The organism is Klebsiella sp. C239 (genome assembly GCF_048822715.1).
GTDB lineage: Bacteria > Pseudomonadota > Gammaproteobacteria > Enterobacterales > Enterobacteriaceae > Klebsiella > Klebsiella quasipneumoniae.
This window is the reverse complement of the sequence record NZ_JBMEZK010000007.1, coordinates 167822-280029: the sequence shown is the minus strand read 5'-3', so window position 1 is coordinate 280029 and position 112208 is coordinate 167822. Positions and strand designations below refer to the sequence as shown.

At 57.1% G+C, this 112208-nt stretch carries 105 protein-coding genes, 6 pseudogenes and 2 riboswitches (1 of these 113 cut by a window edge); of the genes and pseudogenes, 52 read left to right on the top strand and 59 right to left on the bottom strand.

What is annotated here, in order from left to right; all coding sequences use genetic code 11:
* Window positions 1–71: 71 nt before the first annotated feature.
* Window positions 72–645, top strand: a pseudogene (locus tag ACOI6Z_RS19825) (ISNCY family transposase); the annotation flags it as partial.
* Window positions 646–706: 61 nt separating this feature from the next.
* On the opposite strand, the gene ACOI6Z_RS19820 reads toward ACOI6Z_RS19825, so the two are convergent.
* From ACOI6Z_RS19820 to pgtC, 4 genes and pseudogenes are all read right to left on the bottom strand, one after another.
* Window positions 707–1045 carry a hypothetical protein gene (locus ACOI6Z_RS19820; RefSeq protein WP_117133701.1) on the bottom strand — a complete coding sequence of 113 codons (339 nt, stop codon included), beginning with the start codon at window positions 1043–1045 and terminating at the stop codon, window positions 707–709.
* A 218-nt stretch (window positions 1046–1263) separates the two neighbouring features.
* Window positions 1264–2369, bottom strand: a pseudogene (locus tag ACOI6Z_RS19815) (sigma-54-dependent transcriptional regulator).
* Window positions 2359–4368 carry a two-component system sensor histidine kinase PgtB gene (pgtB, locus tag ACOI6Z_RS19810; protein ID WP_130952635.1) on the bottom strand — a complete coding sequence of 670 codons (2010 nt, stop codon included), beginning with the start codon at window positions 4366–4368 and terminating at the stop codon, window positions 2359–2361. Before pgtB ends, ACOI6Z_RS19815 begins: the two are co-directional and overlap by 11 nt.
* Window positions 4365–5585: a phosphoglycerate transport regulator PgtC gene (gene pgtC / locus ACOI6Z_RS19805; protein WP_087824279.1), complete on the bottom strand. Its 1221-nt coding sequence runs from the start codon at window positions 5583–5585 to the stop codon at window positions 4365–4367. Before pgtC ends, pgtB begins: the two co-directional genes overlap by 4 nt.
* 406 nt (window positions 5586–5991) lie before the next feature.
* On the opposite strand from pgtC, the gene pgtP reads away from it, so the two are divergent.
* On the top strand, window positions 5992–7383 hold the full coding sequence (pgtP, locus tag ACOI6Z_RS19800; RefSeq protein WP_130952636.1) for a phosphoglycerate transporter PgtP: 1392 nt from the start codon (window positions 5992–5994) through the stop codon (window positions 7381–7383).
* Between the two features lie 154 nt (window positions 7384–7537).
* Here pgtP and lysM read toward each other — a convergent pair whose 3' ends face one another.
* The 3 genes from lysM to ACOI6Z_RS19785 form a co-directional block, all read right to left on the bottom strand.
* The gene (gene lysM / locus ACOI6Z_RS19795; protein WP_023289703.1) at window positions 7538–7987 is read right to left on the bottom strand and encodes a peptidoglycan-binding protein LysM; all 450 of its coding nucleotides are present in this window, start codon (window positions 7985–7987) and stop codon (window positions 7538–7540) included.
* Window positions 7988–8344: 357 nt separating this feature from the next.
* Window positions 8345–8989: a TenA family protein gene (locus ACOI6Z_RS19790; protein WP_048297511.1), complete on the bottom strand. Its 645-nt coding sequence runs from the start codon at window positions 8987–8989 to the stop codon at window positions 8345–8347.
* Window positions 8989–9834 carry a BtpA/SgcQ family protein gene (locus tag ACOI6Z_RS19785; protein ID WP_023289705.1) on the bottom strand — a complete coding sequence of 282 codons (846 nt, stop codon included), beginning with the start codon at window positions 9832–9834 and terminating at the stop codon, window positions 8989–8991. Before ACOI6Z_RS19785 ends, ACOI6Z_RS19790 begins: the two co-directional genes overlap by 1 nt.
* A 26-nt stretch (window positions 9835–9860) precedes the next feature.
* On the opposite strand from ACOI6Z_RS19785, the gene ACOI6Z_RS19780 reads away from it, so the two are divergent.
* Window positions 9861–10733 (top strand): PfkB family carbohydrate kinase, encoded by an 873-nt coding sequence (locus tag ACOI6Z_RS19780; protein WP_049014097.1) that lies wholly within the window; start codon window positions 9861–9863, stop codon window positions 10731–10733.
* A gap of 1 nt (window position 10734) precedes the next feature.
* Here ACOI6Z_RS19780 and ACOI6Z_RS19775 read toward each other — a convergent pair whose 3' ends face one another.
* Window positions 10735–11688, bottom strand: coding sequence for a substrate-binding domain-containing protein (locus tag ACOI6Z_RS19775; RefSeq protein ID WP_023289707.1), 954 nt, complete (start codon window positions 11686–11688; stop codon window positions 10735–10737).
* Between the two features lie 345 nt (window positions 11689–12033).
* Here ACOI6Z_RS19775 and ACOI6Z_RS19770 point away from each other — a divergent pair, with 345 nt between their 5' ends.
* The 7 genes from ACOI6Z_RS19770 (at window position 12034) to ACOI6Z_RS19740 (ending at window position 18739) form a co-directional block, all read left to right on the top strand.
* On the top strand, window positions 12034–13056 hold the full coding sequence (locus ACOI6Z_RS19770; RefSeq protein ID WP_032428845.1) for a LacI family DNA-binding transcriptional regulator: 1023 nt from the start codon (window positions 12034–12036) through the stop codon (window positions 13054–13056).
* Between the two features lie 380 nt (window positions 13057–13436).
* On the top strand, window positions 13437–14183 hold the full coding sequence (locus ACOI6Z_RS19765; RefSeq protein ID WP_072199055.1) for an ATP-binding cassette domain-containing protein: 747 nt from the start codon (window positions 13437–13439) through the stop codon (window positions 14181–14183).
* Window positions 14184–14201: 18 nt separating this feature from the next.
* Window positions 14202–15203, top strand: a complete 1002-nt coding sequence (locus ACOI6Z_RS19760) for an ABC transporter permease (RefSeq protein ID WP_072413205.1) — start codon at window positions 14202–14204, stop codon at window positions 15201–15203.
* A 3-nt stretch (window positions 15204–15206) separates the two neighbouring features.
* Window positions 15207–16286: a phosphotriesterase family protein gene (locus ACOI6Z_RS19755; protein WP_048297514.1), complete on the top strand. Its 1080-nt coding sequence runs from the start codon at window positions 15207–15209 to the stop codon at window positions 16284–16286.
* A 14-nt stretch (window positions 16287–16300) separates the two neighbouring features.
* Window positions 16301–17056, top strand: a complete 756-nt coding sequence (locus ACOI6Z_RS19750; RefSeq protein ID WP_420687503.1) for a glutamine amidotransferase — start codon at window positions 16301–16303, stop codon at window positions 17054–17056.
* Window positions 17056–18168, top strand: a complete 1113-nt coding sequence (locus tag ACOI6Z_RS19745; protein ID WP_080820165.1) for a M20 family metallopeptidase — start codon at window positions 17056–17058, stop codon at window positions 18166–18168. The genes ACOI6Z_RS19750 and ACOI6Z_RS19745 overlap by 1 nt, the downstream gene beginning before the upstream one ends.
* A 142-nt stretch (window positions 18169–18310) precedes the next feature.
* Window positions 18311–18739, top strand: coding sequence for a cell envelope integrity TolA C-terminal domain-containing protein (locus ACOI6Z_RS19740; protein ID WP_064154600.1), 429 nt, complete (start codon window positions 18311–18313; stop codon window positions 18737–18739).
* A 177-nt stretch (window positions 18740–18916) separates the two neighbouring features.
* Here ACOI6Z_RS19740 and ACOI6Z_RS19735 read toward each other — a convergent pair whose 3' ends face one another.
* Entirely contained in the window at window positions 18917–19822 is a 906-nt protein-coding gene (locus tag ACOI6Z_RS19735) for a LysR family transcriptional regulator (RefSeq protein WP_072421654.1), read from the bottom strand.
* Between the two features lie 103 nt (window positions 19823–19925).
* On the opposite strand from ACOI6Z_RS19735, the gene ACOI6Z_RS19730 reads away from it, so the two are divergent.
* Window positions 19926–21134 carry an MFS transporter gene (locus ACOI6Z_RS19730; protein WP_420687502.1) on the top strand — a complete coding sequence of 403 codons (1209 nt, stop codon included), beginning with the start codon at window positions 19926–19928 and terminating at the stop codon, window positions 21132–21134.
* Between the two features lie 101 nt (window positions 21135–21235).
* Here the strand turns inward: ACOI6Z_RS19730 and ACOI6Z_RS19725 are convergent, their stop codons facing one another.
* Window positions 21236–21865, bottom strand: a complete 630-nt coding sequence (locus tag ACOI6Z_RS19725) for a helix-turn-helix domain-containing protein (protein WP_044523263.1) — start codon at window positions 21863–21865, stop codon at window positions 21236–21238.
* Between the two features lie 66 nt (window positions 21866–21931).
* The gene (locus ACOI6Z_RS19720; protein WP_420687501.1) at window positions 21932–22591 is read right to left on the bottom strand and encodes a helix-turn-helix domain-containing protein; all 660 of its coding nucleotides are present in this window, start codon (window positions 22589–22591) and stop codon (window positions 21932–21934) included.
* A 439-nt stretch (window positions 22592–23030) separates the two neighbouring features.
* Here ACOI6Z_RS19720 and ACOI6Z_RS19715 point away from each other — a divergent pair, with 439 nt between their 5' ends.
* The 6 genes from ACOI6Z_RS19715 to ACOI6Z_RS19690 all read left to right on the top strand — a co-directional run bounded on the left by ACOI6Z_RS19715 (window position 23031) and on the right by ACOI6Z_RS19690 (window position 29179).
* Window positions 23031–23561 (top strand): fimbrial protein, encoded by a 531-nt coding sequence (locus ACOI6Z_RS19715; RefSeq protein ID WP_023289719.1) that lies wholly within the window; start codon window positions 23031–23033, stop codon window positions 23559–23561.
* Between the two features lie 57 nt (window positions 23562–23618).
* Window positions 23619–24296 (top strand): molecular chaperone, encoded by a 678-nt coding sequence (locus ACOI6Z_RS19710; RefSeq protein ID WP_048298670.1) that lies wholly within the window; start codon window positions 23619–23621, stop codon window positions 24294–24296.
* Window positions 24297–24324: 28 nt separating this feature from the next.
* Window positions 24325–26859, top strand: coding sequence for a fimbria/pilus outer membrane usher protein (locus tag ACOI6Z_RS19705; RefSeq protein ID WP_263064094.1), 2535 nt, complete (start codon window positions 24325–24327; stop codon window positions 26857–26859).
* Window positions 26860–26893: 34 nt separating this feature from the next.
* On the top strand, window positions 26894–27901 hold the full coding sequence (locus ACOI6Z_RS19700; RefSeq protein ID WP_044523267.1) for a fimbrial protein: 1008 nt from the start codon (window positions 26894–26896) through the stop codon (window positions 27899–27901).
* A 10-nt stretch (window positions 27902–27911) separates the two neighbouring features.
* Window positions 27912–28424, top strand: coding sequence for a fimbrial protein (locus ACOI6Z_RS19695; protein ID WP_044523270.1), 513 nt, complete (start codon window positions 27912–27914; stop codon window positions 28422–28424).
* 131 nt (window positions 28425–28555) lie between these two features.
* Window positions 28556–29179: a helix-turn-helix transcriptional regulator gene (locus ACOI6Z_RS19690; RefSeq protein ID WP_072420177.1), complete on the top strand. Its 624-nt coding sequence runs from the start codon at window positions 28556–28558 to the stop codon at window positions 29177–29179.
* 254 nt (window positions 29180–29433) lie between these two features.
* Here ACOI6Z_RS19690 and ACOI6Z_RS19685 read toward each other — a convergent pair whose 3' ends face one another.
* Both ACOI6Z_RS19685 and ACOI6Z_RS19680 read right to left on the bottom strand, forming a co-directional pair.
* The gene (locus ACOI6Z_RS19685; protein WP_263064099.1) at window positions 29434–30624 is read right to left on the bottom strand and encodes an OmpP1/FadL family transporter; all 1191 of its coding nucleotides are present in this window, start codon (window positions 30622–30624) and stop codon (window positions 29434–29436) included.
* 60 nt (window positions 30625–30684) lie between these two features.
* Window positions 30685–32310 carry a mechanosensitive ion channel family protein gene (locus ACOI6Z_RS19680; protein ID WP_334076481.1) on the bottom strand — a complete coding sequence of 542 codons (1626 nt, stop codon included), beginning with the start codon at window positions 32308–32310 and terminating at the stop codon, window positions 30685–30687.
* A gap of 580 nt (window positions 32311–32890) precedes the next feature.
* On the opposite strand from ACOI6Z_RS19680, the pseudogene ACOI6Z_RS19675 reads away from it, so the two are divergent.
* Window positions 32891–33061, top strand: a pseudogene (locus ACOI6Z_RS19675) (haloacid dehalogenase-like hydrolase); the annotation flags it as partial.
* A 60-nt stretch (window positions 33062–33121) separates the two neighbouring features.
* On the opposite strand, the gene ACOI6Z_RS19670 reads toward ACOI6Z_RS19675, so the two are convergent.
* The 8 genes from ACOI6Z_RS19670 to ACOI6Z_RS19635 all read right to left on the bottom strand — a co-directional run bounded on the left by ACOI6Z_RS19670 (window position 33122) and on the right by ACOI6Z_RS19635 (window position 38744).
* Window positions 33122–33781 (bottom strand): LysE family translocator, encoded by a 660-nt coding sequence (locus ACOI6Z_RS19670; protein ID WP_420687508.1) that lies wholly within the window; start codon window positions 33779–33781, stop codon window positions 33122–33124.
* 137 nt (window positions 33782–33918) lie between these two features.
* Window positions 33919–35025, bottom strand: coding sequence for a PTS fructose transporter subunit IIC (locus ACOI6Z_RS19665; RefSeq protein ID WP_044523279.1), 1107 nt, complete (start codon window positions 35023–35025; stop codon window positions 33919–33921).
* 42 nt (window positions 35026–35067) lie between these two features.
* Window positions 35068–35379, bottom strand: coding sequence for a PTS fructose transporter subunit IIB (locus ACOI6Z_RS19660; protein WP_004179922.1), 312 nt, complete (start codon window positions 35377–35379; stop codon window positions 35068–35070).
* A gap of 55 nt (window positions 35380–35434) precedes the next feature.
* Window positions 35435–35905, bottom strand: coding sequence for a PTS sugar transporter subunit IIA (locus tag ACOI6Z_RS19655; RefSeq protein ID WP_044523281.1), 471 nt, complete (start codon window positions 35903–35905; stop codon window positions 35435–35437).
* Window positions 35906–36031: 126 nt separating this feature from the next.
* On the bottom strand, window positions 36032–36712 hold the full coding sequence (gene alsE / locus ACOI6Z_RS19650) for a D-allulose 6-phosphate 3-epimerase (protein ID WP_050534116.1): 681 nt from the start codon (window positions 36710–36712) through the stop codon (window positions 36032–36034).
* Between the two features lie 23 nt (window positions 36713–36735).
* Window positions 36736–37998: a PTS ascorbate transporter subunit IIC gene (locus ACOI6Z_RS19645; protein ID WP_072420169.1), complete on the bottom strand. Its 1263-nt coding sequence runs from the start codon at window positions 37996–37998 to the stop codon at window positions 36736–36738.
* Between the two features lie 30 nt (window positions 37999–38028).
* Complete coding sequence (locus ACOI6Z_RS19640) at window positions 38029–38295, bottom strand: PTS sugar transporter subunit IIB (protein WP_044523289.1); 267 nt, start codon at window positions 38293–38295, stop codon at window positions 38029–38031.
* 11 nt (window positions 38296–38306) lie between these two features.
* Entirely contained in the window at window positions 38307–38744 is a 438-nt protein-coding gene (locus tag ACOI6Z_RS19635; protein ID WP_044523291.1) for a PTS sugar transporter subunit IIA, read from the bottom strand.
* A 217-nt stretch (window positions 38745–38961) separates the two neighbouring features.
* Between ACOI6Z_RS19635 and ACOI6Z_RS19630 the strand changes: the two genes are divergently transcribed.
* A complete protein-coding gene (locus ACOI6Z_RS19630; RefSeq protein ID WP_048298673.1) occupies window positions 38962–40014 on the top strand; it encodes a LacI family DNA-binding transcriptional regulator in 1053 nt (350 codons plus the stop codon).
* A gap of 36 nt (window positions 40015–40050) precedes the next feature.
* On the opposite strand, the gene ACOI6Z_RS19625 is transcribed toward ACOI6Z_RS19630, so the two are convergent.
* Window positions 40051–40263, bottom strand: coding sequence for a hypothetical protein (locus tag ACOI6Z_RS19625; protein ID WP_232689727.1), 213 nt, complete (start codon window positions 40261–40263; stop codon window positions 40051–40053).
* A gap of 93 nt (window positions 40264–40356) precedes the next feature.
* Between ACOI6Z_RS19625 and ACOI6Z_RS19620 the strand changes: the two genes are divergently transcribed.
* Window positions 40357–40911 carry an SDR family NAD(P)-dependent oxidoreductase gene (locus ACOI6Z_RS19620; RefSeq protein WP_256565330.1) on the top strand — a complete coding sequence of 185 codons (555 nt, stop codon included), beginning with the start codon at window positions 40357–40359 and terminating at the stop codon, window positions 40909–40911.
* An 89-nt stretch (window positions 40912–41000) separates the two neighbouring features.
* Here the strand turns inward: ACOI6Z_RS19620 and atzF are convergent, their stop codons facing one another.
* The 7 genes from atzF to ACOI6Z_RS19585 form a co-directional block, all read right to left on the bottom strand.
* Window positions 41001–42797, bottom strand: a complete 1797-nt coding sequence (gene atzF / locus ACOI6Z_RS19615; protein ID WP_065813193.1) for an allophanate hydrolase — start codon at window positions 42795–42797, stop codon at window positions 41001–41003.
* Complete coding sequence (uca, locus tag ACOI6Z_RS19610; RefSeq protein ID WP_065813194.1) at window positions 42794–46399, bottom strand: urea carboxylase; 3606 nt, start codon at window positions 46397–46399, stop codon at window positions 42794–42796. The genes atzF and uca overlap by 4 nt, the downstream gene beginning before the upstream one ends.
* Before the next feature lie 166 nt (window positions 46400–46565).
* The gene (locus tag ACOI6Z_RS19605) at window positions 46566–47201 is read right to left on the bottom strand and encodes an urea amidolyase associated protein UAAP2 (protein WP_023289733.1); all 636 of its coding nucleotides are present in this window, start codon (window positions 47199–47201) and stop codon (window positions 46566–46568) included.
* A 10-nt stretch (window positions 47202–47211) separates the two neighbouring features.
* Window positions 47212–47940, bottom strand: a complete 729-nt coding sequence (locus ACOI6Z_RS19600) for an urea amidolyase associated protein UAAP1 (protein ID WP_065813195.1) — start codon at window positions 47938–47940, stop codon at window positions 47212–47214.
* Between the two features lie 4 nt (window positions 47941–47944).
* On the bottom strand, window positions 47945–48721 hold the full coding sequence (locus ACOI6Z_RS19595; RefSeq protein ID WP_044523302.1) for an ABC transporter ATP-binding protein: 777 nt from the start codon (window positions 48719–48721) through the stop codon (window positions 47945–47947).
* Window positions 48718–49533: an ABC transporter permease gene (locus ACOI6Z_RS19590; protein WP_023289736.1), complete on the bottom strand. Its 816-nt coding sequence runs from the start codon at window positions 49531–49533 to the stop codon at window positions 48718–48720. The genes ACOI6Z_RS19595 and ACOI6Z_RS19590 overlap by 4 nt, the downstream gene beginning before the upstream one ends.
* A 24-nt stretch (window positions 49534–49557) precedes the next feature.
* On the bottom strand, window positions 49558–50616 hold the full coding sequence (locus ACOI6Z_RS19585) for a putative urea ABC transporter substrate-binding protein (protein ID WP_032452903.1): 1059 nt from the start codon (window positions 50614–50616) through the stop codon (window positions 49558–49560).
* A gap of 56 nt (window positions 50617–50672) precedes the next feature.
* A riboswitch (guanidine-I (ykkC/yxkD leader) is annotated at window positions 50673–50771 on the bottom strand.
* 539 nt (window positions 50772–51310) lie between these two features.
* Between ACOI6Z_RS19585 and ACOI6Z_RS19580 the strand changes: the two genes are divergently transcribed.
* Window positions 51311–51661: a hypothetical protein gene (locus tag ACOI6Z_RS19580; protein ID WP_044523307.1), complete on the top strand. Its 351-nt coding sequence runs from the start codon at window positions 51311–51313 to the stop codon at window positions 51659–51661.
* A 42-nt stretch (window positions 51662–51703) separates the two neighbouring features.
* The gene (locus ACOI6Z_RS19575) at window positions 51704–51931 is read left to right on the top strand and encodes a hypothetical protein (protein ID WP_420687500.1); all 228 of its coding nucleotides are present in this window, start codon (window positions 51704–51706) and stop codon (window positions 51929–51931) included.
* Window positions 51932–52159: 228 nt separating this feature from the next.
* Here the strand turns inward: ACOI6Z_RS19575 and ACOI6Z_RS19570 are convergent, their stop codons facing one another.
* Window positions 52160–52591 (bottom strand): DUF4354 family protein, encoded by a 432-nt coding sequence (locus tag ACOI6Z_RS19570; RefSeq protein ID WP_032452906.1) that lies wholly within the window; start codon window positions 52589–52591, stop codon window positions 52160–52162.
* Window positions 52592–53301: 710 nt separating this feature from the next.
* On the opposite strand from ACOI6Z_RS19570, the gene oxlT reads away from it, so the two are divergent.
* Window positions 53302–54558 carry an oxalate/formate MFS antiporter gene (gene oxlT / locus ACOI6Z_RS19565; RefSeq protein WP_050534108.1) on the top strand — a complete coding sequence of 419 codons (1257 nt, stop codon included), beginning with the start codon at window positions 53302–53304 and terminating at the stop codon, window positions 54556–54558.
* A gap of 37 nt (window positions 54559–54595) precedes the next feature.
* On the opposite strand, the gene ACOI6Z_RS19560 is transcribed toward oxlT, so the two are convergent.
* Both ACOI6Z_RS19560 and ACOI6Z_RS19555 read right to left on the bottom strand, forming a co-directional pair.
* Window positions 54596–55168: a GNAT family N-acetyltransferase gene (locus ACOI6Z_RS19560; protein WP_072413220.1), complete on the bottom strand. Its 573-nt coding sequence runs from the start codon at window positions 55166–55168 to the stop codon at window positions 54596–54598.
* 24 nt (window positions 55169–55192) lie between these two features.
* Window positions 55193–55801 carry an HAD-IB family hydrolase gene (locus tag ACOI6Z_RS19555; protein ID WP_044523320.1) on the bottom strand — a complete coding sequence of 203 codons (609 nt, stop codon included), beginning with the start codon at window positions 55799–55801 and terminating at the stop codon, window positions 55193–55195.
* 154 nt (window positions 55802–55955) lie between these two features.
* Here ACOI6Z_RS19555 and ACOI6Z_RS19550 point away from each other — a divergent pair, with 154 nt between their 5' ends.
* The gene (locus ACOI6Z_RS19550; RefSeq protein ID WP_117133707.1) at window positions 55956–56534 is read left to right on the top strand and encodes a TetR/AcrR family transcriptional regulator; all 579 of its coding nucleotides are present in this window, start codon (window positions 55956–55958) and stop codon (window positions 56532–56534) included.
* Here ACOI6Z_RS19550 and ACOI6Z_RS19545 read toward each other — a convergent pair.
* Window positions 56510–57608, bottom strand: a pseudogene (locus ACOI6Z_RS19545) (iron-containing redox enzyme family protein). The gene ACOI6Z_RS19550 and the pseudogene ACOI6Z_RS19545 sit on opposite strands and share 25 nt — an antisense overlap.
* Before the next feature lie 202 nt (window positions 57609–57810).
* Here ACOI6Z_RS19545 and ACOI6Z_RS19540 point away from each other — a divergent pair.
* Window positions 57811–58725 (top strand): DMT family transporter, encoded by a 915-nt coding sequence (locus tag ACOI6Z_RS19540; RefSeq protein WP_023289745.1) that lies wholly within the window; start codon window positions 57811–57813, stop codon window positions 58723–58725.
* Between the two features lie 39 nt (window positions 58726–58764).
* Here ACOI6Z_RS19540 and ACOI6Z_RS19535 read toward each other — a convergent pair whose 3' ends face one another.
* Complete coding sequence (locus ACOI6Z_RS19535; RefSeq protein WP_023289746.1) at window positions 58765–59997, bottom strand: MFS transporter; 1233 nt, start codon at window positions 59995–59997, stop codon at window positions 58765–58767.
* 275 nt (window positions 59998–60272) lie between these two features.
* Here ACOI6Z_RS19535 and ACOI6Z_RS19530 point away from each other — a divergent pair, with 275 nt between their 5' ends.
* Both ACOI6Z_RS19530 and ACOI6Z_RS19525 read left to right on the top strand, forming a co-directional pair.
* Window positions 60273–61880 carry an FAD-NAD(P)-binding protein gene (locus ACOI6Z_RS19530; RefSeq protein WP_420687499.1) on the top strand — a complete coding sequence of 536 codons (1608 nt, stop codon included), beginning with the start codon at window positions 60273–60275 and terminating at the stop codon, window positions 61878–61880.
* 107 nt (window positions 61881–61987) lie between these two features.
* Window positions 61988–63088, top strand: a complete 1101-nt coding sequence (locus ACOI6Z_RS19525) for an NADH:flavin oxidoreductase/NADH oxidase (protein WP_023289748.1) — start codon at window positions 61988–61990, stop codon at window positions 63086–63088.
* A 225-nt stretch (window positions 63089–63313) separates the two neighbouring features.
* On the opposite strand, the gene ACOI6Z_RS19520 is transcribed toward ACOI6Z_RS19525, so the two are convergent.
* Both ACOI6Z_RS19520 and ACOI6Z_RS19515 read right to left on the bottom strand, forming a co-directional pair.
* The gene (locus ACOI6Z_RS19520) at window positions 63314–63802 is read right to left on the bottom strand and encodes an E3 ubiquitin--protein ligase (RefSeq protein ID WP_065813200.1); all 489 of its coding nucleotides are present in this window, start codon (window positions 63800–63802) and stop codon (window positions 63314–63316) included.
* An 88-nt stretch (window positions 63803–63890) separates the two neighbouring features.
* Complete coding sequence (locus ACOI6Z_RS19515) at window positions 63891–64796, bottom strand: LysR family transcriptional regulator (protein ID WP_074423676.1); 906 nt, start codon at window positions 64794–64796, stop codon at window positions 63891–63893.
* Between the two features lie 174 nt (window positions 64797–64970).
* On the opposite strand from ACOI6Z_RS19515, the gene ACOI6Z_RS19510 reads away from it, so the two are divergent.
* Window positions 64971–65948 carry an NAD(P)H-dependent flavin oxidoreductase gene (locus tag ACOI6Z_RS19510; protein WP_064157875.1) on the top strand — a complete coding sequence of 326 codons (978 nt, stop codon included), beginning with the start codon at window positions 64971–64973 and terminating at the stop codon, window positions 65946–65948.
* 32 nt (window positions 65949–65980) lie between these two features.
* On the opposite strand, the gene hpxK is transcribed toward ACOI6Z_RS19510, so the two are convergent.
* The 7 genes from hpxK to hpxU all read right to left on the bottom strand — a co-directional run bounded on the left by hpxK (window position 65981) and on the right by hpxU (window position 72382).
* Window positions 65981–67240 (bottom strand): allantoate amidohydrolase, encoded by a 1260-nt coding sequence (hpxK, locus tag ACOI6Z_RS19505; RefSeq protein ID WP_044523337.1) that lies wholly within the window; start codon window positions 67238–67240, stop codon window positions 65981–65983.
* On the bottom strand, window positions 67237–68478 hold the full coding sequence (locus ACOI6Z_RS19500) for a pyridoxal-phosphate-dependent aminotransferase family protein (RefSeq protein WP_065813202.1): 1242 nt from the start codon (window positions 68476–68478) through the stop codon (window positions 67237–67239). The genes hpxK and ACOI6Z_RS19500 overlap by 4 nt, the downstream gene beginning before the upstream one ends.
* Window positions 68479–68493: 15 nt before the next feature.
* Window positions 68494–69231: an amino acid ABC transporter ATP-binding protein gene (locus ACOI6Z_RS19495; RefSeq protein WP_002905293.1), complete on the bottom strand. Its 738-nt coding sequence runs from the start codon at window positions 69229–69231 to the stop codon at window positions 68494–68496.
* Window positions 69212–69868 (bottom strand): amino acid ABC transporter permease, encoded by a 657-nt coding sequence (locus ACOI6Z_RS19490; protein ID WP_002905295.1) that lies wholly within the window; start codon window positions 69866–69868, stop codon window positions 69212–69214. Before ACOI6Z_RS19490 ends, ACOI6Z_RS19495 begins: the two co-directional genes overlap by 20 nt.
* On the bottom strand, window positions 69868–70533 hold the full coding sequence (locus ACOI6Z_RS19485; RefSeq protein ID WP_044523341.1) for an amino acid ABC transporter permease: 666 nt from the start codon (window positions 70531–70533) through the stop codon (window positions 69868–69870). Before ACOI6Z_RS19485 ends, ACOI6Z_RS19490 begins: the two co-directional genes overlap by 1 nt.
* A 9-nt stretch (window positions 70534–70542) precedes the next feature.
* Window positions 70543–71328, bottom strand: coding sequence for a transporter substrate-binding domain-containing protein (locus ACOI6Z_RS19480; RefSeq protein ID WP_044523343.1), 786 nt, complete (start codon window positions 71326–71328; stop codon window positions 70543–70545).
* Window positions 71329–71542: 214 nt separating this feature from the next.
* Complete coding sequence (gene hpxU / locus ACOI6Z_RS19475; protein WP_023289756.1) at window positions 71543–72382, bottom strand: MurR/RpiR family transcriptional regulator HpxU; 840 nt, start codon at window positions 72380–72382, stop codon at window positions 71543–71545.
* A gap of 179 nt (window positions 72383–72561) precedes the next feature.
* Between hpxU and hpxW the strand changes: the two genes are divergently transcribed.
* The 4 genes from hpxW to hpxZ are packed head-to-tail and all read left to right on the top strand — an operon-like array spanning window position 72562 to window position 76121.
* The gene (gene hpxW, locus ACOI6Z_RS19470) at window positions 72562–74148 is read left to right on the top strand and encodes an oxamate amidohydrolase (RefSeq protein ID WP_065813203.1); all 1587 of its coding nucleotides are present in this window, start codon (window positions 72562–72564) and stop codon (window positions 74146–74148) included.
* A gap of 10 nt (window positions 74149–74158) precedes the next feature.
* On the top strand, window positions 74159–74344 hold the full coding sequence (hpxX, locus tag ACOI6Z_RS19465; RefSeq protein WP_023289758.1) for an oxalurate catabolism protein HpxX: 186 nt from the start codon (window positions 74159–74161) through the stop codon (window positions 74342–74344).
* Window positions 74341–75738, top strand: coding sequence for an AtzE family amidohydrolase (locus tag ACOI6Z_RS19460; protein WP_044523349.1), 1398 nt, complete (start codon window positions 74341–74343; stop codon window positions 75736–75738). Before hpxX ends, ACOI6Z_RS19460 begins: the two co-directional genes overlap by 4 nt.
* Window positions 75735–76121, top strand: coding sequence for an oxalurate catabolism protein HpxZ (gene hpxZ, locus ACOI6Z_RS19455; RefSeq protein WP_044523350.1), 387 nt, complete (start codon window positions 75735–75737; stop codon window positions 76119–76121). The genes ACOI6Z_RS19460 and hpxZ overlap by 4 nt, the downstream gene beginning before the upstream one ends.
* Window positions 76122–76293: 172 nt before the next feature.
* On the opposite strand, the gene asd is transcribed toward hpxZ, so the two are convergent.
* A complete protein-coding gene (gene asd, locus ACOI6Z_RS19450) occupies window positions 76294–77412 on the bottom strand; it encodes an aspartate-semialdehyde dehydrogenase (protein WP_044523352.1) in 1119 nt (372 codons plus the stop codon).
* Between the two features lie 323 nt (window positions 77413–77735).
* Between asd and ACOI6Z_RS19445 the strand changes: the two genes are divergently transcribed.
* The 4 genes from ACOI6Z_RS19445 to fabF are packed head-to-tail and all read left to right on the top strand — an operon-like array spanning window position 77736 to window position 82173.
* A complete protein-coding gene (locus ACOI6Z_RS19445; RefSeq protein WP_064154589.1) occupies window positions 77736–78293 on the top strand; it encodes a winged helix-turn-helix transcriptional regulator in 558 nt (185 codons plus the stop codon).
* A complete protein-coding gene (locus ACOI6Z_RS19440; protein WP_064154588.1) occupies window positions 78277–79320 on the top strand; it encodes an HlyD family secretion protein in 1044 nt (347 codons plus the stop codon). The genes ACOI6Z_RS19445 and ACOI6Z_RS19440 overlap by 17 nt, the downstream gene beginning before the upstream one ends.
* Window positions 79317–80879, top strand: a complete 1563-nt coding sequence (locus ACOI6Z_RS19435; protein WP_064154587.1) for a DHA2 family efflux MFS transporter permease subunit — start codon at window positions 79317–79319, stop codon at window positions 80877–80879. The genes ACOI6Z_RS19440 and ACOI6Z_RS19435 overlap by 4 nt, the downstream gene beginning before the upstream one ends.
* A 19-nt stretch (window positions 80880–80898) precedes the next feature.
* Entirely contained in the window at window positions 80899–82173 is a 1275-nt protein-coding gene (fabF, locus tag ACOI6Z_RS19430) for a beta-ketoacyl-ACP synthase II (RefSeq protein WP_049014062.1), read from the top strand.
* Between the two features lie 3 nt (window positions 82174–82176).
* Here the strand turns inward: fabF and ACOI6Z_RS19425 are convergent, their stop codons facing one another.
* Both ACOI6Z_RS19425 and ACOI6Z_RS19420 read right to left on the bottom strand, forming a co-directional pair.
* The gene (locus ACOI6Z_RS19425) at window positions 82177–82668 is read right to left on the bottom strand and encodes a DMT family transporter (RefSeq protein WP_048335768.1); all 492 of its coding nucleotides are present in this window, start codon (window positions 82666–82668) and stop codon (window positions 82177–82179) included.
* Between the two features lie 9 nt (window positions 82669–82677).
* Window positions 82678–83112: a DMT family transporter gene (locus ACOI6Z_RS19420; protein WP_023289765.1), complete on the bottom strand. Its 435-nt coding sequence runs from the start codon at window positions 83110–83112 to the stop codon at window positions 82678–82680.
* A 99-nt stretch (window positions 83113–83211) separates the two neighbouring features.
* On the opposite strand from ACOI6Z_RS19420, the gene ACOI6Z_RS19415 reads away from it, so the two are divergent.
* From ACOI6Z_RS19415 to ACOI6Z_RS19405, 3 genes are all read left to right on the top strand, one after another.
* A complete protein-coding gene (locus ACOI6Z_RS19415) occupies window positions 83212–84147 on the top strand; it encodes a LysR family transcriptional regulator (RefSeq protein ID WP_032456087.1) in 936 nt (311 codons plus the stop codon).
* 251 nt (window positions 84148–84398) lie between these two features.
* Complete coding sequence (locus ACOI6Z_RS19410) at window positions 84399–84755, top strand: ASCH domain-containing protein (protein ID WP_072199053.1); 357 nt, start codon at window positions 84399–84401, stop codon at window positions 84753–84755.
* A gap of 203 nt (window positions 84756–84958) precedes the next feature.
* Entirely contained in the window at window positions 84959–85858 is a 900-nt protein-coding gene (locus ACOI6Z_RS19405) for a hypothetical protein (RefSeq protein ID WP_072013422.1), read from the top strand.
* A gap of 461 nt (window positions 85859–86319) precedes the next feature.
* Here the strand turns inward: ACOI6Z_RS19405 and ACOI6Z_RS19400 are convergent, their stop codons facing one another.
* Complete coding sequence (locus ACOI6Z_RS19400) at window positions 86320–87120, bottom strand: AraC family transcriptional regulator (protein ID WP_171882450.1); 801 nt, start codon at window positions 87118–87120, stop codon at window positions 86320–86322.
* Window positions 87121–87212: 92 nt separating this feature from the next.
* Here ACOI6Z_RS19400 and ACOI6Z_RS19395 point away from each other — a divergent pair, with 92 nt between their 5' ends.
* Window positions 87213–87938, top strand: a complete 726-nt coding sequence (locus ACOI6Z_RS19395) for a type 1 glutamine amidotransferase (RefSeq protein ID WP_420687498.1) — start codon at window positions 87213–87215, stop codon at window positions 87936–87938.
* Between the two features lie 353 nt (window positions 87939–88291).
* Here the strand turns inward: ACOI6Z_RS19395 and ACOI6Z_RS19390 are convergent.
* From ACOI6Z_RS19390 to ACOI6Z_RS19375, 4 genes and pseudogenes are all read right to left on the bottom strand, one after another.
* Window positions 88292–88571: pseudogene (locus tag ACOI6Z_RS19390) on the bottom strand (LysE family translocator); the annotation flags it as partial.
* A complete protein-coding gene (locus ACOI6Z_RS19385; RefSeq protein ID WP_107112418.1) occupies window positions 88562–89188 on the bottom strand; it encodes a histidine phosphatase family protein in 627 nt (208 codons plus the stop codon). The pseudogene ACOI6Z_RS19390 and the gene ACOI6Z_RS19385, both read right to left, overlap by 10 nt.
* Window positions 89189–89331: 143 nt before the next feature.
* Complete coding sequence (locus ACOI6Z_RS19380) at window positions 89332–89556, bottom strand: hypothetical protein (protein ID WP_420687497.1); 225 nt, start codon at window positions 89554–89556, stop codon at window positions 89332–89334.
* A gap of 193 nt (window positions 89557–89749) precedes the next feature.
* Entirely contained in the window at window positions 89750–90517 is a 768-nt protein-coding gene (locus tag ACOI6Z_RS19375) for an AraC family transcriptional regulator (protein WP_420687496.1), read from the bottom strand.
* Between the two features lie 109 nt (window positions 90518–90626).
* On the opposite strand from ACOI6Z_RS19375, the gene ACOI6Z_RS19370 reads away from it, so the two are divergent.
* Window positions 90627–91418: a sulfite exporter TauE/SafE family protein gene (locus ACOI6Z_RS19370; RefSeq protein WP_032452938.1), complete on the top strand. Its 792-nt coding sequence runs from the start codon at window positions 90627–90629 to the stop codon at window positions 91416–91418.
* Window positions 91419–91505: 87 nt separating this feature from the next.
* On the opposite strand, the gene puuE is transcribed toward ACOI6Z_RS19370, so the two are convergent.
* The 3 genes and pseudogenes from puuE to ACOI6Z_RS19355 form a co-directional block, all read right to left on the bottom strand.
* On the bottom strand, window positions 91506–92405 hold the full coding sequence (gene puuE / locus ACOI6Z_RS19365) for an allantoinase PuuE (protein ID WP_420687507.1): 900 nt from the start codon (window positions 92403–92405) through the stop codon (window positions 91506–91508).
* Window positions 92329–93194 (bottom strand): annotated as a pseudogene (hpxA, locus tag ACOI6Z_RS19360) (allantoin racemase). Before hpxA ends, puuE begins: the two are co-directional and overlap by 77 nt.
* A complete protein-coding gene (locus ACOI6Z_RS19355; protein ID WP_002905523.1) occupies window positions 93194–93910 on the bottom strand; it encodes a GntR family transcriptional regulator in 717 nt (238 codons plus the stop codon). The pseudogene hpxA and the gene ACOI6Z_RS19355 overlap by 1 nt, the downstream one beginning before the upstream one ends.
* A gap of 144 nt (window positions 93911–94054) precedes the next feature.
* On the opposite strand from ACOI6Z_RS19355, the gene ACOI6Z_RS19350 reads away from it, so the two are divergent.
* A complete protein-coding gene (locus ACOI6Z_RS19350; RefSeq protein WP_420687495.1) occupies window positions 94055–95551 on the top strand; it encodes an NCS1 family nucleobase:cation symporter-1 in 1497 nt (498 codons plus the stop codon).
* 101 nt (window positions 95552–95652) lie between these two features.
* A complete protein-coding gene (gene guaD, locus ACOI6Z_RS19345; RefSeq protein WP_322254641.1) occupies window positions 95653–96963 on the top strand; it encodes a guanine deaminase in 1311 nt (436 codons plus the stop codon).
* Between the two features lie 54 nt (window positions 96964–97017).
* Here guaD and ACOI6Z_RS19340 read toward each other — a convergent pair whose 3' ends face one another.
* Window positions 97018–97959 (bottom strand): hypothetical protein, encoded by a 942-nt coding sequence (locus ACOI6Z_RS19340; protein WP_420687494.1) that lies wholly within the window; start codon window positions 97957–97959, stop codon window positions 97018–97020.
* A gap of 89 nt (window positions 97960–98048) precedes the next feature.
* Entirely contained in the window at window positions 98049–99305 is a 1257-nt protein-coding gene (locus tag ACOI6Z_RS19335; RefSeq protein ID WP_420687493.1) for a diguanylate cyclase, read from the bottom strand.
* Window positions 99306–99701: 396 nt separating this feature from the next.
* Here ACOI6Z_RS19335 and ACOI6Z_RS19330 point away from each other — a divergent pair, with 396 nt between their 5' ends.
* The 3 genes from ACOI6Z_RS19330 to ACOI6Z_RS19320 all read left to right on the top strand — a co-directional run bounded on the left by ACOI6Z_RS19330 (window position 99702) and on the right by ACOI6Z_RS19320 (window position 103041).
* Window positions 99702–100742 (top strand): LacI family DNA-binding transcriptional regulator, encoded by a 1041-nt coding sequence (locus ACOI6Z_RS19330; RefSeq protein WP_044523405.1) that lies wholly within the window; start codon window positions 99702–99704, stop codon window positions 100740–100742.
* Between the two features lie 190 nt (window positions 100743–100932).
* The gene (locus ACOI6Z_RS19325) at window positions 100933–101856 is read left to right on the top strand and encodes a TIM barrel protein (protein WP_420687492.1); all 924 of its coding nucleotides are present in this window, start codon (window positions 100933–100935) and stop codon (window positions 101854–101856) included.
* Window positions 101857–101868: 12 nt separating this feature from the next.
* Entirely contained in the window at window positions 101869–103041 is a 1173-nt protein-coding gene (locus tag ACOI6Z_RS19320) for a Gfo/Idh/MocA family protein (RefSeq protein WP_420687491.1), read from the top strand.
* 36 nt (window positions 103042–103077) lie between these two features.
* On the opposite strand, the gene ACOI6Z_RS19315 is transcribed toward ACOI6Z_RS19320, so the two are convergent.
* From ACOI6Z_RS19315 to ACOI6Z_RS19305, 3 genes are all read right to left on the bottom strand, one after another.
* Complete coding sequence (locus ACOI6Z_RS19315) at window positions 103078–104184, bottom strand: DUF4056 domain-containing protein (protein WP_420687490.1); 1107 nt, start codon at window positions 104182–104184, stop codon at window positions 103078–103080.
* Between the two features lie 65 nt (window positions 104185–104249).
* Window positions 104250–105194 (bottom strand): hypothetical protein, encoded by a 945-nt coding sequence (locus tag ACOI6Z_RS19310; RefSeq protein ID WP_420687489.1) that lies wholly within the window; start codon window positions 105192–105194, stop codon window positions 104250–104252.
* A gap of 18 nt (window positions 105195–105212) precedes the next feature.
* The gene (locus ACOI6Z_RS19305; protein WP_064154579.1) at window positions 105213–106334 is read right to left on the bottom strand and encodes a BamA/TamA family outer membrane protein; all 1122 of its coding nucleotides are present in this window, start codon (window positions 106332–106334) and stop codon (window positions 105213–105215) included.
* Between the two features lie 220 nt (window positions 106335–106554).
* A riboswitch (TPP riboswitch) is annotated at window positions 106555–106656 on the top strand.
* 68 nt (window positions 106657–106724) lie between these two features.
* Between ACOI6Z_RS19305 and tenA the strand changes: the two genes are divergently transcribed.
* The 6 genes from tenA to ACOI6Z_RS19275 all read left to right on the top strand — a co-directional run.
* Window positions 106725–107420, top strand: a complete 696-nt coding sequence (gene tenA / locus ACOI6Z_RS19300) for a thiaminase II (RefSeq protein WP_032452946.1) — start codon at window positions 106725–106727, stop codon at window positions 107418–107420.
* Window positions 107417–108145: an ABC transporter ATP-binding protein gene (locus tag ACOI6Z_RS19295; protein WP_048335802.1), complete on the top strand. Its 729-nt coding sequence runs from the start codon at window positions 107417–107419 to the stop codon at window positions 108143–108145. The genes tenA and ACOI6Z_RS19295 overlap by 4 nt, the downstream gene beginning before the upstream one ends.
* Window positions 108142–108882, top strand: a complete 741-nt coding sequence (locus ACOI6Z_RS19290; protein WP_086075854.1) for an ABC transporter permease — start codon at window positions 108142–108144, stop codon at window positions 108880–108882. The genes ACOI6Z_RS19295 and ACOI6Z_RS19290 overlap by 4 nt, the downstream gene beginning before the upstream one ends.
* A gap of 24 nt (window positions 108883–108906) precedes the next feature.
* Window positions 108907–109842, top strand: a complete 936-nt coding sequence (locus ACOI6Z_RS19285) for an ABC transporter substrate-binding protein (protein ID WP_032452954.1) — start codon at window positions 108907–108909, stop codon at window positions 109840–109842.
* Window positions 109843–110148: 306 nt separating this feature from the next.
* Window positions 110149–111534 (top strand): diaminobutyrate--2-oxoglutarate transaminase, encoded by a 1386-nt coding sequence (locus ACOI6Z_RS19280; RefSeq protein WP_072096675.1) that lies wholly within the window; start codon window positions 110149–110151, stop codon window positions 111532–111534.
* Between the two features lie 9 nt (window positions 111535–111543).
* Window positions 111544–112208 carry the 5' portion of a pyridoxal phosphate-dependent decarboxylase family protein gene (locus tag ACOI6Z_RS19275; RefSeq protein ID WP_420687488.1) on the top strand. Its footprint extends 817 nt past the window's final position, so the window shows 665 of its 1482 coding nt (coding positions 1–665); its start codon is at window positions 111544–111546; the stop codon falls past the right edge of the window.

Here is a 112208-nt window from a genome sequence, read left to right as displayed (position 1 = left end):
TAGATTATGGTGGCTGAGTTGTAAGGTCTGCTCCTGGATAAGTCACGTGGATTCACCATGGAGGGATTCTGATGACGGCTTATGCAGCGGACGTTTTCACTTTGGACGAAGTTAACCGACTCAAAATCATTCAGGACGTTGTCGACCGGCGTCTGACCACACTTGATGGCCACACAGCGCCTGAGTATATCTGATCGCCAGTACCGACGCCTTCTGTTGCACTGCCGTGAATCAGGCTCGCCAGATATCGCTAACCGCCGTTGTTGAAATCTCAGCAATAACCAGCAGCCTGATGACCTTGCACAGTACGCGCTCAATAATATCCGCGAGCGCTATACCGACTTTGGGTCTACGCTGGCGTGTGAGAAACTCGCAGAACTGCATGATGTTCATCTGTCCAAAGAGACTGTCCGTTCACTCATGGTTAAAGCCGGTCTCTGGATCCCCCGCAAACAACGTGCGCCGAAAATTCAGCAGTCACGTTATCTTCGGGCCTGCTGCGGCGAACTGATCCAGATTGATGGTTGCGACCACCCCTGGTTCGAGAACCGTGCGCCCGCGTGTACCGCGCTGGTCTATGTCGACGATGCGACGAGCCGCCTGATGCAGTTTCGTTTCGTTAAATCGGAATCGACCTTCACCTATTCATGCCACTTTAAAATGATGGCGTGGAAATCGCTCTGTGGTCCTTACGCCTGATGTCACCTTATATTGATTGAAGCGTCGCAAACGCCGAAAGCAGGATACCGATAACGACCGGATAAAAAACGCAGGAAATCAGGAATTCAGCTACCTTATGACCTTCACTTTGTATATGAATAGTTCTTCCTATACTTATCAGAGAGGCAAAAAAACCGATCGTCGCCACAAAGGCGATGAAAGTCAGAATGCAATACAGCGTTAACCCGCCAGCCTCTCTTTTCTCAAGGCAACCAAACATCGCCAGCGCCTGCAACAGGCTTAATGCGATCGCCCCGGAGCAGCTTTCACAAACCCTTCCATAGATACCAAACACTTCCCAGGCACGTTCGTTAATGCGCTTCACTCAGAATTCCTTCTATAAAATAAAAAAATAACAGGTGCTTAAGTTTTTACCTCTTCACCCTTGCAAATTTAAATAAAAAAACCATTTAAAAAATGGTGTCCTCTTTTTTCAGGTATTCATAAGGGTTCACCCTTCCCTGCCCCTTTAGCGTAAAAACATCGTTATTTTCCGGCACAGGAACCATTCAGGATATTATCAACCATCGTCTGGCGCCATGCCTAAACCCCTTTGTAGTGCTCTTTACTCAGGCCATACTTCTTCATTCTGAGATAGAGTTTTTTACGCGGTATCAGCAGATACTCCGCCACCTCATTGATACGTCCCTGGTGGATATTCAGCGCTTCGGTGATGATCTGCCGCTCGACCTCCTCAACCCGCCGATCCAGCGGCGTCGGTTCGCCGACAAGCATCTGCGGATTCACCGTTTCCGCGAGCGGTAAAACCCCCACCGCAAACAGCTCGGCGGCGTTCGCCAGTTCGCGAACGTTATTTGGCCACACCCGCCGCATCATCCCCTTCAACAGACCGGCATCCACCTCAGGGACGGGATGATTCAGCCGTTGACAGGTTTTTTGCAAATCAGGCGAAAAGGCCGTTTCTCATGACTCTGCAGCTGTACCAGATGATGCTGTTGCCCGTGAGACAGATGCTCCAGGTGGCTTAAGACCAGCGTCCCGCCCTGGGCTTGCGCGATCAGTTCATTCAGCGTGTGGGCGTTAGCCGTGTTGAGTTCGCAGGAGATAAACGGACCTTCGGCGTGACGCCCTAACTGGTGCAGGTAACGCGCGCCGGTCATCCGGCCGGTTCCCGGCTCGCCGTAAAGCCATACCGCAATATCCGTCTCTGCCAGCTGCTGAAGGCGCTGGCGATACCGATCCGTCCATTGGCTGCGGCCAATAAGCTCAACCTGTAATTTTTGCTGACAATACTGGCGACGGGCGATCACCGATTGCCTCTGACGCAGCGCGGCATCCACCAGCGTGAGCAGCTTGCCTGGATCGATCGGCTTTTGCAGGAAATCCCAGGCCCCCTTTTTCACCGCCTCCACCGCCATCGGCACATCGCCGTGACCGGTGATAAGCAGAATCGGCAGCAGATCGTCATCCTGATGAAACAACGTCATTAAATCGATTCCGGAGCAGCCGGGCATGCAGACATCGCTTAAAACAATGCCGGGCCAGTCCTTCGGCACCCGCTCCCGCGCATCAAAAGGATTATTACAGGCACTGACCTGATACCCCGCTTGCTCAAGCAGCTGCGTATAGGCATCCAGCACATCGGCATCATCATCAATCAGCAGAATCGAACAGTGATTACTTAACATCTTTTACATCCGTCAAATTGAATTCCAGCACCACGCAGGCACTGCGCGTAAACGTCGACGCCAGGCGCAACGCCCCTTCCATTTGCGTCATCAGCGAAACACTTATCGAAAGCCCTATTCCCAGCCCCACGGCTTTGCTGGTAGTGAACGGCTTTAACAGCGAAGGAAGTAAGGCCGCAGGCCAGCCGGGGCCGTTATCGGCAATCAACACGCACAGCCTTTCGCCCTGGATGTGCCAGCTCACGGTGATTTGTGCTGCGTGCGGGCAAGCATCAAGGGCATTTGACAGCACGTTCACCAGCACCTGATGAACACGCACTTCGTCTCCCAGGATCCAGACGGCGTCATCCGGTATCAGCAGCGTCCCCTGCTGAGGTTTATGTCGCATCGCCAGCAGTTCCCACGCCACGGTAAAGGTCTGGCGCAAATCGACCGGGTGCAGCGGCGTTTCCAGTTCTGCGCGGCGGGTAAACTGGCGCAGGGAACGGATAATCGCGTCAATGCGGTTGATCAGCCCTTCCGCTTTGCTTAACGTCGTCCGCGCCTGCTCCGTCTGTCCCTGCTCGATTGCCCTTTCTGCGGTAAAAAGATACATCGACAGCGCATTCAACGGCTGATTGATCTCATGCGCCAGGGTGGTCATCGTCTGCCCCACCACCGCCAGTTTAGCAGTCTGGATCAGCTCGTCCTGAGTGGCACGCAGATCGGCCTCAATCGCTTTCCGCTCGCCTATCTCCTGTTCAAGCTGCTGTTTTTGCGCATTAAGCTGACCGAGGGTATGGCGAAGCAAACCGGCAATACGTCCCAGCTCGTCGCGCCCGTAAACCGGAATGGTCGCCTCGGTCTGGCCCAGACCAATCTGCACCACCGCCTGATTCAGCGCGGTAAAGCGTTTCACCAGCCGCGAGCGAATAAAATAATGGTTCAGCCCCCACGCCAGCAGCAGCGCCAGCAGCGTCGCCACCAGGATTAGCCCGCCGCTGACCCGGACAATCTGCCCCATACGCTGATTAAACATCTGCATCTGCTGGTGACTGCTGCCAAGCTGGGCTTCCAGCAGCGTTCTGAAGCGTCCCAGCGTCGCTTCTCTGGCCCGGCTGGCTTCCACGAGCGCTTTTTGCGCGGTAACGTAGTCGCGCATGGTGTCCGGCATCTTATTTTTCACCATGCCAATTTCCAGCAGCTCATCGATCGTTTGTCGCAGGGTAATGGTGCTCGGCCAGTCATCCAGCGCACGAATATTTTCATCCGACGTTTTCTTCAGGTTTTCCAGATAGCGGATATGCGTCTCCACCAGCATGCCGTCATCATTCCCGGATTTCAGTTCATTAAGCCTGTCGCGCAGGTCGTCAACGATCTGATTTTCAATACGCGCCAGCGTATAGACCTGCTGTTGTTCATTCTGCACTTCCCGGGAGCGTTTCAGGTACTGCGCCGCATCCCCCTGTCGGGCTTCAATCTGATCGAGCAGCGTTCCCTGTTGCCAGGTAAAATCCTGCACCAGCGAATTCAGCTCGGTGGTGAAATCATCGTGCAGCCAGTCGATCCGCGCCGAAAGCTCTCCCACCTTTTCGCGAACCAGAAACATGTTGTAGAGCACGCGATCCAGTTCCGCCAGCAGCGCGCGGCTGTCCTGCAAGATCACCGCCAGCTGCTGCCGTTCTGCCGGCGACAACCCCTGGCTCAGCCGCTCTATCTTATCCAGATGCTGGATAATCTGGTTGCGCAGCTGCAGGCGTACCGTGGTATTCGGCGCCAGCAGAAATTCATTGAGTTGATCGACCACCAGGTTGAGATTCCCTTCAATCAGAAAAGCCGAATGGATGCGCGGAAAATACTCATCCAGCGAATAGCGGATCTGCGAACTTTGCTCATGCCATGAATAGAGGCTGACGCTGCTGACAATCAGCGTCAGCAGCGCCCCCATCAGAAAAGCCCCGCGCAGGCTGCTACTGATACTGATTTGCCGCAGACGTTGCAGTATGGACCTGCCCATCATTTCAGTTCTTCCAGTTTATTAATCGCCTGCCGCTGATTGTTGAGAAACCAGAGCTGCCACTCCATCATCTGCTGTTCCGCGAAGCTCTTATTGTCGAACTGAGCCAGCCAGGCTTCATCCTCGCTGCTCGCCGGATCGACCGGCACACGGGTCAGCAACGCGCGAATCTCGGGCAGCGGACGCTTGAGACGGGCCTCCGCGCTATGCAGTGCTCGCCAGGCATCTTTTAGCTGAGCAAGACGAAAGCTGATCGCCGTATCGAACATCCGTTGCACCAGGCGCTGGCGTTTGAGGATCAGCCGATAGTTCAATGGCGGTTGATTCATCAGCACCGCCTGCTGCGCCGCCCGCGGATTGCCCGTCGCCAGGGGCGTTACAGGGTATTTCCCGGTATTGGCATCGGCGAGGATCGTCTGGCCCTCCGGGCTTAACAGATAGCGAATAAACCGCCGCGCCTCGCTGGCGTGCTGGCTGTTTTTAAGCACCGCGACATAGGTCGGCGAAACCGCCGACTGCGGGAAATAGGTAAAAGCCAGGTGCGGATCGTTCATCAGCAGATTGGCGTAGTTATCAATCACCGGACCGGCCACGCCCAGGCCGCTTTTAATCTTATCCGCCACCCCAAAACTGCGGGATGAGATGGTCACGAGATTTCCCGCACTCATCAACAGCGTTGCCCATCCCTTAATCCAGCCTTTTTGTTGCAGCAGCGACTCCACCATCAGATGGTTGGTATCCGAACGCGACGGACTGCTCATCAGCAGCGCCCCCTGATAGCGAGGATCGGTCAGATCATCCCAGTCCGCTGGCGCAGGCAGGTGCCGTGTCATCAGCGCCGGGCGATTAATCAGCAAACCGAACCCGGAAATCGCTACGGCCACGGAGGTGGAGCGAATGGATTCCGGCACCAGTTGTTGGCTGACTGCCGGCGCACCGCTGAACGGTGCCAGCTTTTTATGCTCCTGAAGATGCTGCAGCAGCATCGGCGACGAGGTCAGGATCAGATCGACATTTTCGGCATTTGCCGTGTCTAGCAGCTGTTCCAGCGAGGCGCTGGTGCGGTTGAGCGTCCTGATCGTCACTGACCCCGGCTCTTTCTGCCAGCGATCGATAATCCACACGGTGGCGCTGGGAGAAAATGTCGTCGCCATCACCAGCTCATTGCTTTGCGCCGCACAGGGTCTCAGCCAGGCGGTCAGCAGCAGCATCGCGAGCATTTTGCTCACTATCCCGCCCCGACGAAGAGACATGTTTGTGATCCCGTTCATAAATATTGAAATACCGAAAAAATTACGTTGAGACAAAACTTACCCGTTTATGACAGCTGGCGAATTAATCACCGCGAGCGGAAAAATAGCCAAACGGGCGCCCGGGAATATCGCTAAAGATTACCAGATAATGATTGGGTAATTTGTTAGAGTCCGCACAAGCCGGACATAAAATCAGCGCAACATTAATTCCGCAGGCTCTCGCTCATTCAATATGAGTCAAAATCAACCCATCAATTCATTAGTTTGAGTCAGTTTTGACTCATTTCGACGATTTGTATTTTACGGCCGCTTATTTCACCCTTCAGGCCGAATGCTCCTGATGTTCACATCAATATAAAATACAGGTGACGACATGTTATCATTATTAAAAAAAGGGCCGTCGGCGAATACAGTTCCTGCTGAGAAAATTCAGGCAAAGTATGGTCGATACCGTATGCAGGCGCTGCTAAGCGTATTTCTGGGATATCTGGCGTACTATATCGTGCGCAATAACTTCACCTTATCCACGCCCTATCTGAAAGAACAGTTAGATCTTAGCGCCACGCAGATCGGTTTGCTCAGCAGCTGTATGCTCATCGCGTACGGGATCAGTAAAGGCGTGATGAGCAGCCTCGCGGATAAAGCCAGCCCGAAAGTGTTTATGGCCTGCGGTCTCGTACTGTGCGCCATCGTCAACATCGGGTTAGGATTCAGCACCGCATTCTGGGTTTTTGCTGCGCTGGTTGTCCTGAACGGCCTGTTTCAGGGGATGGGGGTCGGCCCCTCTTTCATTACCATCGCGAACTGGTTTCCGCGCCGGGAGCGTGGCCGCGTAGGAGCTTTCTGGAATATTTCCCATAACGTCGGCGGCGGAATTGTCGCCCCGATCGTCGGCGCCGCGTTTGCGATTCTCGGTACCGAGCACTGGCAGAGCGCCAGCTACATTGTGCCGGCCTGCGTGGCGGTGGTATTCGCCATCAGCGTACTGGTGCTGGGTAAAGGTTCGCCGCGGGAGGAGGGCCTGCCTTCGCTGGAAGAGATGATGCCGGAAGAGAAAGTGGTGCTGAAGACCAAACACGCCCAGAAAGCGCCGGAGAACATGAGCGCATTCCAGATCTTCTGCACCTACGTCCTGCGTAACAAAAACGCCTGGTATGTCTCCCTTGTGGATGTGTTTGTCTATATGGTGCGTTTCGGCATGATCAGCTGGCTGCCAATCTACCTGCTGACGGTGAAACATTTTTCTAAAGAGCAGATGAGCGTCGCCTTCCTGTTTTTTGAATGGGCGGCGATTCCGTCAACCCTGCTGGCCGGCTGGCTTTCCGATAAGCTGTTCAAAGGCCGCCGGATGCCGTTAGCCATGATCTGCATGGCGCTGATTTTCATCTGTTTGATCGGCTACTGGAAAAGCGAATCACTGCTGATGGTCACGGTATTTGCGGCGATTGTGGGCTGCCTGATTTACGTCCCGCAGTTTCTGGCCTCGGTCCAGACCATGGAGATCGTCCCCAGCTTTGCCGTTGGCTCCGCCGTGGGCCTGCGCGGATTTATGAGCTATATCTTTGGCGCCTCGTTAGGCACCAGCCTGTTCGGCGTGATGGTCGATAAAATGGGCTGGCACGGCGGGTTCTATCTGCTGATGGGCGGGATCGTCTGCTGCATCCTGTTCTGCTATCTTTCTCATCGCGGCGCGCTGGAGCTTGAGCAACAGCGTAAAATTACCGAGCAGGAAGAGGCCCGGCTGGCGCTGGCTGACGCTGGCTGACGCACAGTAAGCGCCTGAACCCGGGGAAACAAGAGCCAGCTTGCTGGCTCTTTTGCCGTTGAGAGAGGAATTGATGTCCGCAGCTGCTCCCGACGACGGTATAAAGCAAGTACCCCTGCCATCACTGATGCTACTGCTGAGTGGAATGAACGGCCTACTTCGCCGGGATAATCAGCACTTGACCCGGATAGATTTTATCGGGATGCGTCAGCATCGGTTTATTGGCTTCAAAAATACGTTGATAATCATTGGCAGAGCCATACATCGCTTTGGAGATAGCGCTCAGGGTGTCACCGGATTTGACCGTGTAAAAACGACTTTCCGCCCCGCTTTGCGTCACCTTAACGCCGTCACTGACCTGACCTACGCCAGTGACATTCCCGACCGCTACCAGAATTTTTTCCTTATCCTCCTGCGAAGCAACATCGCCAGTGACCGTGGCGGTGCCATCGTCCGCAACATCAATATTGACCTTTTCGGCGCCAGGCAGATTAAGACCATCGATATGTTTTTTCAGTTTATCGGCCCGCTCTTCTTTACTGTCGCCGGAGACGGCGTCCCATATTTTCTCGCCCGCTTCTTTCACAAAACTTAATAATCCCATATTTCCATACCTCCTCGACTGTTACATGATCACATCATCATCGGACCTGTTGACCCAATGTCAGGGGGCTGGTTTGCTACCCGCCCTCGCGTCAACTGCCTGAAGCAGCACAAGCCACCATCAAAGTATAATCAATAAGCGTCAAAGTGCAGGATATTTGCCCCACTACGGCAGGAAAGTCTGTATTCCGGCAAGGTGACACGAAATGGAAGCGGACATAGCTCCCCTGCCATGCAGAGAAATGATGGCCCCTCGTCGTACAATGGCTGGAGAGGCAATGCCCGGATAAGACGCGGACTACCTGAGCAAGATTTCAGGAGACGCCGCTTCCGGCGCCTCCTGTGAGTCACCTCGCGGCTATTCCTCGTATGCAGCGTGATGGAAATCAATTTCCCACTGCAGTACTTCACCGTAAAGCGCCGACAGCGCCTGCTTTTCCTTTTCACTCAGCGCCATGGCGCAACGGTCGAGTTCGTTCTTTAGCCAGAGCGCCTGCTGGTAGAATTCGTCCTCCGCGTGCATTTCCACCCAGCGTCGTATATCAGCATCGCTCTGTCGATGTTCGCTCGCCCGTCTGCACCAGCGATAGTACATCCATTCCGCACCGAACATCAGGGTCACGATCTGCTCATAGCTGCCCTCGCGGGCGGTCCGCAGCATACCGTCGCGAAAGCGCCGTACACCGGGCAAATCATCCGGGTACTCAGCGGGATCGATTTGTCGCGCTGACAACACCTGCTCAAACCACGCGATCTGCGTATCAACCAGGGAATTCAGCACGCCAATCAGCCAGCGCTGCTGATGAATACCCGGCGCTTTGCTGACCCCGAGGGCAACAATCGCGATGGCCGTCGCGACAAAGTTGCCCTCAAACACCAGATAGCGGTTGAAGACCGCTGTCGGCAGGCGATCCTGTTCAATATCAGTGACAAACGGGTGCTGCTGCATCGCCTGCCACGCCGGTTGATGTTCGCGCAGCAGGCGTTCGCTAAACGCTTCCATTAGGCTTCCTCCAGCGCGGCCTGAGCGACCGACATAAAATGCTTCACCCGGGCCAGCTCAACATCGTTCCACCAGACGCCATCGACCTTCATCGTACTGGCCACAATGACCCCCTGGGTCCGCCCGAGGATCTGCCTCACGTTAGCCGGCGTTACCCCGGAGCCCACCAGGAGCGGTAGCGCCGTCGCCGCGCGGATCTCGTCAATTTCCGCCATTGTGGCGCTATCGCCGGTGCGCTGGCCGGTGGCGATCACCGCGTCGGCCTCGAAGAAATCGACATCGCGCGTCAGCTCCTGAATCGAACGATCGGCGACAATGGCATGGCTACCGTGCTTGACATGGCTATCGGCAAAAACGCGAATATGCTCAGCGCGCAGCATACTGCGGTAGCGCAGCGCCTTTGCGGCCGCCCCTTCGATAAATCCTTCGTTGGCGATATAGGCGTTGGCCCACTGGTTGACGCGGACGAAATCGGCGCCGCCCGCCAGCGCGATGGCCATGGCCGGGATCGCCGCGTTAGCCAGGACGTTAATACCCAGCGGGACCGCAAACCGCTCACGAACTTTCTCGGTAATGACCGCCATCAGCGCGGAGGTTTCATGGCCGATGTCCTCAGGTTTGGAAAACGGAATATCGCCGTGGTTTTCAATAATCAGACCATGAACACCGCCTGAAATATAATTTTCAGCATCGCGAAGCGCACGCTCAACAATATCGGAGACTGATTTTCCTCGATATTTAGGCGCGCCAGGAAAAGGATCGCAATGAATAACGCCAATAACGGCTTTGTTTCGTGAAAAAATAGCTTGTATTGCATTGGTTTTTTCTGCTGAGATAGCAACCATCTTATCCATCCTGTTAAGGGAACACTATGCGTGTTTACGTTACCGGTAATATTGCCGTCGATGAAACCTGGTCTATTCCGGATATACCGAAAAAAGGCACTTCCATTCACGGCGTTAAAGTTTCGCAGGATATCGGCGGTAAAGGCGCGAATCAGGCGATTATATTATCCCGCTGTGGAATAGAGACGCGTTTAATTGCCGCCACGGGAAATGACAGCAACGGCGCCTGGATCCGCCAGCAGATAAAAAATGAACCACTGACCTTACTTCCCGACGACCCTTTCAATCAACATAGCGACACCTCGATTATTTTAAATAGCGCTGATGGCGACAATGCCATCATTACCACGACGGCGGCTGCCGACGCCTTCAGCCTTGAGAATATTATTCCGCATATGGCGGATGCCGCCGCCGGCGATATTCTGCTGCAGCAGGGCAATTTCTCCCTCGATAAAACGCGGGCGCTGTTCCGGTACGCCAAAACTCTCGGCATGACCACGGTGTTCAACCCCTCGCCCGTCAATCCTGACTTTTGCCATCTGTGGCCGCTCGTCGACATCGCGGTAGTCAATGAATCCGAGGCCGAGCTGCTTCAGCCCTATGGGGTGAAAACCTTAGTGATAACCCAGGGCGCCGCTGGCGCCTGGCTGGTTCAGGCGGGACAGCGCCAGTTTTGTCCCGCCGTGCCCGCCGAGGCGCTCGATACGACCGGCGCAGGCGATACGTTCCTCGCCGTCATGCTGGCCTCCGCCCTGCTGCGCGGCGTCGCGCCGGATGACCTGGCGCTGGCGCACGCCAGCCGCGCTGCCGCCATAACCGTTAGCCGCCGGGGAACGCTCAGCGCGTTTCCCGGTAGCCATGAGCTCGCCGCCCTGTTAACCCAGGACGGCGCGCGTTGACCTACTTAAACAGCGGACGGTAAGCATCGACGTTCGCTTTGGTTACCACCGTCGCCGGAACCAGAATGGTTTTCGGCACGGTTTTTCCCGACGTGATGCTGTTCAGCGCATTCAGGGCTTCGGCGCCCATCTTTTCCGGATCCTGCTGCAGGACGGCGGTTACGTAGCCGCCGTCAATACCGGAAATCGCCTTCGCCGTCAGATCCCAGCCAAACACTTTAATATCCTTCTGCCGCCCCTGGTTTTCTACGGCGGCGATAGCGCCGAGCAGCGCGGGTTCGCCAGTGGCATAGATTGCTGTCAGATCCGGGTTGCCGGTGATCAGGTTTTCCGCCGCGGTCATCGCTTTATCCTGCACGTTCTGCCCGTCGACCACGTTAGCGATGGTAATGTTCGGATTGCTTTTCAGCGTCTCTTCGAACCCTTTTTGCCGCTGGTTCTGGATGGCCGAATTCAGCGCGCCGACAATCCCCACCCTCGCCTTGCCACCCATCTCTTTCTGCACGTAGTCCACAAAATATTTACCAATAATTCTGCCGCCTTCAATATTGTCCACGCCGACCTGGGCCGCCTGTGGTCCGGCAGGTAATACGGCATCAATCGCAATCACCGGAATGTTAGCGGCGGCGGCTTCTTTTACCGCTGGCATAATTCCGTTAACGTCGATAGCGGCGACCAGAATGCCTTTAACGCCTTGCTGAATATAGTTTTCTATCGCGTCGTTTTGCGCCACGGGATTATCGTTAGAATTGAAAATAACTAAATCCTTGCCGCTGGCCTTAGCCGCATCCTGCGCGCCTTTATTCATCAAATTAAAGAACAGCGCCTGCTGATTGATTTGCACCAGCGCATAAGTCGGACCGGCAGCGCTGGCGGCAGAAATAAAACTCATCGATGCCAGCATCGTCGTGGCGACAGCAAGTAAACGCAGTTTTCCGGTGTGAAATAACATCATCAGTATCCTCGTCGGGAATAGTTGATAGCCAGCAGAGTTCCGCGCCGCATGCGAACGCAGAAGGATTGTTTTTTTGGCGGGCAAATATCGTCTATATGGCCAGAACAATCATCGATCGTTCGGCGGATACCTGCTTAATGTCATCCCGGCAACCGGTCCGTGTCGGTGCGCGACTGGAATGACTTAAACGGGTTTGGGAATGACTTCCCGGATGATGCGGTAAACTGCCTATACAATTCTCTGCTGATTAAAATTTGTCAAGCATTTATTTTCGGTTATTACGCACAGAGAAATTGCTGTATCCACCGCGCTTAACTATGTTACAGATAGCCGATTCTGGCAGAGATGGCGCAGGAAATGAGTATAAAACGCGTATTGTTATCTGATGTGGCAAAGCTGGCGGGGCTGTCGAAAGCGACCCTGTCGCGCTATATGAACAACAGTATTGTGCTGCCGCAGGACACCATCGACCGTATCGAAACCGCCATTCGCGAACTGGACTATCGCGGCAATAGCCTGGCGCGCCGTCTGAGTAAAGGCGGCAGCGAGACGCTCGGCCTGGTGCTCCCCGACATTACCAACCCCTTCTTTGCCGAGCTGGCCGACGCTGCCGAAGAGGCCGCTTCTGCCAGCGGCTACAGCCTGGTGTTGTGTATCACCCGCAACAACCCGGAAAAAGAGTGCCAGTTCATCCGCTGGCTGGATACCTGCCAGGTAGACGGTCTGCTGTTCACCACCAACCGCCCCGATAACGGCCTGCTGCGCAAGGAGATCCAGCGTCACGAACGCATTGTCCTGCTGGATGAAGATATTCCCGGGAGTCAGGTTCCAAAAGTATTTGCCGATAACGTCCAGGGCGGGCGCATCGCCACCGAAAAACTGATCGCCGCCGGGCATCGTCATATCGCTTTCGTCGGCGGCCCGGACAAACTGATGAGCGTCCGTGAGCGCTATCAGGGTTTTTGCACCGCGATGGAGCAAGCCGGCCTGAGCTGGCCGCCCGAATGGGTGATGTACGGCGACTATCAGCGCGAGTTTGGCCAGCAGGCGCTGCGGCACCTCTTCAGCCAACCGGTTCGCCCTACCGCCGTCTTCGCGGCCAGCGACTATCTGGTGCTCGGTCTGCTTGACGGTCTACGCGCCAGCGGGCTCCAGGCGCCGGAGGCGCTTTCGCTAGTCGGCTTCGATGACGCCAATTATGCCGATTTTACCCAGCCGCGGATCTCCACTATCCGCCAGCCCGCCCGGGAACTGGGGCGCACCGCGGTGCACATCATGATGCGCCTGCTAAACGACGATCCGGATATCCCTGCGGAAACCCGCCTGCCGGTTGAATGGATTGGTCGCGACTCGATCAAGATCTGTTAAGCATGTCCCATAATGACGCAAAAGCGCCCGGTTTTGGCGCAAAAAACGATCAATTAACAATTTATTCACTATAATCAGTAAACCGGTTTACCGGATCGTAATCAATAAAACCTATTGAATACATAAGGTTAAGTTACAGGGCTGCTGTGTTGTTCCTGCCCTGGCACGGATGCTGCAATGTTCTTACTGGCGAACAAATATCTTACATAGCGTTTGTCCTGACTGTACTGGCGAGGGCTCTGTTCCGCAGGTAAACCGGTTTACTAGATTGTAAACCGTGTCGGATAGAGTCTCTCCCGCAGGATGGCGAACATTTTCCCGGCAATAGCGATGGGAGTTATCAGATGCAGCAGCCACAAACTACCCCGCCAAGGGTGGAGATGATCAATATCACCAAGACCTACGGGTCGATACGTTCATTGCGCGGCGTTAACCTCGAATTGGCCCCGGGCGAAGTGCTGGGTTTAGTGGGCGATAACGGCGCGGGGAAATCCACCCTCACCAAAGTGCTCTCTGGCGCGGTGATCCCCTCCAGCGGCACGATTCGTATCGACGGTGAACAGCAGCAGTTTACCAATCCGGCCGATTCGCGCCGCTGCCATATCGAGATGGTCTATCAGGATCTGTCGCTCTGCGACACGGTCGACGTCGCGGGCAATCTGTTTATGGGCCGTGAGCCGATGAAATCGGTCCTCGGTATTCCCTTTCTCGACGAGGCCAAAATGCACGCCGATGCCAGAGAGATGCTTAAAGGGCTGGGGATCTCTATTCCGGATACCCGCCTGCTGGTGCGAAATCTCTCCGGCGGCCAGCGCCAGGCTATTGCCATCGCCCGCGCGGCGGCCTTTGACCCGAAAGTCCTGATTATGGATGAACCCACCGCCGCGCTGGCCGTCGCGGAGGTCGAAGCGGTTCTGGAACTCATTCGCCGCGTTTCCGCTCGCGGGGTGAGCGTGATTCTGATTACCCACCGCCTGCAGGACCTGTTCCTGGTGTGTGACCGGATCATGGTGATGTATGAAGGTACCAATGTCGCTGACAGGCGGGTGTCCGACACCAGCCTGAACGATATCGTTAACCTGATTGTGGGCGAAAAATTCACCGCCCGCTCTGCGGCTGCACATTGAGGTAACAGGATGAGTATCATGAACTTAAGCAGCTCCCGCATGATCCAGCATTCGCTGCCGCGCCGCCTGCTGCATAACCACTCGGGCGTGGTCAGCATCGCGCTCTTTTTCGTCTTCTGCTGCGTGGTGTTTTCGCTGATCACCAGCAACTTTCTCACCGGCACCAACTGGCTGAATATCATCCGTCAGAGCGCCCCGCTGCTGATCGTCGCGACGGCGATGACCCTGGTGATTACCACCGGCGGTATCGATCTGTCGGTGGGCTCTACCCTGGCGCTGGTCGGCGCACTCTCCGCTATCGCCCTGAATAGCTGGGGGCTGCCGTGGCCGGTGGTACTGCTCGGCGGCCTGCTGCTCGGCGGCGTCGTTGGCGCCATCAACGGCTTCTTTATTGCCTATGAAGGGATTCCGGCGTTTATCGTCACCCTCGCCACTCTGGCTGTGGTTCGCGGCATCGCGCTGCTGATCACTCAGGGTTATTCGATTCCGGTTCCGGCTGACAGCCTGTTTACCTTTATCGGACGCGCGTGGGTAGTCGGTATCCCCATGCCCGCGCTGCTCGGCATTCTGATTCTGGTGATCGGGCATATCGTTCTTAATCACATGCGTTTTGGTCGCTACGTGACCGCTATCGGCGCCAACGCCGAAGGCGCGCGACGCAGCGGGATTAACACCAAAGCCGTCACGATGAAGGTCTATATCCTCAGCGGTATGGCCGCCGCGCTGGCGGGAATGATCATTACCGCTCGCCTCGGCAGCGGCTCCTCCAACCAGGGTGAAGGCTTTGAACTGCAGGTTATTGCCGCCGTGGTGCTCGGCAGTACCAGCCTGTTTGGCGGCTTCGGTACCATTATCGGCACGCTGCTGGGCGCGCTGTCGATTGCGGTCATTCAGAACGGGCTGATCCTGTCGCATATTTCGCCGTTTTACACCCAGATAGCTACCGGCACCATTATCCTGCTGGCTATCTGGCTGAACACCCGCATTCTCAACCCCACGCGCTCCGCGGCAAAAGGATAGCTGATGAACGGATCAATTTTTCGTCATCCCTCACCGTTGCCGGTTGGCGTCAGCAGCGGTTACGTGATGACAGTGCTTGGCCCGCTGCCGATTAACGAAATGGGCGTCACCCTGATGCATGAGCATATTCTGCTGGATGCCTCCGGCAAATGGGTGCCGCCCTGCTGCTGTAGCGATCGCCATCTTGCCGAAATGCCGGTGAAAATGGAAAACCTTGGCGAACTGTCACTGAATCCGTTGATGAGCCGCGATAACTGTCAGCTGTTTGATGTCGACGTTGCGATTGAGGAACTCACTAAATATCGCGCCCTTGGCGGCGAAACCGTGGTCGACCCGACCAATATCGGTATTGGCCGCGATCCGAAAGCGCTGGCGCGCATCGCGCGTCTGACCGGTCTGAACATTATTATGGGTACCGGCCTCTATCTGGAGCCTTCTCACCCCGAGTGGGTAAGGACCAGCAGCGTTGAACAGCTGACCGAACGGCTGATTTACGATCTTGGCGGCGCGGAGGAGAAACCGGAGGTACTCGCCGGGCTTATCGGCGAAATCGGTATCTCCAGCCGTTTTACGCCGGATGAGGAGAAATCCCTGCGCGCTGCGGGTCGGGCCAGCGCCGCGACCGGCGTGCCGATCGAGGTCCATCTGCCGGGCTGGGAACGGCTGGGTCATCGGGTGCTGGATATTCTCGAGCTGGAAGGTGCCGATTTACGCCATACCGTGCTGTGCCATATGAACCCCAGCTTTGCCGATAAGCGCTACCAGCGCGAACTGGCCCAGCGCGGAGCATTCCTCGAATACGACATGATTGGCATGAGCTATTACTACGCCGACGAGTCAGCGCAGTCGCCCTCCGACGAGGAGAACGCCCGCGCGATCCGCGAGTTAATTGACGACGGCTATATCCAGCACATTCTGTTGTCGCAGGATGTCTTCCTGAAAACCATGCTCACCCGCTACGGCGGCCACGGTTACGGCTACATACTCAAGCATTTTGTTCCGCGTCTGCGGCGCCACGGCGTCAGCGGCGAACAGCTTGAAACCTTAATGATTGGAAACCCCCAGCGGGTCTTTGGCGGATAAAAGGAAACGTCATCATGCAGAAAAAAATCTTACTGGTCGGTGAGTCCTGGACCAGCACCTCAACGCACGTTAAAGGCTTCGACCAGTTTGCCACCGCCACCTGGCACACCGGCGCAACGGATTTTCTGGCCGCGCTCGCCGACAGTCCCTATGCCATTACCTATATGCCCGCCCACGCGGCGGCGACAGACTTTCCGCTGACGCTGGAAGCGCTGGAACACTGGGATGCGATCATCCTTTCGGATATCGGCGCCAATACGCTGCTGCTGCATCCGGACACCTGGCTGAAGAGCCGCCGCACCGCCAACCGTCTAACGCTCCTGCATGATTACGTGGCCGGCGGGGGGGCGCTGATGATGATCGGCGGCTATTACAGCTTCCAGGGGATCAACGGCGGCGCGCGCTACCGTAATACCGCGGTGGAGAAAGTGCTGCCGGTTCGCTGCCTGGCCTGGGACGATCGCATTGAAACCCCGGAAGGCTGCTTTGCTGAAGTGGCGGGATCTCACCCCCTGTTTAACGATATTCCGGGCGAATGGCCGTGGTTGCTGGGCTATAACGAGGTTAAAATGCATCCGGAAGGTAAACTGCTGGCGACCGTGGCCGGTACCGATCATCCTCTGCTGGCCATTCGCGAATATCAGCGGGGGCGCTCGCTGGTGTGGACCAGCGACATGTCGGCGCACTGGCTGCCGGAAGAGTTTGCCAAATGGCCCGGCTATCGCCAGCTGTGGATTAACTGCCTCGACTGGCTGACGGAACGCCGCTGATGACCGCTACCCTTGAGCTCGCCCGGCAACTGCTGGGCTTTAACACCATCAACCCGCCGGGCAGCGAAGCCGACTGCATGCGGTTCTTCGCCGACTGGCTTGCCGATAGCGGTTTTGAGGTGTCGCTGTCGTCATTCGGCGAGGGACGCTGCAATCTTATCGCCAGGCTGCCCGGGTCGAAGAGCGGTAAACCGCTGGCTTTTACCGGACATCTGGATACCGTCCCGCTGGGAAATGCCCGCTGGCAGTACGATCCTTTCGGTGCGCAGATGGAAGACGGGCGTCTTTATGGACGCGGGTCGAGCGATATGAAAGCGGCGATAGCGGCATTTGCCGTCGCCTGCGTTCATCAGCGGCAAACGATTCGCGCCGGGCGCGGCGCACTATTGCTGATCACCGGCGGAGAAGAGACCGGCTGCGACGGCGCGCGGGCGCTGATCGCCTCCGAGACGTTGCCAGAGGTGGGCGCGCTGATCGTCGGTGAGCCCACCGCCAACTACCCGGTTATCGGTCATAAAGGCGCCCTCTGGCTACGCTGCGAAACGCGGGGAAAAACCGCCCACGGCGCGATGCCGGAGCTGGGGATCAATGCTATCTATCTTGCGGCGGATGCGCTGGGTAAGATCCAGCATTTTTCGCCGGGCGCGCCGCATCCGCTGATGAAGCAACCCACCCTCAACGTCGGACGCATAGAGGGCGGACTCAATATTAATTCCGTACCGGACCGCACGCGTTTTGATGTCGATATCCGCAGCGCGCCCAATTTACAGCACGCCGCTATCCGGGAGCGCTTGACGACGCTGCTGGGCGAAAGCGTTACGGTCACCACGCTGGTCGACCTGCCTGCGGTCCTGAGCCGGGAGGATCATGCATGGATTAAGCAGGTTTACCAACGCTGTCAGCCGCTGCACGCTGAGCCGATTACACCGCGCGTGGTGCCCTACTTTACCGACGCCTCGCTGCTGCTGCCTGCCCTGGGCAACCCGCCCTGTATTATTCTCGGCCCCGGGGAGCCGTCGATGGCTCATCAAACCGACGAGTACTGCCTGCTCAGCCGGCTGGCGGAGGCAGAACGGCTATACGGTGACCTGATTCGCGACTGGATGGCCTAACCGTCCGCGACGAAAGCCAAAGATATGTGACGGTGTCACTTAAAGCGAGCACTATGCATTCAGCGTTTGAATAATCTCGCGGAATAACAGAGGATAACCGCCTCGTACACGAAATGTTTCACCACCAGCAAGGAGGCTTACCATGTCCGCGAAAATTAACGCCGTGCTCGTTTGCACCCTCTCTTTACTCCTTTCCGCCTGTTCGGGTCATGCTTCTGCGCCGGACAGCGCCGAAGACGCTCAAATATCGGCAGAAGTGGATAAGATACTTCGCGATTATCAAACGGGTGCAGATACGTCACCGCAGGCCAAAGCCTCACGCTATCTGGCGCGGATCCAGGCGGCTATCTTCGCTAACATAGACCAGCCGGACTCCTGGCAAGGGCAAAAATGCTCGGTGCGCTTTACCCTGCAGCGTGACGGCACGGTGCAGGATCCGGCGGTCGAGAACGGCGATCGGCCATTCTGCGCGCAGGTGATGTCCGCGCTGAAAGTCGCCAAAATTCCGCCTGCGCCAGATGAAAAAACCTATCAAACATTCAGCCATGTCGTTCTGGACTTGAAGGCCTGAGCTTGCCCGTAGAAAGCGCCCCGGCCATCGCCAGGGCAATGGCTAAAAAGATAAGCTTTAACAGACGCTTTTAGGCGATCGGCGAGGAGTGATTCAATGGTGCTTGAGTCGAGGTGATGAGCGGCAAGAGCGCCGGCTGAACGGGACAGCGCATCCAGGTGCGCTGATGATGGCCTCTTATTCATGACTCAATCTCTGATACATGAAATCAATAAGCGCTCTTGTTTTTGCCGGCAAATAACGCCGATCGGAATACAGGGCGAACAATTGCAAGGGGGCCGCCGATTGTTCAAATTCAATTTCGATTAACCGGCCATCGTCAATATAGGGCTGGCAGGCTTGTTTCGACAGGATGGCATAACCGACGCCTGAGATGGCCGCTCGCCCTGCCATCTCCCCGCTGTTGACCCGATAACGACCGTTCACTTTAATCGTCTCGAATCCGCCCTTTTTATTCACAAACTGCCAGGGAGCGCCTTTAAGCGCATTTACCGTTGTAATACAGGGCAATTCTTCAAATTGCTGTATACGAGAAGGCGTGCCATAACGCTGGATAACGGAGGGGGCCGCAACGATGGTGCAAGGGATGGTCACCAGATGACGGGCTATGTAGTCACTGTCATCCATCTGACCACGACTCACAATGACAGCGAGATCCAGATCATCGCGCAGGGATTCATAACCAGACAAATTGGTGACGCAACTTATCTCCAGGTCCGGATGCTGACAGGCGAAATCGGCAACAATAGCCCCCAGCAATGCAGGACCGATTTCATTAGGAATACAGATACGTAATGGCCCCTTGAATTGCATTTGCCGCAACGTTAATTCGGTTTCAGTTTGCTCAAGCGCTTCCAGTAATGGCTTCGCCCGGGTATAGAGTAGATGCCCCGCCTGAGTGAGTTTCATATGTCGGGTACTGCGTTCAATAAGCTGAAGATTCAGTTTGTCTTCTAGCTGAGCAATGCAACGGCTGACATTTGATGCCGGCATTTCAAGGGCTTTCGATGCCCCCACAAAACTGTCTCTTTCAACTACAGCGATGAAGACTTTCAGCGCATTAAAATCAAGAACTGGCCGCATCAACTATCCCACATATGATAATAATGAGTGCCATTTTTACCATCTAATCGATAAGTTTGATAGCAGTTAAGCTAGGTTATCTTTCATCAACAGGTCGCTTGCTATGCCACGGGTCACCACAACACTTAATCAAAAGGCGCTGATACGGATAGCGCTGGTCATCGCTTTTGTGCAGTTTACTAATGCGCTGGAATATATGATGTTCAGCCCTGTTTTTACATTTATGGCTGCGGATTTCGCTGTTCCCGTCTCCTTCTCAGGCTATGTATCCGGTATGTACACCTCTGGAGCCGTCCTGTCGGGAATTATCGCCTTTTACTGGGTTGACCATTGCAATAAGAAGCGTTTTCTTATCGCTAATATGGTGCTGCTAGCCATGGCGACACTGTTGACAACATTCATAACCCGTTTTCCTCTTCTTCTTACCTTGCGATTCTTCGCAGGGCTGGTTGGAGGGACGACAATGGGGGTGGGGATCGGTATTTTGATAAACCACACGCCGGCTGACTTGCGCGGAAAAATGTTGGCGACGGTGATTGCGTCATTTTCGCTGGTAAGCGTTGTGGGGATGCCCGCTATATTATTTTTGTGTACTCATTACGGTTGGCATGTCGCGTTGTGGTTAATCAGCACGCTCTGTTTGTTGGCATTGCCATTGATCGTCACTGTCATCCCTCAGGACCCCGTCGCTTTCGACACGCCTCACGCGCTGCCCCTCGATGTTGATACTTTACTGTTTGCTTCCGGTAATGCGCTGGTACAGTTTAGTCCAATGCTGATCATTCCTGTTCTGGCGCCATTAATGACGCAGCTGTTGGGGGCTTCTGAAGGCCAGCTGCCCTGGCTGTTCTTCGGCGGGGGACTGGCGGGGTATTTGTCTACAAGAATGACAGGGGCATTAACCTCTCGTTTTTCTGCATTGAGTTTGGCGACCGGGTCAACCCTCGTTTTTATTCTGAGCTTGCTGATACCCCTCCTGGGCTATCCGCATCCGGCGCTGTTTATGACGTTATTTCTCGGGGCAGCTTACAGTCGTCTGGTTTCATCTTCGGCGGTTACGATTCAGTTTCCTGATAACAACCAACGAGCGGGATTCTCTTCATTACAGACGTCCATGATGTATCTGATGACGACTGCCGCATTTTTCCTGTCCGCTTTTCTGTTACCTGACCATCGCATGGCGCTCCAGAATATGGATACGTTGCTGGCGCTATGTGCAATTTCCGCATCAGGATCCCCAATTATTATCATCATTTTGCAAAAGAAACTGGCTAAGCGGACGATCCCGCCCGATCGGTGCACCACTGGCTAGAACATGGCGCGCCCTGCCCTGGGCATTAAAAATTATCATTGACCCTGGTGTGGTCGCTAAATGGAGATGAGGGGCGTTTTTTTGTCTGACGGTGTCTGAATTTAGTACCTGGCGGGAAGCTTATGGATTTTAATGAGTCTTCCCTCTTCCATTTCGATAAAACCACCCGTTTTTAAATCTGCAAGTATGCGCATGACGCCGCTGCGAGAAAGATGGGTTTTCTCGCGGATGTAGAGTTCCGCTGTGACTGCGGCGCGATAACTCTCATCTTCTTCAATTAAATTGAGCAACTGCTGGCGGATCATCTCGTACGCCGTCGGTGCGCCCTGCGGCATCACATTGTTGTAAAGTCGGCCATACACAAACATCAGTTGCTTTGAGAGCAGCCCCCATAACGACTTTTCTTTAATAATGTCATGAACACGAGCGGTGGAGATCTCGCCAATCACGCAGGAGTTGAGAGTTTTAATGTAATCATCGAAGTAAATATCCGTCAGATTGGCAAGACCAAACACGGCGGGACTGCGCGCAGTGGACAGCATCATATTATCGTTTCGGCGATAAACCGCTACGGTTCCCTCAAGGATAAGGTAACACATCCCCTGGCCATTCACCTTGAAATCCAGTTGCTCCCCCCTTTCAGTTTTACGTGGCGTGCAATACGGCTGTAAATGCATTATCAACTCTTGCGCGTAGGGTGAACCTCTGTGAGGTTTTGCTGAAGAGGACATAACCGATAACCTTTAGATTGACCTGTCTGATTATAGCCTGGCTTCCTGTTGCGGGTATCCTCATCGTCAGTATTTTCGAGGCAAATGGTTGATATCAAGAAGTATACCCCGTTCCATGGTGATGTAGTTCCCGGTTCGCAGCTCTGCCAGAATTCGCATAATCCCGCTCCGTGAAAGATAGGTTCGGCTCTTAATATAGGCTGCAGCCGTAATTTGTTGCCGTATCGCATCCGGCTCTTGCATCAGTTCAACAAGCTGAAAGCGGATGATGTCATAAGCCGACATCTGCGAGATTTGTGCGCAATGCTCATACACCCGGGAGGCCGTGTAAATCAGGAGTTTCGAAAAATGCTCCCATAGATCCAGTTGCGCCACGATGTGATTAAAACAATCCAGTGACATCCGGGCGATCTCTGACGTCTCCAGCGCTCTCACATAGAGATGCTCTGAGGAAAACTGACTACTGACGCCCAGAATAAAGGGTGATGATTCAGAATTTAAAACAATGCCATCGCCGCGACGGTGCAGCGCGACGCTACCTTGCAATAGTAAAAAACATTGCCGGATATCATCTTTATAATAATGCACGACCTCACCTCTGCCGATCACTACTCTTTCTGCTGCTGGCAACACATGATTTATCAGAGTCTCGATGTGCCGAAATGGTTTTAATTCCAGGGCAATTGATTTGTCCTGGTTTTCCGGGGGGGTTAAGCGCGTGTTCATATGCTGCCTCAATTCCTCTACGGTGATCGCTTTATTGATCGACCCGACGAATTATCTTAAAAATGAAGAAACCGCGAAATATTGGTTTAGGGTCCAAAAGTAGACCGTGCTAAAGATGTACTCTAAGTAATTGATTTTGTGCCTCATGACCTTTGGGTCTAAAAATAGACCGGGCCTTAATAAATACAATAAAAAAAGGAATGTTACTTATTCGTTAAGTGAGAGTCTACTTATAGACCCACAAATCATTTGAGTTTAAGAAAGTGATTAGATAAATTTTAGCCAGCCAGCAGAACAGTTCATGATCTTACCGTAATTAATTATGGCTGCCATGCTGCACAGTAAAAAATAAGGCGCTGGTACAAAAAGAGTGTAACGCTCATCGGCACCCTATTGCCTGGATATAAGTGGCAAACCAAGTTAATAAGGAAACAACGTAATGAAAAAGAGTCTTGTTTTAGTTGCCTTGACCGCAACTGCAGCGCTGTCTATGTCTCACGCTTTTGCTGCCGCTGGCACCGTGAATTTCGTCGGCAATATTCTTGATACTGCCTGTGAAGTCGATGTGGCATCGCAAAACCAGCAGGTCAATCTCGGTAACTTTTATAAAACTGAATTTCCGAACAGTGGCGCAAAAGCGGCTGCAAAGGATTTTAATATCGTGCTTAAAAACTGCCCAACCACAGTGACTTCGACAAAAGTACGCTTTGATGGCACCCCCGATCTGACCAACCCTAACCTGCTGGCTATTGATACCTCAACCTCCAGTGCGGCGTCAGGGGTGGCGATTAACCTGATGACCGCCGATAAAGTCGACCTGCCTTTACACGGTGAGAACAGCTATAACTACACCCTTAGCAGCACCCAGGACAATACGCTGAAATTCTACGCGCAATATATCTCCACCACGGCATCAGTAACGCCGGGTACGGCCAACTCTGTTGCTAACTTCTCCATTGTATATAACTGATTTTCTGTCCAGAAAAGCTGATGGGGTCGATACGGCCCCATGTTTCAGAGGTCTAAAATGAATGTTCTTCGCAGTATCTTGCTTACCACCACGATATTGAGTATTGGCTTATCCGCTGCTCAGGCCGGTGTCGTTATTGGTGGTACGCGGGTCATTTTTGATGGTAATAAAAAAGAAGCCTCAATTGGCATAAATAATCCTGATAAAACCCCCTACCTGATCCAGTCCTGGATCGAAACGCCGGATGGCGGTGCCGAAAAGGCGCCTTTCATCATTACGCCACCGTTATATCGACTGAATAATGGCCAACAAAACGTCGAGCGCATTGTTGCCACCGGAGCATTACCTCAGGATAAAGAGAGCTTATTTTGGCTTAATATAAAAGCCATACCCTCTGCAGCTAAAGTTGACAATACGTTGCAAATTGCCATTAAAACCAGAATCAAGCTCATCTACCGTCCGGCGGCGATGAAAGGCGCATCCCCTGAAGAGCAGGTCGATAAATTACGCTGGCAACGCGTCGGTAATAAGATACAGGTAAACAATCCGACTCGGCATGTCATGAATTTTAACGAAATTTCACTATCAGGTAAAAAATTACCCGATGTCAGTTACGTATTACCCGGTAGCACAGCGACGTTCGATTTACCCTCCGGCGTAACGGGCGGGCCAGTGACATTCAAAATTATCAATGATTATGGCAGTCCCGGGGCAGAACACAAAGCCAGTCTGTAGACCAGCGAAAAGACACTGAGTGGGATTTATGATGATGGCAATGGATTATATAAAAGCACGTTCTCCACGGTTGGCATTATTGATAACCATCGCGCTCTTCAGTAATACGCAAAATAGCTATAGTCGCGATTTTTTTAATCCAGAACTGGTTGAACTGGATAATCCGGGGACAGAAAAAGTCGATCTTTCTGGTTTTGAATCGGGCGCGCAAGCTCCCGGGGATTATCATGTTGATATCGTCCTGGACGATCGGTTAGTTGATACCCGCGATATCAGGTTTGTGTTGCTGAAAGGGCCTGGCGGTGATGACAAATTAGTCCCCTGTTTATCCATTGAGCAATTAGAAAGCTGGGGAGTGAAGACTGGACTTTTTCCCGCGTTAAAAGGCGAAACATCCTGTGCGAACCTGTCCGCGATCCCTCAGGCCAGTACGGATTTCCAGTTTGCCATGCAGCGTCTGGTATTGAGCATTCCGCAAGCGGCACTATCAGCGCAAGCGCGCGGAGCGGTGTCGCCGGATCGCTGGGATCAAGGGATTAACGCCGCCCTGCTCAACTACAGTCTGAGTGGGGCCAATAACTGGGCAAAAAATAGCAACAGCAGCACCAGCGATAATCAGTATGCCAACCTGCGTCCTGGCGTGAATATTGGCCCCTGGCGGTTAAGAAATTACACCACCTGGTCGCGCGATTCACAGGGTCACGATGCCTGGAAGACGGTTTATACCTATGCTCAGCGTACGATAATCCCGTTACAGTCGCAGCTCACGCTGGGTGATAGCTCTGCCCCGGCAGATGTCTTCGACAGCATGCCTTTTCGGGGAGGACAACTTGCCTCCGATGATGACATGCTGCCCGACTCCCTCAAGGGCTATGCCCCAGTGGTGCGTGGTATCGCCCGGACCAATGCCCAGGTGATAATTCGCCAGAATGGCTATCAGATATACCAGAGCTTTGTGGCGCCGGGGGCTTTTGAAATCACGGATATGTATCCTACCGGCGGCGCCGGCGATCTTGATGTCACGATTAAAGAGGCTGATGGCAGTGAGCAGCACTTTAGCGTGCCATTTGCCTCCCTTCCCGTATTACAGCGTGAAGGCCGAATAAAATATGCGTTAACGGGCGGCCAATATCGTTCTTACAACGGCAGCGTGGACAAAACGCCCTTTGCTCAGATGAGCGTTATTCTCGGCTTGCCCTATGGCTTTACGTTTTACGGCGGATTACAGGAGTCGAGTAAGTACCAGTCCCTCGCCGCGGGCGTCGGTAAAAACATGGGTAACTTTGGCGCAATCTCCAGCGATATCACCCAGGGCTGGTCCACGCCGCAAAATATGCCGAAATCCAGGGGGCAATCATGGCGGGCTCGATACAGTAAAAATTTTGCCGCAACGGGCACCAACTTCGCGATTGCCGGCTACCGCTATTCGACCAGCGGCTACTATGGCATGCAAGAGGTCCTGGATTCTCACGGTGACAGTCAGGCGCTTCAGGACCGACGCCGCAACCGTGCTGAGCTGACGTTGAGCCAGGGGTTGGGAGACCATCTGGGATCGTTGATGCTGAACGCCGCGCGTGAAGATTACTGGAATTCGGGTAAGGCGATGGAATCATGGAGCGTTGGGTATAACAACTACTGGCACAGTATCAGTTATGGCCTGACCTGGACGCTGAGTAAGAATGGGAGCGCGGGATCGTACAGCTCAGCCCACAGCGACGATAAAAACCAGATGCTGGCGCTGAATATCAGCATTCCCCTGGAAAAACTGTTGCCGCAGACATGGGCAAACTATGGCATGAATACCAGCAAGAATAACGGTACGACACACAGCGCTGGGTTAAATGGCGTTGCTTTGCCGAATAATGCGCTCAACTGGAATATTCAACAGGGGATCGGCACTCACGACGTGGCCTACACCGGCAATATGAATGGTGATTATCGCGGCACCTATGGCGAAATCACAGCCGGGTACAGCTATGACAAAAATACCGATCGTCTGAATTATGGGATTCAGGGAGGTGTGGTTGCGCATGCCAATGGCGTGACGTTTTCTCAGCCCCTGGGTGAAACCAACGTGCTGATTGCCGCCCCCGGGGCTGCCGGCGTAGGCATCCAGAATATGACCGGAGCGACAACCGATTATCGCGGATATACGGTTGCCTCTAACTTAATGCCTTATCGCAAAAATGATGTGTCATTAATCACTGAAACATTACCGGCTAATGTTGAGTTAGAGCAAACGGTCAAAACCGTGGTTCCTACGCGTGGCGCGATTGTCAGGGCGAACTATCGGGCAAGCGTAGGCGTTCGCATGTTGATGACCTTGAGCCAGCGAAACGGCCAGGTAGTGCCGTTTGGCGCAATGGCCAGCGTTGATGGAACAGATCATAACAGTTTTATCGTGGGTGATAGCGGACAGGTCTATTTGACGGGTCTCGATCCCGAGGTAAACCTGACCGTGAAATGGGGAAATCAATCCGCAAACACCTGCAGGGTTCATTACTCGATAAACATGACGAAGCTGAATAACGATGTGATTATCGATAATGCTGTTTGCCGATAACGTTGAAATGAATTTTTATATCAGGTGCATAGGTATGCGACTTTTCCGATCTGCATTATTAATGCTGGCTGTGTTGTTTCCATTGAGTGGCTTCTGTTGTGATTATACTTACATCGGCTCTCCCTATACCGTGGATTATGGCAATATTATCGTTCAGCGCGATGTTCCCGTTGGCCAGGCGATAAGCAATGAGATATATGGCTCTTTAGCACATGCTTATACCTGCGTCACAACCGGCAATGAAGGGTCTAGCTCAGGAATGAAAAGCGCTATTTTACCCTATGTCGCGACGTACGGCGCGCGGCGCGTTTATCAAACCAATGTGCCTGGGGTGGGTATTTCTTTTGGCTTTTACATGAACTCCAAAGCAGGCGCGTCGACATTTAGCGGCACCGATTATATTGACCGGGGTAACGCTTCAATGTCCAGTTGGTCTTCAAACCCAGGCGAGCTGGTTATTCATGATTATCAGCCGGTTATACAATTCTGGAAGATTGGTGATATTACATCTGGCTCAGTAACGGGGCAACTGGCATCGTTTGTCGCCTTTACGATGCAATATCTCGGCGGAGAACAAGCTCCTGAGATCCCCGTCAATGCGGGGGCCGGATCTATTACCCAGGTGGCATGCGCGGTGACAACGTCGAATATGGTATTTGAACTGGGGGACGTTTTGGTCAGCGAGTTTGGTTCTGCGGTGGGATCAACCCCCGCTAATGCGCAGAAAACGCAGAATCTCATTCTGGACTGTGATGCCGGAGCCAATATTAACGTCATGCTCTCCGGGGCACAAAATCCAGACGTCAGCGATAATACCGTGCTGGCGTTAACCGGTCAGGGAAGCGCAGGCGTCGCACAGGGGGTTGGCGTGCAGCTGGTTTATAACAATACTCCTCTCATCCTTGGCAATAATCTTGTTCTGAAGAGAACCAATGGCGGCCAGGAGATGTTTCCGTTAACCGCACGCTACTATCAGACCAATACAACGGTAACCACCGGCATCGCCAATGCCTCCGCAACGCTGAGTCTTACCTATCAATAAGGACTGTTAAATGAAAATGAATAAACTCGTGTTGCTGATGGCATGCGCAATAGTATTGCCTGCGTTGTCGGCAGACAACGTCGATATCAAAGTCACAGGTCGTATTATCGCAGCGCCCTGCGTCTTTAACGGAGGGAGTGAAAATATGAATGTTGATCTTGGTAATATTCAGGCAACAAACATGTTCACCCCCGGGTCATCTTCCGATCCGGTTACCTTTAATCTCCTGTTTTCCCGCTGTCCGCCGGGTACGCTGAGCGTGACAACCCGTTTTAGCGGAACGCCTGACCCGGAAGCGGGCATGAATTATTACCAAAACAGTGGCACGGCAACCCGTGTGGCCATTGCGATGTCTGATGCTACTACAGGTTTGTTGATGGGCAGCGGATCCAGCATCACGCAAAATATTGCCGCAGACAGAACGGCGACGATTCCGATGAGCGCCATGGTGACCTCAGTGGCGGGAAGGCCGACGCCAGGTTCCATTCATGCCGTTGTCGTTTTGACAATGCAATATAACTGACGGGTTGCTGGCTATAGCGGGTCATAGGCGCGTGAGTCGTCATCCCCTTCAGGAAGTTAACAGGGTAAAAAAGCTGCGTCTATTATTCCCCCAATGCAGCTGCGCTTAATAATTATGTTTCGGTATAGTAAATGGTTAACATTGTAATAAAAGAGTGGGATACCCTCTTTAGGCGTGGACTGACCTTTTTTTTTAATGATTTCTTTTCTCAGCACAACACTAAAGTTAATTTCAGCTTTAACTTTACCTCCGAAAGCGTGAAGGTAGCGGACGTTATTGTGCTGGCATTATGCCCAGGAGAATGTTTTATTTGCCGCCCTGAGCTGCGGAGTCGAAAAAAAAGCATTGTGATTGGTATTGTTGATGATGACATGCGTGTCTCAGCGCTACCCTCTTGCTTTCAGGATATTATCTTTCTCTCCCGCCGACATTCCGTGACGCAGTTACGTACAGCAATGCATACCGCCTGGCACCGGCTGCATCAGACAAATTATCGGCACTCAACCGGGTCATGTTGTGATTGCCAGCTTACCAAACTGTCGCCACAGCAAATCCGCATCATGAGCTATTTAAATGAGGGGATGTCAGTCATGCAAATTGCCGAAGAACTGATGGTGAGTGAGAAAACGGTCTATACGCATAAATATATGGTGATGAGGAAATTTAACTTACATAGCGATTATGAGTTAATGCTCCTGCTCAATAAACTGACAATAAATAGCGACTGGCCCAAGGGCTTTATAAATGTAAATTAGTGATAGCTGGCAAGTCACAGAAACAGACCGCCGGGCGTCTTCCCTGCGCCACTTACCATCGCCCCCGGGTCTCAAAGAAAGACCCGAGGGATCGTGGACAACCAGCGCTCAGGATATACAGGCGAATTAATCAAACTGATTCAGGATAAACGCCACACCCACCGTACCAGGGCGGTATAGTCCCTTTACGAGGGCACAAAAAATCAATTGCGCATCCCTCCCCGCGCTCACTGAACGGCAAAGACATCAGCCCATCAGAATTGATAACTATAGTTTACATTAGCAAACCATAAATATGGGTGGTTGTAGCTACCGCTATAGATAGCAGGCGACTGAACGTGAGACGATTGCATATGCAAGTAGGAGACGGCGACGCCAATGTTGCTCTGCGGTGTAATCTGGTACTGGGCGCCTGTGGCAAAACGCCATTCATCACCCGTCGGTAAGGTCAGCGCTACGTCACTCTGCGAATCGTATACCGTGCTGTCAAAGGCAACACCAGCGTTGAAACGCCATTGTTCGGTAGGACGGTACTGCACGCCTAATGCCGTATGCCAGGAATCCTTCAGACGGCTCTTTTTATCCAGTTCCTGCCCCACCACCGCAATTTGTGGGGCGCCAAACTGGCTCCAGTCCTGCCAACCGAGATCGCCCATCACCGACCATCGTTTATTGATATCATGCACCAGGCTCAGCATAATTTGCTGAGGCGCGCGTACCTGCGCTGAGACAGGAAGCTCGTACTCAACGTTGGCTAAATTCGGCAAGCGCGCCTTACCATCAATATCAAAATCGTATTCTGTCTTACTCGTCCATGCTATACCAAGCCGGGTCTGTTCCGTCAGCTGCATCAGCAAGCCAAGACGATACCCTAACGCCCAGTCGTGATCCTTCTGCGTTTCATCAGTATTATCGACGTTACGTGTTAATGACAGGAAGCCATAGTTGATGTTTACAGAGCCGCCCACAGACACTCTATCGCTTAATTTGTAAGCGATTGAAGGGCTGAGTGTCATCGCCACCATGGTGCTTTTCTTGATTAATCTGTCCCCAGCCCACTGACCAAAGTCAATCCCCAGGCCATAGTTGCCGTAAATGCCGAGGCCAGCATAGAGATCATCATTGATTTTTTGCGCATAGAATGCGCTGGCATTAGGGAAGAAGCGCATAATATCCCCAGGGCTCTTACGTCCGGCGTCATCGTTAAGTGAATAAGATACATCACCGTCCATCGCCTGAACTCCCCCCGTAAACATATGGTCAGGCAAACGAGTCATCCCGGCCGGGTTGGTGACAATCGTTGATGCATCCTGAGCGCGAGCAGCCTGCCCTGCGCCTGCCAGTGCCGTATCTTCTGTGCCAATTTCGTAGAAGTAGAGTGCGCTCGCCTGGGTGGTCTGCGAAATAAGGAGCCCAAAACATACCAGTATCAATTTTTTTTTCATGCGCTATCTGCCAATTTATATTACAAAATGTCCCTCTCTGTCAGGAAGGACGGAAATAAGTTACGCATTCACATTTTTATTGCCATCGGGAGGAACCGCCGGTGATGAATACCAGTTTTCTTTGGCAACAGTGACTGAACCCTCAGGTTGCATAACATAATTCGGAGACATAATCTGTACATTGAATTCGTTAAATACATCCTGAATATGGCTATAAAGTTCATTGCGTGCTGCGGCTAATGATTGCCCTGCTTTCAGTTGTACCTGTAATTCGTAGGCGATATACCAGTCCATCAAACTGAGCTGGCGTACCAGCGGTGGTTGAGCCGGATCGACTGAGCTTGCCCGTTTGGCGGCGAGCTCTAGCATGGCATGAACCTGTCGCCAGGGTGTGTCATAACCAATCGTCACGCTGATGGTCAGGTTGATGCCACCACCGTGAGCATGTGCGCTCAAATTGGTGATTTTTCCACTCACAACCACCGCATTAGGCACCGTGACCACGTAATTTTCTCGGGTAATAATCTTGGTGGCCAACATACCAATTTCACTCACCAGTCCTTCGTTATCGGCCACGCGTATCACATCGCCTTTGCGCAGCGCGCGGGAATAAATCAGTACAAGACCGCTCATGGCGTGGTTCATCACCCCGGCGGAACCTAACGTCAACATCAGACCAAAGAAGACGCTGATCCCTTTAAACGCGAGCGAGTTAGCGCCAGGCAGAAAAGGGTACGCTGCTGACAGCGCAAACAGCCATACCACCACAGCGATCAGTTTACGAGTCGCCCCGACCGTTTCCGGATGAATGCCAGGAAGTTGCAAACGCCCTGCTGCCACCTGATTGAGAACCACTTTAAGCAGTTTCAAAATCACAGCGGTTAGCATAAAAATAATCAGCACAATCATCAGGCCCGGCAAGGCAGATACCACAGCAAGCGCTATGCCCTGAAAAACGCGCACAGACCAATCGCCCAGTGAGGCTCCCCATACGCGTGTCCATGGGAACAGGCTTAATACCCAGCTCAGCCAGACATACAGTGCTATGACGCCCAGCAAGATCATCAATGTGGCATAAAGTCGCGCTTCGATAGCACCGATAAAGCGTCGCCAGCTTTGGGGGATCCAGCTACGATTCTCGATGATACGTCGCCGAAATAGCTGTTTTACCCTGCGCCATGAGCGGTATGCACCGTACCAAAGCGCAGCTAGCCCAAGCAGACCTCCAACGGCTTTTATGGCGGAAAGCACCAGCCAGCTGCGGTTATACTGGTCGCGCAGAGCGGTTCTCTGTGCCTCCATACGCGCCATAACCCGCTGCGCAGCCTGATCGAGCGTGAGATCATCCCCTTCGTCAAGATCACCTTCGGTAAGCAGCATAACTGGCTTACCGTTCATCACGATGAGTTTTCCAGGCTGGTTATAACGGGTAACAGACACCAGTTTGAGAGGTTGGCGAACATCCTCCTCAGTGAAATTCCGCAGAGTATTTCTAATTCGCAATACCCGCTCTTCCGGCGTGGTAAGTCCAAATTTAGCCTGCAGCATGACTATCGGCTGATGAAAGATATATACCGTACGGGCACGCTCTTGCGGCGTCGCCTGCTGTCGTGGCTCTGCGGCATGCGAAATGAAACTTGTTATCGTGAACAAGCTCGCCAGACAAATGAACAGAATTTGCTTCATTTCCACCCTCAACCCACGAAACATTGTTGTTATTGTTCTGAAAAGTTTTGAACTATTTCTCTTTAATAATTGAGCATAGACTAGCCGTTCACTTCTGCAATACGCACCAGAAGATATTGTTCGCCTATCTTATATCTCTCCCCCCGCCGACTAACGGATACAACCGACTATTTCGAAGTTAAAAGTGAGTTCACATCAATATTGCCCAAAGGATAACATTTTTCACCAGTAATGCATAATACGTAGTCTATAAAATAATACGATTATTTAATCGATTCAGCATGAATACACTAAACTTTTGCATGATAATAAGTTAAAGGGATATTCGGATTTTCCTTCCATTTATTTGACGCAACGATGGAAGTGATGCTTCGTAACTGACACGGGATGCCGTAGCGCCGCTAATTTATTAATAAACAACATTTCCTTTTATATAGTCTCGTTTTTGAATTAATCTGGTCTTCCGATCTGTGACAGAGAATTCACTATAACCGCTAGTAATATTTCATTGACGATACGTGATTTTTCGTCAAGCCTATTAATTTTATTACTAAAATTAATATAAGCTTTTTTACCCGTCTCCTTTCGCCTTCTGGTTCATCATACGGCTCCCGTGTGTGAATATGCCTATGACAAGCTGGTTGATGGATTAACGCAGGCAAAAGCGCATGGCTGGACCGTCGTTGATATGAAGCAAGACTGGAAAACGGTGTTTGATCCGGCACAGTGTGTGACCTGGCCGGGATCGTAGAGCGTGTACCTCAAGATAGCTGAGCAAAGCGCAAAAACAGGGGCAAAGGCCCCTGTTTTATTACCGGCGGCTCATCGCCAGCTTCGCCGCAAAAAGCAGAAACAGGCAGCCGGTCGTTCGATCCATCCATTTCACTACCGCCGTTTTTTTCAGAATACCGGCGGCATAACGAGTGGCGGTAATCAGCGTTAACGACCACAGCGTACCAATCAGTACATGGATAGTAACCAGGAGAAAGGTCCATGTGATGGGGGAATGCCCCGCCGGGATAAACTGAGGTAAAAACGAAACGTAGAAGACGCCCATTTTGGGATTAAGCACATTTCCCAGCATCCCACGCAGAAACCAGTTGCTCGTGGCGGTTGCCGCTGCCGGATTGCTGTCAAATTGCTGGCGCGGACGCAGAAGCAGCTGGATGCCCAGCCAACAAAGGTAGCCCGCGCCGCACCATTTCAACAAGGTATATGCCAGCTCAGAAACCGCCAGCAGCGCGCCCAAACCAAAGGCCACCAGCGCGCCCCAGATAAAGCACCCGAGATCGATACCTAACGCGGCATGCAAGGCTTTGCGCCCGCCTTCAGCGGTCGCCGTGCGCAGTATAAGCGCGGTATCCAGACCTGGCGTCAGGGTAAGTAGAATGGCAGCGAGGGTGTAAATCAGTGACGAGCATTTCCTGTCTCCGAAAGAGACAAGGCTACTGAAGCGTTCACATTTTTGCAACAAGAATGATCACCCTGCTCCACCTTCACCTGGGCTTCTGCCAGACGCAAAAAACAGCCCATAACCAGGAAACAGTCGGCTATGGGCGGGTGTGCAGGAATAGCACAATGCGATTGATAAAATAATATAGAGGTAAGTTAGCTCACTTTAATATCATCGAGGTCGATATCCTCTTCTTCGTGATCGTTATTAACAATGACATCGCGCGGTATATCTTTTTTGATGACAGCGTAGACTGTAGCGGTGACCACGATATTCACCAGCAGCGCCATAATGCCGGCCATGGGATGTGACATGGTGGGGATCATCAATACCCCACCAAAAGGCACCGTGGCGTCCGCACCATATACCATGGTCACTGCCCCACCGCACGCGCCGCCGATGGCCGCGGCGGCGATACCGCGGACGATATCGTTCATGACGATCGGGATAGAGCCTTCAACGATATTAACAATCCCCATCGGAACCGCCGATTTTAAGGTTTCCACTTCTTCACTGTTATAGATGTTCTTACGCAGAAGCTTGGCAATGAAAAAAGCCAGGCCGAAACCAATAGGCGTTGCGGTGTTAACTAACTGAAGCGCAGTAATCGGCTCATTTATTCCCTGCGCCTGCAGCGTCAGAACGAAGGCAAAGCATGTCTTATTGAGCGGGCCGCCAAAATCAACGATACACAGCGCGCCTATCACTGCGCCCAACACTAAATTCGATGACGTACCCATACTTCTCAGGAAAGACGTAAGCGCTTCCGTAAAGATACCAATAGGCGTACCGATGATATAGACCATAATCAGGCAGCTGATTATGGAAGCAAAAAAGGGCACGATCAACGTCGGCATCAACCCGCGGGCCCAGTCCGGGACCTTCACCTTTTTAATGATCGCCAGCGCGATATAGCCGGCAATGTAGCCCCCGATCATCCCGCCGATAAAGCCAGCGCTGATGGTGTTTGCCGCCAGCCCGACGACAAATCCCGGTGCGATGCCCGGCTTGCCAGCAATCGAGCCGGAAATCCCCACCGCAATGACCACCGGCAGCAGCCCAAGCGCCTTAGCGCCCAGAGTGGCCATCGCCTGCCATAAATCAAATTGCCCCGGAGTTAACGTGTCCTGCACTGTTCCACCAAGCCCCATGCCGATAGCAATAATAAACCCTGCGCCACAGACAATGGGGATCAGAAACGAGATAGCGGTCAGCAGATGTCCTTTAGGATTTGCTGCTTGCCATATTTGTTTTAGAGACATAAGTTACGCCCTTAAGTATAGAGTCAGCAGGCCGAAATAAAATTATGAATTGACTATTTCGCTGAGTTTTTCAATCAGCTTATTGGGAGATTTCACTGCCGTTTCTGTGGCGACTTTGACCACTTTCTTACCCGCAAATCGCTCTTCTCCCGTCACTTTAACATCAGCGGCAAGCAGCACAATATCTGCCATGGCAATCTCATCAGCGGTTAATTGATTCTCAATGCCTATGGTCCCTTGTGTCTCTATTTTAACGTTATGACCGGCTTTTTTGGCGGCTGTTTCAATTTTCTTTTGAGCAATATAGGTGTGTGCAATTCCCACCGTACAGGCGGTAACTCCGACGATATTCATCTCGATTCTCCGTAATTTATTTAATAAGGTACAAAAGGATGTTAACAACTATGTATTACGCATCGGCGCTTTCAGTTTCAGAATTGAAAAGCGCAATGATTTTATGTGGATCAGATTCAACCAGTAACTTAGCAATAATGTCTTCGTCTGCCAGCGATCCGGATACTTGCGCTAACAGGCGAATATGAGTGGCATTTTGATCCACCAGGCAGACAGCAAATAAAATAATACAGCGGACATCGCTACCATCCATTGTCTCCCAGGGGATTTCATGTTGGGTACGACCGATAGCTAATGCGGTTCGGGCCACACCGGAAGATTTACCATGCGGGATCGCAATATGATTTTCAAAACCGGTTGAGCCTTGCTCTTCACGTAACCAAACATCGCGAATAAAGTCCTCCTTATTGGTCACCGCACCATCCTGTACCAGTAACTCGGTGAGTTCTTCTATCACCTCTTCTTTCGTTCTGGCAGTCATTTTTAGCTTGATGTTCTTTACATTAAGTACTGTAGCAATATCCATAATTCACCCGCATTCATATAGAGTGGTCGTTGAATAACAGAACAGGCATCGCTGGCGTGATGCAGTTTTTTTTAAATTCACTTGAATATACACTGTGGTTCGAAATAAATAATACGCAAAAATGAATCAGGCAGCGACGGTTTCACGCTGGAAAATATCGATCATTCTGTCCCACGCCAGGCTGACATCTTCATGAAGAGAAAACAGACCAGATGTACCAACGATAAATACATCCACCCCAGATTCAGCAATCAGACCAAAGGTTTTTTCATTGCAAGAACCATCAATTTCCGTGAGATAATGATAGCCATTATTTTTGCGCATACTGATGAGCTTTCTTATTTTGTTCAGCGACTCAGGTATAAATTTTTGCCCGGCATAGCCAGGGTCAACTGACATGACCGTCACTTTATCCAGCAGGTGCGCATATTCAGCAATGCTTTCAGCCGGTGTCGCCGGGTTCAGCACCACCCCGCATTGTTTTCCCGCATCCTTGATCTGATTCAGCAGGCGGAATATTTTGTTATTCGCAGTCTCGGGATGGAAGCTAATGATATCGGCTCCTGCGTCGAGACACATTGGGATAATATCTTCCGGGTGGTTCACCATCAGATGGACATCGATGGGGACGGTAGTGATTTTTTTCAGATTCTCAATAAAAAAGGGAGACAGAGTGATATTGCGGACGTAATTACCATCCATTATATCTACGTGATAAAAATCCGCTTTGTTATTCATGGCTGTGATCTGTTCTTTGAACTGTGTCAAATCCATACACATCAGTGAGGGTGAAAATTTTGCGCCCATAAACCAGCTCCGATAATAAATAGTTAGTTAAACATTGCGATGATATGACCTAAAACGATGCCGACAACGCCAAAGTCTGCATCGCCAAAGGTTGTAGAACCCAGGCCCATATCTCCCATCATTGGCAAAAGGATTGCCGGCAGGAACGAAATGAGCAGACCATGGGCAAATGCCCCCACCACTGCCCCACGACGTCCGCCGGTGATGTTGCCGTAAACGCCAGCCGTTGCCCCGCAGAAGAAATGAGGCACCAGTCCCGGGACGATGACGCTCAAACCGAACAGCGGGCAGAGGAACATGCTGAGCAGGCCTGCAACAAAGCTTGCGAGAAACCCGACGATAACGGCATTGGGAGCAAAGGGAAACACCGTCGGGCAGTCCAGCGCCGGTTTCGCGTCTTTCACGAGTTTGTCTGCAATACCTTTAAACGCTGGCACAATCTCGGCAATCACCATCCGCACACCGGCGAGGATGATATAAACCCCCGCAGCAAAAGTGAGGGACTGAATAATGGCGAAGATAATAAAATTCTGACCGGCACTCAGGGTCTCCTCGACAAAGGTTTTGCCTGCGACGACGACCAGCACCAGGAACAGAATCATCATGGTGAGAGAGATGGCCACCGACGAATCACGAAGGAAATTGAGTGACTTAGGCACTTTAATTTCTTCAATCGAGGGGCTACCTTTCCCTACGACTTTTCCCACCAGCGCGGAGAGCAGATAACCAATAGAGCCAAAATGGCCGAGAGCCAGATCGTCGGTATTGGTAATTTTTCGGGTAAACGGCTGCAAGATCGCCGGAGAGATCACCATCATCGCGCCGAGAATCACCGCCCCGATGGTCACCACCCACCCACCCGACAAGCCACCTACTGACAAGATCACCGCCAGCATCGCGGCCATATAGAGCGTATGGTGGCCCGTTAAAAAGATGTACTTTAATGGCGTCAAACGCGCCAGGGCGATATTGATCAACATGCCCAGCACCATGATCGTGGCGGTTTCCGTGCCATAATTCTTCTGCGCCAGCGCGGCCATCGCGTCGGTGTTAGGCACCACCCCCTGAATATGAAATGAATGTTCAAATAGTTGGCTAAAAATGGTTAATGTATAGGCAATGATACCGGCGCCAGCCGTTAAAATAACAAAACCCATGATGGTTTTCAGGGTGCCTGAGATAACGTCTGAAATTCCTTTTTTTTGCAACAGCAGACCGATTAGAGAAAACAATCCAACCAGAATCGCCGGTGTCCCTAACACATCGTAAATAAGGAAATGAAGCATATTAAACTCCACGGTTCAGAAAGCCGTTGCTTAAATGTGTTCTGCTAAAATCTCTTTGATTTTATTGTTGTCGAGTAAATTACTTAATCCAACAACCTTCGCGGAATGACCAGTTAAATGTTCGGCAATATCGTTGGCGCTCAGAATAAGGTCCGCAGTTTCGCTTTTCGCAGACGTCAGGTCGGTATGTGCGACTTCAGCCTCTTTATTCATTTCAGCAAGGATTTTTTTGACATTCATTTCAACGATAAAGCTGCTGCCTAAACCATTGCCACAGACGATGAGTACTTTTTTCATTCTCTTTTCCTTCAGTCAATAACGGCCTGAATTGCCTTAATATCATCGGCTTTTAACAATCGTTCTAGCTTTTGCCGATCGCTAAAGAGTTCTGCCAGTTCACCGATCATCGTGATATGTTCATTCCCGGAACAAGCGCATAGCATAATAACCACGTATACCGGGTCGTTCTCAGTCGAGCCAAATGAGATGCCCTCTTTAATATGAAGGAGTGATAATCCATTCCTCAATGCACCTTGCTCGGGGCGGGCATGAGGCATCGCTAATCCTGGGGCTAATAGATAATAAGGCCCAAATTCTTCATGGCTTTTAAAAATCGCCTCAATATAGTGCTCTGCCATATACCCCTGCGCCAGCAAAGGTTCTGCTGAGAGTCGAATGGCATTTTTCCAGTTATCTATTGCGTTAATGACATTAATTTTATCCGGGGTTAACCAGTCTCTAATCATATGCACTCCCGAGGGATTCCATGTGCTGAACTATAAACAGCTAAATAAAATGCAACTGTGATACATCTCTCAAAGTTAGCGCTAACAAGCAAAAATGTTAAAAACAGAGTTACCGCTAACATGTGTTATAATGTGCTTTCCCCTACGCTGTGGTAAGTTATAATGTGTATCAACGATTTACTTTTGTTACTTATTATTTTTCAAACGGTTGGTGATCCTGGTGAAGAGTCTAGACGCAGACAATAGCCCGAAAGAAAAACGTCGTAAGGGAACTGGGAAGATAACCCTGACCGAAGTGGCTGAGTTTGTCGGCGTGAGCGCCATGACCGTCTCCCGTGCGCTGAGAATGCCTGAAAAAGTCAACCCTGACCTTCGCGATCGTATTGATGCGGCAGTCAGTCAACTCGGCTATGTCCCCAATCTCCAGGCGCGTAATCTGGCGTCGGTCCATTCCGATCTCATTTTGGCCGTCGTCCCCACCTTCTCTTCGCCAGGTTTTTTGCCGGTGTCGGAAGCATTACAAAAAATCCTGACTGAACGCGGCTATACCATGATGTTTATGGAATCTGGTCATGACGGTCAAAACGAACAAAAAACGTTTGAAAAAATGCTCGCCTATAACCCGGCAGCGATTATTCAGTTCAATATCGACACCATTGAGAGCTGCACCCAGCTGCTGGCCAATGTAGATGTGCCTATCCTGGAGATTGGCGCGTTAAATACCCAGCCTGTTGGCATGTGCATCGGCGTGGATTACGGTAAGGCAGTGAAACAGATCGTAACCCACCTTGCGGATGCCTCATTAAAAAACATCGCGTTGTTGTGTACCCCAGCCAACAATACGATGTTTCGCCAGCTTCTGAGCGGCTGGAATACGGCGATGTTGGCCCTGAACCGTTCACCACATCGGGTGGTGACCACGCATTTGCCTTCAACCATCGCCACAGGCGTGAATATTTTCAAGGATATGATGATTACCTGGGGCGATCTGGATGCGCTAATTTGCACATCGGATGAAATGGCGTGCGGATGCATGATGGCCTGCCACAGCGCCGGGATCAAAGTGCCCAATACCGTAGCCATTGCGAGTTTAGGCGGCGGGGTATTATCGACAGTCTGTTCCCCTGCCCTGACAACCGTTGAATTTCCCTGGCATGACATTGGGGTGAAGGCGGGCAAAGCGCTTCTCGAGCTGCTTAACGATAAGCCTTGTGAAAAGTTCATAGAAATTCCGTCAGAACTCAAAGTCCGGGCCAGTACCGCGGTATAACCGCCATCCATGGCTTACTCTAGCGGCCCCCCCTGCTTATCGCTTCAATTCGTCCTGCCACAGCGGGGATGACGCCAGCTGATGGCATACCGTGTCGATAAATACCCGGGTCTTGGCGGGAACCAGCGTGCCGGGCGGCATCAGGGCATAAACGCTGACCTTCGCCGCGCTACGCCAGTCGGGCAGCACGCGGACCAGTTCCCCGCGCTGCACCGCCTTGCAAACCATCCACCCCGGCAGCAGTGCGATCCCGGTTGCCCGAATAACCGCCGTCAGCAGCGCTTCACTGATATTGGTGGTGAGGGATTCCGGATTGTCCTGTCCTCACGCAATAAAAACTATGTGGCGGCGCAGGCCGACCAACTGAGAGCGGCTGGATTAGCCGCGGAAGGTCGCGTGGCGGACGCCAGCGATATCACCAGTATCGTGGAACTCATTCGCGAGGTAGAGGTGGAGACCGGCGGCGTGGATGTGCTGCACTTCAACGCCGCGGCCATGCATGACGGTAATCTGGAGACCCAGTCGGTGGCAGGATTCATCCAGGATCTCACCACCAATGTTGGCGCGGTATATGCCGCCATCAAAGCGGTCACTCCGCTGATGGCCGCGCGTGGAGCAGGCGCGATCCTGCTGACTGGCGGGATGTTTGCCACTCAGCCTCATCCGGAGTATCTGACGCTGAGCGTCGGTAAAGCCGGGCTGCTTAACCTGACGCATGCCCTTTTTCCGCTCTTAAAAGCGCAGAATATTCCTCTTTCCATCGTGACGGTGGGGGCGTACGTCAAGCCGGGTTCCGTCGAAGTCCGGGAGATTGCCGAACTGTTCTGGCAGCAATACCGCCAGCCATCAGCGCAATGGACAGCCGAAGTGTTTTATCCCGCCCTACACAATCAGTAACCTTCCCCGACCGTCGCTCGGCGTCAGGGAGGCATCGCCCGGATGGTGCGGAAGTTCCCTCTGCGGCGCTACCGCAGAGGGTGTTCCGTTTACCTGGCCAGCCACTGACGCCAGCCGCCCCAGGCGGTGATCTCGGTGGCCGCGCCCAACCCCCCGGCTTCGCAGATAAAGCCTGTCACCCAGCGGCCGTCCGCCAGCTCAATCTGTCCCAGCCCCAGCGGCGCGGGGATGGCGGCCAGCAGCGACCCCACCTCAGCGCTGGGGATCTCCCAGACTTCCACCGCTATCGCAGCCCCCTCTGGCTCGTCACGCACCATCGCCGGGCGCTTGCCATCCGGGAGGGCATACAACCGATAGCGCGGCGCGCTGTGGGTCGCCTGCAGCAGCCGGCCGCCCCGCGCCAGCAATTGGCCGTTCAGCGGCTGGCCGGTCAGGTGGGCGCCGCATACCGCCAGGGTCATCCGATCATGGCCCGCGGGGCGCGCAGGCGGCGGGCTCTCCAGCCGCGCGCCGCCTGCCAGCGGCAGCCGCTCCGCGCGCTGGAAGGCGTCGGCCAGGCTCAGCAAATACTGATCGGTAAAAGCCCGGCCGAACAGCGTGACGCCGGAGGGCAGTCCGTCGGGCATAAACCCGCACGGCACGCTCACCGCCGCATAGTCCAGCAGGTTCATAAAGTTGGTGTAGTAGCCCAGGTCGGCGTTGCGGGCGATGGGCTCCGCCGCCAGCTCGTCCAGCGTTACCGGCCGCGGAAAGGTTGGCGTGAGCACGCAGTCCAGCGTCCCGAGGATAGCATCGCACTGCGCTTTATACTCCTGCAGCTGATACATCGCCTTAAAGGTCGCCGTCGCGTCGATATCAGGCGCTTTCGCCAGCACGTCGCGAATGACCGGCAGCACGGCGTCAGGCTGCTGCTCAATCAACGGGCCAGCCACCGCATAGCGTTCAGCGACCCATGGCCCGTCATACAGCAAGCGGGCGGCGGCGAGAAAAGGCGCGAAATCGATCGCCACGGCTTCCCCGCCGAGCGCCGTCAGCCGCTGCACGGCCTGGGCGAACAGCGCTTCGCTGGCGCGGCAGCCGAGGAAGTTAAGCTCCCGCGGGACGCCAAAGCGAAACCCGGCGGACGGCCTGCCGAAGGCCTGACGAGTGTTCCACTGGGGATTGCGGCGGCTGTAGCTATCCTGCGGATCGGCCCGGGCAACCAGCGCCAGCAGCTGGCTGGCCTCGTCGGCGGTGGCGCTGAAAAAGGTCACGCAGTCCAGCGTGCGGCAGGCCGGTACCACCCCGGCGGTGGAGATCACCCCTTTCGTCGCTTTCAGGCCCACCAGGTTATTCAGCCCGGCCGGGACGCGACCGCTACCGGCGGTGTCGGTCCCCAGCGCGAAGCTGGCGACGCCCAGGGCTACCGCCAGCGCCGAGCCGGCGCTGGAGCCGCCGGAGGGATAAGCGGGATGGTACGCGTTGCGGCAGCGACCATACGGCGAACGGGTCCCGTTCAGGCCGGTGGCAAACTGATCGAGATTGGTTTTGCCCACCGGCACCGCCCCCAGGGCAATCAGCTGTGCGACAATGGTTGCGCTTTGCGTCGGCCGGTAAGCAAACGCCGGACAGGCGGCAGTGGTGACGATCTCCGCAAGGTCAATATTATCTTTGATGGCGAACGGCACCCCGTACAGCGGGAGCGTGTCTGGCGAATGGCCTTCCAGCGCCGCCAGAAACGGCGCCTGCTCCGCTTCGCTCAGGAGATGGATAAACAGATTAAACTCGGGATCCAGCGTTTGCGCCCGCTGACGGATCCCCGCCAGCAGCGCGCGCGGGGTGGTGTGGCCGTTACGATAGTTCGCCGCCAGAGTCGCCAGGCGTAAATCAAACGTCTGCTGCATCATGCCTTCTCCTCAATAATCACTGCCACCCGCTGCCCGGCACGCACCGCGCTGCCTGGCTGCACATTGACCTGCTGAACCCTGCCATCGCACGGCGCCAGCAGCGGGATCTCCATTTTCATCGACTCAAGCACCACCAGCACATCGCCGGCGCGTACCTGGCTGCCGGCCGCGGTCTGTACCTGCCACAGATTACCGGATACCGGGCTTTCCACGCCCTGCTCCCCCGGCTGCAGCGGCGCATCGCCCGCCTCTTCTGTCGCGCTCTCCTGACTGTCGAAATGGGCCTGGCCGCTGGCGATCCAGCGCTCGCGCTCGTCGTTAAACGCCCGCTGCTGATGGTCGCGAAATGCGCTAATGCTCTGCGCCTCGCGAGAGAGAAACAGCTGGTACTCCGCCAGCCGCAGCGTGCTGTGCTCGATGCGCAGCGGGTAGCGTCCGAGCGGGAAATCGCGGCGAATAGCCAGCAGTTCTTCCGCCGAGACCGGATAGAAACGCAGCTGGTCGAAAAAGCGCAGCAGCCAGGGCTTGCCGGCAAAATCGGCCACCTCGTGATAGCGATTCCACATCTGCAGGGTGCGGCCGACAAACTGATAGCCGCCCGGGCCTTCCATGCCGTAAACGCACAGATACGCTCCGCCGATGCCCACCGAGTTTTCCGCCGTCCAGGTTCGCGCCGGGTTGTATTTGGTGGTGACCAGCCGATGACGCGGATCAAGGGGCGTGGCCACCGGCGCGCCGAGATAGACATCGCCGAGACCCATCACCAGATAGCTGGCGTCAAACACCGTTTGCCACACCGCCTGCTCATCCGGGAGATCGTTTATCCGGCGAATAAACTCGAGGTTGCTTGGGCACCAGGGGGCGTCCGGGCGGACGGTGGTCATATATTTGTCGATCGCCTTGCGGCAGGCCGGATCGTCCCAGGAGAGCGGGAGATGCACCACCCGTGTTGGAACCTGCAGATCGTCGCTCATGCAGACCGTGGCCCACTCCTCGCGGACCCACGCCAGCAGAGTCTCCAGCGCCAGCATTTCCGGCTGGAAATGGAGCTGCAGAGAGCGGATCCCCGGCGTGATATCGATGATCCCGTCCCGGGATTGCCCCTCAAGGGCCTGCATCAGGGCATGGATGCGAAAGCGCAGCACCAGATCCAGCTCCGCCTCACCGGCCTCCAGCAGCAGATGGGTATCGCCGGAGAGGCGCGCCACCAGGCGTTTGTCAGCGTCGCCGCAGGTCATCACCACCGGCGAGGTGAGCGGCACAGGCTGCCAGGCAACGTCCTGCGCCTGCAGGGTCGCCAGCTCTGCGCGACGGCCTGCCGCCAGCCGCCGGGCGGTGGGGACGTCAACCGCCACAAAGCGCACCTTATCCCCCGCCTTAAGCTGGCCCAGCTGCCAGAGATCGGCTTCGATCACCGTGACCGGGCAGACAAAGCCCCCGAGGCTTGGGCCGTCCGGCCCGAGGATCACCGGCATATCGCCGGTAAAATCCACCGCCCCCACCGCGTAGGGGTTGTCGTGAATATTCGACGGATGGAGCCCGGCTTCGCCGCCGCTGTCGCGGGCCCAGACCGGCTTGGGCCCGATCAGGCGCACGCCGGTGCGGCTGGAGTTAAAATGCACTTCCCAGTCGGTGGCAAAAAAGGTCGCCATATACGCCGGGGTAAAGAACTCCGGCGCGCCGTGGGGGCCATAAATCACCCGCAGCGTTCGTACTTCCAAAAGCTCAGGGCGCAACCCTGCGGGAAGCGCCGCGCCTTCCATGGTCTCAGCCGGAGGCGCAAGATGCAGCACGTCGCCGGCGCGCAGCGCCCGTCCGCCGTGGCCGCCAAACTGACCGAGGGTAAAGGTGCTTTTACTGCCCAGGTAGTCCGGCACCTGAATGCCGCCGCGCAGGCAGAGATAGCTTCTGACGCCTGGCCCGCTTATCGCCCCCAGCCTGAGGGTCGCCCCCGCCGGAACAGAGAAGACGCCGTCCATCTCCTGGTCAATGCCGTCGAGCGTTACGGGCAGCGGCGCGCCGCAGACCACCGCCTGCACCGCGGTATTAAATTTCAGCGTGGGTCCGCTAAGGGTGATCTCCAGCGCGGCGTCGCCCTCGGCATTGCCCAGCAGACGATTGCCCAGGCGCAGCGCCCGGTCATCCATCGGGCCTGAGGGCGGTACGCCCACCGCCCAGTACCCCAGACGTCCCGGGTAGTCCTGGACGCTGGTCTGGGTGCCGGCGCTGAGTACCTCCACGGTATCGGCCCGGTAGCGCAGTTGCTCCAGACAGCGGGTCCAGGGTTCCCCGGCGGTGAACGGCGCAAAGCCAAGGATCTGCTGCAGGTACTGGCGGTTGGTTTCGACGCCGTACAGGCGGGTCTCCGCCAGGGCCTGCGCCAGGCCGTCGATCGCCTCATCGCGGCTGGGGCGCCAGACGATAGCTTTCGCCAGCAGCGGGTCAAAAAACGGCGGCACTTCGCAGCCGGCCTCGACCCAGCGGTCGATGCGCAGGGTAGCGCCGTCCGCCGGCGGAAACCAGACGTCGGTTAACAGTCCGGGCGAAGGCTGAAACTGGCGGCCAGGATCTTCGGCGTAAATTCGCGCCTGAATGGCATGCCCCCGGGGCTGTAGCCCGGCGGACAGCTCGCACAGCGGCGGTAAATCCCCTGCAGCCAGGGCGATCATCCAGCGCACCAGGTCCACGCCCCACACCTGCTCCGTGACGCCGTGCTCCACCTGCAGCCGGGTATTGACCTCGAGGAAATAAAAGCGCTGCGCCGCGCTGTCGTAGACAAACTCCACCGTCCCGGCGCTGCGGTAGTTCACCGCTTTACCGAGGGCAATGGCCGCGCTACACAGCGCCTGCGCCATCCCGTCCGGCAGATTTGGCGCCGGCGTCTCTTCAATCACTTTCTGGTTACGCCGCTGCAGCGAGCAGTCGCGCACGCCGAGGGCGATAACCGCCCCCTTCCCGTCGCCGAAGATCTGCACCTCGAGATGGCGGGCGCGTTCAATATATTTTTCGAGAAACACCCCGGCGTCGCTGAAGTTGTTTTGCCCCAGCCGCTGCACCGTGGCAAACGCCTCGCTCAGTTCGCGGGCGTCGCGGCAGACGCGCATGCCAATCCCCCCGCCGCCCGCCGTGCTCTTGAGCATCACCGGGTAGCCCACCGCCTCTGCCGCCCGGCAGGCTTCTTCGCTGTCGGCCAGCAGGTCACTGCCTTCCAGCAGCGGAACGCCCTCCGCTTTGGCCAGCGCGCGGGCGGTATGCTTCAGGCCGAAGGTTCGCAGCTGTTGCGGGGTCGGGCCAACAAACGCCAGTCCCGCCGCCTCACAGGCCTCGGCGAAGGCGGCGTTTTCCGACAGAAAGCCGTAGCCGGGGTGGATGGCGCGGGCGCCGCTCTGCCGCGCGGCGGCAATGATCTTCTCTACGACTAAATAGGTTTGCGCTGCCGGCCCCTCGCCAAGGCTCAGCGCCTCATCCGCTTCGCGGACGTGCAGACTGCTCAGGTCGGCTTCGGCGTAAACGGCGACGCCCTTCACCTGCATGGCGCGCAGGGTGCGCAGAATGCGGCAGGCAATCGCCCCGCGGTTGGCAATCAGTAAGGTATCAAACATAAGCGGAACTCACAGCGAAGCGGGTCGTCCCGCAACAATTCGTCTTCCCCTGAGGTCGTCCCCGGGAGAACCGGCGCTTAAAGGTGGCGCGTCGGCGTGTGGTTCAGGCGGTCGGCGCGAACGGCGAACAGCCGAAAGGCCAGCAAACGCCAGCGCTGCCAGCGGGTCAGTTCCATACCAGCACCTCGGCGGGGGTCGGGTTCCAGCCATTGCAGGGATTGTTGAGCTGCGGGCAGTTGGAGATCAACACCATGGCGTTACACTCCGCGCGCAGTTCCACGTATTTTCCCGCCGCCGAGATGCCATCCGCAAACGTCAGACCGCCCTCCGGCGTCACCGGCACGTTCATAAAGAAGTTAATGTTGGCGCCAATATCGCGCTTATGCAGACGACCATCATGCAGACAGGCGCAGAGGAAATTATCCCGGCAGCTGTGCATGTAGCGCTTGTCGAGGGCGTAGCGGACGGTGTTACTCTCCTGGGCGCAGGCGCCGCCGAGGGTATCGTGCCGCCCGCAGGTATCGGCCACGATGGTCATCAGCGGACGGCCAAGGTTGGAATAGAGCACGCTGCCGGCGGTGAGGTAGGCGTTACCCTGGCGGCGCAGCGTGCGCTGCGCATCGTAGCGCTCGCGCGGGTTGTCGGCGTTGTAAAACAGGGTATCAATCGCCTGGTTGCCTTCGAGATCGAGCAGACGCAGGGTTTGCCCTTGTTTAACCTCGAACAGCCACGGCTCCCCGGCGGGGATCACATGGCGATAGACGGCCTCTTCCGGACGTCGGTGACTGGTGATAAGGGTCATAAACGCCTCCTTACAGGGCAAAAAGTTGGGTATTGCGGAACGCGCGCAGGTTCTCATCGCGGGTCAGGAGCGCCTGAGTGGCCGCGTCTTCATCGTCGGCCTGATACCAGCTCAGCTGTACCGGACGGGGGGCATACTCTGTGGCCGGATCCTGAGGATGCGGTAGCGCGGTGAGGACCAGCAGGACGTCCATCGGGGCATACAGTTCCACATAGTCCCCGGCGCGGCTGTTGCCGGAGACAAAGTGAAAGCGCCCCTCGTCATCGACGGTCACTTTGCTGAAGAAGTTGACCACCATCAGCAGATCTTCCAGACCGAGATCCCATTTCCCCATCTCCACCAGCAGGTTATCGACGCCGTTGCGATAGAAGCCATTGCGTAATTCCTGGTAGCGTCCGGCGCCATATTTGTCGTGCGTCTCTCCGGCGTTGAGGACCCCGCCGAACGGATCGTGCCAGCCGCAGCTGTCGGCGACGATCCCGGCCAGCACCCGGCCCATATCGGAGTAGAAACAATGCCCGGCGGTCAGGCGCGCGGTATGCTGTCCTTTGAGGGTATCCGGCAGGTTGAGCCGCTCACTTTTCTCATGGGGATTGAGCATCATCATGCTGACGTTTGCCCCGCCGTCGAGATCGGTCAGGCGCAGGATCTGCCCTTTGCGCAAAATCAACGAGGTGTGCGCCCCGCCGGGAAGCCGCTCTTCGCGCAGGCTGGGGGTGTAGTGAAACAGTTCAGTCATCAATTTATCTCCTTAATGCGTAAACGTTGGTGTCGCTACCGGCGGCCAGTTGCGCCATCCGCGCTTCATTGAGCGGGATGTCGTAGGTAATACGCGCTCCCCAGGCGTTGGGCGCCTGCGGGTCGATGCGCACTTTGTCGAACACCAGCAGCCTCGTGCCCAGGTTGAAGCCTTCGGCCAGGTCGTGGGTGACCATAAACACCGTCATGCGCGTTTCGCTCCACAGCTGGAGCAGCAGCGCATGCATATCCTTGCGAATGCCGGGATCCAGCGCGCCGAAGGGCTCGTCCAGCAGCAGCACCCGCGGCTGCATCACGAACGCCTGGGCAATGGCCAGCCGCTGCTGCATCCCGCCCGAGAGCTGCGCCGGGTATTTATCCAGGGCGTGTCCCAGGCCCACTTTCTCCAGCATTCGCTGGGCCTGTTGCCGGGCCTCGCGCTTTCTGCCGCCAAACAGGCGCCCCAGCAGCGGGGACGCCGGCAGCTCCAGGCCGATGGCGACGTTATCCAGCACGTTGAGATGCGGAAACACCGAATAGCGCTGGAAAACCACGCCGCGACTGCGGTCCGGCTCCGCCGCCAGCGGCTGGCCGTCGAGCAGGATGGCGCCGCGGGTCGGTTGCTCCTGACCGAGCAGCAGACGCAGAAAGGTCGATTTACCGCAGCCGGACGCGCCGACCATTGAGCAAAACTCGCCCTCTTTCACCTGCAGATTAATGCGCTCCAGCACCACGTGGTCGCCGTACTCCTGCCAGATGTTTTTGATGTCGATAAAACTCATCCCCGGCCTCCTTCCGCCCACGGGAAACAGGCTTTGTGCAGCTGACGCAGCGCCAGATCCATCAGCCATGCCAGCAGCGTGATCCAGATGACATACGGAATAATCACGTCCATCGCCATATAGCGCCGCACCAGGAAGATGCGATACCCCAGCCCGGCGGTGGCGGAGATGGCCTCGGCGGAGATCAGGAACAGCCATGCCGAGCCCAACAGCAGGCGCAGTGAAGCGATCAGCCGCGACAGCAGCTGAGGAAGCACCACCCGCAGCACCACCGTCCAGCTATTGGCCCCCAGGGTCTGCGCCTTTATAAACAGCTCCGCCGGGATTTCCCGCGCCCGCTGCTCCAGGTCGCGCGCCAGCATCGGCGTAATGCCGATGACGATCAGCATCACTTTCGACAGCTCATCCAGGCCAAAGACGATAAACAGCACCGGCAGGATCGCCAGCGGCGGGATCATCGACACCACGGTCATCAGCGGCGACAGCGCCGCGCGGTACATCGGGAAGACGCCGGCGGCGATACCGATGCCGAGACCGATCAGCGACGAGACGGCCAGGCCCGTCAGCAGACGGCTCAGGCTGATCAGCGTGTCGGCCCACAGCAGATACTCGCCGCTGCGTTTGTCCGGGGTGAACGCCATCCGGTCAATGGCCGCCGCCATCTGCGACAGGCCTGGCAGCAACTTGTCCTGCGGATTAGCTTCCAGCCGCACCGCCGATCCCATAAACCAGGCGGCGATCAGCAGCACAAACGGCAGCAGCATCAGCGTCAGGCGCATCCCCTTTTGGGGATATCGGTTAATGTGGCGCATGGCGTGGTCTCCCGGCGGCAATCATTACAGCTGGCCCGCGGCGGCCAGCTTCAGGTAGCTGTCGTCAAAGCGCAGTTTGCGGTTGGCGGCATCGCCGAGCGTGACATTGCCCGGGAAGGTCATGCCGATAAAGTCCGCGCTCTGCGCCCCCTCGCCCAGCAGACCTTTATCGAAGGAGAACTGCGCCACACGCTGCATGGTTTTCGCCAGATCCGGCGAGGCGATAAACGCCAGGGTGTCGGCAGGCGTCCAGAAAAGATGAGTGGTTTTGAGCTGCGCCTGGTAGCCGGCGAGATCGGTACCGGAGTCGGCGGCCATAGCGCTCAGCGCCTGGGTATCGCCGGCCTTCATTTTGGCCATCATTTCAAACCACGCGCCGGTCAGCGCTTTGCCCAGCGCCGGGTTATCTTTCAGGGTCTGGGTATTGACCACCATCATGTCGATGAGCTCGCCCGGCACCTGCGAGGAGCTAAACACTTCGCTGGTTTGCGGGGTCTTTTTGATAACCGACAGCTGTGGATTCCAGGCCACCGCCGCCCGCACGCCGCTGGTGCCAAAGGCCGAGACGATATCGGCATCGGAGGTATTCACCACCTTGACGTCTTTTTCCTGCAGCCCGGCTTTTTCCAGGCCGCGCACCAGCAGATAGTGGGAGACCGACAGCTCCGGGAGATACACCGACATCCCTTTCAGGTCGCTGAGCTTTTTATCCGCCCCTTTCAGAACCACCCCGTCGTTACCATCGGAGTAGCTGCCGGTGATCAGCGCCGTGCTGTCGACGCCGCCGGCCGCCGGAATGGTCAGGGCGTCCATGTTGGTCATCGTGCAGCCGTCAAACTGCCCGGCGGTGTACTGATTGATGGATTCGATGTAATCGTTGAGCTGAACAATATTGATTTTGATGCCGTACTTGCTGGCCCATTTATCGATGATCTTTTCATTGCTGATGGCGCCCCAGGGCATCCAGCCGGCGTAGATGGTCCAGCAGACGTTGAACTCTTTCTTGACGGCGGCAAAGGACGGGACGCTGGTCAATAGCGTCAGTGACAGGACAAGTGAGCGGAGGAGCGGCGATGTTTTCATGGTGGACCTCTGGTTAGCACGAGAAACGGAGCAGCGCGACACCCAATGGTGCTGCTGTCTCCCGGGCTTTTATCCCGCCGTGTAACCTCGCCGAGGTCGCCAGCTCTCGGACCAGACGTTCACCGCGGTGAACCGGAACCCTAGCCAGCTATTGTGTGATCTAAATTGTCTGTTGCGCTGCTTTCTGCTGATGGTATTGCAAGCGCCATGCCAGGAGCCAGACAGCCGTGCTTTCAGTGATTTACCGCCAATCGGCGCATCGCCTCCCAAAAATGGGGAGTAAAAGTGGGGCATTGCATAGCTTTGGTGCAAAAGGAAAGTCCACCGCGTCCTGGCCAACAACCGGCCGTGGGTCATGGGGGATGAATCCTGTAGCTGATTATCATGGCGCGGGGTAAATGTTTGCCATTACGCCGCTTCGACATGGGGGGATGTCGCAGGCGCTTCTTCCCTGTCCCGTCGCCAGGGGCATCAGATTTTTACCGCCTGTTTTACCCGCCTGACGGTAAAGCATTTAAATGTTGAATACATACTAACGCTAAATCGCAGGGTTGTGCGTTTTAACGCACGGTGATAATATTGCGCCACGTTAAGTAGAGGGGTGGAATAAATTCACCATTCGTTAACTCAGAATGCTTGGCCTGTTAAATACAAGTTAAAATCACGCCAATGTTATTTAATACAGAGAGGTTCCATGAAAATATTGCTGATGTTGCCCCCCCTTTTTCTGTTAAGTGGTTGCGTGGATCTGGGGGATGTGGGCATACACCCGGAAGAAGAAACCTATTACGTTAATCAGGGAAAAAATCAGGTGATTGATTGCCTTCATTATGCCGCTTCTAAAGCGAATTTATCGCTGGAATATGATGACACCCTTCCTGAAAACATCGATAAGTACAACCTGATGAATACTGAAAACACGACTGTCGCGTGGGTGGAAATCAGTAACTTCAACGGCAGGCAGACTTCGGTAGAATTTTATTATGCGCCGCATGCCCCGGATATACATCGGTCGGTCACTACCATTGCTGAACGGTGTACATAATGCCCGGATAACCAGAGACAGAGTTAAGCTGACAAGAAACGAATGATGAAAACTTCTATCCTTTTGCTAATAGCAGTGCTGGTGATTTCTGGCGAGTTACACGCTGATACTGTTTTTTATCAGGATAGCCATTTTGTCGGGCACTCTCTTTTTACAGGCACCGTAAGCAAAGCGAAGCACCATAATAAATTAGCGATGAGTTTTGGCATTTGCCAACTGAGAAAAATCATCAGGAGCGTCACGGATAGCGACGCAAAAAAAGACGCGTAAAGATTGTCCAATAACTGGCCAGTGTATCCCCCTCCCGGCAGACGCACCTCCCCCGTAAAATGAAATACGAGTGACCTACTTCAGATGAGCGTGGTGCTTGACACGGTTGATGTCTGCCGCGCATGCCCCCTCATCATCCAGATGTTATGTTCATCTCGTAACACCTGACGAACGCCTGGTGTTACGCTAACGTCATATAAGGCAGATCATCCACGCTCGGGATGGTAGTTATTTTGTTAAGCAGTCTTTACCGAAAGCGAGACGGACAAAAGGTATATTCAGTATTTCAGGATCGGCGCTGCTAAAGAACACGTTACCTGTTCGGCTTTCAATGGGTTTGTATTTTTTCAGCATCTCCATTTCAATACCCGTGCTCATAAATGACTTGCCATTTTTATCATACAAAAAGAAGCACATTTTGTTATCTTTGCCAGGTTCAATGCTTTTATCAGAGAAGTTATCAAGCGTAACTTTATAGGTCACCAGATACTTCGCCTCGCCGGTCACGCTATCCCATTCACTTCCGGCGGCCTCCTTTAGGGCAAAAATCTTGACCCCTGAAAAATAAGGATCAGGATTCTTTTTATCAATAGCCTGCACCGTTCCTGAGGCAGCGATGGCTACAGCCAGCGCAATACCTTTGGCAATATAATTATGCATTTCCCACCTCATTCAATTTACTATTAAGTGAACGCTACCATAGATCATGATATTGGTATTATCAATGATATTCTCCGTTATCACTATTTGATGAAAATCCAGGCTGTCATTATATTTAAACTTATAAATCAGCGCATTGAGAAAATAACCATTAAAATAATTCCAATGTGAATTTAATAAATTGTTAACTGTAACTTATTTTTCACTTATTTCTGCGTCATGTTTAAGCAGGGTTTATCTTCAACTTCATCAGCATGCGATTTAAAGCCGTTCGCACCGACCAGGTTAGCGCCTCCTGTATCTATAGCGTGAATATAATCAGCGATCAGGAAGAGGATAAACAGGTGGGTGCCTGTCCCCCGCCTGAATGCCATGCCTCTTTTTCCATTGGACCTACCATCGGCCTTGAGCCAATCAATAAGTGAAGCGCACAGCGATGACCCATTTGCACCGACTCAGTGCCGCCTGTTCACCATACTGAATCTCATCCCCTCCCACACTTCCATGTTAACTGTCTGTATATAAAGCACTATTTTAACTGGCACGTTTAATGCTCTGCGGTTGTATACAGCGATGTTGACAAGATCTCAGGCCAGGAGGCGACAACCCATAGCCACCTGCGGTCGCGACGCCAACGCCTTCTTCTCTCCGTGAAGCCTCCAGGGCGGATGCGTTTCACGGAAACCTGTTAACTGAAAACGGAGAACAACATGACGACACTCAGCGAACCGTTGGTTACCCCGAAATATGGCAAATGGCGCCAGCTGGTGCTGGGCCTGATCTGTATGGCCGCCATCTCCAGTCCGCAATATGTCTGGACGCTGCTGACGAAACCCCTGGCCGCAAAGCTGGGCGTCGGTCTGCCCGAGCTGCAGGTCACCTTCTCGCTGCTGATCATCCTCCAGACCTTCTTTTCGCCCTTTCAGGGGCGGTTAGTGGAGAAATTTGGCCCACGGCGGCTAATCGCTATCGGCACGGTGATGGCGGGAATGAGCTGGGTGCTTTCCGCACAGGTGAATGGCCTGGCGACGCTGTGGCTGGTTTATGGCTGCATGGGCGGCCTTGGAACCGGGATCGTCTACATCGGCGTTGTCGGCCTGATGGTCAAATGGTTTCCGCGGCAGCGGGGTTTCGCCGCCGGCGCGGTGGCGGCGGGCTACGGGATGGGGGCCATCATAACCACCTTCCCCATCTCCCTGTCGCTGACCACCAACGGCCTTGAACACACGATGACGACCTTCGGGGTCCTCTTCGCGCTCGTCGGCTTCCTCGCCAGTCAGGGACTGAAGCTGCCGCCGCCTGCTGTCTCTTTGCCCGTCAGCCAGACGGTGGCGCAGAGCAGCAGATCGTTTACCTCCCGGGAAATGCTGCGTCAACCGCTGTTCTGGCTGATGTTTGCCATGATGGCGATGATGTCGACTTCCGGGCTGATGGTCACTTCGCAGATGGCGGTGTTCGCCGAGGACTTCGGCATTAGCCAGGCGGTGGTGTTTGGCATGGCGGCCCTGCCGCTGGCGTTAACGATAGACCGCTTCACCAACGGTTTAACCCGGCCGCTGTTTGGTTTTATTTCCGACCGCTTCGGCCGCGAGCAAACCATGTTTATCGCCTTTGCGCTGGAGGGGGTGGCGATGACGCTCTGGCTGGCGTGCCGGGAAGATCCGCTGCTGTTTGTCCTGCTTTCCGGGGTGGTGTTCTTTGGCTGGGGGGAAATCTTCTCCCTCTTCCCGTCGACGCTCACCGATACCTTCGGCAGCGAACATGCCGCCAGCAACTATGGCTGGCTGTATATTTCTCAGGGCATCGGGTCAATCTTCGGCGGCCCGCTGGCGGCGTTGCTCTATCAGTACACCCACGGCTGGCATGTGGTTTTCAGCTGCGCCATTGGCCTGGATTTTGTCACCGCCGCCCTCGCGCTGTGGGTGCTAAAACCGTGGCGCGCGCGCTTTATCCGCCAGCATAGCTAACGACAACCCTGGCAGAAGTGACGGCCAGGCCGTCACTTCACTGATATTCGCTGCGCAGCAGCGCATACAGATACTCATCGCCCCACTGGCCTTTAAAAAAGATATTCTGCCGGTAATGCGCCTCGCGACGAAAGCCCAGCCCTTCCAGAAGTTTGATCGCGGCGGTATTGCGGGTGTCTACCACCGCGATCAGCCGGTGATGGGCCAACGGTTCAAAGAGTAAGGCTATCACCGCCTGTATGGCTTCCCGGGCATACCCCTGATGCTGATACGCCGGGGAAAAGGTCATCCCCAGCTCGGCCTGTCTGCCCTGATCGAAAAAGTGGATCCCCACATCTCCCGCCAGCGCACCGTTGGCCTGGATCTCTACGGCAAGCTGGAACCAACTCTCATCCTCAGCAAAGGCCAGGGAACGCTGTTGTTCATAGAAGGCAGTCGCCTCTGCCATACCGTAATGGCTCCAGCTCTGAAAGCGGGCCACTTCCGGCAGGTTGCGATAGCGGCTGAAAGACGGCAGATCTTCCGTTCTTAACCGGCGCAGCAGCAGCCGGGGCGTGGTCAGGGGTAGCAACATCTCTTCTTCCTGGTGAGTGGGGCAATAGCGCGCCATCTTAACCTGCGCAGCCTGACGCCGCTAGCTGCATGGCGGTGCCTCCTCCCAGCGATAGATTTGAGTGGTGGCCAGCGCCAGCATGGCGAAATCTTCCGGCGTATCGCCGTAAGCGAAGATCGCTTCGTAATCGGTCAGGGCGTAGTTCGCCAGGATACGCGCCTTTTTGGCCAGGCCGCTGCAGTCTCCACCCTGATACTTTCCGGTCGCTGCCCCGTTTTGAAATTCCACTTCGCTGCACAGCAGCTCAAGATTATGCTGCTGGCACCACGGTCGAAGGTAGACATCCAGCGAGGCTGAGACCACCACCACGGTGTCCCCTCGCGCCTGATGCCAGGCTATACGCTGCATCGCGTTCTCCCGCAGCGTGCGGGGAATAAACGCCTGGCTATGATCGTTCCCACGCTGCAGGATCTCAGGTTGCGATTTCCCGGCAAAAGCATAATGAAACACTTTTTGCCGGATGGCAGAGGCTGAAAGCCAGCCCATTTTCCAGGCGAGAATATAGGGCAACAGCCGCAGTTTGCCCCGACGAATGGCTTTCGCATCGAGGGACTGATAAATGAAAGGGGTAAACGTATCTTCGTGGGTTATCGTGCCATCGAAGTCAAAAAAGGCAATGTTCTTCTTCATCCTTGTCACCTTATACACCAATACCGGCGCCGCGCGTGGCGCGGCTGATTTACTTTTTGCCCGCCTGGCGGCAAGATCCGGCATAATGCACCGCTGTCGCAGGACGACCGGGTCACCGGCAGTCATGACAGCGAACCATTCGACAGGAAAACGCATGAAGCCAAAACAAGCGGACATTCTCCGCCACGCCAGCGCGCTGTTTAATCGCGAAGGATATCAGTCGCCCAGCATCGAGCGGATTGCTGAGCATGCCGGCATCTCCAAAATGACCTTCTACCGCTACTATGCCGATAAAGAGGCGCTCATTCTGGCTATCCTCCGGCAGAAAGAGAGCGAGTTTATGCAGGATCTGACGCAGATCACCGCGGATAAAGCCACCGCGCGGGAGAAGCTGTTCGCCGTGTTCGACTACTATCAGTGCTGGTTGACCTGCGAAACGTTCCACGGCTGCATGTTTACCCGCGCGCTGTTTGAATATGGCGCGTCATCGCCGGCGATCCGGGAGCAGTGCTCCCGGTTCAAATCGGGCCTGTGGCAGTTCTTCCGCGATATTCTGACTCGGGTATTAAAACCAGAGCCTGCCGAACGGGTCGCCATGATGATGGTGATGCTCATCGATGGCGCCATCGCCGCCCAGCAGGCCGAGTCCGCCGAATGCCGGGAGATCCCGCCGGGGACGACCGCCTGGAGCGCGGCCAAAGCGCTGATCTACTCAGAAGGCGGTACGCTGTGAGCGCATGCTGCCGTCCAGCGACTGCAGCGCCGCCAGCAGACCGTCATAGTAATCGTTGCAGGTTTGCAGGCGCAGCGCGGCGCCAAAGTAGACCTCCTCCATCGCCGCCGGATGTTTTTTGCCAATCGGCACAATCACATTGTTCAGCCAACCGTCCGCATGGCCGATATCGACCGTGATGTGTTCGGCATAGTAATGCACGTCGCGATCGCTAAGCCCAATCCGCCGACAGCCCGCCACCAGTTTTTCATACTGCGGCGGGTCGAGCAGTTCGGTCATCGCCATCACCCCGAGCGATTTGTAGTAATGCTGACGATTTATGCCGCCAAGCATAAAGGCGTTATACCCGGCCAGCCCCTGCCACTCATAAAGATGGGCAAAATGATTGTCCGGTAAAGCGATATTCCGCCGCTTCAGTAAATCCTTATACAGATTGACGTGGGTGATCTCAGTGCTGCCCTGGCCTATCTCATCCCACAGATTTTGCGCAATCTCGGCGCGGGTTTCCGGCAACGAGCCCACCAGCCCCATCGCCACCAGATCGAAGAAAAGCAGATTCAGCGCGCTGTCGCTTTTGAAGAAATAGTCGATTTGCGCCGCGGAGGCCTCGCTGGCAAGGAAATCGAAAAGCGGATGATGAGACGCCGGGTGCTGCTGGCATAAGGCGCGCAGTTCGTCGACGATATTGCCGGCATTGAGCACCGGCCGCTGGCGGTGGAAACGTTTGCTTTCCGCCCGCAGCCACTCAGACTCAATGTAATTTCGGATCCCGGAGAGCAGCGGATGAAACTGATTGGCAGCCGCCGGCGAGAGCGGGTCGGCAAGCCAGGACTGATAAAGGATGAACAGCGCATGGTGCGCGCGCTTTTTGGCCTGCGGATCGTCAGCGGAGAAGGCGCGGATGCAGGTATTCTCCGTCAGATGCCAGGCTCTGTCGGCGACCAGCGGATTGGCCGTCAGCTTCAGCGACAGCGCGTTGCTGTGCAGAAGCTGGTCAATTAACTCATCCAGCGCCAGCCTGGCTATCACCGCGGTTTGGTCACTACCAATGACCCCATTGTCGGTATTACGCATGAATTTATCCCTGTGAAATGCATGGCGACTATACGGTATAGTACCGCTCACAATGCGGCAACGTAAATTTCAACCACATTGTTAATGCTCTGTTTATTAACAATTTTAAATAAACAGAACAAAAGCCACTAAAATAGTGTTGATATTATAAAAATAATAACGTTACCATTCAGTACAGTGACAAATGACACAAGGAATCACGATGCCCTATCTGTTACTGACGCTGGCCGCCCTGTTCTGGGGTGGGAATTACGTTGTCGGTCACGTGCTGGTTCAGGGCGTGGATCCGATCCTGATGACCGAAGCGCGGTGGGCGTTAACGGCGCTGCTGCTGGGCCTGCTCTACCGCCGGCAGATTGCCGGCAGTCGTCACCTGCTGCGGGAAAACGCCCCGGCGGTGCTGGTGCTCACCCTCTGCGGTCAGGTCAGTTTCCCGCTCACGCTCTATATCGGTCTGCAAACCACCTCCGCCCTCAACGCCGCCATCTATATGTCCGCCACGCCGAGCATGGTGCTGCTGATTAACCGGCTGATTTTTCGCGACCCGGTATCGGCCCGCAACTGGCTGGGGGTGGTCTTCAGCACCCTCGGCGTGATGATCCTCTTATTCCAGGGCAACCCGCTGCATGCCGCCTCGCTGCATACCTTTTCCGTCGGCGATCTGTGGGCGATGGGGTCGGCGCTGAGCTGGGCGCTCTATTGTTCGCTGTTACGTCTGAAGGACCGCCGGATCCCGGCGAATGGCTTTGTCGCCGTCAGCTCGCTGCTCGGCGCCCTGCTCCTGCTGCCGATCGTCGCCTTCTGGCTGATGCGCCACCCGGCGCAGGACTGGGATGCCTGGCGCGAGCCGTTTTTCCTCAGCGGGCTGGCTTATCTGGTGATTTTTCCGTCATGGCTGGCCTATCTGTTCTGGAATAAAGGGATCGCCACCATCGGCGCCACGCGGGGGGAGATTTACACCCACATCATCCCCCTCTCGGGTGGCGTGTTAAGCATCCTCTTCCTGCATACCCAGCCCCATGCCTGGCACCTGTTCAGCGCGCTGTTCATTATGCTGGGGATTGGCATCTGCTCGCTGGAAAAACGCCAGGCGGCGACGGTTCGCCTGCGCGGTTAGCGTGTCTGCCGGGCGCCTGATTACGCCCGGCGTCAGCCCTTAACGGCTGGTGGAGAGCGGCTGGTGACGCGCCGCTCCGGCAGGTTGCGCCACCCGGCCCTCGCGGCCAAAGAAGGTGAGAATGGTAATGACGATCGCCACCGTCCCGGCCACCAGGGCCATCGCCAGGCCGTAGTTATGCCCGTGGTGCTGCGCAATGGAGGCCTGCAGGGTGGCATTCACCGAGGCCAGCAGATTCCCCAGCTGATAGACGAAACCGGGCAGCACCGCCCGGGTGTTGGCCGGGACCAGTTCGTTGAGCCAGGTCGGGATCACCCCCCAGGCGCCCTGCACCATAAACTGCATCAGAAACGCCCCGGCCCCCAGCGCCAGCGAGCCGCTGGCGAAAGCCCACAGCGGGATCACCGGCAGCGCCAGCAGAGCGGCGATCATAATCGCTTTGCGCCGGCCAATCTTCTCCGACAGTGAGCCGAAGAACACCCCGCCGATGATTGAGGCGATGTTGTAGCACACCGCGATAATGCTGACCGTTTCCGGCGCAAACCCGTGCTGGACTTTCAAAAATACCGGGTAGAGATCCTGCGTCCCATGGGAGAAGAAGTTAAAGGCCGCCATCAGCACCACCAGGTACAGGCACAGCTTCCAGTGGCTACGCAGCACCGGCAGCAGAGCCGTGCTCGCTTTACTCTGCCGGGCCGCCAGCCAGACCGGGGACTCCTCGACGCAGAAATAGATAAACGGCAACAGCAGCACCGGGGCGGCGCCAATGACAAACATCCCGCGCCAGCCGAGCTGTGCAAACAGCAGCCCGTAGGCCACGGCCGCCAGCAGATAGCCGAAGGGATACCCCGCCTGGAACAGACCGGACATCAGGCCGCGCGAGCGGTCGGGGATCGTCTCCATCGCCAGCGACGAAGCCACGCCCCAGATCCCGCCCATCGCCACGCCGTACAGCACCCGCAGCAGAAAAAACAGCATCAACGACGGCGCCGCGGCGGAGAGCAGCTCAAAGGCGGAGAAGAAAACGATATTGAGCATCAGGATCGGTTTGCGGCCAAACTTTTCCGCCGCCCTGCCGAAGATCAATGCGCCGACGGGCCGCACGGCCAGGGTCAGCAGAATCGCCAGGGTGACCTCTTCGAGGTCGACGTGAAAGGAGTGGGCGATATCGCTCAGTAAAAAAACCAACAGGAAAAAGTCGAAAGCATCGAGCGTCCAGCTTAAAAAACTGGCGATCGCCGCATTGCGCTGTCGTGAAGTCCAGCCGTGCATCTTGTCATCCCTATCCCGACGGCGTTGCCGGGAGCTTGCGCGGCGTCCGGCAGAGCAGGCAGGTGCCACCGCTTGTGTAAATTGTTTGTATATAAAGTTGCTCTTTTGTTAATTACACCCCTTTTCCGGCCGTCGGCAAGTTTATTAGCACGCTAATTTGTTTCAAATTGCGTTCGACGGCCCACCGGTTCGCTAATTTTCGACCAGAATTAAGGACAGGCTGGTTTCAGTGCACTGCCCCGATGCCGTATCCACCCACAGGAAGGGAGAGAATCATGAAGAGAATCGCCATCGTCGGCGCCGGGCCGACGGGGATTTACACCTTGTATGAACTGGTGAAGCGCGGTGAGCCGCTATCGATCGCGCTGTTTGAAAAAGAGGCGCAGGCCGGGGTCGGTATGCCCTACAGCGACGATAATACCGCGGCGCAGATGCTGGCCAACATCGCCAGTATTGAGATCCCCCCTATCGACCTGACCTATCTGCAATGGCTGCAGCAGCAGAGCGATGACTGGCTGGCGGCGCGCGGTCTTGAACGGCACGCGCTGCATGAGCGCCAGTTTCTGCCGCGGGTGATCCTCGGCGAGTACTACCGCGACCGCTTTCTGTATCTTGTCCAACGGGCCAGAGACGCCGGCTTCGTGGTGAACGTTTGCGAGTCCTGTGAGGTCACGGATATTGCGGTGCAGCCCGTCGGGATCGCCATCCACACCGACAGCGCGGCGCAGCCGGATATCGTCGATCTGGTGGTGGTAGCCACCGGCCATTTGTGGCCTGAAGAAGAACGCGCCAGCCGGCAATACTTCCCCAGTCCGTGGACCGGCCTGATGGAGGCCCGCATCGCCCCCTGTCGGGTCGGGATCCTCGGGACCTCCTTAAGCGCGATTGATGCCGCCGTGGCGGTTGTGGCCCGCCACGGCGTTTTCCATACTGAACACGACAAAACGACCTATTTTTCCCTGCATCCCGGCAGCGAAGCGCTGGAGATCACGCTGATGTCACGCAACGGCGTGCTGCCGGAGGCCGATTTCTACTGCCCGATCCCGTGGGAGCCGCTGGAGATCGCCACCTCTGCCGCCCTTGAGGCGGCCGTCGCTCAGGGTAGCGACGGCCTGCTGGAGCGGGTGTTTCAGCTGATCGTCCAGGAGCTGGAATATGCCGCCCCGGCCTGGTGCCAGGCGATGGGGCTGCGCCAGCTGACGCCTGACAGCATCGCCGACGCCTGGTTTGCCGACCGTCTTACCCATGACCCCTTCCAGTGGGCGCAGCGCAATCTGCAGGAGGTGGAGCGCAATAAGCGCGAGCGCCACACGGTGCCCTGGCGCTATGCCATTCTCCGCCTGCACGAGGCGATTGAAACCGTGGTGCCGCAGCTCAACGACGAGGACAGCCGTCGCTTCCGCCAGGGGCTCGCCCGCGTGTTTATCGATAACTACGCCGCGATCCCGCCGGAGTCCATTCGCCGCCTGCTGGCCCTGCACCGGGCGGGCATTCTGCGCATTGTGGCGCTGGGTGAGGATTACGATCTGCAGCGCGAGTCTGACCGGACGCTGATTGTCCATCATCAGCAGCGCTGTGAATTCGATGTCTTTATCGATGCCCGCGGACAGAAAGCGCTCAAAACCCGGGATCTGCCCTTTCCTTCACTGCGCCAGCAGCTGCTGGCCTGCGGCGACGCTATTCCGGACGTTGGTGATGACTACACGCTGCAGGCGCCGGAGGCAGTGCGCGGCCGGGTCGCCTTCGGCGCCCTTCCCTGGCTGATGCACGATCGCCCCTTTGTCCAGGGGCTGACGGCCAGCGCCGAGATTGGCAGCGCAATGGCCCGCGCGGTGTCACAGCAGGCAACCGGCCGGCGGCGCCGTCTCTGGTTTATCGACTAGCGGGACGTTTAAACGCAATATCCGAATAAAGGGGGGCTGGCAGGCGTGCTATAAACAGTGGCTGTTCGCCCCCGAGCAAGACCACGTCTAACATTTACGAGGTACTCATGAGTCATCTTTTTAGCGCGACGCGTATTGGTCAGTTGACGCTGGATAACCGTATCGTTATCGCCCCCATGTGTCAGTACTCTGCTGACGAGGGGAAGGCGACGTCCTGGCACCGGATCCATCTCGGGCAGCTGGCGTTCTCCGGCGCCGGCCTGTTAATTCTGGAAGCCACGGCGGTAGAGCCGGCGGGACGTATCTCGCCGGGGGATCTGGGGCTGTGGGATGATGAAACCGAAAACGCCCTGCGCGCCGTGGTGGAGGATATCCGGGCCTGGTCACCGATCCCTCTGGGGATCCAGCTGGGGCATGCCGGGCGCAAGGCCTCCTGCGCGGCCCCCTGGCAAGGTGGCCATCAGCTGGCGCTCAACCAGGGCGGCTGGCAGACCGTCGCCCCCTCCGCGGTGGCGTTTCACGACGGCGATCGCGCCCCGGCCGAGCTGAGCCATGCCGATCTGGCGCGCATCAAAGCGGCCTTTGTCGCCAGCGCATTGCGCGCCCAACGCCTGGGCTTTGAGCTGATTGAGCTGCACGCCGCCCACGGCTATCTGCTGCACCAGTTTCTCTCGCCGCTCAGCAATCAGCGCCGGGACGAGTATGGCGGTTCGCTGGAAAACCGCATGCGCTATCCGCTGGAAGTGTTTAAGGCAATCCGCGAGGCGGTGGGCAACGCCATGGCGGTGGGCGTCAGGTTGTCGGCTACCGACTGGGTCGAAGGCGGCTGGGACGGCGAGCAATCCATTCAGTTCAGTCAGCAGCTGGAAGCGCTGGGCAGCGACTATATCCATGTTTCCAGCGGCGGATTGTCGCCGCAGCAGGCAATCACCGTCGGGCCGGGGTATCAGTTGCCTTTCGCCCGCGACATTCGCGAGCAGGTAGCCATCCCGGTGATTGGCGTGGGGCTGATCACCGACCCGCAGCAGGCGGAAGCGGCGCTGGAGAATGGCGATGCCGACCTGATCGCCCTCGCCCGCGCGGTGCTCTACGATCCGCACTGGCCATGGCACGCCGCGGCCAGCCTTGGCGCCCAGGTTCGCGTACCTTCGCAATATCTGCGCTCCGAGCCGCACGGCCTGAAAGGCACCCTGCTTCCAAACCGCTGAACCCGGAACGGGCATCAAAAAGGGGTATCGTAAGATACCCCTGAGCAGGATGTTAATGCCGTCCTATGTGCCGGGCGGCAACGCCTTGCCCGGCCTACAATACCCGATCATTGCGCAGCCAACTCGCACCCTTGCAGGCCCGCGCAAGCGCAGCGCCGTCGGGCGCGATATCAGGCTCCACGCTCTGTTTTTACGGACGGCGGCTGGCCAGGCAAACACCGCGAGTTACTGCTGGGCGGCCGGTGGCGTAGCGTTCTGTTTATCCTTCGCGATACTGTCCTGAATGGCTTTGGTTTTGCTCGCCGCTTCCGCCGAAAGCTGATTGGCGTCGCCGATGGCGTTGTCTTTGATCTGACCCGCCTCTTTGACGATGCGGTCACTTTCCTGCTTTGCGTTCTGCTTCACCGCATCGGCCTGGGCTTTCGCCTGCTCGGCGATGGCATCCGCTTTCTTGTCCGCCTCCGCCTTGATGGCGCTGGCCTGATCCTTCAGGCGATCGGCCTCGGCGTCGGCCTGGCTTTTCAGCGTATCAATTTGCTTATCCGCATCCTTCTTAATCGCCTGGGCTTTGTCCGCCGCGGCATCCTTCATCTGCTCCGCATTATCTTTCGCCTTATCCACTTTGTTATCTACTTTCGACGCATCGTCGCAGCCAAACAGGGTCAGGCACAGTGCGGAAGCGAGCAGTGTTTTATTCCAGAGTTTCATCAGCATTCCCTTACAGGTTGAGTCATTATCCAGCCTTGTGATTTATTGCCTTAACAGCATTCACATTTTATATATAAACGCTCAGCCCGCAGAGTCAAGCCGGCGGCGTCCGCGCCAGGGTCGCCACCAGCCCCTGCAGCCAGTCGGCAAAGACCCGCACCTTGTGCGAAAGATGCCGGTGCGGATAGAGCAGCGACAGCGGGCGACGCGGCGCCGGAAAGTCCGGCAGAATTTCCACCAGCTGGCCGCTGTCGATGTAGGGCTGTAAAAAGAAGCGCATTCCCTGCAGCATCCCCAGCCCCGCCAGTCCGGCGGCGGTAAAGACTTCCGAGTTGTCCAGCACCAGCTTGCCGGGAATGGCGACCTGCCGGACGCCCTCCAGGGTCTGGAATCGCCAGGGCATAATCTGTCGGCTGCTGCTGTTCACCCAGTTCACCGCCAGGTGCGACTGCAGGTCCTCCAGCGTGGCGGGCGCCCCATAGCGCGCCAGATATTCCGGACTGGCGCAGGTGGTTAACGCCACCTCCCCCAGCGAGCGCGCCACATAGTCGCCATCCTCCAGTTCCCCCACCCGCAGCAGGCAATCCAGGCCATCGCGCAGCATATCCCGGCGCACATCGGAGCTGCTGAGGACAATTTCCACCTCCGGATGGGCCTGATAAAAATCCGCCAGATGCGGGATCACCAGCAGCCGTGCAAAAGCGATCGGCATATCGACGCGTAGCTGGCCGCGTATCGGCCGGTCCGGCGCGAACGACTCCAGCAGATCGTCGGCCTGCGAGAGCAGCGGTTTACTGCGGCGATAAAACTCTTCTCCCTCCGGCGTGAGATACAGGCGCCGGGTGGTACGCTGCAGCAGCCTGACCCCGCTCTCCCGCTCCAGCTGCTGCAGCGCTTTGGTCACCGCCGGCCGGTGGATCTGCAAATTTTCCGCCGCCTGGGAAAAGCTGCCGGCGTCGACGATTTCAATAAAGATTTTAATATTTTCAAACAGATTCATCTGCATAACGGCCCGTCCCCTATCTCATCGCCTGCCGTAATTATTACTAAATTAATAATAGTGCTGAAAGTTTTCGCTCATTTTTTAAAACAATAAAGGCGCCTACACTGCTCTCATTGCCGCATCGTTGCGGCGAAAAAAAAGATAACTTGTTAACATAAAAGGGAAAATATCATGCAATCTAACCGCGTTGCCCGCATTCTGGGTATTGAAAAACCGGTGGTCCAGGGGCCGCTTTCCTGGCTGACCGATGCGCGTCTGGTGGCGGCCGTCGGCAACGCCGGTGGTCTCGGGGTACTGGGTCCGAACGCCGGGCTGACGGCGGCAACCGCCGTCTCCACGCCGGAAGCGACGGCTGAGAAAATGCGCGAAGAGATCCGCAAAACCAAACAGCTGACCGAGAAACCCTTTGCCGTCAATCTGATCCCGACGGCGGAAAACGACATCTGGACGCCGGCGATCCTGCCGGTGATCAAAGCGGAAGGCGTTAAGGTGGTGGTCTACACCGGCTACGGCGACGGTTCGTTAAAACCGGCGCTCTTTGACGAACTGAAAGCCGCCGGGATCACCATTATCTATCGCGATATTAACCCGACGCCTGAGAACAGCCGCCGCGCGGAGCAGGCCGGAGCGGACATTATCGTCGCCACCGGCTTTGACGAAGGCGGCACGCTGCCGGGCACCGCGCTGGGGACCTTCACCATCGTCCCGCTGATTGTTGACGCGGTACAGCGGGTTCCGGTAATGGCCGCGGGGGGGATAACCGATGCTCGAGGGGCGCGTGCCGCTCACGCCCTCGGCGCGGAAGGCGTCTTCGCCGGTTCGGTATTCATCAGCACCGTCGAAAGCCGGGTTCCCGACTCGGTGAAAGCGAAAATTGTCGCCGCCAACGGCCTCGATCTGCGGCTGTTCCGTACCCTGCCGGACTACTACCGCGCTCTGCCCGGCAAACTGAGCGACACACTGGTGGCCATGGACCGGGCCGGCGCCTCAAAGGCCGAGCTGGCCCAGGCGATGGGCGGTCTGCGAGGAATGCGGCTGGGCATGCTGGAGGGGAATACTGATGAGGGGTATATCTCGGTGGGGGCGGGGATCGGCAATATCCATGCCATCACCTCCGTCGCCGAGGTGGTCAACCGGCTGGCGGTGTAACGCCGCCAGCCGGGGTACGGCAACCGGCGCGATCAGGCGTCGGCCACCTGCTCTACCGCCCGGGAGAACGCGTCGATGGCCAGCCCGACGTCAGCGGTGGTGACCGATTCCGCCGGGTGATGGCTGACGCCCCCCAGGCAGCGCACAAACAGCATGGCCGATGGCCAGCGCTCGGCGATGGCGATGGCGTCATGCCCTGCGCCGCTCGGCAGCGTCAGCGACCGCCCCTGCACTGCCACCACCGCCTCGCTCAGCACCGCCTGCAGCTGGCTGTCGCAGGCGGTGGCGGCGATGCGATAATACTCCTCGGCGCTGAAGCTCAGCTGGCGGCGCCCGGCAATGGCCTGCGCCTCCGCCAGCAGCTCCTCCAGCAGCGCCGCCAGCGGCGCATCCTGCGGGCCGCGAATATCCAGCGTCAGCTGCACCTCGCCCGGTATCACGTTCACCGCGCCCGGCGCACAGCGCAGGGTGCCGACCGTCGCCACCAGATTGCCGCCGCGCTGCCGGGTCAGGCTTTCCACCTGCACCATCCATTCCGCCGCCGCGGCGAGCGCGTCCTTACGATGGAGCATCGGCACCGTGCCGGCATGGCCGGCTTCGCCGGTAAAGCGGCAGTTCAGGCGGCGGGCGCCGTTAATCGCCTCCACTACGCCGAGCGCCAGACCCGCCTGCTCCAGGCACGGCCCCTGCTCGATATGCAGTTCCAGATAGGCGGCGATATCCTGCGGGCGGCGGGCGGAATGGGCGATCCGCGCCGGATCGAGCCCGGCATTCACCAGCGCCTGGGCGACGCTCACCCCGTCGGCATCGCGCTGCGACAGCCAGCTTTCAGGCCAGGTGCCGGTGACGCCGCGGCTGCCAAGCAGGGTGATACCGAAGCGGGTGCCCTCTTCATCGCCAAAACCGACGATCTCGATAGCCTTTGCCAGCCGTCGCCCCTGCTGGTGCAGACGCTGCACCACCTCAATCGCCGTCAGCACGCCGAGCATGCCGTCGTAGCGCCCGGCGTTGCGTACGGTGTCAAGATGAGAGCCCAGCAGCACCGCCGGCGCGCCCTCCTGCACGCCTTCATAGCGACCGCAGATGTTGCCGACGCTGTCCTGCCACACCATCATACCGGCGGCCTGCATCCACTGACCCACCAGCTGGTTGGCCTGCAGATGCTCCGGCGACAGATAGACCCGGGTCAGGGCGTCGGCGGTTTCGCTGAGGGCGGCCAACTGGTCGGCGCGTGCCATTACCCGGCTGGCGGCCGCCTCTCTCTCCGCCTGCTGGCGGACGGTATCACTCATAGGTTGCCCTCGGTGCGGTAGTGATCCCAGGCCGCCTGCATCGCCGCGCCCTGGGTGGTGGTGAACTTGAGGTAGTTCAGCACCGCCTCCAGCGCACTGAGGGTCTGCATCACGCAGTCTTTACGCGCGTTATAGCCCATGGTGCCAATGCGCCAGACTTTACCGTGCAGCGGGCCGAACGAGGTGCCAATCTCAATGCCGAAATCTTCCAGCATCAGCTTACGCACCTGGTCGCCGTTGACCCCGTTGGGGATCACCACCCCCAGCACGTTATTCATTTTGTGCCGCAGGTCGCCAAAGGTCTCGAGACCCATCGCCTGGATCCCTTTCAGCAGCGCATCGCCGTGCAGCTTGTGGCGGTCGATGCCGTTGTCGAGTCCCTCCTGAAGGATCAGGCGCGCGCACTCCCGGGCGGCGAACAGCGCCGAGGTCGCTTCGGTGTGGTGGTTAAGGCGCTCCGGCCCCCAGTAATCCATCACCATGCCGAGATCGAAATAGTTGGAGTAGATCATCTCGTCGACGCCATCGTGGTGGGCGTCGGTGCGGATCCCCTGCTCAATGCAGCGGCGGCGGCGGATCGCCTCTTCCATCCGCGGGCTGAGGGTAATGGGCGAGGTGCCGGAGGGGCCGCCCAGGCACTTCTGCATCCCGGCGGACACCGCGTCCAGCTGCCAGGCGTCGGTTTCCAGCGGGTTGCCGCCGAGCGACGCGGTGGCGTCAGTATAGAACAGCACGTCGTGGCGACGACAAATCTCCCCCAGCTCCGCCAGCGGCTGCAGCATGGTGGTCGAGGTATCGCCCTGCACGGTAAGCAGCAGGCGCGGGCGCACGCGCTTGATCGCGTCCTCAACCTGGTCCGGGCTAAAGACTTCCCCCCACGGCACCTCGATGGTGTGTACCTCTGCCCGGCAACGGCGCGCAATCTCGCACAGCAGGTGGCCAAACCGGCCGAACACTGGCACCAGCACCTTGTCGCCCGGACGGATCGCCGACACCAGGATCGCTTCGATACCGGCGCGGGAGGTACCGTCCACCAGCATCGTCCAGCGGTTTTCGGTGCGAAACACGCCGCGGTAGAGCGCCATCACTTCATTCATATAGTGGGTCATCGCCGGATCGTACTGCCCCACCAGCTGGCTCGCCATGGCGCGCAGCACGCGCGGGTCGGCGTTGATCGGCCCCGGACCCATCAGCAGGCGCTGCGGCGGGTTAATTTGCGAAAACTGAGTGATATCCATCTGCCATTCCTTACGTTAGTTAAGACCGCGCACCGAGGAGATAAACTGTTTCAGTTCGGTTGTCTGCGGACTGGCGAACAGCGTTTTGCTGTCACCCTGCTCCCAGACGCGCCCCTGATGCATAAACACCACGCGGTCGCCCACTTCGCGGGCAAAATTCATTTCATGGGTGACGAGGATCAGCGTCATGCCTTCCGCCGCCAGCTGCTCCAGCACCTTCAGTACTTCGCCCACCAGTTCCGGGTCGAGCGCCGAGGTGATTTCGTCACAAAGTAAAACCTTTGGCGACATGGCCAGCGCCCGGGCGATGGCCACGCGCTGCTGCTGGCCGCCGGAGAGGTTGGCCGGGTAGTAATCCAGACGGTCGCCGAGCCCGACCTTCTCCAGCATCCGCTGCGCCAGCTCGCGGCATTCGGCCTGGGACTTCTTCAGCACCCGCCGCGGAGCCAGCATGACGTTCTCCAGCGCCGTCATGTGCGGAAAGAGATTGAAGTTCTGGAATACCATGCCGATGGAGCGGCTGATCTCCCGGGCCTGGGAATCGCGGTCGGTGATGGTCATGCCCCCGAGCTTGATGCTCCCCTCCTGGTACCCCTCCAGGCCATTGATGCAGCGCAGCAGAGTGCTTTTGCCCGAGCCGCTGCGGCCGATGATCGAGATCACTTCCCCCATGTCGATATCCAGATCGACGCCCTTCAGCACATGGTTGTCGCCGTAGTACTTCTGCATCTGATTAATGGTGATGAGAGGCATTGAATTTGTTCTCCAGATAACGGCTGTAGCGGGACAGCGGATAGCACAGAATGAAATAGCCCAGCGCCACCAGGGCAAACACTTTAAACGGCTGGTAAGTGACGTTGGTCAGCATGGTTCCCGCCTTGGTCAGCTCCACAAAGCCAATAATCGAGGCCAGCGCCGTGCCTTTGATCACCTGTACGGCGAACCCCACCGTCGGCGCGATGGCGATCCGCAGCGCCTGCGGCGCCACCACCCGGTACAGGGTCTGGCCGAAGCTCAGCCCGAGACAGCGCGAGGCTTCCCACTGGCCTTTCGGCAGCGCGCGAATGCTGCCGAACCAGATATCCAGCAGAAAGGCGCTGGTGTAGAGCGTCAGGGCCACCGACGCCGCGGTCCATGCCGAGACGTCGATGCCGAACAGCGCCACGCCGAAAAATGCCAGAAACAGCTGCATCAGCAGCGGCGTCCCCTGAAACAGTTCGACGTAGCCGCGGATCAGTCGTTTTACCTGCCGTCCGCCGGTCAGGCGCAGCAGCAGCAACGGTAAGGTCACCAGCGCCCCGCCGGTAAACGCGACCAGAGACAGCAGCACCGTCCAGCGACCGGCCAGCAGCAGGTTGCGGATAATGTCCCAGTCGGTAAAGGTGGTCATCATGCCTGCACTCCCAGCCATTTACGCCCCGCCGCCATCAGCAGCTGACGCATCGCTATCGATAACGCTAAGTAGATCCCGGTGGTCACCAGATAGACCTCAAAGCTCAAAAATGTTCGCGACTGGATCAGGTTGGCGGCGAAGGTCAGCTCCTCATAGGAGACCTGCGACACCACCGACGAGCCGAGCATCACGATGATGCACTGGCTGACCAGCGCCGGATAAATCCGCTGCAGCGCCGGGGGCAGCACGACGCGAACGAAGGTTTGCGTCCGGCTGAGTCCGAGCACGCGTCCGGCCTCCCACTGGCCTTTCGGCGTCACCTGAATGCCGGCGCGCACGATCTCGGTGCTGTAGGCCCCAAGGTTAACCACCATCGCCAGCAGCGCCGCTTCGCCGGCGGTCATCTTCAGTCCCAGGTTCGGTAAACCAAAGACGATAAAAAAGAGCTGCACCACGAACGGCGTGTTACGAATGATTTCCACATATCCGCCCCAGACCCGGCTGAGGGCGCCCGGGCGGCCGCTGCGGATCGCCGCCCCGAGGATGCCGATCGCCAGTCCGCCGATCGTCGCCAGCACCGTCAGCTGCACCGTCACCCACAGGCCGGCCAGCAGCTCCGGCCAGTGCGGCCAGAGCTCAGAAAAATGAAGTTGCTCCGTCATCCACAGACCTTACGCGCCGAGGCTGGCAGGCAGCGGCGCTTTCAGCCACTTCTCAGACAGACCGTTGAGGGTGCCGTCCTTAATGCCCTGCTCAATGAGGGTATCCACTTTCGCCTTCAGCGCTGGTTCGTTCTTTTTCAGCCCGATAAAGCACGGCGAATCCTTCAGCATAAAGCTCGGCACCGGCGCTTTGTCGGCGTTCTGCCGGGCGATGGCCGCCACCACCAGGTTCCCGGTGGCGACATACTGCACCTGGCCTGACAGATAGGCCGACAGAGTGGTGTTATTGTCCTCGTAGCGCTTAATCTGCGCCGCCTGCGGCGCCACGCTGGTCAGCACCATGTCTTCCACCGCCCCGCGGGTCACGCCGACGCTTTTACCGCTCAGCGCGGCCGCGTCCTTCAGCTCCGCCCCTTTCGGGCCAAACACCCCGAGGAAGAACGGCGCGTAGGCGCGGCTGAAGTCGATCACTTTCTCACGCTCAGCGTTTTTGCCGAGGCTGGAGATCACCAGGTCCACCTTATCCGTCTGCAGATACGGCACGCGGTTGGCGCTGGTTACCGGGACCAGCTGCAGCTTGACCTTCATCGACTTCGCCAGATAGCGCGCCATGTCGATGTCATACCCCTGCGGCTGCAGGTCGGTCCCCACCGAGCCGAATGGCGGAAAATCCTGAGGTACGGCAATGCGGATGACGCCGCGTTTTTCAATATCCTGGAGCTGGTCAGCCTGAGCGGCGGAAACAGACGAAAGGAGACAAGCGGCCCCGGCCAGTGCGATCAACAGTTTCTTCATGATGTTTACCCGTTACGTTAGCATGAAACAAAAGATTCTTTGAATCTGTTTTTGCAACTAATGTGCCAGATACGATCGATACGCGGGTTGGCGAGGAATAAAGGCAAAAAGTGAGAACGGACAGGGAGTAAGGAGCAGAAGAGTAAAAATCGACGGCGCCAGAACGCGGAACCAAATGCACCATATTGATGCACAGCACCACGCTGGCGCCCCATCAGCGTTGTTCCAGCTCGTCCAGCTGCTGATAAAGCGTAGCGATATCGTGGATCCGCGGACGACCGCTGTCGAGCGTTTCATGCAGAAAGGCATTGGCCAGCAGATTGATCAGACTGTTGACCGAGGCATAGCTGTCGTAAGCCGAGACGCTGTCCAGCGGCGCGCAGAGCTGCCAGCGAGAGAGCGGGAACAGGCTGTGGGCCTGCGGCTCGCACATTAACAGAACCGGCACCCCGTCGCGCTGCAGCTGCTGCAGCAGCGGGCGTACGATCCGCGGCCGCCGGCGAAACGCCATCATCACCACCAGGTCATCGGCGGTCAGGTCGACCAGCTCTTCGCTGAGGCTCTGCCCCGGCTGGGGCAGCACCAGCACCTGACCGCGAGCCTGCAGCAGCTGCTGGCGCAGGTGTAGCGCCGCCGGATAGGCATTGCGCATGCCAATCACCACAATGCGGCGCGCGGCCACCATCGCCGTCAGCGCCTCGGCGAACTGGTGAGCGTCAAGGGCATTGACCCATTGGGTGAGGTTTGCCATCTCCTGCTTATAATGACGCGCCAGCAGCGTGTTACCCTGCACCGCGTCGCGCTGGTCGGTCAGCGGCATTCCGCTCTGGCGCAGGGTGCGCAGTTCATCGCGCATGTCCTTATATTTGTCATAGCCCAGGCGCTTGAACAGCCGGCTGACGGTGGCTTTCGACACGCCGCTCAGCTGCGCCAGCTCGGCGCTGTTGTAGCTTATCAGGTCATCAAAGTGGTCAAAGATGAAATCCGCCACCCGCTGCTCCTGCGGCGACAGCGAGGCATATTGCCCTTTCAGTCGTTCATCGAGTTGTTGCATAGCGCCCCTGTAACTTTCGTTTCATCATCCATCCCTCATCATACTGTATCTGCTATGCCTTACACATAGCGTGCCAGCGGGAAAATTCCGGTCATTGTTTTTATCAATGAAACGAAACGTTCAGAGATGGAACAGCTTTTGCAGTGTTCTGCGGGTGATTCGTTCAGAAAGGATAATTTATGCACAGTAGCAACGTTTCGACCCACGGCATGGCGGTCGCTCCTCACCACCTCGCCAGCCAGAGCGCGCTGGCCATCCTGCGCGAGGGCGGCAGCGCCATTGAAGCGATGGTGGCTGCCGCCGCGGCCATCGCCGTCGTCTATCCGCACATGAACGGCCTGGGCGGGGATGGTTTCTGGTTGATCGTGCCTCCCGGGGGGGATCCCATCGCCATTGACGCCAGCGGGGCGGCCGGCTCGCTGGCCACCCTCGAGGCCTATGCCGGTCAGCGGCATATCCCCCACCGGGGGCCGCAGGCTGCGCTGACCGTCGCCGGCACCGTCAGCGGCTGGGACGAGGCGCTGCGAATTTCACGGGACTTAACCGGCCGCGCGCTGCCGGTGGTGCGCCTGCTGGCCGATGCTATCGGTTATGCCGAAGACGGCATTCCGGTCACCGCCTCCCAGGCCCACGCCACCGCCAGCAAACTGGAAGAGCTGCGCCATCAGCCGGGCTTCAGCGAAACCTGGCTGGCGGCGGGCGAGCCCCCCCGGGCTGGCAGCCGCTTTCGCCAGCCCGCCCTCGCCGGTACCCTGCGCATGCTGGCCAGCGACGGTCTCGACAGCTTTTATCGCGGGCCGCTGGCCGAGCGTCTGGCGCAGGGTATGGCCGCGCTGGGGATGCCTGTCACCCTCGGCGACCTGCAGGCCCACCGCGCCCGGCGTCCGGCGCCGCTGACGCTCCAGCACCAGCAGGGAACGCTGTGGAATCTTGCCCCGCCGACGCAGGGGCTGGTGTCGCTGGCGATCCTTGGCATCACTGACCGTCTGAACATGGCCGACGCCGACGAGGCGCAAACGGTGCATCGCATCGTCGAAGCCACCAAGCGGGCGTTTGCCCTGCGCGATGCGCATATCACCGATCCGCGCCATCTGGATGTCGACGTTCAGCAACTGCTGACTCCGGAGGCGCTGCAGCCGCTGGCCGACAGCATCGACGACGCCAGCGCTTCGCCCTGGGGCGGCGGCAAAGGCCCGGGCGATACCGTCTGGATGGGCGTCGTGGATAACAGCGGCCTGGCGGTGTCATTCATTCAGAGTATCTATCACGAGTTTGGCAGCGGCGTGGTGATCCCGGACACCGGGATCGTCTGGCAAAACCGCGGGGCGGCCTTCAGCCTCGATCCGCAGCATCTTCTGGCGCTGGCGCCAGGCAAACAGCCGTTCCATACCCTCAACCCCGCCGCGGCGCGCCTGAACGATGGCCGGGTGATGGTCTATGGCTCGATGGGCGGCGACGGTCAGCCGCAGACCCAGGCGGCGCTGTTTACCCGCTATATCCTGCAGGGGGCGCCGCTGCAGGAGAGCATCTCCCGGCCGCGCTGGCTGCTGGGCCGCACCTGGGGCCAGTCCTCGGATTCACTGAAGCTGGAGGGACGCTTTGCCCCCGCCTGCATCGCTCGCCTGCGCGAGCTGGGGCACGAGGTGGAAGTGCTGGCCGATTTCAGCGAGGCGATGGGCCACGCCGGGGCCATTGTCCGCCATCCCAACGGCCTGCTTGAAGGGGCTACCGATCCACGCAGCAACGGCGCCGCCGCCGGATACTAAGGAGCAGACCATGACCACACAGCCAGACTGGAGCGAGTATCTGACGCAGATGACCCACCTGTTGCGCCTGGAGCTGGATGCGCCGCGCCGTGAGGAGCTGGAGCGCCAGTTTGCCCGCATCGCCGCCATGGCGCAGCCGCTGATGGACTATCCCCTCGGGCCGCGCGACGACATTGCGGGGGTGTATAAAGCATGACACTTCACCATTTCACCATCGCCGAGATCCAGCGTGCGCTGCACGAGGGCGAACTGAGCGCCCGGGAGATCGCCCGCCAGACGCTGGACGATATCGCCCGCGTGAATCCGCAGATCAACGCCTGGACCGAGGTCACCGCCCAGCGCATGCTGGCGGAGGCCGACAGCATCGACGCCCTGCGCCGGGAAAAGCGCCCCCTGCCGCCTCTGGCGGGCATTCCCTACGCGGTGAAAAATCTGTTTGATGTCGCCGGGCACACCACCCTCGCCGGCGCGGAACTGCTGAGCGACCGGCCGCCGGCAGCCAGCGACAGCTGGGCGGTGCGCCAGCTGCATAGCGCCGGCGCCCTGCTCAGCGGGATGCTCAATATGGACGCCTACGCCTACGGCTTCACCACCGAAAACAGCCACTATGGCGCGACGCATAACCCGCACGATCTGTCGCGGATCGCCGGCGGATCTTCCGGCGGTTCGGCCGCGGCGGTGGCGGCCGGGCTGGTCCATTTCAGCCTCGGCAGCGATACCAACGGCTCGATCCGCGTCCCCGCGTCGCTGTGCGGGATCTTTGGCCTGAAACCCACTTTCGGCCGCCTTTCCCGCTCCGGCAGCCATCCGTTTGTCGCCAGTCTGGATCATATTGGTCCCTTTGCCCGCCGGGTGGCCGACCTTGCCGCGGTGTATGACGCCCTGCAGGGGCGCGACCCGGCCGATGACTTTCAGGCCGATAAAGCCAGCGAGCGCACCGGCAACCTGCTGGAGCGCGGGCTGGAGGGTCTGCGTTGCGCGCGGCTGGGGGGCTATTTCACCACCTGGTGCGATGACGACGCCCGGGCGGCCGTGGATCGGGTCGCCCACGCGCTGGGCGCCGACAGCGAGCTGCAGTTCGCGGATGCCGCCCTGGCCCGCTCGGCGGCCTTTATCATCAGCGCCAGCGAAGGCGGCAATCAGTATCTGCCGGATCTTCGCCACTCGCCCGAGCGCTTTGAGCCTCACTCCCGCGAGCGGCTGCTGGCCGGGGCGATGATCCCCTCCGCATGGTATCTGCAGGCCCAGCGCTTCCGCCGCCATGCCCGTCAGGCGATGAAATCCCTGTTCAGTCAGGCCGATGTGCTGATCGCCCCGGCCACCCCATGCAGCGCCACGCCGATTGGCGCCGAGGAGATGGTGATTAACGGCCAGCCGCTGCCGGTGCGCGCCAGCATGGGAATGCTGACGCAGCCGATCTCCTTCCTCGGGCTGCCGGTGGCGACCGTGCCCCTGCGTACCGCCAGCGGCAAGCCGATTGGCCTGCAGCTGATTGCCGCGCCGTTTAACGAACAAGCCTGTCTTCGCGCCGCGCGGGCGCTGGAAGCGATGGGCATTACCGATGCCCGAGTGGCGGAGAGTGCAGCATGATCAATCTGGATAATGTAGACCGCCCGGCGATCCTCGCCGAGGTGACGGCGGCGTTTTATCAGTATGAAGAGGCGCTGGTCAGCAATAACATCGAGGCGCTGGATGCGCTGTTCTGGCACGACCCGCGCACCGTACGGCTGGGGGCCGGCGAAAATCTGTATGGCATCGAGGCGATCCGCGCCTTTCGCGCCGCCCGCCCCGCCGCCGGTCTGGCCCGCGATCTGCGCCATACCATCATCACCACCTTTGGCGCGGACATGGCGGTGTGCAGCACCGAGTTCACCCGCGAAGGCAGCGCCCGCCCTGGACGCCAGCAGCAGACGTGGGTGCGCTTTCCCTATGGCTGGCGGATTGTCGCCGCCCAGGTCAGTCTGATGGACTGAGGGGAACAATACCGATTATGGCCAGGTGGATACCGTCTCCACTGGCCATTCCCGAACCGGTAAAAATGGAGTTATTGACGATGGTCAGGATGATTGAGGGCTGCTGAATCAGCAGATAGTCTTGCGCTGAAAGGGTCATTTCTGCCGCAGGGCTATCAGGCAGCACCAGTCATTACACTTTGCCAAGCAGGATATTTAACATACGGCGCAAGGGTTCCGCCGCGCCCCATAACAGCTGATCGCCCACCGTCAATACCGAGTAGATCGGCTCATTATTTAGCGACATTTTCTTGTAGCGGCCAATACCCACCTGCAGCGAACCGCTAATAGCAGCCGGGGTCAGTTTACTGACACTCTCTGGCTTATTATTGGGGATATAGTTTACCCACGGATGGGAATGGGTCACTAACTCTGCGAATTCCGTTTCGCTGACCTCACGTTTAAGTTTAAGGGTAATGGCAGCGCTGTGGCAGCGGATCACGCCGACCCGAATACATAAACCATTAACCGGGATGGTGCCGGGCGCAAGGCCAAGTATTTTATTGGTTTCCGCCTCCCCCTTCCATTCTTCGCGGCTATTTCCATCGCCTAAATCGCTGTCGATCCATGGAATAATGCTGCCCATCAGCGGGACGCCAAAATTCTCCACCGGCATGCCGGCGCTATTAATCAGCTCACTCACTTTATTGACTAAAGGCAGCACGGAACCTGATGCCGCCAGTTCATCAGCGGACAAATGCTGGCTGATATACGCGCTTTGCGCGATCAATTCCCGCACCTGCTTAGCGCCCGCCCCGGAGGCAGACTGATAGGTCATGACGCTCATCCATTCGATCAGATCAGCCTTGATCAGCCCGGCCAGCCCCATCAGGCTCAGCGTAATGGAGCAGTTGCCGCCGACAAACAGTTTCACTCCCGCTTTCACCGCACGATCGATATTATCGCGATTGACCGGGTCGAGAATAATGCAGGCGTTCTCATCCATTCGCAGCGCCGAAGCGGCGTCGATCCAGTACCCTTGCCAGCCCGAGTGAATTAACGCCGGATAGATGGCTTTGGTATAATCCCCGCCCTGACAGGTAATAATAATATCCATTTCGGCGAGGGCGCTCAGGGAATTCGCATCTTTCAGTCTGTCGCTTTTACCATTAATAACCGGGCCCGCGGCACCCGCACTGGAGGTACTAAAAAAATGCGCTGAAATATCGTCGAAATCATTCTCTTCGATCATTCGCTGCAACAATACTGAGCCAACCATGCCCCGCCAGCCAACGATACCCACCTGCTTCATTTATTTAACCTTAAAAAGTTATGAGAATATTAATTTGTGTTCGCCAGACCTTATATCGTATCCCCCAATAAAGGTCATTACCCACCACATCGATTTCTATGATTATTAAAATGTTTCATCTGCCATCAGCGGTTTTTATCTCTTATTACGGTAAAGCAGAAATAAGCAGGCGGCGGAGACTGTCCCGCTTTCAGCAGTCAAAGGAAGAAATGACGTAGCGGAACGCGAGCGGCTGCTCCCCTGACGGTTATCAAGAGTAACTTGCATTTTGATAGTGACTATGTCAATTTGCTGGCAACAGCCACCTGCTCCCTGGACCGCCCATGAAAAATGAACCGCTTTGCCACGCTCCCTGCCCCATCGCCCGTAGCCTGGGCCGCATCGGCGACAGCTGGAGCATCATGATCCTGCGCGACGCCTTTGCGGGCTTTACCCGCTTCGACGAATTTCAGAAAAGCAGCAACGTCGCGCCCAATATTCTGTCGCGCCGCCTGAAGGCGCTGGTCGACGACGGGCTGCTGGAGAAGGTCTGCTATAGCAGCACGCCGCCGCGCTACGAATACCACCTCACCCCGCGCGGCCGCGATTTCCGCATGGTGCTGCTGGCGCTGGCGGAATGGGGTAATCGCCACTTCGCTCCCGAAGGCCGTCAGATGCAGCTGGTGGAAACCGCCACCCAGCGCCGCGTGGAGCCAGTCATGGTGGATAAAGCGACCGGGGAAGAGATTATTCCGGGTAAATACGCCATGGTGCCGGGCCCCGCCGCCTCGCCGCTGATGCAATATCGTCATGAATATCTGCTGCGCAAACGCGAAGGCGATAGCGGGCAAAAATTCCAGCCTGAACCCTACAGAGATGCCAGCAATGAATCCGACCAGTAAGAAAAATACTCTTGTCCTGGCGGCACTGGGCGCTGCCGCCTTGGCGGCAGCGAGCTACGGCGCTTACTGGTGGCATACCGGGCGCTTTATGCAGACCACCGATGATGCCTATGTCGGCGGCGACATTAGCGCCATATCCAGCAAAGTCTCCGGCTATATCCAGCAGCTGGCGGTGCAGGACAATATGGCGGTGAAAAAAGGTGACCTGTTGATCCGCATTGACGACCGCGATTATCGCGCCGCCCTCGCGAAAGCCGCCGGAGAAGTGGCGGCGCAGCAGGCCGCGCTGGCCGATATCCAGGCTACCCGCCAGCTACAGCAGGCGACCATTGCCGGCTCTACGGCCTCGTTACTGGCCGCCACGGCGGCAACCGAAAAACTGGCTAACGATAACCGACGCTATAACGCCCTGGCCGCGTCGAGCGCGATTTCCGCACAGATCCGCGATAACGCCTCCGCCGATTATCGCCGGGCGTATGCCGAGCAGGAGAAAGCCAAAGCGGATAAAACCGTGGCCGAACTTCAGCTGGCGGTGCTGGATGCTCGCCAGCAGCAAACCCTGGCTGCCCTGGCGCAGGCCCAGGCTAACCTCGAGATGGCCAGGCTGAACCTCAGCTATACCGACATTCGCGCGCCGTTCGATGGGGTGATTGGCAACCGCCGCGCGTGGTCCGGCTCCTTCGTCAGCAGCGGCACGCAGCTGCTCTCCCTGGTGCCCGCGCACGGCCTGTGGATTGACGCCAACTTCAAGGAAAACCAGCTGGCGCATATGCGTGCCGGCCAGCCGGTGACCATCGTCGCCGATGTGCTGCCGAACCATACCTTTAAGGGGCAGGTCGCCAGCCTGGCGCCGGCGACCGGTTCACGCTTCAGCATTCTGCCGGCGGAGAACGCGACCGGGAATTTCACTAAAATCGTGCAGCGGGTGCCGGTCCGCATTGCGCTGGAAGGTGACGGGGCAAAGCTTGACGTCCTGCGCCCGGGACTGTCGGTGATCGTCACCGTGAACGAAAAGAACCCTCAATGAGCACCGTTCAGGCGCTGTCCGCCCCGCAGGGTCTGTCGATGCCGACGGCGAAGAAGATCTTCGCCTTCGCCAGCATGTGCGTGGGGATGTTTATTGCCCTTATCGACATCCAGATCGTCTCCGCCTCGCTGCGGGATATTGGCGGCGGCCTGTCGGCGGGCGACGATGAAACCGTCTGGGTACAAACCAGCTACCTGATCGCCGAGATCATTATTATCCCGCTTTCCGGCTGGCTGGCCCGGGTCATGTCGACCCGATGGCTGTTTGCCGCTTCCGCGGCGGGATTCACGCTGATGAGCCTGCTGTGCGGCTGGGCGTGGAACATCCAGAGTATGATCGCCTTCCGCGCCCTGCAGGGACTGGCAGGCGGGTCGATGATCCCCCTGGTGTTCACCACCGCTTTCGCCTTTTTCCAGGGCAAACAGCGGGTTATTGCCGCGGCGACGATCGGCGGCCTGGCCTCACTCGCCCCGACGCTGGGTCCAACGGTGGGCGGCTGGATCACCGAAAACTACAACTGGCACTGGCTGTTCTTTATCAACGTTGTTCCGGGGATTTACATCGCGGTGGCAGTGCCGCTGCTGGTGAAAGTAGACAGCGCCGACCCCACTCTGCTGCGCGGCGCCGACTATCTCAGTATTCTGCTGCTGGCCTTGTCACTCGGCTGCCTGGAATATACCCTCGAAGAAGGTCCGCGCTGGGGCTGGTTTGATGACGCGACCCTGACTACCACCGCCTGGGTCGCCCTGCTCTGCGGCGTGGCCTTTGTTATCCGCACCCTGCGCCATCCGCAGCCGGTGATGGATCTCCGCGCCCTGCAGGATCGATCCTTCAGCCTCGGCTGCTATTTCTCGTTTATGGCCGGCGTCGGCATCTTCGCCACCATCTATTTAACCCCGCTGTATCTGGGTAGCGTGCGCGGTTTCAGTGCGCTGGAGATCGGCCTGACGGTATTTTCCACCGGTCTGTTCCAGGTCATGTCCATTCCGTTTTATTCGTGGCTCGCCAACCGCGTCGATCTGCGCTGGCTGTTGATGGCCGGGCTGATCGGCTTTGCGGTGTCGATGTACAGCTTTGTTCCGATCACCCACGACTGGGGGGCGGATCAGCTGCTGCTCCCGCAGGCCTTTCGTGGACTGGCGCAGCAGTTTGCCGTCGCGCCAACGGTGACCCTGACGCTGGGCAGCCTGCCGCCCGCGCGCCTGAAGCTGGCCTCCGGGCTGTTTAATCTGATGCGCAACCTCGGGGGCGCCATCGGTATCGCCCTGTGCGGCACGGTGCTTAACGACAGAACCAATCTGCACTACAGCCGCCTGGCAGACCATCTGAATAACGCCAACCTGGCAATGAGCGATTTTGTTCAGCGCAGCGCGGCAAACTTCACCGTCCAGGGGATCTCGCCGGATGCCGCGCAGACGGCGGCGCTGAAAAATCTTTCCGCGCTGGCGCTGCGGGAGGCGCGGACCCAGGCATTTTCCGATGCTTTCTACCTCATCATGATGGGTTTTTTACTTGCCGCGCTGCTGGTTCCCTTGATGAAAAAGCCGCCGGCACACTGATACTACAGGAGAGTTAACTATGGGCGTTTCCGTTAAACGCATTGTCGTCACCGGGATGGGGATTGTCAGCCCGCTGGGCTGCGGCGTACAGCACGTCTGGCAGTCGCTGCTGGCAGGTAAATCAGGGATCACCCGACTCAGCGAGCAACTGGTCGCGGATATTCCCTGCAAAGTGGCCGGCCAGGTGCCGTCCATTGACAGCGATCCGCTGCACGGCTTCGACCCGCTGGCGACCATCCCGGCGAAAGAGCGCAAAAAGATGGATCGTTTTATCGAGTTTGCGCTGGTCGCCGCGCGTGAAGCGCTGACTCAGGCCGGTTGGTCGCCGGCATCTGCGGCCGAACAGGAACGCACCGCCACGGTGATCGCCACCGGGATCGGCGGGTTCAGCGAGATCGCCAATGCGGTACATACCACCGATGAGCGCGGGCCGCGTCGCCTCTCCCCGTTCACCATTCCCTCTTTTCTGGCCAACCTGGCCGCCGGGCATGTGTCTATCGCCCACGGTTTCCGGGGCCCCATCGGCGCGCCGGTCACCGCCTGCGCGGCGGGCGCCCAGGCCATTGGCGATGCGGCGCGGATGATCCGCAGCGGCGAGGCGGATATCGCTCTCTGCGGCGGCGCGGAAGCGGCAATACATCGCGTTAGCCTTGCCGGGTTCGCCGCGGCAAGGGCGCTCTCCAGCGCCTCCAGCGACCAGCCGGAAGCCGCTTCCCGCCCCTTTGACCGCGACCGCGATGGATTTGTGATGGGAGAAGGCGCCGGGCTTATCGTGATTGAGTCGCTGGAGCACGCGCTGGCGCGCGGCGCCACGCCGCTGGCCGAGCTGGTGGGCTACGGTACCAGCGCAGATGCTTATCACCTGACCGCGGGCCCGGAAGACGGTAACGGCGCGCGTCGGGCCATGGAAACCGCCCTTCGCCAGGCCGGAGTGACCGCTGAAGAGGTTGACCATATTAACGCCCACGCCACCTCGACCCAGGTCGGTGATAAAGGCGAGCTGGCGGCGATTAAAACGCTGTTTGGCGCCCATCCCGTCGCCATTACCTCGACGAAATCCGCCACCGGCCATCTGTTAGGCGCGGCAGGCGGGATTGAGGCCATCTTCACCATTCAGGCGCTGCGTGACCAGGTAGTGCCACCGACGCTGAACCTGCATCACCCCGATGAAGAGGCGGCAGGTCTTAACCTGGTGGCGCTGGAGGCCCGCCCGCAGAAGATGCGCTATGCGCTGTCGAACGGTTTTGGCTTTGGCGGGGTTAACGCCAGCCTGTTGCTGAAACGCTGGGAATAATCGTCAGCTCCCCCCCGGCGATGGCTGGCGAGGGATTTTCGCCGTGGCAGCTTTTGCCCTGCTGCTGGAGTAAATGAAGAACAGCGCGATACCCAGGCAGACAATGGCGCCGATTCGGCTCATCGAGAATGGAATCGCCGCATTGCCCAGCCAGCCGAAGTTATCGATCAGCATGCTCATGGTTAACTGGCCAAAAATGACGGCGACCGTAGCCACTGCAGCGCCAATACGCTGGACGGCCAGCACCATAATGACGATATACGGCACGCCAAACATTGCGCCCAGCAGTTGCCATTTAGGCACATCCATCAGCGTCAGGGTGTGTTTGGGTTCGAAGAAGAAGATCAGCAATCCCGTCACCAGCGCGCCGACAGAAAATGTCAGGAACGCGCTTTTGAATACGCCGACCTTGCTGCCCAGCTGGCCATTGATAGCCGCCTGGATACTCAGCATGGCGCCACCGGCGACGGCGAGCAGAATCATGATAATAGTCATAATGTTACTTTACCCCTGTGCAACCATAACCAGCGCTGCAATGATGAAAATCAGCGCAATGATACGTTTACTGTCAATTTTCCTGCGCGACGTACCGAGCAGGCCGAAGTGATCAATCATCAGGCTCTTGAACACCTGGCCTGCCAGAATGCCGATCATCGTCATGGCGATGCCGATTGCCGGCGTTACCACGGTGAGGATGATGACGTAGATCGGCCCAAGCACGCCGCCAAGCAGCTGCCACGCTGGTTGCGCAAAGAATGACGGGCTGTTGCGCGGGCTGAAAAAAAGCATCAGCAGAAAGGTCAGCGCCGCACCGACGCCGAATATGCTAAAGGTAGCCCAGAGGTCACCGACCTCCCCACCCAGTGGCCCGAGCAATCCTGCCTCTATGGACAGTCCCATGCCTCCGGCAATGACGATAAAAATCAATATGAGTTGCATAGCAATCAGTCTCCCGTAGTTCAGGCGGAGAAGATTACGACTTAACATGGATGAGAAAAATGCCATAATGAGATAAACACTTGTGCAGGATATGCATTAATGAATGAGCTCGGGAACATCAGTATTCGCGCCCTGCTGATTTTTATAGACGTTTATGAGACGCAGAATTTCTCTGTGGTAGCTCGGCGGGAAGGGATATCTGCCTCTCAGGTTTCGCGCGTCATCCATCAGATGGAGGATGTGCTCGGGCAGCAGCTTTTTTACCGCAATACCCGGGCGATAATTCCGACGGAAAGCGGCCATCTTTTTATCCGCTATGCGCGAGCCATGACTGGCAGCATGGAGGAGGCACGGCGGGAACTCAACGAGAGAACCCTTGAGCCTTCCGGAATGGTGCGCATAAACGCACCGGTATTCTTTGGACAGCGCCATGTCGCCCCCGCGTTACCCGGTCTGACGGCGCGATATCCGAAGCTCAGCATTGAGCTTACCCTGACTGATGATTACATCGATCCGCACCGCGAGCCGGCTGACGTAATTTTCCGCATTGGCGTGCTGACGGATTCCGCATTTCATGCGCGCGTGTTTGGCCAGCAGTTCTATCATCTTGCCGCGTCACCGGATTACATCCGCCGGCACGGCATGTTGGGATCACCCGAAGAGCTGGCGCGGCATAAATGCCTGGTCTATCGCGGTTCGTCAGGACCAAACCAATGGCTGCTGCGCAGGCACGGAGAGGAATGGGTGCACTACCCCGTCTCGCCCCTGATGTCATCGAATAATGCTGAAACCCTGCTGATTGCCGCGCTCGGGGGGATGGGGATTGTGCTGTTTCCTGACTGGCTGATTGGAGACCGGCTGAAGCGCGGCGAGCTTGTCGAACTGCTGCCGGAGCTGGATACGTCCATAAAAACGGAGCCACAGCATATCGCAGCAATCTATCCGAATGCCCGCCACCCTCCTCTGAACGTTCGGGCGATTATCGATTACTACCTTGACGCGTTTGGTTCACCGCTTTACTGGCAGTCTGAATAAGACAGGCGATGTTATTGCACGTCCTGAAGTTAATTTCCGTTTCTGGCACAGAGCCAACGAGTTAAATGCCCTTGAGGTCCGTTTTGAGCGAAGACCGGACCACACTATCTAAAGAAAGATATCGCTGATAATGTTGGGACCGCTCAGGTTAAAAAAGGTATAACTTTCTTTTCATTGACGATAACGAAGGAATTTTCATGGTTGAAGTTGAGAAAATAAAAAGGAAATATCCAGGCGCAGGGGCCTGGCAAATGGGTGACAGTCCGGAACTGGCAAGCGAGCTTGCGGAGCTGATTAAAAAAGGGATCAAAACGGCTTCTTGCGGATCTTTTGCCTCTTATCAGCAGGAAGAGTCTGCCCCGAGGATTGGGGATTATAACATTATTCTTGATGGCCAGAATGTTCCAGTTTGCGTGATCAGACTGGTTTCGATGCAGCTGGTGCGTTTTTGTGATGTGACTGAAGCGTTCGCCCGCAAAGAGGGTGAAGGCGATTTAAGCCTTGAATACTGGCAGAAAGAGCATCAGCGTTTTTTCATTCGTGAAGGTCATTTTTCTGAGGATATGGAGTTGATCGCAGAAGAGTTTGAAGTGGTTGAGGTGCTGTGAGACAAGGTTAACGGGCTGACGTTTTATCAATCGCCACTGATAACACTGTTCGCTTCTGGCGCGGAGCGGACAAGCTATCGAACTAAAGGTTCGCATTGAGCAAGGAGCGGACGTGCCAGCTATAATTGGTAATAAAATGAGAGGAGAGCTATTCTGATTTGTTTATAAAGAACATTTTTACATCCAAGGGCGAAATATTTTTTATGCTATCTTACATGCTATCTCAATATGCCAGGCTACCTGTGCCTGAATTTACCCTACGTTCATGGCTAAAACAATGGTTGTCAGAGCAGGAGTCGAGGTGTACAGACAGAAGTTTCTCGGCGCGATTTCCCTGGAGAGAAACTGGATTATGTCAGGAATATTTTTTACAACGAAAACTCAAAATTGATGGAAAGCAATTTCTTACTGGCCCCCGTTATCAGGGCGGAAATATTAACAAACCTTTTATTGATATTGTAGGTATGGATTCTGACCTAAATCATACTGCATTAGAACTCATTAGTAAGGAATGGTCACAACTCAGAGCTCAGTATGTCCGCATTCTTGTACCCGGCCAGTCCTTCCCACAGGGTATTCCCGACCAGTATATATACGCCACCTCTTTTTCTGAACCCCCTGAATTTAATGATAAATCTCTTACTTTGCAAGTGGCGACATACGAAGATTTTGACTGGTGTTGTCAGGCTCTGGGCGATGCCTATAAGCATACATGGCAGACAGTTCGCGAACTGTCTGCAAACAATTTGGTAGCAGTTGATGACGAAGAGTTGTGTGACCATATTTCTGAGAGAGAAGTATATATTATCTATGAAAACGACGTTCGCGCCGGGTTGCTAATATGCCAGAAAGGAAACATCGCTTTTCTGAGAGGATATCGTATTACTGACAAAGTAATACTTCCTGCTTTTCGTGGTCGATCATTGTCAGCCCGAGCGCAACGCCTGCTGTACCGATTATTAACTCATTCCGATTCTGAACTATCTTTGTATATGGGCACAATTATTCCGGAGAATATCCCCTCGATGAAAACTGCAGAAAGAGCGGGACGAACTTGCATCCTAAGTTATCAATTTCTACCCATCTGCAGAACCCACGGCTAACAGCAATGCTAATTTATCTTCAGCCTACTTCCGCTTTTGGCACACACGGGACGTCAAGGGCCCGGGTGTACTCCCCTGGACGCATTAATGGGCGGTATGTGATTGTTGTGCAGGCTATCATATGGCCTGAGGTACAGCAGAATCAGGCTTCGTAGAAATGAGTCGGCTCACAGCGTCCGGAATCCACCCGGTGCCGTAAATCACCGCAAGGTCTGTCATAAGGTAATTTCATAACGTATCGCGACACCTTTTTTCTTCACGCAGGCCTTCTCTTTCACGGTTTGTCAGAACTGTGGACCGCAGTAATCTCCACTCCGTGCTTTAATCAATGAGAGTGTGTCGGGTGCAAATTAAACTACCTTTCTCAACAGCAAAGGCGGGATACGCCTACCCTCGCAGGGTTTCTGCGTCTGGTAATATGCCCATGACAGTCTCAAAGACTGCTTTGAGGGTTTCCCGGTTTAAGGCACAAAATCGCGCGGCGTTGAATCAAGAATGGAACGAAAAGCAGCGGTAAATGCCGCCGGGCATGAGAAACCAAGCTGGTAAGCGACCTGTTTGATTGGAACGCCATTCGCGAGAAGATCCAACGAAGCGCAAATTCTGGCTCTCTGCTTCCATGTTCGAAAACTAAAGCCTGTATCCTTCATAAACAATCGGGAAAAGGTCCGTTCCGACATGGCCGACATAAAAGCCAGCTCGCTCAGCGATGCTTCCCAGCGCTGATTGACCAGTAGCGATCTGGCCGCGCTAAATAATCGCTCATCATTCGGCATGGGTAGCGCCATCGTTAAAGGTGGCGCCTCGCTGAGAATTTCCAGAAGCAACAACGCTATCTTCCGTTGAATCGGTCTGGCGTAGTCCTCACTGAACAGCCCTGCGATAAGTTCTTTGACTAACGGCGTAGCCGTGATCACATGCACCTGTTGACTCTTTGTAAAGCTCGTACATTCTGCGATAAGGCTACTGCTGAAATAGATCGCCCTGAGATCGGTTTGTGAAAGCAGATGGTAACTATGGATATGCAGAGGCGGTAGCCATAATGCCCGCTGAGGAGGGATCACCCAACGGTCACTCTCTGTTTGCACCAGCATCACCCCTCTGGTGGCGAAGAGTAGCTGCCCCTCAACATGATGATGGGGAGGATCTACCTCACCGCGTTGATAGCTTATCGCAGTACTGGACCAGCCTGTGGCTTCATCATGTCTTGGCGCTTTATCTATACTACCTGGCATTTCAGATTTAGCCCCTGCATTTATCATATCGAAACTGGAACCACCCGGAGTAGAGCCTTAGGCAATGGGTGCGTGACTTATCATTCTGATCGTCAAAGATATTACAGGAGCTTAACCTCATGCATGTACACTTTATCGTACATGAAAGTTTTGAAGCCCCGGGCGCATATGAAACCTGGGCAATAAACCAAGGTCATGAAGTAACTTACTCACACGTCTATGCAGGCGATCGGCTACCTGATGACGCCGAAGGCATCGATTTTCTTATCGTGATGGGCGGTCCGCAAGATCCGGACACAACGCTTGAAGCGTGCCCGCACTTTAATGCTAAAGCGGAACAGGCGCTGATTGCTTCCGCGGTTAAAACCGGTAAGGCGGTGATCGGTATCTGCCTGGGTTCACAGCTCATTGGTGAAGCGCTGGGCGCGCCGTTCTCTCATAGCCCGGAAAAAGAGATTGGTAAATTCCCGATCACATTGACCGAAGACGGCAGAAAGGATGAGATGTTCTCTCACTTTGGGAAAACACTGGAAGTGGGTCACTGGCATAACGATATGCCAGGCTTGACGCCGGAGGCCAAAATTATCGCTTACAGCGAAGGCTGTCCCCGGCAGATCGTTGCCTATTCAGACCGCGTCTTTGGTTTCCAGTGCCATATGGAGCTCACATTGGACGTTGTAGAACGGCTGATCGCCCATTCTGAGCAAGAGCTGAGCCGTGCAGCAGACTACCGTTTCGTTGACACGCCTGCAGCGCTCCGGGCCCACGATTACAGTGAAATGAATCAAGTGCTTTTTGGCTTTCTGGATAAGCTGGAAGCGCGTTACAACGCCGCTCAAGCATAATGTCATGCCCGGTGAGCTTGCCATCGGGTTGAGATTGTCATGTCCGCTCCTGGTACAGAGCGGACGAACTAACTGATTTGAAGGTCCGCTATGAGCGAGGAGCGGACATTGGCTTTATATCAAAATAGACATTTTGTGATTGAACCTCGCCACTACCGAATTTTTCCGAATACCGCAGCTGGGAAAACTGCGGGTTTTACCCTGAAAATCACCGCCGATCACTATATCTGACATGCCGTCAAGTTGAGATAGGCATGAGATTTAGTATTGACCGCCGCAGTGGGGTCCATTCTCCAAAGTTACATTTCAGTCTGAACGAGAAACGGACAGCGGGTTTACCGGTTGTGTATACCTTAACGGGGGGATGTCGATACTATGCCGGCCCCGCTAAATATCATGCGGATGACAACGCCTGTACACCGCTCCTGCCATTTGATAACGCCCGGGTGTTAAGGACCGTTTCCAAACGTCCCTGATGCCATCGCGACTGAACCCAGGGAAACCATTCCAGCCCGCTTTTTTGATACTCCCCAGAACAAGCAATTGCAACCAGACCGGACCCGCGACGGGAACGACAAACTGAGGAAGAACAGCAAATATGAAAAGCAGGAATTTGGGGTAAGTCAGACTGTTCCATCCAGGTGACGTAAATGTGTCGCGATCCCCCATCTAAGGGCGGTACACCTTCCATTAATCAGCTCGAAAACGGAGTAACTCGCGTTGGGTTGCGCATACCTGTGAAAATCATCCACAGCTCCGCTTGTTAGCATCGCAAGCACGCCCTGAATGACCTGCCCGTGAGACACAAGACATATTGTTCGATGATGTTTTTTTTCCAGATTGGATAAAAAATGCATAATTCGCTGCGAAGCATGTGAGAGAGACTCCCCCCCTGGCGGACAATACTCTGCATCAAGGTTGAATAACGCTTCTGCGGCGCCTGGATTATTCTGCAGGAGCTCTACGCTTGTCATGCCCTCAAACTGACCAAAAGCCTGTTCTTTCAGAGCTGGTTCAGCTATCAGTGAACAATAAAAACTCTCCGCCAGGCGCTGTCCCATTTGCCAGGCCCGGCCAAGCGGAGAAGCGTAAACACATTCTACCCGGTAATTACTCGCTGCAAACGCCGCCAGTAAGGCTGATGTTTGACGCTCCCCACGAAGCGTCAAGGCGCTATCACTGTGTCCCTGAATAATACCTTTTACATTCCACTCTGTTTCCGCGTGTCGAACCAGTATTACTTGCATCATTGAAGGGTCACATATGCTGTTGTTGGAAATGTTACAAACTAAAAACACCCCGTTTATATGCAGGCAAGTTCTTAGCTCTCGGCGAAAAACAGGAACACGTGTCGCTGACAAGGGTTATGTTCAGCCGCCCCTGCCGGCGGCCGCTATCTCAGTAAAACCTGAATAAGCTGCACGACGATATACACTCCCGCTACCACCTGTATGATCCGAAACCCCCTCCTCAGATAGCGCCATTGATGGCGTTCTCTGGCATCAGCGGCTTCAATGGCGGGATCAAAACGTTTTCTTTTCCTGGTTCTGAATGTATCGAATCCCCACAGGACGAGAAGAAAGATGATGATGACTTTTTCAAAGATTAAATGGTTCACAAAGAGAGACTCCGGTCTTCTCACGGTTACAGGCAGAATAGATAAACCGCCTGGTTGTAGCCACCACTAAATGTAGGGGTACCTGAAGACGCAAGCCAGGTGTCTTTCTTATCACTGAGTTAACGCATAGCAACGCCATAAAAGCGACATTCATTGCCGACACATGTTGCCGGGAGTCCCCTTCCCCAACGCATCAGGCTGGGTGATAAAACGACGGCGGCTGCCCGGTCACGCGGCGGAACATGGTGGCGAAAGAGGACGCATTGTCGTATCCAAGAGATAATGCCACTTCGTTCACCGGTTTGCCTGCTATCAACCATGCCAGGGCGCTCACCACACAGGCTCGCTGTCGCCAGGCGGAAAACGACAGGCCCAGCTGCTTCAGAAAATGACGGCGAAAGGTACTGGGACTCATAAACAGTGCCCCGGCCCAGCGCGCCGCAGGATCATGGATAGTGGGATTAAGCAAAAAAGCCTGACAAAGCGCCAGCAGCGCCGGATGCTGCGGCAACGGAATGTCAAATTCGCGGACCGGCATGGTGGCCAGTTCCAGCAACATCAAATGTATCAGCGTGAGATCGCGTGGGCTGTCGTACAACGGTGGCAAATCCACAGCCTCAAGCAGTAGCTGGCGCAACAGCGGCGAGACGCTGATCACTTCGCAACGACGGTGTTTAATGAAAGCGGCCACATAATCTGGCTCAATATATAAGCTACGCGTGGTCACCCCCACAAATCTGACGGCGTGCACAGTTTCAGGAGGGATCCAGACAGCATGTTGCGGAGGAACCACCCATTCTCCGTCCTGAGTGGTGACATACATCAGTCCGGTCGCGCCATACAGCAGCTGTGCGCGACGATGCTGGTGCGGTGGCAGGATAAACCCTTGCGCATAGTCATTACCTAACGCCACCACTTCGCGATCGAGCCGATCGACTTCGTCAATTTTTACGTTGCGCACACCTGCCTCCCTTTGACCGATTTACAAAGGTAATTGAGCGCTACGCAAATGGGAAGTCGTACGCGACCGGTATAAGCTGCTCGCTCATTTTCAGGTCGGGGATACTCTCTTGAATGAGATCGTTATTATTGCGCTGGCTGGCTTTACGACCGGCATTACCACAGTCCTGTTCGGCTTCGGGGGCGGCTTTGTGGTGGTGCCATTTGTCTATCAACTGATGCTTCGGCAGCCGGAACTCACGGGAAACGCCATGCATGTCGCGGTGGCTACCTCAACGGCTGTGATGATATTTAACGCCGGCTGGGTCAGCTATCGAAACTGGCGGGCTGGCAAGCTTGCCGCGCAGACGCTGTTCCCGTTGTTATGGTTTATTGCCATTGGGGCGGTGGTCGGCTCATGTCTGGCAGGGATATTGAGCGAGAAGATCGTTCGCGCGCTGTTTATTCTCTATATGCTGGCAACCATCAGCGATTGTTTGTTGCGCAAAGGTTTTTTCACGGGCAGCGCTCGGCGTCGCCTGTCCCTGCCAGTGGTCACTGGCGGCGGTATGGTTATCGGCATGATTGCCGCATTGCTGGGCGTGGGTGGCAGCGTCATGACGGTGCCCCTGCTACGGCGACACGGGTATGCGATGCAGGAGTGCGTTAGCGCATCCAACCCGCTTTCTTTGCCCGTGGCGCTATGCGGGGCTGTGACCTATGCCGTCATTGGCTGGCACAGCATTCCGCTGAACGGATTTCTTGGGTTTATCAGCCTGAAAATTTTGGTCCTGCTCGTCCTGACCGGCTGGGCCGGGATAATGTTTAGCCGCCGGGCTATCCCTGCAGTACCAGATGTATGGTATGCACGCATCTATGTGCTGCTGTTGTGCCTGGTACTCCTCGCCATGCTTATTCAATAATCAAAATACATCCTGGTGAACCGGTTCAACAGACGCGTTCGGGCGATGCCCTCTCCCTGGGGAGAGGGCCTGGAGAGTGGCAGCAAGCTACCCGCGATACGGATGCACCTCGCGCCAGTGGTCGGCGATCTGCTGCCGGGTGCAGACCCATACCTTGTCGTGCTGCTGGATATAGTCAAGGAAACGCTGCAGCGCGCGAAAACGGCCCGGACGCCCCAGCAGCCGGCAGTGCATCCCCACGGACATCATCTTTGGCGCGGTTTCCCCCTCGGCGTACAGCACGTCAAAGCAGTCTTTCAGGTAGGTATAAAACTGCTCCGCGGTGTTGAACCCCTGGGCGGTGGCAAAGCGCATGTCGTTGGCGTCGAGGGTGTAAGGCACGATCAGGTGCGGTCGGCGGCTGCCGTCGCTGCAGGCCACTTCGCTCCAGAAAGGTAAATCATCGCCGTAATAATCGCTGTCGTAGTCAAAGCCGCCGTGCTCCACCACCAGCTGGCGGGTGTTGGGGCTATCGCGGCCGGTATACCAGCCGGTGGGCGGCTTGCCGAACAGATCGGTCAGCACCTGCACAGCTTTGTGCAGATGCTCGCGCTCCTCGGCGATATCCATGTGCTGATAGTGGATCCAGCGCCAGCCGTGGCTGACCACATCGTAATCCGCGGCCTTGATTGCCGCCACAATCTCCGGATGCCGCGCCAGCGCCATCGCCACGCCGAAGACCGTCAGCGGCAGCCCGCGCTGGCTAAACTCGCGATGGATGCGCCAGAACCCGGCCCGACTGCCGTATTCATAGAGCGAGTCCATCGACATATGGCGCGCCGGGTAGCTGGCGGCGCCGATAATATCGGACAGGAACTGTTCCGAACCCGCATCGCCATGCAGGACGTGGTTCTCAGCGCCTTCCTCATAGTTAAGGACGTACTGCACCGCGATCCGCGCCCCGCCCGGCCAGCGCGCGTGCGGCGGCTGCCCTGCATAACCTCGCAGATCGCGAGGATAGTTTTCCTGGTTCTCAACCATCACCTGCCCCTTTTAAAATGGATTTAACGACTGAAACTGTCCGCTTAACGCTTTTTTCTCCGGGAACGCTAAGTCCCCGTGCTTGCTGGTCGCCAGGCCCAGCGCGACCAGCGACTCGACCATCTTCACCGCCGCGCTGACGCCGTCGATCACCGGCACCCGCAGCTCGTGGGTCAGCTCCTGCGCCAGCGTCGCCATCCCGCCGCAGCCAAGGACAATCGCCCCGCTGCCATCCTCTTTCAGCGCGCGGATGCAACGCTCACGCACTTTCTCCTGCGCCAGGCCGCTGCCGTCTTCCAGCGCCAGCACCGGTAAATCAATGGCGTGCAGCGCCGCGCAGTGTTGATGAAAGCCGTACTGGTGCAGCAAATGGCGGGCGATGATCAGCGTGCGCGGCAGCGTGGTCACAATGGAGAACCGGGTGGCGACCATCGTCGCCATATGCATTGCCGCTTCCGCAATGCCGATCACCGGCCCCTGAGCCAGCTCGCGCGCCGCCAGCAGCCCCGGGTCGCCAAAGCAGGCGATCACATGCCCATCCACTCCCTGCTCGCGTCCGGCCCTGATCTGCTCCAGCACGCCGACCGCCGCGATGGCTTCGTCAAAGTGGCCCTCTATTGACGGCACGCCGGCGCGGGGACAGACCGCAAGGATCTCGGTGCCCGGCGCGGCGACCGCACGCGCGGCGGCGCCTATCGTTTCGGTCATCGCCAGGCTGGTGTTGGGGTTGATCACTTGTATACAAACGGAAGACATCACGACTCCTTGTGGCCGGCGAACAGCCGGGAAAAATCGGGCAGACTGACGCCATCGCGCTCGAAGCACAGGCTGGCGACAATATGATCAAAATGGTGCATCAGCGCCTCACTAAGCGGCTGCAGGGCTTTATCCCGCAGCAAACCGACCAGCTGCTGGTGATCGTCGCAACGGCAGCCCTGACGCCAGGGTGCGCCCCAGGCGGCAATCACTAACGAGGAGCGCTGGCTGAGGCGGGTCACCATCTCGGTGAGTACCGGGTTGCCGGAGATAGCCTGCAGCTGAATATGAAAGTCAGCGGAGTGGCGGATCGCCGCCGGGCCGTCGTGCGCCTCATGGGCCTGCTGTTCACGCTGGATAATGTTCTCCAGCGCCGCCAGATGCGGCGGCTGACAGCGCGCGATCACATCGGGCAGATTAGCGACCTCAAGCAGCGCCCGGGTGCGAAAGATCGCCTGGGACTCTTCCACGCTCGGGCTGGTGACGTGTGCACCACGTTTGGGCGTTAACGTGACCAGTTGCACAGCGGCGAGTCGTTGCAGCACCTTTCTGATGCCGGTGCGGCTCACGGCGAACACTTCCGCCAGCGCCTCTTCCGGCAGTTTACTGCCCGGCGGCAGCTGATGTTCGACGATAGCCGTCATCAGCGCCTGGTAAATGCTTTCGTCCTTATCCTGCAGCGCTGGCGCGGCCTGGAGACGATGTTCATTATTCATTAACCCACTCCGGTTTCACTTATCGATAGGAGATCGTATACATAAAATTTATTTTTTGTATACAAGATTCATCATTCTGGCCTGGATCCTGCAATAGCCTCAGCAATCCATATCAAAGGGTTTTCATTCAGAGGAGCAGGTTTCATGCCACATTCATCCCACACGCAGCAGACGAAGACTCACGAGGCGGCCGCCGGCTACAGTCCGCGGCTATGTAATGACGATCTGGCGCCCACCCGCGACCAGAACTGGAGCTGGTACAATATCTTTTCATTCTGGATGTCGGACGTGCACAGCATGGGCGGCTACGTGGTGGCGGCAAGCTTCTTTACGCTTGGGCTGGCCAGCTGGCAGGTTCTGCTCTGCCTGCTGGTGGGCATCTGTATTGTGCAGCTGTGCGCTAACCTGGTGGCGAAGCCCAGCCAGATGGCCGGGGTGCCTTACGCGGTGATCTGTCGCCAGGCGTTCGGTGTCTTCGGCGCCAATATCCCGGCGGTGATCCGCGGGCTGATCGCCTTCGCCTGGTACGGTATTCAGACCTATCTGGCGGCAAACGCCCTGATGCTGGTCCTGCTCAAGTTCTGGCCCTCCCTTGCCTCGCTGACCGGCAGCAGTTTCCTCGGGCTGTCGACGCTCGGCTGGCTGTGCTTCGCCACCATGTGGCTGCTGCAGGCGATGGTTTTCTGGCACGGCATGAACGCCATCAAGCGTTTTATCGACATCGCCGGTCCGGCGGTCTATGTGGTAATGCTGGCCCTGGCGGGCTGGATTGTATACAAGACCGGTCTCGACGGGATCTCCTTTACCCTCGCCAGCAAATCCCTGAGCGCCGGAGAGCAGACCTGGCAGATGATCACCGCCACGGCCCTGGTCGTCTCCTACTTCTCCGGGCCGCTGCTTAACTTCGGCGACTTTTCCCGCTACGGCAAAAGCATGGGCGAGATCCGCCGCGGCAACCGCTGGGGACTGCCGTTTAACTTCCTGCTGTTCTCGGTGGTCACCGTGGTGATTGTCTCCGGCACTCAGTCGCTGTTCGGCAAAATGATCACCGACCCGATTGAAACCGTCAGCCGCGTGGGCAACGATCTGGCGGTGGCCATCGGCCTGCTGACCATGATCACCGCCACCATCGGCATCAATATCGTGGCCAACTTTGTCTCGCCGGCCTTCGATTTTTCCAACTGCGCGCCGCAGAAAATCAGCTTCCGCGCCGGCGGGATGATCGCCGCGGTGGGGTCGATACTTCTGACGCCGTGGAACCTGTTTAACTCACCGGAACTGATCCACTATACCCTCGACGTGCTGGGCGCCTTTATTGGCCCGCTGTTTGGCATCCTGATCGCCGACTTCTATCTGATCAAACGCGGCCGGGTGTCGGTGGACGACCTGTTTGACGATACGCCGAAGGGTAAATACTGGTACCGCAACGGCTTTAACCCGAAAGCCATTGCCGCCCTGCTGCCGTCGGTGGGCCTGGGGCTGATTATCAGCTTTATTCCGGCCCTGCACGAAGTGGCGAACTTCAGCTGGTTTATCGGCGTCTTCCTCGGCGCGACCACCTACCGCTGGCTGGCTCGCGACGAGCGTGAAGTGGCGGCGAAAGCCGCCTTCCGCTCCGGCGCGCTGGCGCAAAAAGAGTAACCTTCCCCTTCTGCCGCGGCGGCTGGCCGCGGCAGGCTGCAAACTGGCACCAATCTTGCTGTTTATCACTATTCCCTGAGCGTTAAGAGAAGGCAGGTTCGATGATGGATTACCAGACCGCGGTGCGCGGTGCATTTTTTGATATCGCCGGCGTGGCGGAGACGCCGGATGAGGTGGCCGCCCAGGCCCGCTATCTCAATGATGGCCTGTTGTTCTTGCAGGACGGGAAAATCGTCGCGCTGCTGCCATGGCAGGAGGGTGAAGCCTTTCTGCATCCGCTGAAGGGCTATGTTGACCTGCGGGGTAAGCTGCTGTTGCCGGGGTTCGTCGATGCCCATGTCCACTATCCGCAGACCGAGATGATCGGCGCCTTTGGCGAACAGCTGCTGGAGTGGCTCACCACTTACACCTTCCCGGTGGAGAGCCAGTTTGCCGATGCGGAGTATGCCCAGGAGATAGCGCAGTTTTTTGTCAATCAGCTGATAAGCCATGGCACCACCACCGCGCTGGTGTTTTGTACCCTGCATCCGGCCTCGGTGGAGGCGTTGTTCAGCGAAGCGCTGCGCCTCAATATGCGCCTGATCGCCGGAAAGGTGATGATGGATCGCCATGTGCCCGACTATCTGTGCGAAACCGCCGGGGAAAGCTACGAGCAGACCCGGGCGCTGATCCGCCGCTGGCATCAGCGCGGCAGGCTGGGGTATGCCATCACCCCGCGCTTTGCCCCCACCTCGACGCCGGCGTTGCTGGAGGCGGTGCAGCGTCTGCGGGCCGAGTTTCCCGATACCTGGCTGCAGACGCATCTCAGTGAAAACCGGGAGGAGATCGCCTGGGTTAAACAGCTGTGGCCGGAGCATGCACGCTATCTGGATGTCTATCATCATTACCAGCTCACCGGCGAACGCAGCGTATTTGCTCACGGGATCCATCTTGATGATGCCGAGTGGCAGTGCCTGCATGACACCGGGTCCGCCGTTGCCTTCTGTCCGACCTCTAATCTGTTCCTCGGCAGCGGACTGTTCCGCCTGCCCGCCTGCTGGCAGCACCGGGTGCGGATGGGCATCGGCAGCGACGTCGGGGCCGGGACCACCTTCAGCATGCTGCGAACGCTGGGTGAGGCCTACAAGGTAGGACAACTACAGAGCTATCGCCTGCGCGCCAGCGAGGCTTTCTATCACGCCACTCTCGGCGGGGCGCGCGCCCTGCGGCTGGAAGAGAAGATTGGCAATTTTCAGCCGGGCAAAGAGGCCGACTTTGTGGTCATTGACCCGGCGGTCACTCCGCTGCAGCGTCTGCGGATGGGCCGCTGCCATGATATTTATGAGCAGCTGTTCGTACTGATGACCCTGGGCGATGAGCGCAATATCAGCGAGACGTGGGTGAACGGCGAGCGGGTGTGGTGTCAGGATTGATCCTCGCCCTGGCCCTCTTCAAAAGGGAGAAGGCGCTGGCTGGGTTAGCGGCATTCAAAAACTCATCGCCAGGCCGAGGGCATAGCCCGTGGTGTTATTGCCGAACATATAGCGCGCCACCAGCCGGGTGCGGGTGATAAAGACCGGGTATTTACTGCTGTCCAGTTCGAGACCAACCCCCAGGGAGGTCAAACCGGTAAAACCCAGCGCCCCTCGCTGGTCGCCGATAAATTCAGTATGCGCGCCCTCCAGCACGTAGCGCAACGGGTTGCCCAGCAGCGTCCAGTCAGCGATCGGCGCGCGGCGGCGCAGATACAGGCCGAGGTTCTCCGCGCTGGCTTCGCCCTGCACCACCTCGGCGCTGCTGCCGAAACTTTGCAGATGCATATAGGAGTAACGCAGTTCGGCATCAATATCCTGGGTGGCGGAGAAGCGTTCATAATCCAGCATCAGCGCCCCGCCCAGCCCCCAGGCGTTGAAGCGTCCGCCGTCAAGAAACTGCAGATCGGCGTTGGTTTTTCGCTCTATGACCCAGCGGCCAAGGCGTACATCGCTGGCCAGGGTGCCGAGCATCACATTGACGATCGGCCGCAGCACCAGGTTACCTCCGAGGCTGTCCCGGTGCAGCGAAAAATCCCAGCCGACGCCGCCGGTGGTGGTCAGACTGTTCCATTTGGTCGGCACATTCCGCGTCTGTTGGCCATTGCTGACGACGAATCGCGGGTCGTAACGGCTGTAGCCCATTGTGCCTTCGAGGTAAAGAGGAAACGACTCGCTCAGGGTCGCTCCGCCGCCAAACTGGGTGATGGTCAGGTTGTGTTTATCGTTGCTCCCGGAACCGATGTTGAGATCGCTGGCGGTCACGTCGGGAACCACGGTATAGCTCATCAAGGTCAATACCGCATCGGCACGTTGTTTAATCGCGTGCCCGTCCGCCGCCAGCGTCGTCGGCGCAGAAAGAGAGACTACCGACAGCAGAACGAGAAGACGCACCATACGTTGTTTGCCACCTCAAACACAGGCTAATCTTATTACCACCCGTTACAGCAGGCTGGCTCATCCTCAGTATAGTCGGCGAGCGCGAATCAGGCTGCGCCACCGCTATTGCGCAACAGTTCCGCACTGTCAAAAGGCATGCGCGTTACCCGGTTGCGCCCGTCATTTTTCGCCGCATACAGCGCTTTATCGACGCGGTAAAACAGCTGATCAATCGCTTCGCCATCATGATGCTCGGCGACGCCAATGCTGACGGTGACCGACAGCGTCTGATATTCGCTGACCGCCTGGCGCATCGCCTCCGCCACCATCAGCGCCCGGGCAATCGGCGAATGGGGCAAAAAGAGCAGAAACTCCTCGCCTCCCCAGCGATATATCTTATCTTCACGGTCCACCGAGGTTTCCAGAATGCGGGAGATCACCAGCAGAACTTCATCGCCTTTTTGATGACCGTGAATATCATTAATACTCTTGAAATGATCGATATCGATTAACAACAGACAAAAACCATGGGCGATAAACGACGGCGCGTCGACGAGCCGGTAAAATTCGCGACGATTTAACAGTCCGGTTAAGGGATCGTGGGCGGCGGAAAATTCCAGCTCTTTTTTCAGATGCACTTCTTCGGTGATATCGTGAATGATGCATAACATCAGCCGGATATTATACAGCACCACCGGCCCGGCATAGGTTTGAACATGGCGCAGCGAGCCGTCAGCCAGAATATGAGTAAAATTAAGCGGCTTATGCCCGCCGGGCATATTGGCAATATTATTCATAATGGGGATCACATCCCGGCCCAGGGTATTAATTTGCCAGGTATGTTTGGTGCGCATTTCCTCATCGGAATAATGATAAAAGCGCAGCGCGGCAATATTGGCATCGACAATCCGGCCCTCTTTCTGAGGATCGATCAACAGCATCGGCGCGGTATTGGTCATAAAAAAGCGGGCAAAAAAGCCATTGTTCCGCCGCTGGTAGCGGCGAGAGCCGGTATGAATCGACTGATTTTGCGCGAGCAGCTTCACCGCTTCGAATAACAGTAAGGTGCCGCTGTCCTCGGTCTCCACCAGGGTGGTTTTACAATATACCGACTGCAACCCTTTGGCGGTCTGCAGCGTCCAGACTTCAAATATCTCAGTCATGGCGTCGAGATAGCGCAAATAATGCTGCAGCTGCGTTTCCGGGCAGGTGGAATAGATACCGTTGCGCATCTCATTCAGCGACATATCGCCGCTCAGCGTCCGGGAAGCCTGATTGGCATAGACCACACACTCTGTAAAAGGATGGACTACCCAGATCGGGGTGCTTAATACATCAAAAACAGCCAGTTCTTTTAATAACATACAGGCCCCAAACCGACCCACTCCCGGCGCGGAACGGCACATCATTCAGTGCAGCCCTGACGCTGGCATAAAGTGATAGCAAAAATAATCGAGTAACCGTCATAACGCGCGTGCGCGGCAAGTATAGTCGGTTCCTGGCCCAGCGACGCCCACCTGGAGCGACTTTGCGCACGGTTTAACCGACAGAGGAGACACTGCCTTTATTATTAATTTTATTTCAATAGCATAGCAGCAATGCCAGAACGGGTAGTCGCTTTTGATCACAGACTGTGTATACCCGTCACACTTTACGCTGCAGGGGCGCAGGCTTGTGCCGTGGCACGCAGATGGCCGTTGTTCTGCTCAGCGTTACCATGATAGTTTCTATCATAACGCTCATTTTCAATGGTCATCACAGTGAAAAAATCCGCCAGCAAAATCACGCTTGCCGACATTGCGCGCGAAGCCAACGTCGGCGTGGCCACCGTCGACCGGGTACTCAACAAACGCGCGGCGGTGAAAGAATCTACCGCGTACCGCGTGCTGGAGGCCGCCCGGCGGCTGGGGTTTACGCTCGAACAGCCGCACTATCGCCTGGCCGCCGGCAAAGCGCCGGTTACCGTCAGGATGGGCTTTATTCTGCTGCAGGAGACCCACTCCTTCTACCTGCCGCTGGCGAGGGCGCTCGCAAGAGAGGCCGCGCCGTGGCTGCCGGCGGGCGAGACGCCGGCGATCCTGCATTTTGCCATTGATGCGGTGGAAGCGATGGCCCAGGCCATTCACCGGCTCAGCGATGAGGTAGAGGTGCTCGGCCTGGTGGCGCTGGATCACCCGCTGATTCGCCATGCGGTGGGCCGGGCCGCCGCCCGCGGCGTTCGCGTATTCACCCTGCTTTCGGATCTGTCGGTTCCCCAGCGCAGCGGCTATATCGGCCTCGATAACCAAAAAGCCGGGCGCACCGCCGCCTGGTTTATCGACCGTTTATGCCGTGGCGAAGGCGAAATAGCCATTATCATTGGCGATAATCGTTTTACCTGTCAGGAAAGCTGTGAGATCAGCTTCCGCTCCTGTCTGCGCGAGCAGGGTAAAGGGCAGCAGATCCTTGAGCCGGTTCGCAGCCATGAACGGGCGGATGTCGCCAGAAGCGTAACGGAACAGCTGCTCAGCCAGTACCCGGCCCTGCAGGCGATCTATGCTCCCTGCGGCGGCATTGAAGGGATTGTCGGGGCGCTGCGCGACAGCGGCCGCCAGCAGGCCGTCACCCTGGTCTGCCATGGCCCGCTAAGCGACAGTGAACTGGCGCTGATCGATGGCACCATCGATGTCATTCTCAACCACCGGCTGGATGACTTTGCCGCCGCCACCCTGCGCGCCATGACGGAAGCCGTTTCGCGGCCGCCCAGCGAAGTGATTTCGCACCCACAGCCTTTCGATATCATCACCAAAGAAAATATGTAAACGCCCGCCCCGTCGCCGATGGGGCGGCCTCACGCCTGGACCACGCCCGGACTCATTTTGATAAACAACTATCAAAAACAACCTCAATACAAATCATGACAGCCATCATAAAATTATCATTCCAACATTGTTGGCTATGAAATTTTCATTCAATACTCAGCGGCATCCCCAGTGATAAAAGGAAGCCGACATGACCTATCCTATCGCCAACGCCCCCTGTAGTTGGGGCGTGGATGACCCGAAAAACCCTGACCTTCCCGCCTGGACTACCGTGCTGAAGGAGGCGGCGCAGGCCGGCTATCGCAGCATCGAGCTCGGCCCGTGGGGCTACCTGCCCACCGACCCGAGCAGCCTGCGCGCGGCGCTGGAGCAGCATCAGCTGTCGCTGGTCGCCGGGACGATCTTTGACGATCTGGTGAGCGAAGACCATTATCCCACTCTGGAGGCGCTGACCCATCAAATCTGCCGCAATCTGTCGCAGGTTCCGGCCGCCGACCCCATCCCGGGGCACCCTTTCCAGCCGCCCTATCTGGTGATTATCGACTTCGGCAACCCCGCGCGGGCGCGCTTTGCCGGACGCAGCGCGCTGGCTCCGCGCCTCAATGACGCAGACTGGCAGCGGATGATCGCGCACATTACCGCCCTCAGCACCCTCGCCTGGCGGGAGTACGGCGTGCGGGCGGTTATCCATCCCCACGCCGGGGGCTGCATCGAATTTGCCGATGAAATCGAGCGGCTGGCCAACGCTATCCCGCACGACGTGGCAGGGTTGTGTCTGGATACCGGGCATCTCTACTACGCCGGAATGGATCCGCTCACCTGGCTGGATCGCTATTACGCGCGGCTCGACTACCTGCACTTCAAGGATGTGGATCCGCAGGTTTACCAGCGCGCCATCGCCGAAGGCATCGACTTTTTCACCGCCTGCGCCGAAGGGGTGATGTGCCCGCTCGGCAGCGGCGCCATTGACTACCCGGCCATTAACGATTTTCTTGCCCGCCGCGGCTATCAGGGCTGGATAACCATTGAACAAGAGCGTGATCCGCGCCATGCCGCAGGCAGCCTGCAGGCGGTCACGGAGAGCCTGCGCTATCTGCGCGGCGTCGGATTCTGACAGGAGAACCCTATGATTAACGGTTTAAGACCGCTCGACCGCACCCTGCGCTGGGGCATGGTCGGCGGCGGCGGCAGCAGCCAGATCGGCTATATTCACCGCTCTGCCGCCCTGCGCGATAACACCTTTGCGCTGCTGGCCGGCGCCTTTGATATTGATGCCGATCGCGGGCGCCAGTTCGGCCAACAGCTGGGGGTGGATCCCGCACGCTGTTACGCCGATTATCAGGGTCTGTTTCGCGGCGAGGCTGCCCGCCCGGACGGTATTCAGGCCGTGTCGATTGCCACGCCGAATAACACCCACTATACCATCTGTCGGGCGGCGCTGGAGGCCGGGTTGCACGTGGTGTGTGAAAAGCCGCTGTGCTTCAGCAGCGAAGAGGCGGACGAACTGGTGGCCCTCAGCCAGCGGCAGCGTAAGATCATCGGCGTGACCTACGGCTATGCCGGCCATCAGATGATCCTGCAGGCCCGGCAGATGATCGCCGACGGACTGCTGGGCGACATCCGTATCGTCAATATGCAGTTTGCTCATGGCTTCCACGCCCAGCCGGTGGAGCAGGAAAACGCCAGTACCCGCTGGCGGGTCGATCCCCGCTTCGTCGGCCCCAGCTATGTGCTGGGGGATCTTGCCACTCACCCGCTGTTTCTGGTCGAAACCATGGCCCCGCAGTTGAAGATCGCCCGGCTGATATGCGCCAGACAAAGCTTCGTCAAAAGCCGCGCCCCGCTGGAAGATAACGCGCATGTGCTGATGGAGTATGACAACGGCGCCGTCGGCTCGCTGTGGAGCTCCGCCGTTAACTGCGGCTCCATGCACGGGCAAAAGGTGCGCATCGTGGGGGAAAAAGCCAGTCTTGAATGGTGGGATGAACAGCCAAACCAGCTGCGCTACGAGGTGCAGGGCGAACCGGCGCGCGTTCTGGAGCGCGGCATGGGCTATCTTGATCCGCTGGCGCGCCAGGACGATCGCATCGGCGGTGGCCACCCGGAGGGGCTGTTCGACGCCTGGTCGAATCTCTATCGCCGCTTCGCCATCGCCATGGACGCCGCTGACCGGCGTGACGAGGCGCTGTTGGCCGACTTCTGGTATCCGGACGCCCGCGCCGGGGCGTTCGGCGTCCGCTGGGTGGAAAACTGCGTACGCTCTGCCGACAACGGCGCCTGTTGGGTCAACTTCCGCTAATTCGCCGGCTCAGGGCCAGGCCCTGAGCCTTTCACGCTACTTCTCAATGCGCGCCAGCTGGGTTTTATCGGCCTCGCGGGCGCGATCGGCCAGCCCCTGAAACGCGCCAGAGCCATAGTATTGCTCAGGAACCGGCAGCGCCTGCATATCGTGCCCCGGATAGATCTGCAGCTCGCCGAGGTCGCGCAAGCGGAATCCCCCCACCTGCGCGGGCATGGTCAGGCGATATGGCGGCATGGTTTCGAAAGGGACCGGCGTCGGCAGCCGATTTTCCTGCAGATCGTAATTACGCTTCAGCACCAGAAACTTATCCGGCACCCGGCGGCGACTGTTCCACCAGTCGCCATCGATCCGCTGGAACATCGCTTCCGTCTCCCCTCGCGTGGCCACCATCAGCCGGGTCAGCGCCTTTTTCAGCGCCTTCTCCATGGCCCGGTTATACGCTTCCACTGACCCGCCGTGGCCGCTAAGGATGACGTTAATCGCCAGCCTGGCGCCCAGTAAGTTGGAGTAGAGATCCTCCGGCGAAAACGCGGAGATCTCCTCTGAAAACCCGGGCACTGACTGGAAGCCATACCACTGGGCGATCTCATGCCACTGGGCGATTTCGAAGGCCAGATGCCCGGCGAGCCAGGCCGCCAGCTGATAGCGCTGCCTGACCCCCGCCGGCGGCGTAAAGGCATTGAGCTGAACGCGGCGCACGCCAAGTTCTTCGCTGTAGAATATGCGCCCCGCCTGGCCCAGCGTCGGCGAAATGCGATTGAACAGATAAAAGGTGTAATCCGCCGTGTCGCGCACATGGGCAATATCGATAAACCCGCCGCGACGGGTATAGATAAGCCCGTTCCGCTCCTCGCTCAGCCCCAGCAGATTTTTCACCGCGCCGAGCGCGCTGTCGTTGTAATGGTGCTTGCCCAGGGTATCCAGGGTCAGCACGTTACCAATCTGATACACCGGGATCGGAATGCCCACCGCCCGCACGTGCAGGTCGTAGCCAAAGGCGCAGCATGGCCGCAGCGATTCCGGCGGCGACAGCTCGCCCAGGGTGGGCGCAGGATGGATCGCCGTCACGGCGGGCAACACCGGGTCCTGCGCCAGCGCCGGCAGCGCCAGCGCGAATAACAGCCATAAGGCTTTACGCATCAACAGCCTCTCCACAGCAACAAAAGAGCGCGCATCTTACCGGCAGACGGCGCCTGCAGTTTTAGTTAAAAACGGTATTCACCGGAGACAAAGAAGCTGTTGCGGTCGTTAAAACCGAATTCAGTCAGCACGTTAAAGTTTTTGGTGACCTCATACTGGGCGCCAATCAGCATATTCCACGGCGAGGTCAGCTTCTGCTTAACGTCGAATTTGCCCTCGCCGTCTTTATTGACCGCGGCAATAAGGGGCTGCAGCTCTGGCGGCATGTGCAGGTCGGCGAGATCGCCCTTAAACTCCTGCTGCACGTCCTGATACATGCTGCCGACCCACAGGCTGAGATGGGACGGCCCGTCGATCCCCTGAAAACTGAAACGGTAGCCGACGCGCGGCGAGACGGTGACCGCCGAAATGCTGCCGTCGAGGATATCGAAGTCGGTGCGGGTATAGTTAGTATCCACTAACCTAAACCAGTTGCCGTAGCCGCCGGCGAGCGTAAAGCCGGCCCCCCAGGTGGTCCCTTTAAAATCAAGCTTAAAATCAATATCCTGCAACTTCCCGCTCTGATAAAGCTGGTGAACCGCGCCGGCGATGGCCCGATCCAGGCCGCGAAACTGCGACGGGTCTGAATCCACTGATACCTGGGAGACGGACGACCCGCGGGTATGCCCCACCAGTCCGTATACGTTGAGGAACGGAAAGACCCACATATCCAGGCGCAGGTTTTCGGTTTTGCTCTTCTCGCGGGTATGTCCGGCATCGATGGCGAACATATCGCTGGGAATGGGATGATTGCCGAGCTTAAGCCCGGAAAAGGTAATACTGTCGACCATGATATCCTGGCGGATATTCATATAGCTCAGGTTGACGCCGTAGGGTAACGGAATGGAATATCCTCTGGCGCGAGCCTCATCGCCCCAGATCGGAAAATAGCTGTCGCTGTCGTCCGGCTCCGCAGCCGACGTGCCCCAGGCTGCTAACAGCAGCGTTAACACCGCGCCGGATGTTCTCATTTTTGTTCTCATGTGTAGTTATAAACCCGAACCGACATTGAAATAGACCGCCTGCTCATGCTCGCTGAACGCCACGTCAATCCCGGTACGCAAACCGTACTGTCGCGCGATCAGGTAACGAAAACCGGCTCCCCATGCCACCTCTGACTGTTCCCATAGCGTCTCCGCCGCGTCAGCGGCGCTCCCGGCGCCAACGAATCCCTGCAGGATCCAGCGCGGAGTGACCGCCCAGGCCAGCTGGGTTTGCGCCGTGGCCACGTAGTCGCCCTGATAGCGGTAGCGCGAAATCCCACGCAGCGCGATGTAAGGACGCGCCATCGGCATCAGGTGCTTATCATGGTGGGTTAAGGACTGATAATTGCCCGCGATCGCCAGGGTCAGCGTCTGGCTGAGCGGAATAAACACCTTCCCGTCCAGCGAAAACGTGTTGTAGTGATAATCGCCCCCGAGCAGCGAACGGAAAAACCGATATTCGCCCTTCAGCGCTAACCCACTCTGAGGATAGAAAATATTATCGGTAGTGTCATATTCCGCCACCACCCCCAGCGCCGAAGAGGTGCTGTTTTGCCCGAGCACCTGCTGCCAGACCCGGTTGACCCGCGGATTATCGAAAGCGACATCCGCCCGGGCATACACCTGGGAGGCCCCGAGGAACACCGGCGTATCGCCCACGCGAAACAGCAGCTTTTGCAGCGCGGCGACGCCTTTGGTCTGCGTCTGCACCGGTTTAGCATGGCTGAAGCCGCCGATGTCGCCGGAATAGATATCCAGATTGACGTTAGCGTAGCCGGCTCCCGCCAGGTAACGAATGCGATCATGCCGCCAGGTGTGACGATGGCCGCCGCCAATAAACCAGGTGCCATTCTGCGTGGCGGCCCCGCCGAAAGCGGTGAGCGGCGGAGGAATAAACTGCCCGCCCTCCCGGCTGCCTTTACCGTGTAAAAACAGGCCAAACAGTCCGCCGCCATAGCCGATCGCCGGCTCGGTTATCGCCAGCGGCACCGGCAGAAAACCGTAACGGTTTTCCGCCAGATACTGACTCATGTCGAGCATGCTATCTTCCGCATCGAAGAGATCGGCGGCATCGCCAGGCGGGCACAACAGGAACAGAAGCGCCAGCGCGGACAGCGGGAATTTCATGCTCACTCCAGGGCGTTGGGGCGCGCACGACACGCGTGGCGAACAGGATTATTACAACGGAATAATGAAAATATAACGTAACCGGAGAACCCTCACCAACGCGCAGCGGCCTGTTTTTCGGGTATTTTTGTACAAAAAAGAGCTGGCCGTCACAGAAAAACGTCATCGCGCCGTCGGACGGCGCGATGATTGTATTCATAAGGTGAATGTCGTATAACATAGCGCTACCGAGGGGTGTCCCGTGAGGGCTGAGATGGCGCAAGCCGAACCCTTTGAACCTGATCTGGGTCATGCCAGCGAAGGGACGGGTCGGCAATTTTGCCAGCATTACCGCCATTGCCTGTTCACACCCCTGCACGCCCGGATCTCCCCTGCATAAATGGAGGTCCTGTGATTGTTCCCGCGTTTAGCCAAGGTCTTTATGGCCGTTTACGCCAGCTGGCCGCCGCTGACTGGCAGCACTATGTGGCGCACCCTTTCGTCCAGCAGCTTGCCGAAGGCACCCTGGCGAAAAGCGCGTTCCGTCGCTATCTGACCCAGGATTATCTGTTTCTGATCCATTTCGCCCGCAGCTACGCGCTGCTGGTGAGTAAACTGCGCACGCTGCCGGAGATGCGCGCCGCGGCCGCCTCCATGAACGCCATCCTTAACGAAGTGCCGCTGCACGTCGGCTACTGCGCCCAGTGGGGCATTAGCGAACCGGAGATGGCCGCCCAGCCTGAAGCGCCAGAAACCATCAATTATACCCGCTACGTGCTGGATATCGGTCATTCAGGCGACGCGCTGGATCTGCTGGTCGCCCTGATGCCCTGCGTGGCGGGTTACGCCGAAATCGGTCTGGGCCTGCTGCATCACCCCGCCACCCGACTGGAGGATAATCCTTACGCCTCGTGGATCCGAAACTATGGCGATGAAGGCTATCTGCAGGGCGTTAGCGCCGCGCTGGCGCTGCTGGAGACCGTGTGGCAACAGCGCGGAAGCGAGGCCCGCCTCGCCGGGCTGAGCGACATCTTCACCACCGCCACCCGCCTGGAGGCGCAGTTCTGGCAGATGGGGCTCAACGCCGCGGCGGAGTCCCGGGCGTGACGGCGCCAGGTATCGAGGTCCGCAAGCTGAGCCTCCATTTCGGCGACCGCCGCCTGTTCGACAACCTGTCGCTGACGGTCCCCGGCGGCCAGTGGGTGTCGCTGCTCGGCGCCAGCGGGGCCGGTAAAACCAGCCTGCTGCGGGTCATGGCCGGCCTGGCCCCCGCCACCCGCGGGGAAGTGGTCGCCAGCGACGGAAAGCCGATACCCGGCCGCCTGGCGTGGATGGGGCAGAAAGACCTGCTTTACCCCTGGCTGAGCGTTCGGGAGAACGTCGCCCTCGGCGCGCGGCTGCGCGGTGAGAAAGTGGATCACGCCCGGGTCGCCACCCTGCTTGAACAGGTGGGGCTCGCCTCCAGCGCCGACGCCCGGCCGGCGACGCTCTCCGGCGGGATGCGTCAGCGCGCCGCGCTGGCCCGCACCCTGTATGAGGACCGGCCCATCGTGCTGATGGATGAGCCCTTCTCGGCGCTGGACACCCTCACCCGCACGCGCATTCAGACCCTCGCGGCCACTCTGCTGGCGGGGCGCACGGTGGTGCTGATCACCCACGATCCGCTGGAAGCCTGCCGGCTGAGCCACCGTCTGCTGGTCCTCTCGGCCGCCGACGGGGAGATCGACGACAGCCATCACCTCACCGGCGCGCCTCCGCGCGCGCCGGATGCGCCCGAGCTGTTGAACGCCCAGGCGGCGCTGCTGCAGCAGCTGATGAGGGCCCACTCATGACTGGACGTCTCTGGCGCGGCGGCATGGTGTTCTGCGGACTGATGCTTCTCTGGGGTCTGGCCAGCCGCAGCGGCATTCCGCACTTTCTTTTACCCTCCCCGGCGGCGGTCGCCGAGGCGCTGTGGGTCAATCGCGCCTATCTCGGCTGGCACACGCTGATTACCCTTAGCGAGATCCTCAGCGGCCTGGCGCTGGGGGTGGCGCTCGGCGTCACGCTGGCGCTGGGCATGATCCTCTCCCCGCGCCTGCAGCGCTGGCTGATGCCGCTGGTGCTCACCAGTCAGGCGATCCCGGTCTTTGCCCTCGCCCCGCTGCTGGTGCTGTGGTTGGGGTTTGGCATGAGCGCCAAAGTGGCGATGGCGGTGCTGGTGATTTTCTTTCCCGTCACGTCCGCCTTCTTTGACGGCTTGCGACGGGTCAACCACGAGTATCTCGATCTGGCGCGCAGCATGAACGCCTCCTTCGGCGCTCAGCTGCGGCATGTCCGCCTGATGGCCGCCCTGCCGGCGCTGGGCTCGGGCCTGCGCATGGCGGCGGCGGTGGCTCCCATCGGCGCCATTATTGGCGAATGGGTCGGCTCCGCCGAGGGGCTGGGCTACGTCATGCTTAATGCCAACGCGCGGCTGCAAACCGATATCTGCTTCGCCGCGCTGTTTATTTTAGTACTGCTGACCCTCCTCCTGTGGCTGGCGGTAGACACCCTGCTGCACCGGCTGATCGACTGGTCGCCGGAATAATCATGAAGTAATAAAGGAAAACAGATGAAAACGTCGCTTTTCGCCGGAGCAACCCTGACGGCGCTGCTCAGCGGTCACGCGCTGGCCAATGAACCGCTCACCCTGGTGCTGGACTGGTATATTAACCCCGACCATGCGCCGATAATGGTGGCCGAGCAGATCGGCGCCTTTAAGGCCCAGGGTCTGGACGTCAAGATTGTCCCCCCGTCCGATCCAGCGCTGCCGCCCCGCATGGTGGCCGCCCGTCAGGCGGACCTGGCCATCACCTACCAGCCGCAGGTGCACTTCTTCGCTGACGAAGGGTTACCGCTGGTGCGCGTGGGCACCCTGATCGGCTCGCCGCTGAACACGGTGATCGCCCTGGATAAGCAGATCAAAACCCCGGCGGATCTGCAAGGCAAGAAGGTGGGTTACTCGGTCAGCGGCATTGAGCAGGCCACCCTGTCGACCATGGCGCAGCATGCGGGGATCGATCCGGCCAGTATCAAGCTGGTCAACGTCAATTTCCAGCTGACCAGCGCTCTGCTGGCGGGCCAGGTGGATGCGGTCATCGGCGGCTATCGTAATATAGAAGCGCAGGAGCTGAAGCTGCAGGGCAAAGCCCCGGTGGTGATGAACGTTGAGGATTATGGCGTACCGGCCTATGACGAGCTGGTGATTGTCGCCCACCGCGACGCGATTCATGAGGCGAAAATCCGTAAATTCCTCACCGCCCTGCAGGCCGGGGTCAGCTACCTGCGCGCGCATCCGCAGGAGAGCTGGGAGGCGTTCGCCGCCGCGCATCCGGAGCTGAAGACCGAGCTTAACCATCAGGCGTGGCTGCAAACCGTGCCGCTGTTCGCCGCCGATCCGGCGGCGCTGGATAAAGCGCGCTACGACACTTACGAACAGTTTTTATATAACAATAAGTTGGTGAAAAAAGTTACACCTTTAACAAATTATGCGGTTGAGCTGCATTGACTCTTGCCATCGCTGACGGAAGGCTTTCCGTCAGCGCTTTAACGCAGCGGCAATAAAAATATAGAGACTTTCTCACTAATAATTACACTTTAAAGGGTTATCGTTACTCTGGGTTGTTTTATTATAATTCAGCAGGTTACGTTAATTTTTACCCCGGTAAGAATAACGTCAAAATAACGCAATCAATAAAACGTTGAATGCGGATTTAAAAAGCCATATATTGTGCGCGCTTTATGAATGCCAATTCAATTCCTTACACCAATTATTCAACCAGCGTTCAACCGCAATGCTGGTTGTGGGAGTGATATGATGACGGATAAAGTCCGTATTGATACTTTACGTGCCGATTTATTAGACGCAAACAACGAAACCTTTTTGGCCCGTCAGGCCGAATTCGAATCGAATGTCAGGAGTTACCCGCGTAAGTTACCGCTGGCTATCACTAAAGCTGAAGGCGTGTGGCTGACGGATGCGGATAACAAACAGTACCTGGACTGCCTCGCCGGCGCCGGTACTCTCGCTCTGGGCCACAACCACCCTGATGTATTGCAGAGCATCCAAAGTGTCATTACCAGCGGCTTGCCGTTACATACTCTCGATCTGACTACCCCGTTAAAAGATCGTTTCTCCGAATACCTGCTCTCTTGCCTGCCGGGCGAAGGGAAAGAGTATTGCCTGCAGTTCACCGGTCCTTCCGGCGCTGACGCCGTGGAAGCGGCGCTGAAGCTGGCGAAAAAATACACCGGTCGTACGTCGGTGATCAGCTTCTCCGGCGGCTATCACGGGATGACCCACGGCGCGCTGTCGGTCACCGGCAACCTGTCGCCGAAAGCGGCGGTCAACGGCATGATGCCGGAAGTGCAGTTTATGCCTTACCCGCACCTGTACCGCTGCCCGCTGGGCATCGGCGGCGAAGCCGGCGTCAAAGCGCTGACCTACTACTTCGAAAACCTGATCAACGACGTGGAGAGCGGCGTCCGTAAACCGGCGGCCGTGATCCTCGAAGCCGTTCAGGGCGAAGGCGGCGTGAACCCGGCGCCGGTCGAGTGGCTGCAGCGCATCCGCAAAGTGACCGAAGAGCACGGCATTCTGCTGATCGTCGATGAAGTGCAGGCCGGCTTTGCCCGTACCGGTAAATTCTTCGCCTTCGAACACGCCGGTATTCAGCCGGACATCATCGTGATGTCGAAAGCGGTTGGCGGCGGTCTGCCGCTGGCGGTGCTGGGCATTAAAAAGCAGTTCGACGCCTGGGAACCGGGTCACCACACCGGCACCTTCCGCGGCAACCAGCTGGCGATGGCTACCGGCCTGACCACCCTGCGTCACCTGCGCGACAACAACATTGCCGACAAAGTCGCCGCCCAGGGCGAGTGGCTGAAAGGCAAACTGGCGGAGCTGCAGAAACGCTACCCGGTCATTGGCCACGTTCGCGGTCTCGGTCTGATGATCGGTATCGAAATCGTCAAGCCGAACGACGCGCAGGATCACATGGGCTGCTACCCGGCTGACGGCGAACTCTCTGCCCTGCTGCAGAAGAAATGCTTCGAAGCGGGCCTGATTCTGGAGCGCGGTGGCCGTCACGGCTGCGTGCTGCGCCTGCTGCCGTCCCTGCTGATCAGCGACGCGGAACTGAATGTGTTCCTCGACAAATTTGAACAGGCCCTGCTGGCCGCCGGTGTGAAACCGGTCTGAGTGGAGTCAGTGACCACCATGTCCACATTGAATCCGATTCTTGCTGGTTCGGCGCAGAGCGTTGAGGCTTATCAGCAGGTTATCGAGCAGACCAGTCAGGCCGTTGTGCAGTGGCTGAAGCAACCTGAGATGTATCAGGGGAAAAGCGTTGACGAACTGCGTGAGCGTATCTCCCTTGAATTTAACGAACAGGGGTTGGGTAACCAGGCGGCGATTGATCGTGCGATCGAGTACTTCCTGAAAGACAGCCTGTCGGTGCATCACCCACAGTGCGTGGCGCACCTGCACTGCCCGAGCCTGGTGATTAGCCAGGCGGCGGAAGTGCTGATCAACGCCACCAACCAGAGCATGGACTCCTGGGATCAGAGCCCGTCGGCGACCATCATTGAGATGAAGCTGATCGAGTGGCTGCGCGCCCGGGTCGGCTATCCGGCAGGCGACGCCGGCGTCTTCACCAGCGGCGGCACCCAGAGCAACCTGATGGGCCTGATGTTGGCGCGCGACGCCTTCTTCGCCCGTCAGGGACACTCCATCCAGCAGGATGGGCTGCCGGGGGATATCCGCCAGTACAAAGTGCTGTGTTCGGAAAACGCCCACTTCTCGGTGCAGAAGAACATGGCGCTGATGGGTCTCGGCTACCGCTCGGTTACGCTGGTGAAAACCGACGAATTCGC

Coding starts and splice junctions, on each gene's coding strand:
- ACOI6Z_RS19495 (WP_002905293.1), bottom strand. CDS start 69,231: ATGCCTCTCATCACCATTAATCAGATGCAGAAGTACTACGGCGACAAC.
- ACOI6Z_RS19570 (WP_032452906.1), bottom strand. CDS start 52,591: ATGCATAATTATATTGCCAAAGGTATTGCGCTGGCTGTAGCCATCGCT.
- ACOI6Z_RS19350 (WP_420687495.1), top strand. CDS start 94,055: ATGCCACATTCATCCCACACGCAGCAGACGAAGACTCACGAGGCGGCC.
- ACOI6Z_RS19410 (WP_072199053.1), top strand. CDS start 84,399: ATGGGTGACAGTCCGGAACTGGCAAGCGAGCTTGCGGAGCTGATTAAA.
- ACOI6Z_RS19420 (WP_023289765.1), bottom strand. CDS start 83,112: ATGCAACTCATATTGATTTTTATCGTCATTGCCGGAGGCATGGGACTG.
- ACOI6Z_RS19485 (WP_044523341.1), bottom strand. CDS start 70,533: ATGACGGAGCAACTTCATTTTTCTGAGCTCTGGCCGCACTGGCCGGAG.
- ACOI6Z_RS19530 (WP_420687499.1), top strand. CDS start 60,273: ATGAAGAGAATCGCCATCGTCGGCGCCGGGCCGACGGGGATTTACACC.
- ACOI6Z_RS19550 (WP_117133707.1), top strand. CDS start 55,956: ATGAAGCCAAAACAAGCGGACATTCTCCGCCACGCCAGCGCGCTGTTT.
- ACOI6Z_RS19320 (WP_420687491.1), top strand. CDS start 101,869: ATGATTAACGGTTTAAGACCGCTCGACCGCACCCTGCGCTGGGGCATG.
- ACOI6Z_RS19560 (WP_072413220.1), bottom strand. CDS start 55,168: ATGGCGCGCTATTGCCCCACTCACCAGGAAGAAGAGATGTTGCTACCC.
- ACOI6Z_RS19585 (WP_032452903.1), bottom strand. CDS start 50,616: ATGAAAACATCGCCGCTCCTCCGCTCACTTGTCCTGTCACTGACGCTA.
- ACOI6Z_RS19575 (WP_420687500.1), top strand. CDS start 51,704: ATGATGAAAACTTCTATCCTTTTGCTAATAGCAGTGCTGGTGATTTCT.
- ACOI6Z_RS19415 (WP_032456087.1), top strand. CDS start 83,212: ATGAATGAGCTCGGGAACATCAGTATTCGCGCCCTGCTGATTTTTATA.
- ACOI6Z_RS19540 (WP_023289745.1), top strand. CDS start 57,811: ATGCCCTATCTGTTACTGACGCTGGCCGCCCTGTTCTGGGGTGGGAAT.
- ACOI6Z_RS19695 (WP_044523270.1), top strand. CDS start 27,912: ATGAAAATGAATAAACTCGTGTTGCTGATGGCATGCGCAATAGTATTG.
- ACOI6Z_RS19480 (WP_044523343.1), bottom strand. CDS start 71,328: ATGAAGAAACTGTTGATCGCACTGGCCGGGGCCGCTTGTCTCCTTTCG.
- ACOI6Z_RS19340 (WP_420687494.1), bottom strand. CDS start 97,959: ATGGTGCGTCTTCTCGTTCTGCTGTCGGTAGTCTCTCTTTCTGCGCCG.
- ACOI6Z_RS19280 (WP_072096675.1), top strand. CDS start 110,149: ATGATGACGGATAAAGTCCGTATTGATACTTTACGTGCCGATTTATTA.
- ACOI6Z_RS19745 (WP_080820165.1), top strand. CDS start 17,056: ATGACCGCTACCCTTGAGCTCGCCCGGCAACTGCTGGGCTTTAACACC.
- ACOI6Z_RS19285 (WP_032452954.1), top strand. CDS start 108,907: ATGAAAACGTCGCTTTTCGCCGGAGCAACCCTGACGGCGCTGCTCAGC.
- ACOI6Z_RS19705 (WP_263064094.1), top strand. CDS start 24,325: ATGATGATGGCAATGGATTATATAAAAGCACGTTCTCCACGGTTGGCA.
- lysM (WP_023289703.1), bottom strand. CDS start 7,987: ATGGGATTATTAAGTTTTGTGAAAGAAGCGGGCGAGAAAATATGGGAC.
- ACOI6Z_RS19595 (WP_044523302.1), bottom strand. CDS start 48,721: ATGAGTTTTATCGACATCAAAAACATCTGGCAGGAGTACGGCGACCAC.
- atzF (WP_065813193.1), bottom strand. CDS start 42,797: ATGATGCAGCAGACGTTTGATTTACGCCTGGCGACTCTGGCGGCGAAC.
- ACOI6Z_RS19645 (WP_072420169.1), bottom strand. CDS start 37,998: ATGCTTCATTTCCTTATTTACGATGTGTTAGGGACACCGGCGATTCTG.
- hpxW (WP_065813203.1), top strand. CDS start 72,562: ATGCACAGTAGCAACGTTTCGACCCACGGCATGGCGGTCGCTCCTCAC.
- ACOI6Z_RS19325 (WP_420687492.1), top strand. CDS start 100,933: ATGACCTATCCTATCGCCAACGCCCCCTGTAGTTGGGGCGTGGATGAC.
- ACOI6Z_RS19600 (WP_065813195.1), bottom strand. CDS start 47,940: ATGACTGAACTGTTTCACTACACCCCCAGCCTGCGCGAAGAGCGGCTT.
- ACOI6Z_RS19730 (WP_420687502.1), top strand. CDS start 19,926: ATGCCACGGGTCACCACAACACTTAATCAAAAGGCGCTGATACGGATA.
- ACOI6Z_RS19785 (WP_023289705.1), bottom strand. CDS start 9,834: ATGGTTGCTATCTCAGCAGAAAAAACCAATGCAATACAAGCTATTTTT.
- ACOI6Z_RS19490 (WP_002905295.1), bottom strand. CDS start 69,868: ATGACCACCTTTACCGACTGGGACATTATCCGCAACCTGCTGCTGGCC.
- ACOI6Z_RS19740 (WP_064154600.1), top strand. CDS start 18,311: ATGTCCGCGAAAATTAACGCCGTGCTCGTTTGCACCCTCTCTTTACTC.
- ACOI6Z_RS19520 (WP_065813200.1), bottom strand. CDS start 63,802: ATGCTGATGAAACTCTGGAATAAAACACTGCTCGCTTCCGCACTGTGC.
- fabF (WP_049014062.1), top strand. CDS start 80,899: ATGGGCGTTTCCGTTAAACGCATTGTCGTCACCGGGATGGGGATTGTC.
- hpxZ (WP_044523350.1), top strand. CDS start 75,735: ATGATCAATCTGGATAATGTAGACCGCCCGGCGATCCTCGCCGAGGTG.
- ACOI6Z_RS19500 (WP_065813202.1), bottom strand. CDS start 68,478: ATGGATATCACTCAGTTTTCGCAAATTAACCCGCCGCAGCGCCTGCTG.
- ACOI6Z_RS19400 (WP_171882450.1), bottom strand. CDS start 87,120: ATGATAAATGCAGGGGCTAAATCTGAAATGCCAGGTAGTATAGATAAA.
- ACOI6Z_RS19310 (WP_420687489.1), bottom strand. CDS start 105,194: ATGAGAACATCCGGCGCGGTGTTAACGCTGCTGTTAGCAGCCTGGGGC.
- ACOI6Z_RS19665 (WP_044523279.1), bottom strand. CDS start 35,025: ATGTCTCTAAAACAAATATGGCAAGCAGCAAATCCTAAAGGACATCTG.
- ACOI6Z_RS19775 (WP_023289707.1), bottom strand. CDS start 11,688: ATGATGTTATTTCACACCGGAAAACTGCGTTTACTTGCTGTCGCCACG.
- ACOI6Z_RS19435 (WP_064154587.1), top strand. CDS start 79,317: ATGAGCACCGTTCAGGCGCTGTCCGCCCCGCAGGGTCTGTCGATGCCG.
- ACOI6Z_RS19765 (WP_072199055.1), top strand. CDS start 13,437: ATGATCAATATCACCAAGACCTACGGGTCGATACGTTCATTGCGCGGC.
- oxlT (WP_050534108.1), top strand. CDS start 53,302: ATGACGACACTCAGCGAACCGTTGGTTACCCCGAAATATGGCAAATGG.
- pgtB (WP_130952635.1), bottom strand. CDS start 4,368: ATGATGGGCAGGTCCATACTGCAACGTCTGCGGCAAATCAGTATCAGT.
- guaD (WP_322254641.1), top strand. CDS start 95,653: ATGATGGATTACCAGACCGCGGTGCGCGGTGCATTTTTTGATATCGCC.
- ACOI6Z_RS19780 (WP_049014097.1), top strand. CDS start 9,861: ATGCGTGTTTACGTTACCGGTAATATTGCCGTCGATGAAACCTGGTCT.
- ACOI6Z_RS19660 (WP_004179922.1), bottom strand. CDS start 35,379: ATGAATATCGTCGGAGTTACCGCCTGTACGGTGGGAATTGCACACACC.
- ACOI6Z_RS19535 (WP_023289746.1), bottom strand. CDS start 59,997: ATGCACGGCTGGACTTCACGACAGCGCAATGCGGCGATCGCCAGTTTT.
- ACOI6Z_RS19405 (WP_072013422.1), top strand. CDS start 84,959: ATGCTATCTTACATGCTATCTCAATATGCCAGGCTACCTGTGCCTGAA.
- ACOI6Z_RS19750 (WP_420687503.1), top strand. CDS start 16,301: ATGCAGAAAAAAATCTTACTGGTCGGTGAGTCCTGGACCAGCACCTCA.
- ACOI6Z_RS19590 (WP_023289736.1), bottom strand. CDS start 49,533: ATGCGCCACATTAACCGATATCCCCAAAAGGGGATGCGCCTGACGCTG.
- ACOI6Z_RS19635 (WP_044523291.1), bottom strand. CDS start 38,744: ATGATTAGAGACTGGTTAACCCCGGATAAAATTAATGTCATTAACGCA.
- hpxU (WP_023289756.1), bottom strand. CDS start 72,382: ATGCAACAACTCGATGAACGACTGAAAGGGCAATATGCCTCGCTGTCG.
- ACOI6Z_RS19720 (WP_420687501.1), bottom strand. CDS start 22,591: ATGAACACGCGCTTAACCCCCCCGGAAAACCAGGACAAATCAATTGCC.
- ACOI6Z_RS19510 (WP_064157875.1), top strand. CDS start 64,971: ATGCAATCTAACCGCGTTGCCCGCATTCTGGGTATTGAAAAACCGGTG.
- ACOI6Z_RS19790 (WP_048297511.1), bottom strand. CDS start 8,989: ATGGAAGCGTTTAGCGAACGCCTGCTGCGCGAACATCAACCGGCGTGG.
- uca (WP_065813194.1), bottom strand. CDS start 46,399: ATGTTTGATACCTTACTGATTGCCAACCGCGGGGCGATTGCCTGCCGC.
- ACOI6Z_RS19440 (WP_064154588.1), top strand. CDS start 78,277: ATGAATCCGACCAGTAAGAAAAATACTCTTGTCCTGGCGGCACTGGGC.
- pgtP (WP_130952636.1), top strand. CDS start 5,992: ATGTTATCATTATTAAAAAAAGGGCCGTCGGCGAATACAGTTCCTGCT.
- ACOI6Z_RS19700 (WP_044523267.1), top strand. CDS start 26,894: ATGCGACTTTTCCGATCTGCATTATTAATGCTGGCTGTGTTGTTTCCA.
- ACOI6Z_RS19305 (WP_064154579.1), bottom strand. CDS start 106,334: ATGAAATTCCCGCTGTCCGCGCTGGCGCTTCTGTTCCTGTTGTGCCCG.
- alsE (WP_050534116.1), bottom strand. CDS start 36,712: ATGGGCGCAAAATTTTCACCCTCACTGATGTGTATGGATTTGACACAG.
- ACOI6Z_RS19355 (WP_002905523.1), bottom strand. CDS start 93,910: ATGAATAATGAACATCGTCTCCAGGCCGCGCCAGCGCTGCAGGATAAG.
- ACOI6Z_RS19385 (WP_107112418.1), bottom strand. CDS start 89,188: ATGATGCAAGTAATACTGGTTCGACACGCGGAAACAGAGTGGAATGTA.
- hpxX (WP_023289758.1), top strand. CDS start 74,159: ATGACCACACAGCCAGACTGGAGCGAGTATCTGACGCAGATGACCCAC.
- asd (WP_044523352.1), bottom strand. CDS start 77,412: ATGAAGCAGGTGGGTATCGTTGGCTGGCGGGGCATGGTTGGCTCAGTA.
- ACOI6Z_RS19290 (WP_086075854.1), top strand. CDS start 108,142: ATGACTGGACGTCTCTGGCGCGGCGGCATGGTGTTCTGCGGACTGATG.
- ACOI6Z_RS19460 (WP_044523349.1), top strand. CDS start 74,341: ATGACACTTCACCATTTCACCATCGCCGAGATCCAGCGTGCGCTGCAC.
- hpxK (WP_044523337.1), bottom strand. CDS start 67,240: ATGAGTGATACCGTCCGCCAGCAGGCGGAGAGAGAGGCGGCCGCCAGC.
- ACOI6Z_RS19685 (WP_263064099.1), bottom strand. CDS start 30,624: ATGAAAAAAAAATTGATACTGGTATGTTTTGGGCTCCTTATTTCGCAG.
- ACOI6Z_RS19395 (WP_420687498.1), top strand. CDS start 87,213: ATGCATGTACACTTTATCGTACATGAAAGTTTTGAAGCCCCGGGCGCA.
- ACOI6Z_RS19715 (WP_023289719.1), top strand. CDS start 23,031: ATGAAAAAGAGTCTTGTTTTAGTTGCCTTGACCGCAACTGCAGCGCTG.
- ACOI6Z_RS19580 (WP_044523307.1), top strand. CDS start 51,311: ATGAAAATATTGCTGATGTTGCCCCCCCTTTTTCTGTTAAGTGGTTGC.
- ACOI6Z_RS19690 (WP_072420177.1), top strand. CDS start 28,556: ATGGTTAACATTGTAATAAAAGAGTGGGATACCCTCTTTAGGCGTGGA.
- ACOI6Z_RS19515 (WP_074423676.1), bottom strand. CDS start 64,796: ATGAATCTGTTTGAAAATATTAAAATCTTTATTGAAATCGTCGACGCC.
- ACOI6Z_RS19315 (WP_420687490.1), bottom strand. CDS start 104,184: ATGCGTAAAGCCTTATGGCTGTTATTCGCGCTGGCGCTGCCGGCGCTG.
- ACOI6Z_RS19755 (WP_048297514.1), top strand. CDS start 15,207: ATGAACGGATCAATTTTTCGTCATCCCTCACCGTTGCCGGTTGGCGTC.
- ACOI6Z_RS19725 (WP_044523263.1), bottom strand. CDS start 21,865: ATGTCCTCTTCAGCAAAACCTCACAGAGGTTCACCCTACGCGCAAGAG.
- ACOI6Z_RS19335 (WP_420687493.1), bottom strand. CDS start 99,305: ATGTTATTAAAAGAACTGGCTGTTTTTGATGTATTAAGCACCCCGATC.
- ACOI6Z_RS19640 (WP_044523289.1), bottom strand. CDS start 38,295: ATGAAAAAAGTACTCATCGTCTGTGGCAATGGTTTAGGCAGCAGCTTT.
- ACOI6Z_RS19760 (WP_072413205.1), top strand. CDS start 14,202: ATGAACTTAAGCAGCTCCCGCATGATCCAGCATTCGCTGCCGCGCCGC.
- ACOI6Z_RS19555 (WP_044523320.1), bottom strand. CDS start 55,801: ATGAAGAAGAACATTGCCTTTTTTGACTTCGATGGCACGATAACCCAC.
- ACOI6Z_RS19525 (WP_023289748.1), top strand. CDS start 61,988: ATGAGTCATCTTTTTAGCGCGACGCGTATTGGTCAGTTGACGCTGGAT.
- ACOI6Z_RS19735 (WP_072421654.1), bottom strand. CDS start 19,822: ATGCGGCCAGTTCTTGATTTTAATGCGCTGAAAGTCTTCATCGCTGTA.
- ACOI6Z_RS19710 (WP_048298670.1), top strand. CDS start 23,619: ATGAATGTTCTTCGCAGTATCTTGCTTACCACCACGATATTGAGTATT.
- ACOI6Z_RS19445 (WP_064154589.1), top strand. CDS start 77,736: ATGAAAAATGAACCGCTTTGCCACGCTCCCTGCCCCATCGCCCGTAGC.
- ACOI6Z_RS19680 (WP_334076481.1), bottom strand. CDS start 32,310: ATGAAGCAAATTCTGTTCATTTGTCTGGCGAGCTTGTTCACGATAACA.
- ACOI6Z_RS19425 (WP_048335768.1), bottom strand. CDS start 82,668: ATGACTATTATCATGATTCTGCTCGCCGTCGCCGGTGGCGCCATGCTG.
- ACOI6Z_RS19605 (WP_023289733.1), bottom strand. CDS start 47,201: ATGACCCTTATCACCAGTCACCGACGTCCGGAAGAGGCCGTCTATCGC.
- pgtC (WP_087824279.1), bottom strand. CDS start 5,585: ATGCTCGCGATGCTGCTGCTGACCGCCTGGCTGAGACCCTGTGCGGCG.
- ACOI6Z_RS19770 (WP_032428845.1), top strand. CDS start 12,034: ATGGCGCAGGAAATGAGTATAAAACGCGTATTGTTATCTGATGTGGCA.
- ACOI6Z_RS19655 (WP_044523281.1), bottom strand. CDS start 35,905: ATGGATATTGCTACAGTACTTAATGTAAAGAACATCAAGCTAAAAATG.